The organism is Chryseobacterium herbae (genome assembly GCF_025154075.1).
In the GTDB taxonomy this organism is placed as follows: domain Bacteria; phylum Bacteroidota; class Bacteroidia; order Flavobacteriales; family Weeksellaceae; genus Chryseobacterium; species Chryseobacterium herbae.
In genome coordinates this window covers 1-115,343 of record NZ_JAOAMU010000004.1, presented here as the reverse complement: position 1 = coordinate 115,343, position 115,343 = coordinate 1, and the positions used below count along the sequence as shown (strand labels likewise).

Sequence of the window (115,343 nt, the reverse complement as noted above, 5' to 3'; positions counted from 1 at the left end):
ATAATCTTCAGAACCCGGAGCTACCGGATAAAATCCGAGTGAGCTTAAAATATACCACGCACTCATTTGCCCTGCATCATCATTTCCTCCAAGACCGTCGGGCGTTGCTTTATACTGCATTTCTAAAATACGGCGGATCTGAGCCTGGGTTTTCCATGGCTGTCCTGCCCAGTTGTAAAAATAGGCAACGTGATGAGCGGGTTCGTTTCCGTGAACATAGCCACCGATAATTCCTTCTCGGGTAATATCTTCTGTATCGGCGAAAAATTCATCGGGAAGATGCATAGTGAAAAGTTCATCAAGTTTTGAAGCGAATTTTTTCTTTCCGCCCATCATCTGCATTAAACCATCAGGATTTTGAGGGACAAAAAAGCTGTAGTTCCATGAGTTTCCTTCTATGAAACCCTGTCCATGAGTGCTAAGCACATCAAAATCTTTTTTGAAACTTCCGTCTGCTAATCTGGGACGCATAAATCCGGCTTTCGGATCAAAATTATTTTTCCAGTTTTCAGAACGTTTGATAAACTGATTATAAATTTCTGTTTCACCTAAATGTTTGGCCAGCTGAGCAATTGCCCAGTCGTCATAGGCATATTCCAAGGTATTGGAAACTGAAGTTCCGTTTTTCTCGGCTGGGATATAGCCCATATCGATGTAATATCCGATGCCTTCATAATCTCTTTTGTTGGCCGTTGTGATGCAGGCTTTCAATACTTCTCTAGGATCACCGGTGTAATTTCCTTTGATCACCGCATCGGCGACTACACTTACGCTGTGATAACCGCTCATACACCAGTTGTCGTTGGCATAATGGGACCATATCGGAAGCATTTTCATGGAGAACTGATCATAATGCGCCATCATTGATTTAACCATATCGTTATTTCGTTTTGGCTGGATGATATTAAAGAAAGGATGAAGTGCCCGGTACGTATCCCAGATGGAGAACGTTGTATAATTGGTGAAACCTTCCGCTTTATGGGTATTCTGATCCAAACCCTTATATTCCCCATTGATGTCCATATAAGTGGTGGGATTGATGAAAGTATGGTACATCGCGGTATAAAAGTTCGTCTTTTCTGTTTCAGAACCTTTGATAACAATTTTATTCAATTCTTTATTCCAGTTTTCCTGGGCCTTTGCTTTAATCTGATCAAAAGACAGATTGCCTGTTTCTTTTTCAAGATTTTCCAAAGCATTGGTTTGACTTACCGGGGAAATGGCCAGTTTCACTTCAACCGCTTCATTTTCCTGAGTATCGAAATCAAAATACATTTTAAGGTTTTTGCCGGCGATCTCAGGAAAGTTTTTATTCTGATCAAATTTTCTCCAGAATCCTCTGTATACCTGAGGTCCGTCAAAATTTTTCTGTCCGTATGATTTAAAAGATTTTGAAAATTTCATCGCGAAATAAACCGTTCTGGTTCTTGCCCAGCCATTGGTCTGGCGGTAACCGGTCACTGTACCGTCGTTTTCTACCCGAACGTAAGTCCATACATTTTTACCTTCATAATTATAAATTCCTGCGGTAAGGTCTAAAATAATATGGGCCTGATCAGACTTTGGAAAGGTATAGCGGTGAACTCCGGTTCTTGTAGAGGCCGTTAGTTCTGCTACAATATTATGATCATCAAGCTTGACTTTATAATATCCGGCTTCTGCTTTTTCATTTTCATGGGAGAATCTGCTTCTGTAACCGCTTTCAGGATTGGATGCGGTTCCCGAATTCAGCTGTAGTTTACCGACAGTGGGCATCATCAGGAAATCTCCAAGATCAGAATGTCCCGTTCCGCTGAAATGGGTTGAGCTGAAGCCTACGATTGTTTTGTCTTCATAGCGGTAGCCTGCACAGTATTTATAAACCTCGCCATTGTATTTTCCATTAAGTTCATATGAAATCGTATCCGTTTCCGGGCTCAGCTGAACAGCTCCGAAAGGAACGGTAGCTCCGGGATAGGTATGTCCCATTTTTTCGGTCCCGATTAAAGGATTGACGTATTGTATTAATCTTTCAAATTTTTGAGCTTTAAGAGGTAAACCAAAAAATAAAAGGAATAGAAAAACAGTTGTTCCGTGATTTTTCATTAAGGATTAATTTTCAAAGTTTAAAATTAATTAAAAATCAAAGAATAATCCGTTATCGTTGTAATTTAGAAACAATCGGATCTCTATTTAACCTGAGTTCGGGATAAGACATTTGTTTTAGATTTCAGATATCAGACTTTTTTTATGAATCTTAGTACCTGATAACGTTTCGGGATGTGGGTTTCGTGGTTCAAACCAGAAACTATTTTTACGTCCATATACTGGATCAATTTTAAACCCTGAGCAAGAGATAAGTTTTTACGCAAAGTTCTATTCTAATACCGTACAGTACAAGGAGAGCAAAGAGAGGAATCAATTTCATTGATTCGATTAAGCGGATGTTTTATACCGAGAGCTTCATCAGTGATGCAGTCACAGTCTTTGTCTTCCTCAAAACTAAACATTAACAAGATGAAACTTTGCGTGAAAAAAAACTTATCTCTTCCAAGTTTTGCAGGCGATCCCCATACTTTCAAATCCCAAATTCCGTACCTCTTATCCTGAAAACTCATAGCTCTCTAAAACCTACCTCGTAACTTTATTTTTTTTCAGAAAAACGGAAACCTATTCCGTGCAGATTTTCAATTAAAATATTTTGCTCATCTGCCAGTACTTTTCGCAACCGGGAAATAAATACATCCAGGCTTCGTCCCATAAAATAGTCATCGTCTCCCCAGATCGCTTTCAGGATATCCTGTCTTTTAACAACAATATTCTTGTGGCGGATAAAATATAAAAGCAGTTCAGATTCTCTTTGAGTAAGACTGATGCTGTTTTCCGGCTCCTGTAATGTGTAATTCTTGGGATCAAAATCATATTTACCGACTTTGTATTGTACTGGGGAAGTATCGGTTTTCTTAGTACGTTTCAGGAAAACTTCAATTTTAAGGATCAGTTCTTCGATACTGAATGGTTTTACCAGATAATCATCAGCACCGATTTTCAGCCCTTTGATCCTGTCCTCCTTTAAAGTTTTTGCAGAAATGAAAATAATGGGGATATCTGAATTTTTATTACGAATATGCTCCGCGAGTTCAAACCCGTTGAGTCCCGGCATCATAATATCCAGCAGGCAGATGTCAAAACTCTGGCTGTTGAACGCATCAAGTGCGGATCTTCCATCCGGGTAACAGTTGATGTCATAATAGCTCTCCAGGCTGTCCTGGATTAGGAAAGCTATGGTTTCGTCATCTTCTGCATATAAAATTTTAGATTTCTCCATACGTACACATGATTAAATTTAAGACGGAAAAAAGAGAGTGGTGGTAATTCCTTTATCTGCATTATTTTCAACTGAAATTTTCCAGTTGTGCTGCTGAACGATTTTTTTCACATAAAATAATCCTAATCCAAAGCCATTGACTTCCTCACTCTTTCTGGTGTTTACCCTGTAAAACTTGTCAAAAATATGAGGTATATTTTTAGCAGGAATGCCCATTCCGTTGTCTTTAAACTTTAAATATAAACCTTTTGAATCTTTATACGCCGAAATTACAATCTGAGGTTGGGTTTCACAATATTTTATGGAATTATCCAAAATGTTGTAAATGATGTTTGTAAAGTGAAATTCATCTGCCATTACGGAAAAACTGTTTTCGATGTTTAGATCGATCGTCATGTTTTCGTTATTCTGCCGGATGGTGTCAGCGATTTCCTGAATAAACGGAAGCAGTATGATTTTCTGAGGTTTCAATGACAGTCCGGAAGTGTCATTTTTAGCGATATTCAGTATTTTTTCAATATGATTATTGAGCTTGTAGCTTTGATTGATAATAATGGACGTGTAGGTCTGTAGTTTGGGATTTTCCTGCACAATATTCTGTTTGTTGAGCGATTCCGAAGCCAGAAGGATGGAAGAAAGGGGAGTTTTAAACTCATGGGTCATATTATTGATGAAGTCGCGCTGCAGTTCCGAGAATTTTTTTTGCTGAATAATGGTGTAGATAGAATAAACATAAACCAGAAGGATGATAATAAGGGCAAAAGTAAGTACATACCAAAACCGTAATGAACTGATCAGATAGGTGGTTTTATCGGGGAAACGGATGGAGAAGTAATAGATCAGATTTTTATGCTTTGGAAAATTAATCACCTTATCACTGGGACTTTCCTGATTTTTTGACATGTATTTTCCATACACCATTTTATCGCTGTGACAATTATATAAGGCATATACGTAATCTGTGTTCACCTGGAAACGGGTGAATTCTGTTTTCAAATAGTGTTCCAGTACAACAGGATGAAATTCATTATTTGTATTAACTACATAATAATCGTTGGCAATAATCTGTACCGGATTTTCAGTGAAAGAAGTTTTTCCGCCGGATAATTTTTCCGCCACTTCCATTAAGGCAATATTTACTTTCTGGTTGAATTTTTTATCTTCAAGATTATAGGCCTGCCGGGCCCACAGAAGCTGAGCTATTAAAATCCCAATAATAGCAATGAACCCCAGCGTTATAATAATATTGAGTTTTTTTATTTTCATTTCCTGAAGCAATATTATCCAAAAATATCTATTTATCTTTGATCATTAACAACTCGTTAACAAATGTTTGATAGTGATTAACAAGTTGTAGGCATTATCCGTTCTATATTTGCTATATCAAACGATAATAACCGATTCCTTTGATTTTTTATTAACTATTAAATATATACTCATGAAAAAATTACAAATCTCAGCTCTTTTAGCAGTACTTGCTTTCTCTCCGTTTTATGCCAACGTATTTCCAGGTGAAACCGCATCTATCGTAAGAACAATTGCAGATGCTATTAAATGGAAATCAGAATCTATAGACGTAGGAAACATCCCTCAGGGAAAACCAAAAACGATCAGATTCGAATTTACGAATACTTCTTCAAAACCAATCGTTATTGAAAATGTAGCTCCATCTTGTGGTTGTACAACAGCAGATTACACTAAAACGCCTATTCTTCCTGGTAAAAAAGGATTTGTAGAAGCCAGCTACAACGCAGCAGCGGCAGGAGCATTCATGAAAACCGTGAATGTGACTACAAGCGAAAGCAAAACACCTAAAACTCTTTCATTCAAAGGAGTAGTGGTTGCGTAATCAGTTTTTACAAACAGACAATCATAATAAATCCAGCAACCTTGTAATTCGTTACAAGGTTGTTTTTTTATTCCCTTTAGAATTTGCTTTGGAATCCGTGTAAAGGTTTTAAATCTTGATACTGGTAAATCAACTGTTTAAACGGTTTAATAATCGCAAGGATAAACTAAGTTTTTTGAAATGAGACAATGTTAATAAAGATAAACAAAGGCATTTCATTTAACAAAAGTAAAACAAAACATCAGAAATTTCAGAGCTTTAATTGGTTCTAAAATCGTATTTCGGAAATAAGTGAAACGCCTTTGTTTATCTTATTTTAAAGTCGCTAAAGTTAATTCTTAGTTTTTCTTTGCGTTTAAGAAAAGGCAGGCTATTTTCTCCAGCCTTTGCACATACTCAGTTTTTCCAGCCTGAAATTTATTTTTTTATCTCTGCAAAAGAGAATCACTATTTATAACATTATTATTTATCCCATTATTTTAAATGGCATGAATTCAATATTTAGTATTTTTAGGAAAAAATAAGATCATATGAATTTATATACACAGCCAATGTTGCGCGAAGGTGCATTACAGGATAAAGTTGCTATTGTAACGGGAGGCGGAAGCGGACTCGGAAAAGCAATGACTAAATATTTTCTGGAACTGGGAGCAAAAGTGGTGATCACTTCCCGTAATCTGGAAAAACTACAAGGAACTGCAAAAGAACTGGAAGAGGAAACCGGAGGAAAAGTCCTGTGTGTAGCATGTGACGTGAGAAACTGGGATGAGGTGGAAGCAATGAAAGAAGCTGCATTAAAAGAATTCGGAAGAATTGATATTCTTTTAAACAATGCAGCAGGAAACTTTATCTCACCAACAGAGAGACTGACGCATTCAGCTTTTGATTCTATTTTGGATATTGTTTTAAAAGGAACAAAAAACTGTACCCTTTCTATCGGGAAACACTGGATCGATTCTAAAAGTCCGGGAACCGTTTTAAATATTGTAACCACTTACGCCTGGACAGGATCTGCTTATGTAGTTCCTTCAGCCTGTGCAAAAGCAGGAGTTCTGGCTATGACCAGATCTTTGGCGGTAGAATGGGCAAAATATGGAATCCGTTTCAATGCAATTGCACCGGGACCTTTCCCTACGAAAGGAGCGTGGGACAGATTGCTTCCGGGAGATCTTCAGGAAAAGTTCGATATGAGGAAAAAAGTTCCTTTGAGAAGAGTGGGAGAACATCAGGAGCTTGCGAATCTTGCGGCTTATCTGGTTTCAGATTATTCAGCTTATATGAATGGGGAAGTCGTGACTATAGACGGTGGCGAGTGGCTTCAGGGAGCTGGAGAATTCAATATGCTTGAAGATATTCCAAAGGAAATGTGGGATGCATTGGAAGCAATGATCAAAGCGAAAAAGACAAATTAATTTTTGATTTCAACATTAAGGCATTTAGATTATTAGCCTTTAAAGATTAATTAAGAATATCTTCAATATTTTAAGCTTGGGTTTCATTTTGCCGGAGGCAAATTCTTAAAAGATCTTGAATAAAGCAATTTACTCAACTTCTTAATGTTTAAAAAATCAAAATTTAGATGAGCTTTCAATAGTTTACAATAAACAAAAAAACATAAAAACACCCCGGACTTGTAACGATTCCGGGGTTTTTTATAACTTATCATAGAAATAGTATAAATTATACCCAATGAATTATAAACTTCCAGGCCTTGTAGCAGCAGCGGCAATATTCCTTTTTTCAGGATCTGCTTTAGCACAGGAAACACCCAAATACAGTTATGTAGAGGCATTCAAGCCCTTCTTTTACCCTCAGACCGGGACAGAAACCCGTTCTGCAAGCGGACAGCCGGGACATGCTTACTGGCAGAATTCAGCAGATTATGATCTGAATGTAAGCCTTAACGAAGCGAAAAATGAAATCACCGGAACCGCTGATATCACTTATACCAATAACAGTCCGGACCAATTGGGTTTCCTATGGTTGCAGCTAGATCAGAATTTATTTGCAAAAGATTCCCGTGGAAATGCGGTAGTTCCCCCATCAGGGAGCAGAAACGGAGCTCGTGGTGAAGAGCTGGAAGGCGGTTATAAAATTAAATCAGTAAAACTGGATGGTAAAGACGTAAAATATACCATTACGGATACCAGAATGCAGATTGATCTTCCAAAAGAACTGAAATCTAAAGGAGGAGTTGCTAAAATTAAAATCGAATATACCTTTATTTCTCCTGAATATGGATCCGACAGAATGGGCGTTCATACAACGAAAAACGGGAAAATATTTACCATAGCCCAATGGTATCCGAGAATGTGTGTATATGATGATGTGATGGGTTGGAACACCCTTCCTTACGTTGGAGCATCAGAGTTTTATCTGGAATATGGGCATATTTCTGCGAATATTACAGTTCCTGCCAATCATTATGTGGTAGCATCCGGGGAGCTCTTGAACTCTAAAGAAGTCTACAGCAAAGAAGAAAATGACCGTTGGGAGAAGGCAAGAAATAGTGATAAAACAGTAATGATCCGTCCGGAATCTGAAATCGGGAAAAACCAGGCTTCAGGGACTAAAACATGGAAATTTAAAATAGACCAGACCCGTGATTTTGCATGGGCTTCATCACCGGCATTTATTCTGGATGCGGCAAAAATAAACCTTCCAAGTGGTAAAAAATCTGTGGCTATATCAGCTTATCCGGCAGAAAGCGCAGGCGAAAAGGCGTGGGGAAGATCTACAGAATATACAAAAGCAGCCATAGAACATTATTCTCAGAAATGGTACGAATACACTTATCCCGCAGCAACCAATGTAGCCGGAAATGAAGGCGGAATGGAATATCCGGGAATTGTGTTCTGCCATATGGATTCTGCGGGTGAAGATCTTTGGGGAGTTACGGATCATGAATTCGGGCACAACTGGTTCCCAATGATCGTAGGTTCCAATGAAAGACTGTTTGCATGGATGGATGAAGGCTTCAATACCTTTATCAACGAGTTATCCACAAAGGCTTTTAACAACGGAGAATACTACACCAAGAAAAATATTGCCAAAGCCGGAGGCTTTATGATGGGTGATAATCTTGAGCCGATCATGGTGGGTCCTGATAATATGAAGGAAAGAAGCATCGGAGCTTTGGCTTACTTTAAACCGGGAATGGGACTGCAGATTTTAAGAGAAACGATTTTAGGCCCTGAAAAATTCGATAAAGCTTTCAAAACGTATGTTGACAGATGGGCGTTCAAACATCCTACACCATGGGATTTCTTCCATACGATGGAAAATGTTTCAGGAGAAGAACTAAACTGGTTCTGGAGAGGATGGTTTATCAATAAATGGAAGATCGATCAGTCTGTAAAAGACGTGAAATATGTGAATGGCGACTTTAAAAACGGAGCTCAGATCATTGTTGAAAACCTTGGTCAGTTACCGATGCCAACTACGGTTCAGGTAAAATTCAAAGATGGGACAAAGCAGGTCATGAAAATCCCGGTTGAGGTCTGGAAGCGTAATACGGAATGGCTGCTCAAAGTGAATTCAACTAAAGAAATTGATGAGGTGATGTTGGATCCGGATTCTATGATTCCTGATGTGAATATGAAAAATAATATCTGGCCTTCAGCACAACCAAAAACGGTTGAAAAGGTGAATACAAAAGAGTTTGCAGGGACATATGGTACTAAAAGTGATGCCATCAAACTGGTTTTTACCGATAAAAACGGTCAGCTTTATTTCAAAGCAGGAAACCAGCCGGAGGTTCCTCTTGAATATGCAGGAGACAATCAGTTTACTTTAAATGAATCCGGCATAACACTGGCATTTAGCAAGGATAAAAAGGATCTTGTCTTTAAGCAGGCCGGAAGAGAATATAAATTTACCAAAGAATAAAACAGAGCTTATTCCTATTGAGAGGCCTGAACTTCATTTGAAGTTCAGGTTTTTTATGAGTAAGGAAGAGGGATAGACGTGAATGGTCAATTTTGCTGCGCAAGTGAAATGTGAAATCCTCCAACCCTGATTCCCGCATCACAAAACTCTCGAACCCGAACCCCGCAACTTCCTCCAAAAATTAACACTAACCTCCATCACCTCTCACAAAGATGTCCTATTTTTGTTATTATAATTTAAACATAGGATTATGAATTTCAGATTTTCAATCTTATCCCTGTTGTTTTTTGCACTGGGATTTTCGCAGGATCTTAAAGTGATGAGTTTCAATATCAGGCTGCAGGTAACTTCAGATAAGGAAAATGCCTGGACAGAAAGAAAACAGGATGCTGTGGATTTATTAAATTATTATCATCCCGATTATTTCGGCGTTCAGGAAGCACTTCCCGAGCAGATGAAAGATATAAAAGCCGGCCTTAAGAATTACGAATATGTAGGTGTAGGAAGAGATGACGGAAAAGAAAAAGGAGAATTTTCAGCTATTTTTTATGATACGAACAGACTCCAGATCGTAAAATCCGGAACATTCTGGCTTTCGGAAACGCCGGAAACACCTTCCAGAGGATGGGATGCTGCGCTTAACAGAATCTGTACCTATGCGTTTTTTAAAGATAAAAAATCAAAGAAAGAATTTCTGGCGATGAACCTTCATTTTGATCATATTGGAAATGTAGCGAGAGTGAAATCCTCTGAACTTATTCTGAAAAAAATCAAAGAGATGAATCCTAAAAATCTTCCGGTCACTTTAACCGGAGATTTTAATTTAACTGAAGATTCCGAGCCTATAAAAATCCTTTCGAAGAATCTGGATGACAGCTTTTATCATTCACAGACTAAACCTTACGGACCCAAAGGAACGTTCACAGGTTTCAATGTCAATGAGGTTCCAAAAGACAGAATCGATTATATTTTCGTGAAAGGTTTTAAAATAAAGTCCCAGAGACATATCAATGACAGAAGAGAAAACCTGCTGTATCCATCGGATCATTTTCCGGTATTGGCAGAGCTTTCGTATTAATTCTGGAATCAGTTTACCGGAAAATCAACTTCAAATCCAATTCCTCTCAGGGATTGGATTTTTATTTTGGGATCATTCATGAAATATTTCCGCAGACGGCTTATAAATACATCAAGGCTTCTTCCCGTGAAATAATCGTTCGTTTCCCAGAGACTATCCAGAATATCATCCCTTTTGATCATGGTTCCGTTATATTTTAGAAGATACAGAAGAAGTTCCCGTTCTCTGATCGTAAGCCGTACATTGCCCTCAGGATGGGAAAGCAGTAGTTTTTCTGTATCAAAATAATAGTCCCCTATTTTGATCTGCGCCGGAGTGTTTGGCTGGGTTCTTTTAAGGATATTTTTAATTCTCAACACCAGCTCTTCCGGATCGCAGGGTTTGGCAATATAATCGTCTGCTCCGATCTTCAGGCCCATCAGGCGGTCTATTTTCTGATTTTTGGCCGTGAGGAAAAGCAGGGGGAAATTATTTTTCTCCTTTAAAATCATTTTGGCTAAAGAAAAACCATCAATGGAAGGCATCATAATGTCCAAAATTCCAATGTGAAAAGGGAAATCAGTGCTTAAAAGACCAACAACGTCTTCAGGATTCTGAAACCACGTTACTTCAAAATCCTCCAGTTCCAGATACTGTTTCAGGATCATCCCGAAATCCGGGTCGTCTTCTGCTAAAAGGATCTTAGTTTTCATAAGGAACAGATATTTTAAAGGTCGTTTCGGTTTTAGGAAGGCTGGAAACTTCTATGCTGCCACCGTATTTCGTGACGATCTTTTTCACAAAATAAAGCCCCAGTCCCAATCCTTTGGTGTTGTGAATATTATTAGACTGGATTCTGTAGAATTTTTCAAAAATGTGGGCAAGTTCCTTTTTCTCAATGCCGCAGCCATTGTCGCTGATCTCTATTTTGAGGGTTTGAGAAGAATTATTGATATTGATTTTCACATCGGAAGCTCCGTACTTTACACTGTTCTCACAAAGATTTTTGATGAGCGTTTCCATAAGATGCTGGTCAAAAGGAAGCTCATCTGTGATTTTATTGGACAAATCAAAATTGATTTCAGGATAAGTGAAGGCGAGATCCTGCACAAAAAAACTCCAGTCTTCCGGTTGTATCGAAAGAACTTCCTCAGAAGTTTCGTCTTTGTGGAGCTGAATCATCAGGTTTTCCAGACGATTGATCTGCCGGTCGATGAGGGGCAGTGTTTCAGGATTCCATTCTTTTTTTAAAGTTTTTGAGGCTATTTTTAAAGTGGCGATCGGCGTTTTGAATTCATGGGAAATATTATCCACAACGGTGTGGAGAACTTCTACCTGTTTCTGCTGGCGGGCCAGATTTTTAACGGTGAAAATGTAAAGTAAGAGCACACTGGCAAGGATGGCAGCACAGCATATGGTGAGCAGGGCAAGCTCTTTAAATATGATGGTTTTGATGTTTAAAATCTCGAAACCGGTATTGCTTTTCAGAATAAAAGAGTCATTTCTGCCGGGAGTGTCATCATTAGTCGTGGATCTTGATGTAGTTTCCCATTTACCTGTATTGGAAATTTTAGGATTGGAAACTTTGTTTCGGGTTTCATACAGGGTGATCGGCTGATCAATCAGGCTCGTGCTGTCAGGAATGTAAATAATGGAAATATATTCTGTTTTGGTAGCAATTTTATAGCCTTCTTTTTTAAAACTTGCATCTACGTAGTCGCTGAGATGCTTTTCATTTTCCTTTCTGTTTTTTTTAAAGTACTCCAGAAAATCTTTTTTACTGATCTTTTTATCATGATATCGGATTAAAATCTTCTGAATAGTATCATCTGTTCTGCTTTTGATGCCACCCAGATCTTCCAGTCTGTCGGTATAGTTGGTAAGTCTTGCATGAACATCTCTGTAGATCTCCCGTTCCTTTACCTGATACGTCTTGTACATAAAATACGCCTGTATCCCAAGCAGAAGCAGGAACAGGGCCGCGAAAAGAGCAATAAGATTTTTGCTTTTGGTGATCATTGAAACAAAGATAAAAACTTTAGGCTTCCCCTTGCTGGCATTAACCCATCATTAACCTTCCATTAACCGAAATTCTCTCTGTAAATACTGAATTTTGAACCGGAAAGCAGAGTCACATCCATGCTTTTCAGAATCAATTATGTATAAAGTTTTTCTTTTACTGCTGTTTCCAATAATGCTGTCGGCCCAGACGAAGATTATTAAAGGTTCAGTGACGGATACCGGGAGTAGCAAAATATCTTCCGCGGATATCACCGTTTATAATTTAAAAAATGAACTGATCAAAACACTGAAAACTGATCAGAACGGTTATTTCAGTGTAGAAGGGATCTCGGGTGATTCCATAAAAATAGCCGTCAAAAAAACAGATTATGCTCCGTTTGAAAAAATAGTGGATCTGCAAAAAGGGAATGAATTTTTAAAAATCATCCTTAACAAAGAAACTCAGGAAATAGAAGCCGTCGTAATGACCAAGCAGAAACCGGTAGTCACTAGAAAAGTAGACCGCCTGGAATTCAATGTGGAAAACAGTAATGTCTCTTCACTAAACGCATGGGAAATCTTAAAGAAAACGCCCAATGTAACGATCAACAATGATGTGATTGCCATCAAAGGAGGTACGGGGATTTTGGTGACCATCAATGATAAAAAAGTAATGCTGACCGGAGATGAGCTCAAAAACTTTCTTGAAAATACACAGGGAGATGAAATCAAATCGGTAGAAGTGATTACCAATCCGCCTGCAAAATATGAAGCCTCCGGCAGCGCAGTCCTGAATATCGTCATGAAGAAAAATAAGATTGAAGGTTACCGCGGGATTGTTTCCTCAAAATACGTTCAGACCCAATATGCAAAAGGAGTAACAGGCGTGTCCCAATATTACAAAAAGGATAAACTTTCATTAATGGGGAGCTATTACAGAGGTTTCGGAACCTATTACCGTGAGGGGACTGATTACGTCAATTACCAGGAAAGCCAGACCAGATGGGTGAGTACCATGAACCGGAAAGATAAAAATAATGCACAGAATACTCTCAACTTCAATGCGGAATATGAAATTGACAGCCTGACGAATCTGAGTCTGAATTACTCAGGATTCTTCAGTCCGAAATCTTTTGGAACTTATGTGGTGCCTACATTGATCTACAACAGTCAGAATATGGCTGAGTCCGATTATACCACCATTAATGATCATCAGTCCAGAACGATCAATAATTCACTGAGTTTTCAGATCGACCGAAAATTGAATAAGAAAAGCAGTCTTTCATGGATCAGTTATTTTACAGGAAACAATGTGGATAAATACCAGAATGTGCTTACCCATCTGAATTTTGCAGGTGAGACACCCAAGGATGATAATTTCTTTACCCAAAATAAAGCCGATGTCAAATTATATTCCACACAGGCCGATTATCAGTGGAAAGATAAAAAGCTGGAGGTGGAATCCGGAGTGAAATACAGTTTTGTGAAAACAATGAGCGGACTGGATTTTTCAGACAACGAAAACGGAATTCTGCAATTGCGTCCTGAGAAAAGCAGTCTGTTTGATTACAAAGAGCATAATTTTGCAGTCTATTCTTCACTGGCCTACAATCTCGGAAAGTGGAATTTTAAAGGAGGCCTCCGTGCAGAAATGACAGACCTGGAAGGTGTAGTTTCCGAACCTTATGAGCGAAATAAGAACAATTATTGGAACCTCTTTCCTACATTTTATGCACAATATACGACCGAAAGCAAGCATGAATTCGGGTTCTCTTATGGCAAAAGGATCAGCAGACCTTCTTATTCATGGCTGAATCCGGCGAAATCGTACTATAATTTATTTTCCTATTATCAGGGAGATCCAAAACTGAAAGCGACCATCATTCACAATCTGAATCTTACGTATTCGTGGAAAGGCTGGAATCTGGATCTGTATTACCGGAAAGAGATTTATCCGTCTATGGAAATTTCATTTCAGGAACCAAGTACGAACAATCTGATTTACTATTTCACCAATATTGAAAAAGGACAGGCTTTTGGAGCAAGTCTGTACAAAAGTTTCCAGATCAAACCGTGGTGGACACTTATCCTTTCTGAAAATCTGGAACACAACGAAAATTATTTCAAAGGAATGGATGATCTCCTGTATAAAAATAAAGTGTGGAACTGGGTATCGAATGTTTCAACAGCTGTTACTTTAGATAAAAGCAATGACTGGAAAATGGAGGTGGGACACAAATATTATTCACCTGGAATACAGGGAACTTTTACGATCTCCAGCGCATGGTCTGCTTATTTTGTGATGAACCGTAAATTCTTTAATAAAAAACTGGAAGCCTCATTTATTGTCAATGATATCTTCAGAACCATGGGACAGAAGATTAGTACGAAATATGCCAATCAGGACAATTACTTTCTGGATTATGGAGATACGCAGGGATTTACGCTTTCACTGAAATTTAATTTTGGGAACCAGGCGGTGAAGAATGCTAAAACGATTAAGAAGACGGATGAACAGGATAGATTGTGATCGGGTTTCGTGTTACGGGGTGGGAGAGTGGGAGCGTTTTTGAGTTATGAGATTCGAATTTTGAAATCTGTCAGTCCGGAAAGATTAAATAAAGATCAAGTTGTTGTAAATCAATATTTTGTTGCCGCAAGTGATGAGTGTGACGATGTCTGAAATCTGAAGTCTCATATCTGAAATCTTTAAAAAAATAAAAAATTAATAGCTATAAAACATTATTATAAAAGAAATGACTGCCCGGTGTTACATTTTCGCTAATTTTGATACTTATTTTTAAAAATTAGAGATATGAAACGATTTCTTTATGCTCTGGCAGTGACTGTTTTGATGCAGCAAATTTCTGCGCAGGAGCTTTATATGCCGAGGAATATTAAAAAAGCCTATGAAAAAGGTACCCGGGATATTTCCGGTGCGCCAGGCAAAAACTATTGGCAGAATAAAGGAATTTATAATGTTGATGTAAAAGTGGATGCCGGAACGAAGACTGTTTCAGGAAAAGAAACCATCACCTATACTAATAACAGCCCGGACGAACTTCCTGAACTGGCCATCAGATTTGTGAATAACCTCCACAAACCGCAGTCACCGAGATCAGGAACGGTGTCTAAAGATTTCCTGTCTTCAGGTCTTCATATCAAATCGTTCGTGGTAAACGGCGAAAAATATGCCGTAAACAGCGATGACTGGGGAACGGTAGAAAAAGTAAAACTGAATAAATCCCTTAAAGCCGGATCTAAAACAGAGATCAAAATAGAGTGGGAATATCCACTTTCCGTTCAGAGCGGAAGGGAAGGTCAGATAGATCCCGAAACTTTTTATGTAGCTTATTCTTTCCCTAGAATTTCGGTGTACGATGATTACAATGGTTGGGATATGCTTCCTCATTCGGACAGACAGGAGTTTTATAACGACTTTAATGATTATAACTTTACCATCTCTGCTCCGAAAAATTTCGTGGTTTGGGCTACAGGAGATTTTTTGAACCCGGATGCCGTACTTCAGCCGGAATATTTAAAAAGATACAAAGCTTCCATTAAAAGCGATAAAGTAATACAAATTGCTTCCGAGCAGGAGATGAGGTCCGGAAAAGTAACCAAGCCTAATAAATGGAATGTTTGGAAATTCAAAGCGAATCATATCACGGATTTCTGTTTTGCACTAAGCAACCATTATGTTTGGGACGCAGCAAGTGTTCAGTTGAAATCAAAAAGAGCAAGTGTTCAGTCAGCCTATAAAACAGGAGCAAAAGATTTTGAACAGTATGTAGAGTGGATGCGTTATAATATGGACTGGTTTTCAAAGAAATGGCCGGGCGTGGAATATCCTTATAATGTGATGACTGCTATTCAGGGATATGCAGATATGGAATATCCAATGATGATCAACGATACCAGTATTCCTGATGATCTTCGTGATGCAAGGCTTACGGCAGATCATGAGATTGCCCATACTTATTTCCCTTTTTATATGGGAATTAATGAAACCCGTTATGCTTTTATGGACGAAGGTTGGGCGACGACTCTTGAATACCTGATCGGAATTGATGAAAACGGTGAAGATGCAGCGAAAGAATTCTATAAAAACTTCCGCGTTAAAAAGTGGATCAAAGATCCTTCTGCCGAACAGGATCAGCCGGTTATTACGATGAGTACTCAGGTAAGTGGTGCGGGATACGGAAACAATTCTTATGTAAAAGCATCCCTGTCTTATCTTGCATTGAAAGATTATTTAGGAGACGATCTGTTTAAAAAAGCGCTTCTTCATTATATGGATAACTGGAATGGAAAACATCCTGTGCCGTGGGATTATTTTAATTCAATGAATACAGGTTCAGGGAAAAATCTGAACTGGTTCTTTCAAAACTGGTTTTATACCAACAATTATATTGATTTAAAAGTTGCCGGTGCCTCACAGCTTAACGACCTTCTTACCGTGAATGTAGATAATGTAGGCGGATTTGCAATTCCTTTTGATGCCGTACTTAATTACGAAGACGGATCCGTGGAAAAGCTTCATTTCTCACCCGGAATCTGGGAGAAAAACCAGAAGCAGACAGATCTTACCGTTCCTATTAAAAAGAAAGTGAAATCTGTGACTTTAGACGGAGATATCTTTATGGATTATACGCCGGATAATAACACAAGAGCATTATAAAACAAAAAATATTGAGTTAAATATTTCTAATTTCGAATTATTTGATCTGTACAATAATAAAGAGCCTGAATGTAAAATCCAGGCTCTTTTTATGTAAAGTTAATTTGGTGTGTATTATCTTAATCCAGCTCTTGGACCAGCTGCAGCCACTACAGCCTGCATTCTTGTTTTTTGGTTCGCAGAGAACATAAACATAGCTTTGTCATCCACATAATCCATATAATTCATAAACATCTGAGAGCGGCTCACTCCTCCGCAAACTTTGTTTAAAGGATATGATGGAGTTCCAAAGTTAGGACCAGGAGAAGCTGGCGTGTCATTAGAATAATCTGTCTGACAACCTGTATTAGACGATCCCCACAGGTGAGGTAAGTTTAAATAGTGACCTACTTCGTGTGTAACTGTTCTTCCTAAATTAAACGGAGCAGAAGCACCTGTTTTTCCTATGTATTGATAGCCTATTACAAGACCGTCATACCATAATCCTGCAGATTCAGGATAGTAAGCGTATCCTAATGTTCCAGGCTGGCTATCCTCGTCAAGGATAGAATTAACAACCCAGATATTCATATTTTTTGTAGGGTCAGTAGCATTAATACCGCCGGTAGTTGATTTTTTCATTTCTTCAAGATCAGATCTCCAGCCTGTTTTTGTGCTTTGCTTACGGTTGGTGGCTACCAGCTTGAAGCTGATTTTTACATTGCCGGCAGCAGAAGGTTGAAACGCTGCAGGTATTTTATTGATGTCGGAATTGGTAGCACCGTAATCTGCATTCAGTACTGCAATTTGTTCTGCGATTCTTGCATCAGAAACATTTTGGGAAGAAGTATTGTAGATTACATTGAAAACAACAGGGATTTCAACGGTTCCGTCTGCAAGTACTTTACCCATAGAAAGATCTCTTAAAAAATTTTCAGATTGTAATTCGTTAGCTTCGAATCTGGCCCTTAATGCAGGATCGCTTTTCAGCGCTTTTTCTCTTATGAGATCAGAAGGGCAGGCTCTTTTTGATGCAGTCATACCGGAAGCAGTCCCGGGATCCTGTGATGCATCCTCCTGATTGGAAATAGTATCATTGTTACAGGCGGACATGAAGCTCAGGACAAGAGCTCCAAATAATAGCTTTTTCATATATAAATTATTAATGGTTTGGTCTTCAAATTTATATTATAAAAAATTAATAAACAAGATATTTTGAAAAATATTTAAATATTTTTCATTTAATAGTTGTTGTTGTTGAATATTATGTATGTTTTTTGTTGTTTAGTTGAATTTTAATCAAATCACTAATGTGTGTCTAATTATTTTATCTCTTAATTTGTTTTTGTTGAAAATAATTATGCAAATTGTTCAAAATGATTTATATTTTTAAGTATAAATTTCACTTTTCAATCCACCTGCAATTTCCTTGAAAATTAGTTCTGTGACGGTGGTTTTCTGATGAATGCTTTTGAATCTTATCGATGTGGTGATAAATCTGGTTCACTATAAAACAAAAAGCCTGAATAGAAGATTCAGGCTATTATGGGTAAAATTAATTAATATGTTATCTTAATCCGGCTCTTGGACCATTTGTTGCTACTACAGCCCGCATTCTTGTTTTTTGGTTGGCAGAGAACATGCACATAGCTCTGTCATCTACGTAATCCATATAATTCATAAACATTTGAGAGCGGTTTATCCCTCCGCAAACTGCATATAGAGGATAGCTTGGTTCATCAAAGTTAGGGCCGGGAGAAGCGGGAGTGTCAGCAGAGAAGTCTGTCTCACAGCCATTGTCGGATGATCCCCAAAGGTGAGGAAGATTTAAATAGTGGCCTACTTCATGGGTAGCGGTTCTTCCTAAATTATAAGGAAAGGTAGCGCCTGTTTTCCCTACATAACGGTAGTCTAAAACAACCCCGTCATCCTCTAATCCTGCATCCTCCGGATAGTAAGCATATCCCAGTGTTCCGGGCTTATTCTTGTTGTCCAGAATAGAATTCACGACCCAGATATTCAGATTTTTGGTAGTATCTGTAGCGTCGATTCCTCCATTAGCTGAGTATTTCATTTCATCCACTGTAGATTTCCATGCTGTCTTTGAACTTTGTTTGCGGTTGATTTTTACTAATTTAAAGCTTATTTTTACATTGCCGGCAGCGGCAGGTTGGAATTCTGTAGGGATGTCGCCGATATCAGAATTAGTAGCACTGTAATCTGCATTCAATACAGCGATTTGTTCTGCGATTCTTGCATCAGAAATATTCTGGGCAGTCGTATTATAGATAACATTGAAGATAACCGGGATTTCAACCGTTCCGTCTGCGAGTACTTTACCCATTGCTAGGTCTCTTGAAAATTTTTCAGTCTGTAATTCATTTGCTTCAAATTTAGCCCTTAATGCCGGATTATTTTTAAGTCTTTCCTGTCTGATCAGATCAGAAGGACAGCTTCTTTTCAAAGCGGTAGTACCGGATGGTATACCCGGATCTTGGGATAGGTCTTCCTGGTTAGCAATGTTGTCGCTGTTGCAGGCAGACATGAAGCTGAGTAATAGAGCTCCAAAGAGTAAATTTTTCATAATATATTGTTATGGTTTGCGTTCCAAAATTATATTATAAAAAAATATGATGCAAAAAAAACCAGCCGGTTATCGGTTAACTGTTAATTATTGATTACGATTAGTGAATATAATGTATGTTTTTACTGTTTTTGTTAAATTTTAATTATTTACTTTTTTATCGTTTACGTTGATTCAAATAATTAAATAAAATATTCTAATTAATTGATATTTTTAATTACAGTCTCTTTTTGTTAACCTGCAAAACCGTTTTTAATAGCAAATACAGCCAATCCTACACGCGTTTTCAAATCTAATTTATCACAAAGCTGGTCACGGTAGCTTTCTACTGTTCTCGGACTGCAGCACATTCTGTCTGCAATTTCCTTATAACTCAATTCTGTGACGGTGTATTTCAGGAATTCTCTTTCACGGTCTGAGATTCTTATGGCGTTTTCCGTTTCCTTGTCCTTGTTAAGGTTGGAGAAAATGATTTTTGAGGCCCATTCAGGATAGAAAAAACCGTCTGAATTCAATTTTGTTAAGGCCGTTTCCAGGTCTTTGGGATGGGTGTTTTTCAGCAGATATCCTTTTGCTCCGTTTTTAATCATCTTGATCACGCTGTTGTCGTCGCCCTGCATGCTCAGTGCCATTACTTTGATGTCCGGATGATTCTTAGTCAGCCATGCAGCGGTTTCAAAGCCATCCATGATCGGCATACTGATATCCAGCAGAATGATATCCGGGATTTTGCCGTTATTTTCAAATTTTTCAATCAGATCTTTCCCGTTTTCACATACGTAGATCACTTCAAAATCACTGAAATTTCCAATGATTCCTTCTAATGCTTTAGCGATAAGAACGTGGTCGTCAACAATCACTATTGTTTTTTTCATGGCTGTTTTTTTAAAATAATATTGAGGGTGGTTCCGGTATTTTCCTTGCTTTCCAGACTGTAGTCGGCACCTATGATTGCCGCTCTGTTTTTCATATTGGTCAGGCCAATACCGTTGGATTTTATTTTCGTGCTGTCGAATCCTATGCCGTCATCTTTAAGGTTGAGTTCCCAAAGAATGTCGTCCGAAGTATTCAGATTGATGAAGATATTTTTACAGTGCGCATGTTTGATGCTGTTCTGAATAAACTCCTGTGTAATCCTGAGCAGGACATTTTTGTGGACAAATCCGAGGTCGAGCTGCTTAAAATTATGTTCAAAAGTGACATGGCATCTCTTAAATGTATTGGTATTGTCTACCTCTTCCTGGATCAAAGTTACAATTTCCTTTTGGTTGATGTTGTCATCTGTCAGTGTTTTTGAAAGGCTTCTCAAATCCTGCAGAGACTGGTTGATAATCTGCGAAACCTGATCGATTCTTTCGCTTACCTCAGGAACCCGGTTTTCGTAGAGGAGCTGTTGGGTATAAAGGCTTACCAATGTCAGTTTCTGGCCGATATTATCGTGAAGTTCACGCCCGATCTGCTGCATCGTTGCCTGCTGAATTTCAAGCTGGGTAGCCAGAATTTCACGCTTGTGAATTTCATTTTTTACTTCAATTTCATTCATATACTCTCTCTTCCTCTGCTTGTACTTTCTGATGTATACCATGACGGCAGCTACAAACAGCACAAAGAAGATGTTGAATAGAATGATGGTTATTATGAGCTCCGTTTTCCCCATATGAATGAAATTGAGAATAAAAGATACATTGTAATTCCGGTGATCAGAAAATAATTGAAGTACATATCCCACAATTCTTTATACTTAGCCAGAAGACTGAAAAATGTCCAGAAAGGCAGAGTTCCGATATAAAATAAAGTTACCCCTAAATTAATATAAAACATTTTATTTCTGCTGAAGTTTAAAATTTCAGTTGAATTAATCTGTTTGTAGTACTCCATGATCACCAGTATCATGAGCATAAGGCATCCAAATGTATAGTTGAAAGAGAAAATAATCTTTTTCGTGGTAAAGAATATTTCACTGGGCAAAAATGATAATAAATACAGTCCTGATAAGGTATAGAAAAGTTTAGGCCTTTCCAATGATTTGGCGGCATAGAGCCAGTAAAAGAAAAGAAACTCAACAGGAATGACAAAATAATTGAAAAACTTGGGCTTATCATACTCTATCAGATGATGGCCCCATTTTCCCATTACTTCACACAAAAACATAAGAATAAGATAAAAAGAAAAATACTTCCAATATCTGTCCGTATTACCACGGTTATAGTAAATAATGGATATTAAGGCAGCAAGTCCTTCTATCCATATTAGGGATTCCTGAAGTATCTTCTGAAAATCAGTCATGTTTCTTATCGGGTGAAAATATATTATTAATTAGGAAACTGTTCAACTTTTGTATCGTGTGGCGGAGATAATGTCCCGTGATTTTCTGCAATAGTATCTGGTGGAAATGTATCGTCATCACCGTCACCTTTTGATGCCATAGCGAGAGATCTTCCACTATTTAAAGGGCAAAAGTCGTAGTCAAGCATTTCACCGTTTTCATCTGCCTTTTTCAGGGTAGGGATCATGACCAGGGTGTGTCTCTCTGCATATTCTCTTTCTACCGGATGGTTTTCCATAATGCCCCAGTCTTCCGCTTTTGGATAGGCTGCATAGTAAAATCTAATGCCCAGATCAGTTTCAGAAACATCAGGATTCACTTTGGCTGCCTCATTTTCTATGCACGCAATAAATTTTTTCAACTTAGGAAGGTCAAACCATATGGCGTGGGAGTCGGTGATTCCCAATTCTTTATTTACGGCCTGCATCTGGTTGTCTCTGTAGTTGGAAATCAATTTCTGTACAAGCTCTGAAGCAATGGTGTTTGTTCCAGAAACGGCTTCAAGGGTTCCGTCCTCTAAAGTAGGTTTTGTTTTCATAACGTTAGTTTTATAAAAGAATGTTAGTTAGTAGTGCAAATTTCGTAATTTTTTATGTTAAGTAGTATGTGTTTTTTCCCCTTAATTTTCCGTGTTTTTACGGATTGCAAATTAGACTATAAAACCATAAAGTCCCCAAATAATTTGAGGACCTTATGGTTTGTATGGTTGTTATCTTTATAATAATCTCAATCCGGCTCTTGGACCGTTAGCAGAGACGGCAGCCTGCATTCTGTCGTTTTGTTTTTTTGTGAACATGAATAAGGTCGTTTCATCAGAATAATCCATATAGTTCATGAACATGGTAGAACGGGATACTCCGCCGCATGTTTCCATTTTAGGATAAGAAGGCACGCCTCTGTGGTTGGTGATCTGTTGTGGAGTATCGTCTACAAGGTCATTTCCACAGTTAGCATCACCCCAGATATGTCTAAGGTTAAGGTAGTGTCCTACTTCATGTACCGTTACTCTTCCTTTATTGTGAGTGGCTACCGGTCCGCCTTCACCTACATATTCGTCCATCATGACAACTCCGTCATTCCAAAGACCTGCAGATTCGGGGAAAGTAGCATATCCAAGTACATATCCGGTTTGGTATGGCATGTAGTTTACGACCCAGATGTTCAGGTATTTAGCAGGATCTGTAGCATTGATTCCTCCTGTTGAGGTTTTTTTCATATTATCATTAGGAGCCCAGTTGGAAGTAGTTGTAGATTTTCTGTTGATCTGAGCCAGTCTGAATTTGATCTTCGTATCTCCGGCATTCACAGGCTGAAATGCAGCCGGAATATTAGAAACATTAGCATGAGTTGAAGCAAAAGCTTTGTTCAGTACGTCGATCTGAGAATTGATTCTTGCATCAGATACATTATTCGTTGAATTGGTGTATAAAACATTGAAAATTACCGGGATTTCTACGCTGCCGTCAGGAAGTACTTTGCCTATTTTCTTTTGCTCAATATAATCTGCGGTGTTATTTTCGATCTGAAGCATACGCTGTGCTGCATCAGGGTTCTCTGAAAGGAATTTTTGTCTTACTAAGTCCGAGCCGCAAATCGCTGCTGATTTGTCTGCCATGGCAGGTTGGTCCGGGGTTGTGTTTTCCGAGCCTAGATTCTCGGATTCGTTGTTACACGATACGAAAAGAGTAATCAATACTCCTAATACTGCTTTTTTCATAATATAAATGGTTTGTGGTTTAAATGTATCACAAATGTATGAAAAATATGTATTGATTGATTATTATGTGGTATTTTAACGTTATTTATTGTTAAATCAATATTTTTATGAGATTTAAATTATTCGTTAAAATATTTGTTTTATTGAAATATTTTAACCATTATATTAATATATAAAATTGATAGACTATATCTTTGAAATTCCTCGAAAAATAATAATTGATGTTAAAAGCAAAAAAAAACCGGAGAAAAAATCTCCGGCCTGTGTGATTAGATGCAAGGATATCTTTTTGGATCCCTGCAGATATTTCCGTTCGAACAGCAGAGTCCAATCGGGCAGTTCATATCAATGTCGCATTCTGTAATGATCGCCGTACCACTACCGTTGATTTTCTTTAAATCATTTCTCTTTAACTTTTTCATACGATGATTTTTTAGGTTAATCAATAAGGCCAGGACGACATTCAAGCTGTCCGCAATTAATGTTGATCTGTGAACAACGTTCCGTTGCACAAGTTCCGCTGGTGGAGCCATCGGGGTACGTAAATATGTTACATCGACAGTCAATTTTTCCTCCCAAAATGGTTTTTAGTGAGCTTCTTTTTAGCTTTTTCATGCTGATTTTGTTTTAGTTATTAATTTGTTTGGTTCTATAAATATACAAATATATCACTGCCTTTTGATAAAATTTGGAATAAAAAAATAAGTGATGCAGATTGGGCTGCACCACTTACTTACAAAAATAATATATATGAAAAAAACTACTTTATTGATCTGCCGGTCTGAAAACCAAACCGGTTTCTTCGAAATAATCTAAAGTGATTCTGTCACCGTCATTTACTGTTCCTGCAAGAATCTCTCGGGATAATTTATTTAAAACTTCCTGTTGGATCACTCTTTTCAGAGGTCTCGCTCCGAACGAAGGATCATATCCTTTATTCATCAGATAATCTACCGCATCCTGAGTGGCCGTCATGATAATGTTTCGTTTAGCAAGCATATTATTAAAGCCTCTCAACTGAAACTGAACAATTTTTCCGATCTCTTTTTTACTTAAAGGCTGGAATAATACCACTTCATCAATTCTGTTCAGGAATTCCGGACGTAGTGTTTGTTTCAACAGATCAAAAACTTCATCCTTGGTTTTGCTGACGATCTGATCCTGGTTTTCCTCGGTGATGTCCTCAAAATTTTCCTGAATCAGGTGCGAACCTAAATTGGAAGTCATAATGATGATTGAATTTTTAAAATTCACCACACGTCCTTTATTATCTGTCAGACGTCCGTCATCCAATACCTGAAGTAAGGTGTTGAAAACATCCGGATGCGCTTTTTCAATTTCATCCAGAAGAACCACAGAATAAGGTCTTCTTCTTACCGCTTCCGTCAGCTGCCCACCTTCATCATAACCCACATATCCCGGAGGAGCACCTACCAGTCTGGAAACACTGTGTCTTTCCTGATATTCACTCATATCGATTCGGGTCATATTATTCTCATCATCAAACAGATATTCTGCCAGGGCTTTAGCAAGCTCCGTTTTACCGACACCCGTTGTTCCTAAGAATAAGAAAGATCCGATGGGTTTTTTATCATCACTTAATCCGGCTCTGTTTCTTCTGATCGCATCTGCAACCGCTCCGATGGCTTCATCCTGTCCCACGACACGGTGGTGGAGTTCACCTTCCAGGTTCAGTAACTTCTCTCTTTCGGACTGGATAAGCTTGGTAACAGGAATTCCTGTCCATTTCGCAATCACTTCAGAGATGTTTTCAGAAGTTACTTCTTCTTTAATTAATTCATTCTGATGGTTTTGCATCTCCAGTTCGAGTTTCTGCAAAGCATCTTCTTTTTCTTTTATTTTTCCGTACTGAATTTCTGCAACTTTAGCATAATCGCCTGCTCTTGAGGCTTTTTCTGCTTCCAGTTTTAAAGATTCAATATCTTTTTTAATCTGTGTTAAATCCTCAGATTTTTGTTTTTCCTTCAGCCACTTGGCATTGATCTCATTTCTTTCTTCTGAAATTTTTGAGATATCCTCTTTCAAGTGATCAATTTTGGTTTGGTTGCCTTCTCTTGAGATAGCTGCTAATTCAATTTCCAGCTGCATCAGTTTTCTGTCCAACACATCCAGTTCTTCCGGTTTGGAATTGATCTCCATTCTCAACTTCGCTGAAGCTTCGTCAATAAGGTCAATCGCTTTATCCGGTAAAAAACGGTCTGAAATATATCTCTGAGACATTTCCACCGCAGCAATGATCGCTTCATCTTTGATCCTTACTTTATGGTGAGCCTCATATTTATCTTTTATTCCACGAAGAATAGAAATGGCTGATTCCGTATCCGGTTCTTCCACCATCACTTTCTGGAAACGTCTTTCCAGTGCTTTATCTTTTTCAAAATACTTTTGGTATTCGTTTAAAGTAGTGGCACCGATTGCTCTTAATTCTCCTCTTGCTAAAGCAGGTTTCAGGATATTGGCTGCATCCATGGCTCCTTCACCTCCTCCGGCTCCTACCAGAGTGTGGATCTCATCAATGAAAAGAATAATCTGGCCTTCAGACTTGATCACCTCATTCACCACGGATTTCAAACGCTCTTCAAATTCACCTTTATATTTGGCTCCGGCAATAAGGGCACCCATATCCAGTGAGTACAACGTTTTGTCCATCAGGTTTTCAGGAATATCTCCGGAAATAATTCGGTGGGCAATACCTTCAGCAATGGCTGTTTTACCTACACCCGGTTCCCCGATAAGAATCGGATTGTTTTTTGTTCTTCTTGAAAGGATCTGAAGCACTCTTCTGATTTCTTCATCACGCCCGATCACCGGATCCAGTTTTCCTTCCGCTGCTAATTCATTAAAGTTTTTAGCATATTTATTTAAGGACTGATATGTTTCTTCTGAACTTGCAGAAGTAGCTTTGCTTCCTTTTCTTAATTCTTTAATGGCACCTTCCAGAAGACTTTTAGTCACACCCATATCCTTAAGCATTTTAGATACTTCAGAACCGGTTTCCAGTAACGTCAGCCATAAATGTTCAATCGTTACATATTCGTCGCCCATTTTCTTGGCAACATTCGGAGCATCCAGCAATACTTTGTTCGCTGATTGGGAGAGGTAAATATTCCCTCCCTCAACTTTTGGAAGCTTTTCAATATTCTCACGGTTGCGCTCTCTGACCAATGTAGCATCTGCTTCAGATTTTTTTAATAAGAAAGACGATATATTTTCATCTACCTGAAAGATCCCTTCAAGTATATGTTGTGGTTCTATACTTTGATTGCCGAATTCCAGAGCAGTTTGCTGTGCCGCCTGGATGGCTTCCTGTGATTTTACAGTATATTGGTTTAAGTTCATATTTTTTATGTTTTTTGTAATAATTTGTTGTTGGTTGAGCTTTAAAAAGACATCAAGAAACTGAATTTTGAGGCCCGGTTTCTTAATGCCATCAGTTATTTAATCATTTAATCGATTAGCTTACCGCAAAAACTGTTCAATTATTAAATTTACAAAAAAAATGGACAAAATTTCCGGATTGTTTATTTTTAACGATAAATTAACTTGACAAAATTTCCGATTCCTTTACATTTGCTTTGAAATAATGGAAAAACCGTCAGGTTCCTGAAAAACATAAAATGGAAAGAAGTGGAAACTTCTGCATTTAACGACTACTTTATATAAACTTAACCTGAAATTCCCCTCCGCCGAAGGAATGGTAAATCAAAGATTTGACGGGGTGGTTTAGCAAAACTCCCGCTTCTGTGTTTAAAATCATGGTGTTAAATTAATTTTTTTAACCTCAGAATAATTACTTTTGCATTTTACAGATGGAACTTAAAGAAAAACAAAGGAAAATTTTAGACGTAGCCGTAGAACTTTTCAAAGAGAAGGGTTATATGGGCAGCTCGGTAAGAGACCTGGCCACAAAGCTTAATATCAAAGCTGCGTCGCTGTATGCTCACATCCGTTCGAAGGAAGAAATTCTGGAATGGATCTGCTTTGGCATTGCGCAGGAATTTTTTGATGAACTCCAGGAAGTAAAAAATACAGATGTTGCTCCAAAAGATAAGCTCAATTTATTTTTAGACAAACACCTGTCGGTCGTTCTCCAAAACCGGGACGTTACCCATATTTATTCCAATGAATGGAGGCATCTTGAAGAAAGGCTTCCCGAATTCATAGCACTGAGGAAGAACTATCAGGATGAGGTAGAACAGTTAATTTCTGAGATCTTCCAAGCAGAAAGCTGGGAACTAAAATCACCGACCTTTACAACAAGATTTATTCTTCATACCCTTAATAATTCCTATTTCTGGTTCAAAAGAAATACGGAATCTACCTCCGAAATTACCGATGAAATAAGGGCTAAGCTTCTATACGGACTACTAGGAAATCAAAAGCAATAATTTTTACCACAAAAGGCACAAAAGTTTTTGGGCACAAAGTTTACACTTTAATCGTGAAAAAATAATCTTCCGGCAGAATTTTGACATTCAAGCCTAAAAAATACCTTTGATATTTGCTTAATTTTCCTTCACTCCTTAAAAAATCTTAATGTTTCAAATAAAGGAGCCTTCTCATTTAACCTAATAATTTGTACTGTTTAAAGCGGAAATAACTCATTGTCTCACTATTCAGTTATTTAGAATCATTCAAAATATGACGAAAATCATAAAAATTTTGTCAGCATTGAAATTCTTTTTAAATTTACACCTAACAAATGTTAGTTAGTAGGATATGGATTTTGCAGTTGAATATTTAAAACTCGACCAGTTGAGACAGCTTCAGTCTGACCGGTTGACAGATTTGGTCGGCTATCTTGAAGAGAGATCAGAATTTTATAGAGGGAAATTTAATGAATCAGGAATATCTCCACAGGATATAAGGACCATTGAAGATATCACGAAACTTCCGATTACTTACAAACAGGACCTGAGGGATCATTATCCATTTGGACTTTTTACCGTTCCGAAAAATGAGCTGCAGAGAATTCACTGTTCCAGCGGAACTACAGGAAAACCTACAGTAGTGGGCTACACAAAAGAAGATGTGGATCTTTTTAGTGAAGTAGTCGCCAGATCATTATATGCAGCAGGAGCGAGACCAGGAATGCAGTTACACAATGCCTACGGATACGGAATTTTTACCGGAGGATTAGGCCTTCATTACGGAGCGGAAAAATTAGGAATGAGCGTTCTTCCGATTTCAGGAGGAATGACCGCCAGACAGGTAGATCTGATTTTAGATTTTAAACCTGAAGTAATCTGCTGCTCGCCGTCTTATGCATTAACGATTGCTGATGAATTTACAAAAAGAGGAGTTTCTGCAGACGAGATCAGTCTGAAATACGCTGTTTTAGGTTCAGAGCCATGGACAGAAATTATCAGAAGTCACATTGAAGAAAGACTGGGCCTTCATGCCACCAATATTTATGGATTAAGCGAGATCATCGGTCCCGGAGTATCCATGGAGGATTTTGAAGAGAAGGGAGGTTCTTACATTTGGGAAGACCATTTTTATCCTGAAATATTGGATCCGCTGACGAAACAGCCGGTTCCGTTTGGAGAAGAAGGCGTTTTGGTGATTACGACTTTAACGAAAAAAGCAATGCCGCTTTTAAGATATTGGACGAATGACATCACAAGTCTTTACTATGATGAGAATGCGAAGAGAACTATGGTGAAAATGAGACCCATCAAAGGAAGAGCAGACGATATGCTGATCGTAAGAGGGGTCAACGTATATCCAAGTCAGATCGAAGAAGCATTTTCACACGTAAAAGGAGTGGTTCCAAACTATTATCTTACGCCGGTTGAAAAAGAGCAGATGTGTGTAGCATTGGATATCGACGTAGAAATTGATGATGAATTAGTGAAAGCTCAAAAAATAGATGCTGATACCGATGATTATTTTAATTTTGTCGGCAACTTTGGAAAAAACATAGAAAACGAAATAAAAAAGAGGGTAGGAATTACCACGAAAGTAAAAATTCATGCCCAGGACAGCCTGCCCAAGTGCGAAGGCGGAAAAATTAATAGAATACTTAAAAAATAATGAATTCATTTTATAAACTTAAAACGGTAAGGGTTCAGAAAGATACTCCTGATGCGGTAAACGTGGCAGTAGAAGTTCCTGAGGAGCTGAAGGATAAATTCAGATTCAAGCAGGGACAGTATCTTAATTTCCGTATGATGATCAAGGGGAACGAAGAAAGACGTTCTTATTCTATCTGCAACGCCCCGAGCGAAAAAAGCAATACACTGGAAGTTCTGGTAAAGCTTTTGGAAGGCGGAAAGGTTTCAGGATATTTCAATGAGCATCTTCATATGGATGAGCTGCTGGAAGTAATGCCTCCGATGGGTGGTTTCAATACTTCTTATCACCCTACCAATGCGAAAACCTATGTAGGTTTGGCAGCGGGCAGCGGTATCAGCCCTGTTTTATCGAATATTAAGGAAAGTCTTTACCAGGAGCCGAATAGCTGCGCTTATCTTTTCTACAGCAACAGAAGCATGAATCATGTGATGAAAAGAGCTGAGATCGATAAATTGGTAGAGCACTTCAATGGCAGACTGAAAGTTATTTATCTGGTAAGCCGTGAAAAGCATGAAGATCCTGTATTCGAAGGAAGAATTTCTGCTGAAAAACTGGAGCAGTTATTTGAAAGATATGCAGATATTGATGTAAAGGACGCCACTTATTTTATTTGTGGACCTGCAGAAATGATCAAAGGGATCGCAGATTATTTAAAGAAAGATAAAAAAGTACCTGCCATTCAGGTTTTATTTGAATATTTCACTGCTCCTGACGAAGAGAATTCCGAGGAAATGAGTGATGAATTTAAAGCCATTGCCAATTTGGAAAGTATGGTAACGGTGATCATTGATGATGATGAATATTCTTTCCACCTGAATTCTAAAAAAGAGAGTATCTTAGATAAAGCATTAAAAGACAATCTTCCGGTACCTTTCGCATGTAAGGGAGGAGTTTGTTGTACGTGTAAAGCGCAGGTTTTGGAAGGAGAAGTTTTCATGGAGAAGAATTTCGCGCTTACCGAAGATGAAGTAGCCAGAGGCTATGTTCTGACGTGTCAATGTCACCCGACAACGAATGTGGTGATGCTTAATTATGATGTGTAAAAATTAATGTAACAATCTGATAATTTACCAGTGTCACAATCATTGGTACATTGTTAAACTGATACATTGCTAAATTGAAAATTATGGATTTAGAAAAATTTGTTCAATACGTTCACGACGAGAATAAAGTAGAACCAAAAGATGTAATGCCCGATGATTACAGAAAATTATTGGTTCGTCAGATTTCACAGCACGCACATTCTGAAATTGTCGGAATGCTGCCGGAAGCCAACTGGGTTTCAAGAGCACCTTCATTGAGAAGAAAAATGGCTCTTTTAGCTAAAGTTCAGGATGAAGCAGGTCACGGTTTATACCTGTATTCTGCCACCGAAACTTTAGGAAACGGAACCATCAGAGCGGACAGAGATGCCACTTACGAAGATATGTTGGAAGGAAAAGCGAAATACTCAAGTATTTTCAACTATCCTACATTGAGCTGGGCAGATATCGGTGCGATCGGTTGGTTGGTAGATGGTGCAGCCATTATGAACCAGGTGATGCTGATGGGGAATTCTTACGGTCCTTATTCAAGAGCGATGGTGAAAATCTGTAAAGAAGAATCTTTCCACCAAAGACAGGGCTACGAAATTTTGATGGCACTTTGCCGTGGAACGAAACAGCAGAAAGAAATGGCTCAGGCTTCACTAAACCGTTTCTGGTGGCCGGCTTTAATGATGTTTGGCCCGAATGACGACAGCTCGCCTAACTCTAAAATCTCCATGAATTACAGAGTAAAAAGAGAAAGTAACGACAGTCTTCGTCAGAGATTTATCGACGTTACCGTTTCTCAGGCTGAATTTTTGGGATTAACCATGCCGGATAAAGATCTGAAATGGAACGAAGAAAGACAGCACTACGATTTCGGAGAACTTCCTTGGGATGAATTTATGGAGATCTTAAAAGGAAACGGACCTTGTAATAAGAAAAGATTACAGACCAAAGTAAAAGCGCAGCAGGAAAACCTTTGGGTAAAAGAAGCGGCGATAGCTTTTGCAGAGAAACAACAAAAAGAAGTAATATAATAATGTAACAATATACCAATGTAAAAATGTAACAATCAATGGGGCATTCTGAGCTAAGCAAGGAATCTTTAATTGGTAAACTGTTACACTGATACATTGTTAAATTTAGAATTTGACTATGGCAAATTTAGATATGTGGGAAGTGTTTATTCAGACTAAACCGGGATTATCTCACAAACACGCAGGAATAGTACAGGCGCCAACAGCAGAGATGGCTTTGCAGAACGCAAGAGACGTTTACACCAGAAGAAAAGAAGGAACTTCCGTTTGGGTAGTTCCAAGTAAATATATCGTGACCTCAGAAGGAGTAGACAAGGAAGCTTTCTTTGATCCGGCAGATGACAAACTATACCGTCACCCGACATTCTACGATATTCCTAATGATGTAAAAAACATGTAAAACAGCTGATGGCTGTTAGCTTCTTGCAATTTGCCAGAAGCTAGACGCCAAAAGCCAAAAGCTAAAAAAATGAATTCATTATATAATTATTTATTAAAGTTTGCTGATGACAGCTTCATTATGGGACAAAGACTGTCTGCATGGTGCGGTGAAGGTCCTTATTTAGAGGAAGATATTGCATTGACAAACATTGCATTGGACGAACTTGGCCAGGCCAATAACTTTTATGTGTATGCATCAAGAGTTGCTGATAACGGTAAAAGTGAAGACGATTTAGCCTTCTTAAGATACGAGCACGAATATGTCAACGCACATTGGGTTGAACTTCCGAATGAAGATTATGCACAGACCATTCTTAAAGTATATGTATTCTCTGTATATCAGAAACTGATGTACGAGGCATTGTCAAATTCTGCGGATGAAGAGCTTTCTGCATTGGCTCAGAAATCATTAAAAGAAGTGAGATATCATTACACGCATGCTGCTTCATGGATGAAAATTTTCGCTCAGGGAACAGAAGAAAGCCGTGAACGTTTAGTAAAATCACTTGACAATATCTGGGAATATTCAAAAGGTTTATTTGCAAAAGTGGAAGGAGAAGATGATTTAATTGCTTTAAATATCGCTCCGGATGGAGATGAATTATACAAAGAATTCTTAGCCATCACACAAAAAGATTTTGCAGAATATGGATTGGAATATCCGGCAAATCCATTCATGCAGCCTAAATCAAGAACAGGATACCACACAGAATACTTCGGATTTATTCTTTGCGAACTTCAGTATATGCAGAGAGCTTACCCGGGCTGTACGTGGTAGGAATTGTTATATTGATACACTGCTAAATTGTTAGATTAAAATTTTGAATAATTTATTAAATATACTATCCCAGGTTCCCGATCCCGAAATTCCGGTGATCAATGTTGTGGAATTAGGTATTGTAAGAGAGGCAAAAGTGACTGGCGAGAATACTTGCGAAGTGACAATCACCCCAACTTACTCTGCCTGTCCTGCCATGTTCACCATTGAGGAAGATATTATTAAATTGATGAAGGAAAACGGCTGGGATGCGAAAGTGGTAACCAAAATGTTTCCAATATGGACGACGGACTGGTTAACGGATGAAGCGAGAGAAAAACTTCGTATTTACGGAATCACACCTCCTGAAAAAGGAGCAGACGAACATCACATCGGGAAACCGAAAAAATGTCCGCGTTGTGGCTCTATGAACTCAAAACAGATCAGTAGATTCGGATCTACCTTGTGTAAAGCCTCTTATCAATGCGTAGACTGTCTGGAGCCGTTTGATTATTTTAAATGTCATTAAGTGTTAAAATGTCATTTTTAAAATAAATGATTTCATTAGGTAAGTAATAAATGATACGACGAGTTTTGTCGTTAGCAGCCCTTAGTTTTGCTTCAGTATCATTTTTTAATGATCTTATTTACAATAATCAACACAAAACATTTATTATGACAAATTGCAACAGCCAGAAATTTCCATCGACATGTGAGGAATCCACTATTATTAAAACATTTCACAATACCGGAGAAGTTATCCGTTATCAGGAAATACCCCCAATTAGTGTAAGTCTACTTGATGATGTTGTTCTTAGAGAAGAAAATGGTAAACATTATAAAGCTATTTATACAGAGAATACTATTAATATTGAATGGTACAGATGTAATAAAAGATATACTAATGATGAGGAAATTATTTTAGCCGCTGTTAAGATGGCTGCCTATTTAGGAGCAACACTGAGATTCGATGCAAGAGAATATATTGTAAACAGGCAGCTGACGTTTCAGAACCTTTCCTGTTTCAAACTTTTAGGGGATAAACAGCATACAATAATTAAATCGAATAGTAATACCCGTTTTCCTGGATATTATTTTAGTTTTAATTCATGTGCTAATTTTATAATAGATGGAATTAGGTTTGATCAAAATAAAAGAAATATAACAGAAACTTATTCTGTAAGTGATTACCCGAATGATTATAATGGAGGAATATTTATAACTCTTTGTAGCAATCTTGAAATTTGTAATAGTTACTTTTATGATCTATACACAAGAGCTATTACAATCTATGACTGCAGAGGAGAGGGAGATGTTATCAAGGTTAATAATAATTATTTTGAAAGTGGAGTTCAGAATCAAAAGTACAGAATGGAGCATTTGGTTTTTGGACAAAGCCAATCGGTCAATTTTATTATAGAGAATAATATATTTAAAAATGAGCCGCCAAGAGATGGAAAGGGTAATCCACTATTGCCCGATCCGGCAAAAATGCCTTCAGGTATTGGAGGACATGACTGTGGTTATTGGGGATCTGTCCTTGTAAATAATAATGTTTTTGAATATTGCGGGAGAAATAATGATGGGGAACATAGGCTTTTCGCAATAGATTTTTACGATAACGTGAATAATTTTATCATATCTAATAATATTTTCAGAAATACAACCTGGGGTGCTATCAGATTTGATGGAACAAAAAAAAATGCGACTATTAGTGATAACTATATCCATCAGTTGATAACAAATGACAGTGGTATTATTAATGCATCTGCAAGAGTAGTAAAAGATCCCTATGAAAATTCCTTCAAAAATATTTCTATATGTAATAATATCATTGAAGGAGTCATTGGAAACAGTTACGGTATAGGCTTACAATCGCAGGAAGATAGTGTTGTGGCGGAGAATATTAATATATTGAGTAATACTTTTAGCCACTTAAGAACTGCAGTTAATATTGGCGGAAGTATTATGGGAATGAATATATCGAATAATAATGCTTCAGATATGTCCGGTCCGGTTTTAGAGTATTATGCTTATTCAACAACAATTACAGTTGTCAACAGTACTACAGTAATAAAGACACCAAGACTTACCGCGCCACTTGGGAATATATTAATTAGTAATAATAATTTCAAAGCCAGTACTCAAGGGAATGAATTTGTAGGTATTTCTATTATAAGTTATACACCACAATCCGCAGAAGAATTTAAAATAGTCAATGATTTGACCAAGAGATTTGTAATTTCAAATAATTTAATCTTCGGAAATGGAAATAATTATGGAATAGTTACTGATATAACCACTCCTTCTATTCCCTTTGGGAGATCTTTGGATGGAAAAGTCACAATATCTGGTAATGAAATAAGTAATGTTAGAAGTGGACTTTATTTACGATGTGACAATAGTATTGCTAAGGATAATATATTATTCAACTGTAGTGTTTTTCCTATTGAAGAAGATTTTGTTACAAACATTAAATTTCAGAATTATTATAATAATAGCCCCATATAAGGAAGGGTATAAAAGAATTTTTTTTTAAATTATGCAAAACAATATGTTAAACATCCCATCCCAGCTTCCCGATCCCGAAATTCTCGTGATCAATATTATGGAATTGGGTATTTAATGTACTAATAAATCAATGTACCAGTTTAACAATGCCGCAAAATAATTGCTACACTGTTAAACTGTTACATTGTTATATTTATTTGAAGCATTGTTAATCTGTTAGATTGTTACATGATAGAGATTGCCACATTATTTTATATTGTTAAATTAGAGCAGTGTAATTTTTTAATTCTTTAATCATTTAATTTTAAATTTAAAACCATGTATACACAACTTGATATTGAAACGCATTTTGACGGAAAACTGAAAATTGCTTACCTCAATCAACCGGAAACCATGAATGCGCTTACCAAGCCATCTTTATCAGATCTGAAAGATTTCATTAAAGAATGCAGTGAAGATCCTACCGTAAGATGTGTGGCGATTTCGGGAAGAGGAAGAGCTTTCTGCTCCGGTCAGAATCTGGATGATGCTTTTGTACAGGGTAATGAGCACCATGATAACGATATCATCAGAAAAATTGTAGTGGATTACTACAATCCTCTGGTAACAGAAATCACGCGTTGCAAAAAACCTGTTGTGGCATTGGTAAACGGCCCTGCAGTAGGAGCAGGTGCAATGTTGGCATTGATCTGTGACTTTGTTTTGGCAGTAGATAAATCTTATTTTGCTCAGGCATTTTCAAATATCGGATTGATTCCTGATACAGGAGGAACTTATTTCCTTCCAAAATTATTGGGAAGACAGTTAGCCAATTATTTAGCATTTACAGGGAAAAGATTATCAGCGGAAGAATCTAAATCTTACGGTTTAGTGGCTGAAGTGTTCACTGAGGAAGAATTTGCTCCAAAATCTATGGAGATTCTTGAGAAAATGTCAAATATGCCGACTGCCGCGATTAGATTAACTAAGAAAGCTTTCGCTCAGTCTTATACCAATACCTTAAAAGAGCAATTGGAATTAGAAGGCGATCTACAACAGGAAGCTGCTGAAACAGAAGATTTCATCGAAGGTGTAAATGCATTTTTACAGAAAAGAAAACCTGATTATAAAGGAAAATAAATTATAGAAGCTAGAGATTAGAAGTTAGATATTAGTAAGTATGCGATCTAACTTCTAACTTCTAGTTTCTAATATCTATAAAAAATGAAAAATATCGGAATTATTGGGGCAGGAACCATGGGCGTAGGAATTGCTCAGGTGGCTGCAACGGCGGGATGCAAAGTCGTTTTATTCGATGCAAATGCTCCGCAGATTGATAAAGCATTATCAGGCTTAGAGAAAACACTTCAGAAATTAGTGGATAAAGCTAAAATTTCTCAGGAAAAAGCCACAGAAATCAGAACAAATATCGTTAAAGGTGAAGCTTTGCAGGATTTGAAAGACTCGGATCTGGTTATAGAAGCCATCATCGAAAACAAAGACATAAAAACCAAAGTATTTACAGAACTTGAAACCTATGTTTCCGACGACTGTATCATCGGTTCCAATACGTCATCCATTTCTATCACCTCTCTTGGTGCAGAATTAAAGAAGCCAGAACGTTTCATCGGAATTCACTTTTTCAATCCGGCACCATTGATGCCTTTGGTTGAGGTGATTCCTTCTTTATTAACAGAAAAATCATTACCGAAAAAAATCTATAACCTCATGAAAGAATGGGGAAAAATTCCTGTGATTGCTAAAGATATTCCCGGATTTATCGTCAACAGAATCGCCCGCCCTTACTATGGCGAAGGATTAAGGATTGTTGAAGAAAACATTGCAACTCCTGAACAGGTAGACGAAGCTATGAGAACACTGGGGAACTTTAAAATGGGACCATTTGAACTGATGGATTTAATCGGTGTCGACGTCAATTTTGCCGTAACCACAACCGTTTATAAAGACTACTTCTACGATCCGAAATACAAACCATCTCTGCTTCAGCAAAGAATGGCCGAAGCTAAACTTCACGGAAGAAAAACAGGAAAAGGTTTCTATGATTATGCAGAAGGTGCAGAAAAACCGGTTGCTGAGAAAAATGATGAATTGTATCAGCAGATCTTCTTAAGGATCATTTCAATGTTGATCAATGAAGCTGTGGAAGCCAAAAGATTAGGAATTGCCAACGATGAAGATATCGAGCTGGCCATGCAGAAAGGAGTTAATTATCCAAAAGGTTTACTAAGCTGGGGAAAAGAAATCGGGTATTCAAAAATCTCCGAAACCCTGCAAAATCTTTACGGAGAATATCAGGAAGAAAGATACAGACAAAGCCCTTTGCTACGCAAAATCTAACAAGATAAAAATGTAAGGGTGTAACAATATAAAAAAATATACCTGTTATCAATATCTAAATAATGAGTCCCAAAGGGACGATTTAACATAGAATCGGATATAATCCGATTTATATAAAAAAAAACAGGTTACATTGATAAATTAAAAAAAATGACGCCGAGACAAGTTGCAGATTATATGTTCGGTCAGGATTATTTTTCCCAATGGATGAATATCAAAATGATCGAAGTCAAAGAAAATTATTGTTTAATAGAAATGCCCATCAAAAAAGAAATGATTAATGGGCTAAAAACGGTTCACGGAGGAGTTACGTTTGCTTTTGCAGATTCTGCATTGGCATTTTCGTCCAACAATTCCGGAGAGGCAGCCGTTGCCCTGAACTGTATCATTAATTTTACCAAAGCCGGGAAAGAAGGTGATGTTTTCAGAGCAGAATGTATTCTGGTGAATGAGACCAGAAAAACAGCCGTTTACGACATCAAGATCACTAATCAAAACAATGAGCTGATCGCAAAATTCGTCGGAACAGTCTATAAAATCGGAAAAAAAGTAACTGAACTATAAACAAAATGTACCAATTTGAAAATGTACCAATCTACCAATCCAATTGTTACATTGTTAAACTGATACATTGTTAAATTAATAAAAATGAACAACGTATACATCATAGACTACGTCAGAACACCCATTTCAAAACTGCAGGGTGGATTATCAGAAGTAAGAGCTGATGATTTGGCGGCAGTCGTTATTAAAGAAGTTATGGCCAGAAATCCTGAAGTTCCTGCTGAGGAAATTGAGGATGTTATTTTCGGATGTGCTAATCAGGCGGGAGAAGATAACCGTAACGTGGCAAGAATGGCTCTTTTATTGGCTGGATTGCCTTACAAAATCGGTGGAGAAACGGTAAACAGACTTTGTGCTTCGGGAATGTCGGCGGTGGCTAATGCTTTTCGTTCGATTGCTTCCGGAGAGGGTGAAATTTATATCGCCGGTGGAGTAGAACAGATGACGCGTTCTCCTTACGTAATGTCTAAGCCGGGTGCTGCTTTCGGAAGAGACAGTCAGATGTTTGATACGACTTTCGGATGGCGTTTTGTTAACCCGAAGATGAAAGAATTGTACGGGGTTGACGGAATGGGAGATACTGCTGAAAACTTAGCCGATATGCATAATATCAGCAGAGAAGATCAGGATAAATTTGCCCTTTGGTCGCAGCAGAAAGCGACAAAAGCTCAGCAAAGCGGAAGACTGGCGGAAGAAATTGTAAAAGTTGAAATTCCTCAGAAAAAAGGCGATCCTAAAGTTTTTGATCAGGATGAATTCATCAAACCTACATCTTCTATGGAAGGTTTAGGAAAACTTCGTCCCGCTTTCAGAAAAGAAGGAACCGTAACTGCCGGAAATGCTTCAGGAATGAATGACGGAGCAGCAGCGCTTATCCTGGCCAGTGAAGAAGCCGTGAAAAAATATGGTTTAAAACCGAAAGCTAAAATCTTAGGATCTGCCGTAGCTGGTGTGGAACCTAGAATTATGGGAATCGGACCTGTAGAGGCCACTCAGAAATTATTAAAAAGATTAAATCTTTCTCTGGAAGATATGGATATTATTGAACTGAACGAAGCATTTGCAGCGCAGGCATTGGCCGTGACCAGAAGCTTAGGTTTGAAAGATGATGATTCAAGAGTAAATCCAAACGGAGGAGCTATTGCCATCGGTCACCCGCTGGGAGTTTCAGGAGCAAGAATCATTGGTTCTGCCGCTATTGAACTGGAGAAACAAAACAAGAAATATGCATTGTGTACCCTTTGTATCGGTGTCGGACAGGGCTATGCAATGGTTATTGAAAAAGTATAACTTTTTCAAAAATGTAACAATATAAAAATGTATCAATGTAACAATTCCTCCTATGCTGAGGTTGCCAAAGCATTTCAATTGGTAAACTGTTAGATTGATACATTGTTAAATTAAATTTTTAACAAAAATTTTATGAACATCTACTCATACCACGGTATCCGCCCCATCATCAAACCCTCTGCCTATATTCATCCGCAGGCGGTGATCATCGGGAATGTGGAAATCGGTGAAGAAGTATATATCGGACCCAATGCTGTGATCCGAGGCGACTGGGGGAAAATTATCATTAAAGACGGAGCCAATGTACAGGAAAACTGCACCCTGCATGTGTTCCCGAATATCGAAACCATTCTTGAGGAATCAGCCCATATCGGACATGGCGCGATTATCCATTCCGGACATATCGGTAAAAACTGCTTGGTAGGAATGAATTCCGTAGTGATGGATAAAGCTGTTATCGGTGATGAATGCATCATCGGAGCATTGGCTTTTGTTCCTGCTAACTTCACCTGCGGACCGCGAAAACTGATTGTAGGAAGCCCTGCGAAAATTATTCGCGATGTTTCCGACGAAATGATCCATTGGAAAACAGAAGGAACGAAGCTATACCAACAGCTGGCAAGAGAAGGAAAAGAGGCTATCCTGCCATGTGAACCGTTCTCAGAATATGTAGAACAGACCGCGACCAAAACTGTGGATTACAGCATCTGGGCGGATTTAAAATAAACTTTTAAACCTTATTCAAAACGATAAGGTTTTATGATACAATGAAAACGAATATGATCAAAAAGATGCTCATTACCTGTAGTATGTTGTTTGCTTTTCAATTCATGGTTTTAGCCCAGAATGAAAAAGTAAAACCGTTGACTATCGGAGAGGTCAGAACATTTAAATCTAAGATCTTAAATGAAGACAGAACTTTAAATATTTATCTGCCGCAAGGTTTTGATAAAACAAAATCATACCCGGTGATCTATCTGCTGGATGGCTCAATGAACGAAGACTTTATCCATGTTTCCGGATTAGTACAGTTCTTTAATCAAATGTATGCCATGCCTGAAACCATCGTAGTAGGAATTGCCAACATCGACAGAAAAAGGGACTTTACCTTTCATACAGACCTGAAAGATTTACAACAGGATTATCCTACGACAGGACATTCAGATAAATTTATTGAGTTTCTGGATAAAGAATTACTCCCTTACGTAGGAAGCCAGTATAAAACAACAGAAAAATATGTATTCGGTCAATCTCTTGGTGGACTTCTGGCAACAGAAATCTTGTTGAAAAAGCCGGAAATGTTCAATAATTATTTTATCATCAGCCCAAGTTTGTGGTGGGATGATCAGAGCTTATTGAAACAGGCTCCGCAGTTGCTTGCCAAAAGCCCGGATACGAAGAAATTTATTTACGTTTCTGTAGGAAAAGACGAACATCCTGTGATGGTAAAAGACGCAGGATCTCTTTATGATGTACTGAAACAGGCTGGTAAAAAGAACTGGACTGTAGAATATAAAATGATGGAAACAGATAATCACGCTACCATTCTTCACAGAAGTTTGTACGAAGGTCTGGTGAAATTATTCCCGTATAAAGAGCCTAAAAAGTAAACCATCAAAATACGAATCATGAGGTATTTATTTTTCGCCATTTTCTTTTCAGTTTTGATCAATGCTCAGAAAAAGCAGGATAAGAAAATTAATGTAAAGCTTAAAAATGAATTGGCTACGATTCAAAAAGATGATCAAATCTATCGTGAACTGATGCAGTCTGACGTTTCCCAGGAGCAAAAGGAAAAGGTCATGAAAGAAAAAAATCTTAGTAAGGAAGATATTACAGATAGATTATGGTCACTGATGGATGAGCAGGATAAAATCAATCTTAAAAAAGTTGAAAAAATTATTGCAGAATATGGCTATCCCGGGAAATCTCTGGTAGGAGAACCGGAAAATGAAACCACATGGTTTGTTATTCAGCACTCTCCAAAAATTAATCAATATATGCCCGTTATTAAAACGGCGGCTGATCATCAAGAAATTCCGTTCAGATTTTATGCTATGATGCTGGACAGACAGTTAATGAATGATGGAAAAGAGCAGATCTACGGAACTCAGGGGTTTTCTTCTAACGATGGAGAGAAAGAAAGTGATCCTATTATTTGGCCGATTAAAGATGTTAAAAATGTAAACAAGCTCAGAAAAGAAGCTGGTTTTGATGATACGGTAGAAAGCTATGCCAAGCGCCTCTACGGAAAGAGTTTTGTTTTTAAGAATTATACTTTAGATGAAGTTTCGAAGTTCGGAGAAGGCCAGAAAACTACAGAAAAACCGCTCAATCTTGAACTTAAGAAAGAGCTTGCACAAATTTATAAAGACGATCAGATCTACCGGGAGTTGACACAACACAACATTACCCCTGAAAGAAAGGCCGAGATCATAAAAGAGAAAAACCTCTCTACAGAAGATGTGAGTACAGGGCTTATCAAATTGATGGACGATCAGGATCAGAAGAATCTGGTTAAAGTTGAGAAGATTATTGAAAAATATGGCTATCCCGGAAAATCTATGGTGGGAGAACCTGAGAATTATGCCGTATGGTATGTTATCCAGCATTCCCCTAAAATTGAAAAATATCTTCCTCTGATTAAAAAAGCAGCCGATGAAAAAGAACTGCCGTTCAGACTCTATGCTATGATGATGGACAGAAAGCTGATGTACGAAAACAAAGAGCAAATCTATGGAACACAGATCCGTTCAATTTTTTCAACAAAAAACGGAAAAACGGAAACCCTGTCATTTGTGTGGCCGATAAAAGATCCGGAGGGTGTCAACGAACTGAGAAAGAATTCCGGATTTGGAAGGACTATCGAAGATTATGCTAAAGATGCAGGAGGATTCGAATATAAAAAATATACATTGAAAGAAGCTTTGGACCTTCTTCAGAAAAAGAAATAAATGATAGAGCGTCTAAAAAAACATTGGATTTTCCTGTTGATTGCCCTTATCGGAATCAATTATGCGGGGTTCTATCTATTGTGGGAATCAATGGGTATTTCCGATGCGCTTGAGCATGTAGAATCAGAACATGTGATCAGAAAGCTGAAACAGAAGGATTTTTTATATACCCTGTTTGTGGATGCAGTTCTGATCCTGGATTTTTCCCTTATTCTGCTGTTGCTGTTTATAGGAGGAAGGAAAATAGTACAACTCATTATTAAAAAATAAACTTTAGAATTAATAAAGAAGAAATGACCATCGCAGAGCATTTTGAGTCCGGATATATTTATCATATATACTCGCATGCCAACGGAAAAGATTTGCTATTTGTGGAAGATAGTAACTACCAGTATTTTCTGGACAGGTTATTAAAATATATTACTCCGATAGCAGAAATTTATGCTTATTGTTTAATGCCAAACCATTTTCATTTATTAATAAGATTTAAAGACTTAGCTGATGATAAAGTTGAAGATGAACATCAACATCTGATGAGACCATTCAGTAATTTTCTGAATAGTTATGCCAAAGCTTACAATAGAAGATATAATAGGAAAGGTGCTCTCTTTCTCGATTTCCTGAGACGGAAGAGAGTCGAGGATGAAAAATACCTGCTTAAACTGTTACACTATATTCATAATAATCCTGTACATCATGGTTTTGCCAGTCAGGCTGAAAAATGGAAATACTCTTCATATAATTCTTACACAAATGTAGAAAAGCCGAGCAGTATTCAAAGAAGAGAAATGTTGAAATACTTCGATTCAAAAGAGGACTTCCTTGGTTATCATAAATCTAATGTAGAATATGATTTTATGAATTTAGAATAAGCGATTCGTAAACCTTATAGGTTTCAAAAACCTATAAGGTTTAAAGAAAAAGTAGGATTTTTTAGACATTAAAAAGAAATAAAAAGTTAAAAATAATATGGAAAAACTGAAAAATTACATCTACGGAGAATGGGTAGAAGGTACCGGAAACGGAGTTCCTTTATACAATGCCGTTACAGGCGAGCAGGTTGCTGTTTCAGATACAGAAGGGCTTAATTTTGAGCAGGCTCTCGACTACGGAAGAACAGTAGGCTACAAAAACCTTTCCTCCATGACGTTTTATGACAGAGGAGAGATGCTGAAAAAAGTGGCTCTTTATCTTTTGGAAAGAAAGAAAAAATATTACGAATTATCATATAAAACCGGAGCTACCCACGCAGATTCATGGGTAGATATAGAAGGAGGTTTCGGTACTTTCTTTACCTATTCCGGATTGGCCAAAAGAATGCTTCCCAACACTCCGTTCTGGGTGGATGGCGAAACTCAGAAAATCTCCGCGAATGGAACTTTTCTGGGAACTCATATACTGACACCAAGTGAAGGAGTTTCTATACAGATCAATGCCTATAACTTCCCGGTTTGGGGAATGCTGGAAAAACTGTCAACTTCACTGTTAGCAGGTGTTCCTTCTATTGTAAAGCCTTCTCCTTACGGTTCTTACCTGACGAACGCAGTTTTTCAGGACATGATCGAAAGTGGAGTTCTTCCGGAAGGTGCGCTTCAATTGGTTTGTGGTGAGCCTGGCAATATTCTGGACTATGTTCAGGATGGTGATTCTGTACTGTTCACCGGTTCTGCCCATACAGGAAGAAAACTGAAATCAATGCCGTCTATCGCAGGAAATGCTGTACGTTTCAATATGGAAGCGGACTCTCTGAACTGTTCAATTTTAGGTCTGGATGCAAAACCGGGAACTCCGGAATTTGATCTCTTCATCAAAGAAGTACGTACTGAAATGACCACTAAAGCAGGTCAGAAATGTACGGCAATCAGAAGGATTATTGTTCCTGAGCACCTGATCGGAGATGTTCAGAATGCTTTATCTAAAGCTTTAGACCAAACCAAAATCGGAAACCCGTTAAGCAGAGAAACCAGAATGGGATCACTGGTTGGAAAACAGCAGTACGATGAGGTCGTTAGAAAAGTAAATATTTTAAAAACGGAAACAGAATTAGTTTACGACGGAAAACATGAACTTGTAGATGCGGACTATGATAACGGAGCGTTTATGAGCCCGAAACTGTTCTTAAACGATAGACCTTTCGAGAAAAATATCTCTCACGATGTAGAAGCTTTCGGACCGGTTTCTACGTTAATGCCTTACAAAGATGCTGAAGAAGCGGCGGCTCTTGCTAAAAGAGGAAAAGGAAGTTTAGTAGGATCTATTATTTCCCACGACGAAACCTTTATCGCAGAAACTTCATGGAAAATGGCTTCCCAGCACGGTAGAATTTTTGTGCTGAACAGAGACAATGCCAAAGAAAGTACAGGTCACGGTTCTCCGCTACCTACACTTATGCATGGTGGTCCGGGAAGAGCTGGTGGAGGTGAGGAAATGGGCGGACTGAACGGTCTTCATTTCTTCCTTCAGAAAACAGCGATTCAGGGTTCTCCGGATGTATTGAAAGCGATTACAAAAGTATATCAGCAGGGTGCCGAGAAAAAATTCTCAGACAAACATCCTTTCCAGAAATATTTTGAAGAAGTTGAAGTAGGAGATTCATTGGAAACAGCGGGAAGAACGGTTACTGATGCAGATATCGTTAATTTCTCCAACGTTTCTTGGGATCATTTCTACGCACATACCGATGCTACAAGTTTAAGCGGAACTATTTTCGATAAAACAGTAGCCCACGGGTATTTTATCCTTTCTGCAGCAGCTGGATTGTTTGTTTCAGGGAAAAAAGGACCCGTTATCGCAAACTACGGATTAGAAAACTGCTCATTCTTTAAACCGGTTTATGCAGGAGATACGATCACGGTTTATTTAACGGCAAAAGAAAAAATAAACAGAGGGGTAAAAGGAAGAAACATTCCTTCAGGCGTTGTGAAATGGCTGGTAGAAGTGGTTAACCAAAGAGATGAAATCGTTTGTGTAGCGACGATCCTGACATTGGTGGCAAAGCATTCTCCTTTCATTGACCTGAATGTGAAAAATGTTCAGAAAATATTGGGTGGTTTAACAGAAAGCACGTCAATAAACTGGGGTAAAATGTCTCCTCAGCAAATGATCGAACACTTGGAGCATGGAGTTCTGGTAAGCCTAGGTGAACCGGAAGCCGACAAATGTTTCACACCTGAAGAGCAATTGGAAAAATGGCAGGATTCCCTTTATAACCACAGAAAAATGCCGAAAGATTTCCCTGCTCCATTCCTGGCTGAAGATGAAACTTTACTGGAATTGAAGCATAAAAATCTGGATGCTGCGAAACAGTCATTTCTGGATAACTTACAGAGATTTGTAGTCTATTACAGAGAAAATCCACAGGCTGAGCACATGAATTATGTATTCGGAAAGCTGAATAAAGAAATGTGGGAGCTGATGCACAAAAAGCATTTTACACACCACTTCGAGCAGTTTGGATTGATTTAATTCAAAATAAAATATAAATTTATGATCCCTTTTGGTTTTTACTGAAAGGGATTTTTTAATACTCCTTGTCAAGGTTTAAGAAGTAAGCCGTTAAAATAAAAGTTTAGATTAAAATGAGTAACTTTAATAGGCGAAATCCGAAAAGCATATAGAGTAGGAAAAAAGATTAAAAACTAAGTACTATGAAAAATTTAAAAAAGCTTTCAAGAAATGAATTGAGATCTGTTAAAGGTGCCGGTCCAAACTGGGCTTGTTTCCCTAATTCCTGCCCTCCGGGAAGTTGTTGTCGCCCTGGAAGATGGCCAGATATTGCAAGAGCATGTTATATATGCGCTGATTCTTAAAATAAAATATAAATTGATAGTCCCTTTTGGTTTTACTGAAAGGGATTTTTAATTATCCTTGTCAATGGTAATTGCTGCAGGAAAAATCTTGGTTCAGGAAAGGTTTTTATTAAAAATGATAATTACTTTTACTGCACAATCAGAATCTCATTTATTTAAGACAAAATATGGACCTACAATTTTTCAAAGACTTTGACTTTACGGACTTCTGGAATGAAAGCAGCTATTCCGTAAGAGATTATATCGAACCGTTTCCGGATGATGAACTTATTGCTTCCGAAGAAGAAGAGCTTGGCTACAAACTTCCCGCGTCTTATATCGAACTGATGAGACTGCAGAACGGTGGATTGGTTGAAAAATCCTGCTTTCCAACGTCTGAAGAGAATTCATGGGCGGATGATCATATTGCAATTACCGGAATTATGGGAATCGGAAGAGAGAAAACCTATTCCATCTGCGGAGAACTTGGAAGTCAGTTTATGATTGAAGAATGGGGATATCCTGCAATTGGTATCTATATCTGCGACTGTCCTTCAGCTGGGCATGATATGGTTTTGCTGGATTATTCCAATTGCGGCAAAGATGGAGAACCGGAAGTGGTTCACATTGATCAGGAAAATGATTATAAAAAGATATTTTTGGCCAAAGATTTTGAAACTTTCATAAAGGGGCTGAAAGATGAAGATGAATTTGACGGGGAATAATTAAAACAACATTTTTAAACTTTAAATCAAATCGTAAAAAATAAAATAATGAACGAAAGCTGGATGCAAAAATGGGAAGAGGTAAAAAATAGACTTATCTGTCCTGTAGACTTGGAAACCTATTTTACTTCGGATGAAATTATGGAGCAGAAAATGGAAGTGATGGAGATCGGAAACGTTTCCCTGCCGTCCGGGAAAGTGATTGTAAGAGATCCCTTAGTCTACTTAAATGCAAAGGAGAAACCTTATTTTGTTGAAGTGCCCAAAGGTAATTTTCCTGTTAAAATTGCTGTGGCAAAATTCGAAGATTGGGGAGACCGGTATGCTGCTGTGAAGGTAGAATTTACCAAAGAAGAGGCTGTTGTATACAGAGAGGCATTGATAGGAGAAGAGGAACTTGGAGATTCTGAGGAAGAAGATTATTTTGGCTTTGTAGTAGATGCCGGGTTGGCGTGTATTACGGATACACAGGTAGTTCCTTATGTGGATCAGTTTATTGCAGAACTTGATGTGGAAAATATTTACGATGACTATTTTGCAGATCTTTTTGCTAAAAACTATAAAGAAAATCCGGATAATCAAAGGGATTTGGGAGACTGGATCAATTGGAAAGTGCCGGATACAGAATATCAGATTCCAATATTTGCAAGCGGTTTAGGAGATGGAGTATATCCTGTTTATTTTGGGTATGATGCAAAGGACGAAATCTGCAGTCTTTATATTCATTTTATTGATATTGAAATGGAATTATCTGAAGCAGAAGAGGACGAAGACGATGATGAAAATACAGATCAGTAGGATATTCCGTGGTTTTAAAATAATTTCTAATGAATAAAACTTTTGCGGACGCCGTCATAGAATTCAATAAAAACCTTCAGTTTTCAGGAGATCTTCCTGATGGTTTTGAGGCCATGAATCCGTATCTGGACAATCCGGAAACGATGACAGTTATGGAGGAATTTTATCACAAATACTACAATGATATCAGCACGAGGAAATTCATGATCGGGATCAATCCCAGCCGGCACGGAGCAGGAGTGACGGGCGTTCCGTTTACCGATACAAAAAGGCTGGAAGCTGTTTGCGGAATTAAAATGCAATCGGCCCGCACCCATGAAGTTTCTTCGGTTTTTATGTACGATATGATCGCTGAATATGGTGGTCCAGAAGAGTTTTACAAAGATGTCTATATCAATTCGCCTTTTCCGTTGGCTATTGTAAGAAAAACAAAAACCGGCTGGTTGAACGCCAATTATTATGATGATAAAAAACTCTTTGAAGCCGTAAAAGACTTTATGATCGATTCTCTGAAGAAGCATATCAGCCTGGGCGTGGATACTTCCGAAGTTTTTGTCTTAGGCAAAAAGAATTCAGAATTTATTTCAGCACTGAATAAAGAAGCTCAGCTGTTTGAAACCATGACTGTCCTTGAACATCCGAGATACATTCAACAGTATAAAACAAAAGAAAAACAACTGTACATTGACAAATATATTTTGGCTTTGAAAAAATAGCTGTTAATTGCAGCACTGAACCTTGACCATGACTATTTTTCCTGTCCATACAAAATTTAAATACAGCTGGCGTGCCTATCAGAAGAGATTTCTGGATGATCTTGACGGATTCCTTACCGATCGTCATCTGCATGTCACCGCACCTCCCGGCTCCGGAAAAACAGTTTTAGGATTGGAAGTTATGTTGAGACTCAATAAACCGACACTCATCGTAGCGCCAACCTTAGCCGTAAAAAACCAGTGGGTTCAAAGATTCTGCGAGCTTTTTCTTGATACTGAAACAGTCCCGGATTGGATATCCACGGATATTAAAAATCCCGGACTTATTACCGTAACCACTTATCAGGGAATTCACGCAGCATCAGGTTTTCCGGATGACGATGAAACGGAGATTGATAAAAAAACATCCAGGGTTTCCTTAGCTGAAATTATAAAGAAACTGCAGAAGCAGAAAGTGAAAACCTTTATTTTTGATGAAGCCCATCATCTGAAAAATGCATGGTGGAGAAGTTTGATGGAATTAAAAGCAGCAATAGACCCTATTGTTGTCTCCCTTACCGCAACACCTCCTTTCGATGTTTCCGGCTCTGAATGGCAAAAATATATGCAGCTGAACGGTCCCATAGATGCAGAGATTTCCGTTCCGGAATTGATGATTGAAGGCGATCTTTGCCCGCATCAGGATTTGGTGTTTTTTACACTTCCATCCTATGAAGAACAGCAAAAAATAGAACATTATCATACCCAGGCAGCCGCTTTCTTAAAGGAAATTGAAAATGACGACGTTCTTCTCAACGCGTTAGAGCAACATCCCGTCTATCAGAACCCGATGGATCATCTGGAATGGATTTATGAAAATATCTCTTCCTACACCTCAGGGCTTATTTATCTTCATTTCAGAAAAAAGGAAATCTCTGAAATTCACTTTGAGATCATAGGGGATCAGCATCAGTACATTCCCGAATTTGATTTTTTCTGGTTCGAAGAACTTCTCGATTTTTATCTGATCGTAGATGAAGTGAATTTTAAAAACGAAGAAGATCACCGTACCGCTTTAGGTAACAGATTGAAAAGACAGGGATTCCTGGAAAAAAAGACTATCAGTTTTTTCAATAATAAAAATTTAAGCCAGATCCTCAACTCCAGCATTGGAAAACTTGAGGGTATTAAAGATATAGTAGAATTTGAATTTTCTGTTCTCAAAGAAGATCTGAAAATGGTGATCCTTACCGATTTTATAAAAAAGGAATACCTGTCCGGTGATCTTGAAAATAATCTTCAGCTGGACAAAATCGGAGCCATCCCAATCTTCGAAAAACTAAGACGTGAGAACGTTCAGAATAAAAAGATAGGCGTTCTTACGGGGAGCATTGTCATTATTCCAGTGTCTGCAAAAGATAGAATGAATGAGCTGTGTACCAGAAAAGGGATATCCGGAATATCATTTTCTCCTGTTACTTATGATAAAGACTATATCCAGGTCAATCTTACAGAACAGATAAAACACGATATCGTCCATATTATAACGGAAGTTTTTCAACAGGGCTATATCCAGATTTTGATAGGAACAAAAGCCCTGCTGGGAGAAGGATGGGATGCTCCTAAAATGAATACTTTGATTCTTGCCAGTTTTGTCAGTTCCTTCGTCCTTTCCAACCAGATGAGAGGAAGAGTGATCAGAATAGATAAAGATACTCCCCAAAAAACGGGAAATATATGGCATTTGCTGTGTTTCGATCCACAAGGAGACAACGGAGGACAGGATATGGATATTGTCAGGAAGAGATTCAAAACCTTTGTAGGAATTTCAACAGGACAAGAAACTTCTATTGAGAATAATTTTGAAAGGCTCAACATTAAAACTATTGAAAAGGAAAATGAAATTCCTTTGATCAATCAGGAGAGTTTTTCCTGGGCTAAAAACAGGGAAGATCTTACGCTACGATGGAAAACAGCTTTGGATAAAGGAAATACTCTCGTCGAGGAAATTAAGGTTCCTTCCGGCGATCTTACCGAAGTGACCGATATGAAGATGACTTATCTCGGAAAAATGATTGCGGACCTTTCTAAAGTAATGATATCAATCGTTTTGCTATTTGGACAGGATCTTCTTCTGGGAATACTAAAGAATATGGAGGCGATAGATTCTGTTAAAAGCTTTTTCTGGGTGATGTTTCTCTTTGGAGGATTCGGATTACTGACGTATGGTTTAAAATTTTATCGTGCATTGAGACAGTATCTCAAATATAAAAATGCAGCAGGACATATAGGACTTATAGGTGAGGTTGTTCTTAAATGCCTGATCTACGAGAGAATTATTACCACTGCTCCCGACAAGATGAAAGTGGTGAGTTCCGGAGCTAAAGGAGATATGTTCTGTTATCTGGATGGTGGAAGTCACTATGAGAAATCACAGTTTATTCAGGTTTTGCAGGAAATTATTTCTAAAATTGATAATCCGCGTTATCTGTTAAAAATGCAGGCTAAACTTTTTTTCACGAAGAAATATATCTATTATCCTATCCCTGAAGTTTTCGCCAGAAACAAAAAAAGTGCCGAGTTGTTTGCGAAAACCTGGAGCGAAAAAATTGAAAAATCTGAACTGGTCTTTACCAGAACTATCGAAGGAAGACGTATTTTGTTACAACTCAGGTTTCAGTCCCTGTTAAAAAGAAATGCAAGGATAGAACATCTTCACAAATGGACCCGTTAAAAAAACAAAAATTCCCTGATCATTCAGGGAATTTATCATTTATGCATTAGAATCTTTCGAGGGCACAAATCACTTATGAAAAATTTTTATTTTTTGATGATCTTGGATGATCCTGATGGTGTTTTGAGGATGTAAACGCCATTCGGAAGTTCCGAGATGTCTGCCTGATTGGTTCCTTTTTTCATATCCAGTTTTTTAAGCAGTTTTCCGTCCTGGCTGTAAATTTCAGCTGGTGCATTGCCTTCCGCCTGAATAGAAAGCAATCCGCTGGTAGGATTAGGATAGATGCTCATCACTTTTTGTGAAGAAGTAACTTCATTCGTTGCCAGTACAAGACCGGAATCTTTTACCCAGGTAAATGCATCAAGTCCTCCATATCTGTAACCTCCTCCCATAGTAATTCTAAGTTCGTCAATAATGATATTTGAGTAATTCTGACCGTTTAAATTGGTAAGATCAATCAGGGTATATCCATTTGTCGTAGCCATAGAAGTATTGAAGCCTGTAGATTTAGTCTGTGTAAATTTAGTAACACCGCTTAGCCTTCCTGTAACTGTTAGAGTTCCTGCTACAGTCAGATCTAAATTAAGGGCAGAAAGGTACATCCAGAAACGGTTTACTTTAAACAGATTCGATGTACTTTTTATACTGAAAGACGGTGGTGAAGCCGTGTCATTGGAGTTATCAATGTATCTGTTGTCGTTAGCTGTTCCGTTCCATCCTGTACTTGGAAAATTCGCCTGGATGTCAAAAAGTCCTACGTGAGAAATAATATTAAAGATCACTCCGTTATCGGTAAAACTTGGACTACCGTTCGATTCGGTTTCAAATTGCTCTGTACTTGTCTGTCCAAAAGAAAATAAGGAGATGAACAAACTACAGATGGTTAAAAAAATAGTTCTTTTCATGATTTAGGTTTTAAATATGTTTTTTTTAGCTGCGCGGAGGATATATTCCTTCAATACAGATGATGTAGTTTAGTCCTAAATAAGGAGGCATATTGTTCATCGGAAGATTTTGCCCGATGTATGATAGAGATCGTGCGTTGATAGCGGTATCAGGATCCACGGCCGCAAAACTAGGTACAGCATTGAAATCTCTTCCTACCTGCGTTCCTGTTTTGGCGATAGATGTGGAGGCAGTAGGGGTAGAAACTGTAGCATTTGTATTGGCCACTTTCAGTTGAAACCCTGAACCTATACTTGGAAGGTTCTGTGCCATAATGGTGTTTTGCGTAGTTCCGGCAACAACTCCCAAAGGATAATATTCGTTTGCATTTACATTTCCGGCTCCGATAGCCATACGTCCTTTCAGATTAGGCAGTGCAAAAGTATCTATACCGTTTCCTCCGTAAGTGGTTCCTAAGATGGAAAATAAAGCAGAATTATTTGAGATTCTCAGTAAGCTTCCGTCACAAAACATCCAGCCTCTGGGTGCAAAATTTCCAGCAAATAGTTTTACAATTCCAATGTATTCGTCCATGATAATAGTTTTTCAGTTGTTAAGTTTTCCTACTCTGTTCTGGGCTTTTCGGATTCCGCCGGTGGTTATTTGTTTTTTGATAAGCCAAAGGAACAACATATAAAAAGGCAGTGCTAGAGTAGAAAATACCAAATTGGAGAGTCCGTATTTCTACGTAACGGATATTCGGTTTACCCCTACAGGAAAGATTTTGTGGTCCAAAAAACACAGAGATTTGAGAGGCCGTCTTTAATCTGTAATTTGTTTCTTATAATTTTCTCCGGGAGAGCGGTATTTAGTATTTTTGTAAGAATCCAATTAAAATAAAAATGAACGAATTCGTAGCATCAGAAATTAAAAACAATATCGCCGAAATCACATTCGGAACACCGAAAAGCAACTCCCTTCCGGGTGCCATTTTAGAAAAACTGGCTCAGACCATTCTGGATGAAGGAGCTAAAGAAGAAGTAAAAGCTATTTTAGTAAAAAGTGAAGGAGAGAAGGCATTCTGCGCGGGAGCAAGTTTCGATGAGCTTTTGTCTATTGAAGAGCTGGAAGCATCTACGAAGTTTTTCGGTGGCTTTGCAAAAGTTCTGAATGCCATGAGAAACTGTGGAAAAATAGTTGTGGTCAGAGTGCAGGGAAAAACCACCGGTGGAGGAGTGGGAATTGCTTGTGGAGCAGATTATTGCTTTGCTACGAAAGATTCAGCTTTGGCGCTTACTGAAATTAATCTGGGAATCGGACCTTTTGTGATCGGACCATACGTAGAAAGAAAAATCGGAAAATCACAGTTCTCTGCAATGGCTATTGATGCTGACTTCAGATCGGCAGAATGGGCAGAACAGCATAATGTGTATCATTCCGTTTCTGACAATATTCAGGAAATGGATGCCAAACTGGACAAATTTATGCAGACATTGGCTTCCAGAAGCAGTGATGCATTGGCTTTGATCAAAAAAGTATCATGGGAAGGAACCGATCATTTTAATGAACTGATGCCGGCAAGAATTCATATGAGTGCCAGTTTAATTCTTGAAGATTCTGCCAAGAAAAATATCGAGTCCATTAAAGAAAGACTGAGAGCAAAATAGTATTTTGTACACCATTACTGGATAACCGCTGAACATTTCAGCGGTTTTTTTTTGGAAAATTAAAAAATTGATGTTGTATTTTGTTTTGTATTTATTGAACTAACATTAAAAATTTAAATTATTTAATTATTATTCATTTATTATTTACATTAATTATTTAATTATATAGTATTTAACTTCATTTTAGAAATTTTAACGTTTATTAATATATATTTGATTGTATTATAGTTAAAATATGTTAATATGAAATTACAGTTGTCATTATTAACGGCTGTTCTCTTCTTTATGGGAGGGCAGGCTGTTGAAGCTCAAAAAGCTAAGAAGGACACCATTCAGGAAGAACATGCCATAGATGAGGTAGTCGTTGTAGCGTATGGAAGTCAGAAAAAAGAAACAATGGTAGGCTCCAGCACGGAGGTAAAAGCGAAACAATTCGCAGACCGTCCTATATCAAGTATCGGGCAGGCGCTCGACGGAGCCAGTGCAGGAGTTAAAGTAAGTACCGGAACAGGCCAGCCGGGCAGCTCACCGAGTATTCAGATCAGAGGAATAGGATCTTACGGAATTACCACATCACCTTTGTATGTGGTGGATGGGGCGGTGTATACAGGATCTCTTGCAGCCATTAATCCCAATGATATTGCTTCATTTAATATTTTGAAGGATGCAGCTTCAACATCACTTTATGGATCGGCTGCTGCTAATGGGGTTATTATCATCACCACCAAATCAGGAAAAAAGGGCAAAGATTCCTTTAATTTTGGAATGAGTACAGGGTATGTACAAAGATCTATCCCTGAATATGACAGGGTGAATGTACACCAATACTATCCGCTGATCTGGGAAGCTATCAGAAATGGAAGACTTGCATCTAATCCAGCATTAGGGCTCGCTGCTGCTAATAATTATGCTTCTATAGTTTTGGTTTCTGGAAACACTGCATTTGGATCAGGGGTTCTAAAAACAAATGTATTTGACGTTGATCCTCATCAGTTAGTTATTGATGGGGTTTTAAACCCAAACGCTAAATTGAAATATACAGATTTAGACTGGCAGAGACCTTTGATGAATACGGGATTCAGGCAGAATTATGAATTAAACTACAGTGGTGGAAGCAATACAACGACCTATTTTACATCAGTTGGCTACACCAATGAAACAGGATATCTTATAAAATCGGATTTTGAAAGATTTACCGCCAGATTGAAAGTAGATTCCCAGGTTAAAAGCTGGTTGAAGATAGGAACCAGTATCAGTGGAGTTTCTTCTAATGGAAACAATTCAGTGGAGGGGGTAGACAGTAATTCTTCATATATCAATCCTTACAGATGGACAAGAACGATGGGGCCTATTTACAGTCCGTATGCTCATGATCCTGTTACCAATGCTAATCTTTATGATAATGCCGGGAATATCATGTACGATGCGGGGAGCGGAAGAGGGGCTGATGCTGCTGCCGGAAGAAACGTGATTCAGGAAACGCTTTTAAATAAAGATCTTTCCAAGAATTATTATATCATTTCCAGAGCTTATGCTGAGGTTAAGGTTGATCCTTATCTGACGTTATCTACCAATGTAGGATATGATATCAGAAATAACAGAAGAAGCACTTATGGCAATAAAATCATTGGTGATGCAGCTCCTGGAGGTTCAGCTGAGAAATACAGTATTACGGACCAGACATTTACCTGGAACCAGCTTTTGAACTATAAAAGAAAATTGGGTCAGCATAATTTTGAATATTTATTAGGACATGAAAACTATAAATTCACTTATGAATATTTATATGGCTACAAGAAAGGACAGATTGTGGATGATAATGATGAACTGATCAATTTTGTTACTCCTACGACTCTTACTTCCAGAACAGACAATTACAGAAAAGAAGGTGTTTTTTCAAGATTGAATTATGATTTCAATTCAAAATATTTACTTTCCGGATCTATCCGTTGGGATGGTTCTTCCAGATTCAGTAAGGATGTAAGATGGGATTCATTCTGGTCTCTTGGTGCAGGATGGAGAATAAAAGGAGAGGAGTTTTTGAAAGGCTCTAGTCTGATCAGTGAATTAAAACTTCGTGGTTCTTACGGAGAAGTAGGAAACGATAGAACAGACAGTTACTATATGTACAAAAGTACCTATACTTTAGGGTATAATAATGCTCAGGAGCCTGGTATTCTGTTTGGGTTTTTAGCAGATCCAACGATCACCTGGGAAACAAATAAACAGAGCGATATAGGAATTGATTTTGGATTTTTAAATAATAGAATTTCCGGATCTGTAGAGTATTATAAAAGAGTTACCGAAGATCTGATCTTTCAGGTTCCTCTCCCGGTTTCTTCCGGAGTTCCTGATAATAATATAAGCAGAAATGTTGGAACAATGTACAACCGTGGATTTGAGTTCAGTCTTAATGCAGATGTGATCAGAAATGAAAACTTCACCTGGAATATCAATGCCAATGCATCTACGCTGAAAAATCAGGTTACAGAACTTTCCAATGGAATCACGGAAATTATAAGCGGAACCAAAAAAGTTTCAGTAGGTCATTCTATTTATGATTATTGGTTGAGACAATGGTACGGAGTTGACCCAGCAGACGGTTCACCTCTCTTTTTAGTAGCAGACGCGTATGCCAATACCACTGCTGCAGATATCAGAACTGTAGATGGAACAAAAGTGACTACCAACTTTAATAAGGCCAAATATGATTATTCAGGAACTGCTATTCCGGATCTTTTTGGAAGTTTTGGAACTTCGATTACCTATAAACAATGGGCGTTATCTGCAATGTTTACGTACCAGTTGGGAGGAAAAACATATGATTCCAATTATGCAGCCCTGATGTCAAGTTATTCTCAGGGAGGAGCGTTAAGTACAGATATTCTAAACAGATGGACGACTCCGGGACAGATTACTGATGTTCCTGCGTTAAACTCATCCACCTATACAAGTTCAAATGCAGCTTCTTCAAGATGGCTGATAAGTTCAGACTTTATTACGTTCAGACAGGCCACTTTGAGCTATAGCTTTAATTCTGAGATTTTATCCCAGCTGGGATTAGCAGGGTTCAAGGTATTGGTTTCCGGTGAAAACCTTTGGAGCAAAACTGCGAGAAAAGGATTGGAGCCCGCTCAGGCTTTTAACGGAACAACCTCTAACCGATATACGCCTGCGAGAATTATTACCATAGGATTTAATGTGTCATTTTAAAATTTAAGTATGAAAAATCTAAAAAAACAATATATAAAATGGGCTGTGGTCCTTTCATCGGTCTTCACAGCAATGATCTCATGTCAGAGCGATTATCTTGAAACGGATCCTACGACTGCAGCTTCCGAAGATGCAGCTTATTCAAGTGCATCGAATCTAATGGCTATTATAAACGGGATGCATAGAGATATGTATTACAGACAAAATGATAGCCAGGGTCAGAACGGCCAGGGAGGAATCATGATTATGATGGATGCTATAGGAGAAGATCTTGTGTTTCCTTCTACTGGGAATGGTTGGTACATTTCAACAGTTAGATGGCAGGATCAGGTGAATGAAAACAGTACGTATGTTTTTTATCCGTACCAGTTTTATTATGCCCTTATCAGAAATGCCAATTTAGTGATTGCCAACGGGCCTTCAGTTCCAGTTGCTAATGCAGCCGATGTCAACACTGTGAAGCTTGCGATTGGTGAAGCTCATGCATTCAGAGCATTCTGTTATTATATGCTGGTTCAGATTTATGGTAAAAGATATGTTCCTGGTACCGTGAACAGCCAGCTTGGAGTTCCCATCAGATTGGAGGCTAATGAAATACCTTTAGCAAGAAATACCGTTGAAGAAGTTTATACCCAGATCAATAATGATCTTAACGAAGCTTCCACAAGACTTACCGGGAGCAAAAGATTAACAAAGTCTCATTTTGATGATAAGGTGATTCTCGGATTGAAAGCCAGAATTGCTCTGACACAGGGGAATTACGCCGTTGCTGCTGCGTCTGCTAAATTAGCCAGAGCAGAATATCCTCTGATGGATAATACAGCCTATACAGCCGGATTTAATAATCTGGCAGGAAACAGTGAATGGATTTGGGGTGCGACTATTATTGCAGATCAGGGCGAAACATTCTCGAACTTCGGAGCGTATATGTCAAGAAATTTTAATTCTACCAATATACGTCAGGCACCAAAAGCGATCAATAGTAAATTATTTCTAATGTTCCCAACGACAGATGTGAGAACTAAAAACTTCGATCCTTCGGGAGCGCATACTTCTCTGGCTCTGCCGACCACCTATTCTAAGTTTGCATATACCAGCCAGAAGTTTCTTTCTGCAAGTTTTGCAGACAGTAGAGTAGATCTTCCTTATATGCGTGCTGCGGAAATGTATCTTATAGAAGCAGAAGCTTTAGCGAGATTAGGAAATGAAACAGACTCAAAGACCGCATTTAACCTACTCGCTAAAAACAGAAATACTGCCTATGCCGGAGCCAGTACAACAGGTACGGCTTATATCAATGAAATTCTCAACAGCAGAAGGCTTGAATTATGGGGCGAAGGATTTAGACTTTTAGATCTGAAGAGACTGAATCAGGGACTGGATAGAACTGGTGCAAATCATCCGTCAGTGGTTACTAATAATCTGATGACCGTTCCGAATACCGATCCAAGATGGGAATTCCTGATTCCAAGAGCGGAAATCAATGCCAATCCATTGATCGTTCAGAATCCATTATAATTAAAACGAAAAATATAATATTTTTTAGAATCCTGCTCTTGGGCAGGGTTCTTTTTTTAATAGATATCAATGTGTGTGATCAAGAGAAATAACAGTTTTACTATACTTTAAATAAACCACAACCACTTTAGTTCCCACATTATAGCCTAAGTAATCATCTTTGGAAACGGGAAGTCTTATTTTTTCTTTTCTGTTCCGGCCGGAAAATGTGATGATGTATTCGTCATTTTCTGTTTTATGACGACTGATAATAATGCTTGTTAATTTGTTTTTACCATTCTGAATATCCTTTTCCCAGTTTTTTACGGAGTAGAAGTAGACCAGATGCATGATACCATAGAAGAAAGCGTAAAGCATTAATGCAATACCGAGAAACAGAAGGTAATGATAGTATTTGAAATCATGAAACTCATCTTTCAAAAGGTAACAGGCCATGAGGACCATCAGGATGATGACTAATAATAGAACACCCGGAACATGTTTAAAGAAATCCTGCTTTTGAACAGCTATAGTATTTCTTTCTTCTTCCGTTAAAGGAATATTTTCCTGCAGCTTAATTTGAGAATAATCTATTGAATTTTCCGCCATAATCTATTCATTAAATAGGTACAGAATTCCTTTTAGCCGGATTCTGTTTTCCTAAAGTTAAGAATTGTATGAATGGGATGATAAAAAGTTATCATTAAAATTTAAAAAAAATAATTGGCAGATTCAAAATAAATTATAACTTTGTAATTCAAAGTTCTTTTTATGGATTCGAAAAACTATCACGAAGACTTATCACATATCCGTTCCATGATGGAGCGGTCTTCCAGATTTATTTCATTGAGCGGACTGTCCGGAGTTTTTGCCGGTTTGGCTGCGCTGATCGGTGCAGGATATGTATATTTCATTTTTCAGCGGGAAGGAATTGATTATTTGGACGGCGACAGAAACTTTTTCGGTCCGGCATTGGTCAGAGAACTTGTCCTTGTAGGAACTGTTATTTTACTGACTGCTGTTCTGAGCGGGTATATTTTCACAGCCAACAAAAGCAAAAAGAAAGGACAAAAGATCTGGGATAGCACAACAAAACGTTTGTTGTTGACATTTGCCGTTCCTTTGGTAACAGGAGGAGTCTTCTGTCTGGCACTTCTTTTTCACCATCTGTTTGTTTGGGTAGCACCGGCCACGCTTATATTTTACGGAATCGCTTTAGTAAGTGCAGAAAGATACACACTCACAGATATTAAATATTTAGGATACTGTCAGATTATACTGGGGCTCATTTCTATCTTCTTTTTAGGATGGGGACTTATATTCTGGACCATCGGTTTTGGAATTTTACATATTGTGTATGGGCTGATCATGCACAAAAAATATAAATAAAGATTAAATTTGCAGACCTTTTAAGAACAGCTTCTTAGAAACCTGCAGCTATTACCTTACTATGATAAAGATTAATCAACTCAACAAAGAATTCGAAAGCCGTGTAAGACTGGGGATTATGTCCGTTCTTATGGTCAACGACTGGGTTGATTTCTCTGAAATGAAAGGGCTTCTTGAAATCACAGACGGTAATCTGGCCAGCCACAGTAATGCGTTGGAAAAAGCAGGATACATTGAAGTGAAAAAAGAATTTGTAGGCAAAAAACCGAAAACCTCTTACCGGGTGACTCAAAGCGGAAGACAGGCTTTTAATGAACATCTGGATGCTCTTGAAAAATTACTGGGAAGATAAACTCTATATTTTTTTGAAAATAAACTTTGAAATGCAAAGTACTTTATAAAAATTAAAATGAAATAAAATGATAACACAAAAACAAAAAACACTCGCCATTTATACGCTCCCATTGGTTTTACTATGTATCCCATTGGTAGGAAATCTAACCTCCAATGAAGTCAATTGGTCAGCTTCAGATTTTCTGATCGCAGGAGTTTTACTTTCTACTGTGGCTATTCTGATCAATTTAGCAAGAACCAAAATTAAAAAACAAAGCCACAGAATTTTGATCTGCATTTTTGTTTTGATCGTTTTTGCATTGATCTGGATCGAATTGGCCGTAGGGATTTTCGGAAGTCCATTCGCAGGAAGCTAAGGAAGATTTCAAATCATAAAGATTTCAATGATGACAAGAAAAACTTTCATTAAAAGATTAGCACAGTTTTCACTGATAGGAGCGTTCCCTGCATTGTATTCCTGGCAGGTAGAGCCTTTTTGGGTAGAATTTGTCCAGAGAAAGTTACCGGTTAAAAATCTACCACAAGCATTGGAAGGGAAAACATTGATGCAGATATCAGACCTACACGTTGGAGACCGTTTCGACTGGAATTTCCTGATCGACTCTTTCCAAAAAGCCAAACATTTTAATCCTGACTTTGTTGTCTACACCGGAGATTTCGTCAATCATGGAACGGCAGAAGAGCGAGAAGATCTGAAGAAAGTAATGAGCCATGCAGTTCATGGAAAGCTGGAAACATTCGGAATTCTTGGAAACCATGATTACGGAAAGAACTGGGACGATGTAGAATGCTCAGAAAATATCTGTGATATTCTCGAAGATTCCGGAATTAAGATGCTTAAAAATAGCAGTGAAGAAAGCCACGGACTGAACTTTATCGGCTTTGAAGATCTGTGGTCGCCCAATTTCTATCCTGCGGAAGTGATGAAAAGCTATGATCCCTCAAAATCCAATATTGTGCTTTGTCATAATCCGGATGCCTGCGACAGAGATATATGGAATGGCTATCAGGGCTGGATTTTGAGCGGTCATACCCACGGAGGATAATGCAGAATTCCCGGGATCATCACACCTATTCTTCCTGTCGAGAATAAAAAATATGTGTCAGGAGAAATAGATCTTCAGGACGGAAGAATGCAGTACATCAACAGAGCTATCGGTCACTCTTTCCAGATAAGATTTATGGTCCGTCCGGAAATTACCGTCTTTACTTTAACACAAGTTTAAAATACTGTACCGATGAAAGATCATCAAATAATAAACCTTGGAAAATACATTTTCGGATTGTGCTTTGCGCTCGGAAACATCTGCCTTTTCGGTTATCTGATCACTAAGATTGATGACTTTGCTTACTATGGCTTTCTTTTGCTCGTTTTCGGAACAGCTTTAAATCTATTTGTTGCATTAGTATTGTTGATTTATGGAATTACTCATGAGCCCAAGTCTGATGCTTGCCTCAAATCTATCAGTATAATGCTGATCAATATTTCCATAGCCATACTTTACGCTGTAATAGGACTTAATATAATATAAAAATAAACCTTATGAAAAAAGTACGTGTTCAATTTCTGCTTTTTGTCTACGATAAAACCCAGAAACTTTACAGAAAATATTTTAAAAAGAAAAAAAGACAGTGGCAGTTCAACGAAGAACAATTGTTGCAGTTCCAGGAAGATTCTTTGGGACGAAAACTGGGGGAATTCTATAAAAAGCATGGGTTCTCCATGATTCCAAAAATGGAGGACCACGACGTACATCACCTGATCACCGGCTGTGGAACCCACTTCGAAGATGAGGTGGCGATGCAATATCTGCTTCTTGGAAACGGTAAACTGAATGCTCATTTGCTGGCTGCCGTTGTATTGGGAACGCTCATTCTTCCGGAATACCTCAAACTCTATATGAAGGCATACAAAAAAGGGCAGAGCATGAGACCTTTTTACCACTGGGACTTTGAAAGCTTGTTGTGGCAGAATTTCGACCATCTGAAAGACTATATCCAGCAGAAAGAAACCGCACCGCTCTATTAATGATAAGCCATGAAGAAAATAAAATATACTGCGCTTGGCAGAAATACTTTTCTGATCTCGTTTTTATCAGGGACTTTACTTTTAATCGGTTACCTGATCACGAAAGCAGAGCTTTTGATGGTCTTCGGTTTTTACTTTGTCATCATTGCAGCGGTGGTCAATTTGCTTGTGCTGCTGTATGAGCTTATGGAATTCCTGACCCATATTCCGGATAAGAAATCCTCCGGAAACTCTGTTTTATTGCTTCTGGTTAATATTCCCATCACCATCCTCTATATGGGCATCCTCATTGATTTTAAACTATAAATCTATTTACTTTTTAAATCTTTCAATGTTTTAATCTTTCAATCAAAAATTTAACATCTCCCATCATGAAAACACATCACTATATATTCCTTACAACCCCCTTGTTCGTCATCGTATTTTATGATCAGGACATGGGATTGAATCTCGGTATTCTTGCCATTGTTTACGCATTGCTTACTTTGTTCAAAACTTCTGAGAGAAACAGGACCAGAACTTTCCTGATACTTTTTGTTACAAGTATTTTGTCGAGCTTTGCTTTTATCTGGTACAGAGATTTTCCTTCCTTGCTGGCGGTTGTAAGTTCCATTCTTTTATTGGGCTATCGCTCAAGAAATAGGAAGCTTAAAATACTGTTCCTGATCCCGGTTTTTATCATCAACAGTTTTACCTCCATTTTCCGGTTTTTCAGTTTTGATGCATGGCTGCCGAAAAGGAACGTTTCCGGCGTGTGGCAGAAAACATTGGCTTTCGTTGTGATTCCGCTCGTATTTATTTCTATATTTTTCGGGATCTATTCTGCGGGGAGTGATCATTTTGCGGCACTTTTTACAGATTATGAACTGGATATTGATGTATGGCAGCTAATATGTCTTTCAGTTCTGGGCTTCTTTATCGCGTTCAATTACTGGAATTATGCAGTGGAAAGATTTATTTACAAAAATAATTATCTGCTGGATGATCACTTTAATGATCAATCTAAAGTTCAGAAGGCCACGTATTCCTTCCTTGATCTCGATGCAGAGCGAACCAGCGGTGTAATCTCTTTCATTTGCCTGAATATTTTGCTCGTATTTTTCATTATCACTTACAATTACGAACAGTTTTATGAAGTTTCAAAAACTCCGGTTCAGCTTTCAGAGGAAACGCATGAAAGAGTGAATGCTGTGATCATGTCGATCGTGATGGCGGTTATGGTAATTATGTTTTATTTTAAATCCGGATTCAATTTTGATCCTAAAGCAAAGCTGATGAAAATGCTGGCCAGAATATGGATCATTCTGAATGCTGTTCTGGTATTGTCCGCTGCACTGAAAAACTACGAGTACATTATCACCTACGGATATACTTATAAAAGGTTGGGCGTATTTGCTTTTCTCCTGCTGGCGCTGATTGGTCTTGCTCTTACCTTTATTAAAATTCAAAAGCAAAAAAGAAATGCATTCCTGTTCAATGTAATGACCTGGTATTTTTATGGAACAATTTTGGCTTGCAGTTATGTCAACTGGGGCGGAATCATTACCTCCCAGAATATGAAACGTAAAGATTTTGCCGTGGAATATCACCTTGAGCAGATCAGTTTCAGCGAAAGAAGGCTGCTGAAGTATGCGGATGAAAAGAACGATCTGCAGCTTAAAAAGAAAATACTTAACAAAGTAAAAGAAGAAAAAACTAAGCCTTTCCTTTCAAAAATCCTTTACTATGAAACATTAAAAGAGTAGTTATTATGAAAAAATCCTTATTGTTAATTCCATTGATTATTATTTCATGTAAAAAAGAAGCGAACATAACAGAAACTCCGAACAAAGATTCTGCTGTGATCACAGAAATGCCGGACGCTGCTGCTAAAGCAGATTCCGCTGCCATCAGAAAGCAAGATTCAATCATTAACAATGCTCCCGTTACCAAAGAAGTACTCCGCAAAGGCGTTATGAGAAGTGAAAAAGAAGGCCAGATCATAAGAACGGCAGATGCGTCTCAGCTTCCTTTCACACTGGGAGAAGAATTTACGAAAGACGGTCAGGAACTTGTTTTAAAACTGACCCATTATGACAAACCTACTATTAAAGCTAAAATTTCAACGAATGAAAAAGACTTTAATATCAGATTTAACCAGATCAAGCTTCCCAACGGAGATTATGACGGCCCTTTCAGTAGAGAAATCACTTATGAGACCAAAGGTACAGGCGAAGTCTGGCTGATTATCGGGAAAAGTAATATGGCTTCCGGGAATACAAAAGGAAGTTTTAATGTAAGTGTAGAGTAGGTTTTATCCCTTTGGTATAATTTCTGCAAACTCATTACTAAAGTTTAAAAGTTATGAAAAATATATGGTTAATGACGGCAGCAGTTTCAGCAGTAGTAGTAAGCTGTGGAACGGTGCAGTCACTGGTCCAGAATACATTCCCTTATACTGCCAATGTTTTGGTGTCTACGGGAGTTCCGGCCGATAAAGAAGTTTCCTCAACAGCTACTGCTACTAATGTGCAGACATGGTTTGGAGGAAACAATAATGCGAAAATTAAGGATGTAAGAATCTCCGATGCCAAAATCTCTGTAGTGTCTCCTTCAGGAGGAAACTTAAGCGCACTGAAATCTGTGAAAGTATATGTTTCATCCAGCGGAACAGGAGAGAAGCTAGTGGCATCACGTTCCAATATGACAACAGATTCCTCCAGCTTAAATCTGGATCTTAATGATACAGGATATTTGGATGAGGTGGTGAAAAGTTCAGGACTGACTGTAAGAACAGTCTATGAGTTGAAAAACCAGACGACTTCGGATATGAATCTTAAAATAGCCCTTAATTTCAACAGTGTTCCAGCGAAATAATTTTTGTACCGTTTAAGATAGAATAGGCTGTCCTCAAAAGGGCAGTCTATTTTTTTTATTTTAAGTGTACGAATTTATTCTGATAATTTTTTCAGAGCTTCAATGGCCTTTTCGATATCTTTTTTATTCACAAAAATGTGGTCATGGTAATAGGCCGCTACCACATTACAGCTTATACCATTTTCAGAAAGTGCTTTTGAAAAAGCAGCCGTTAATCCCACCGCTTCCAGGGAAGAATGTACTGTGAGAGTGATCCAGGACATCACTACGGAATAGTCCAGTTGTAATCTGTCTGCAATTTCCTTTTTTATAATAAGGGTAAATCCTTCATCTTCTCTGAAGAACATTTCAATTTCATTCAGATTAAAACCGTCTGTACTTTTCGTGGTACAAAAAACATAGTCACCCGGATTGTGTTGGGGCTTCATGCTTTTTAAAAGTGTTCCTAAGTCTTTTTCTCCGTTCATTTTGGTTAGATTAAAAAGAAAACAAGATACATTTCTTTTTGCAGTTTTTAAAAGTAAAATGAGGCGACCCAAATCTGGATCACCTCATTATAAATTTTAGGAACTGGTAGTGTTTCGGGATGCGGGTTTCGTGGTTCAAACCGGCAACTCTAAAAAACCAATTCAGTTAAATATATCTGAAAGATTTGATATTACAGTTTGGTGAATTTTTCAACCACTCTTCTTTGTCCTTCAGTGATATTGATGATATACTGACCGGTAGGAAGATTCGAAGTGTTGATCTTTTCATCCGGTGAAACTGAACCTTTTGTAACGGTTCGTCCATGCATATTGATAATCTCGAAATCGAGTTTTTTATCGTTATTGCTGTGAATCGCAACAGAGCTGGTCACAGGATTCGGATAAATCTTAACTTCTAAAGGAGCCTGAACTTTGACGCTGGCTTTAAGACTTCCTTCAAGTTGTAAGATGGCATTTTTCACATTAGGAAAAGGACCGATTTTTTGATTAACCACAGTACCACCCTGAGGAATTCCCGTAGAGATTAACAGGTTTTTCATAGCAGCTGGTGTAAGATACTGCCCTGTATTCTGATAATAATAAGACTGGATCAATGTGGCTGCAGAAGCTACCACAGGAGTGGCAGAGCTCGTTCCACTGAAATAATTGTAAGTTCTGTTATTATCGTTATCATACTTTTGGTAAGATCCGTATCCTGCCGCAAGAACGCTGCTTCCCCATCCCTGTACGTCCACTCTGTTTCCGAATGTGCTGAAGCTCAGTTTTGAATGGGTCGTATTGGGAGAACCTGCTCCCACAATGATGGCACCGCTGTTTCCTCTTGCTCTGTACGCCGCATAAAAAGGATCATCAAGGTTTTGATTTCCGTTTCCTGCTGCTGCAATGATGATGATTCCAGAATCTGTAGCTGCTTTCGTTAAATCCCAGATCACGCTGTCATATTCTGCAGGACAGTACTGGCCGTCTTTTCCGCCGGTCTGCATTTCATACAAAATAATATCCCCGGACTGCGATGCATTGATGGATCTGCTCACCGCTGAAGCTCTGTTGTATCCCACAGTGGTCCATTCCATATAGCCTTTGATTTGAGAAGCACTGTAAGCCGCTCCTGAAAGACCAACATTATCCTTTACAGATCCTAAAATACTTACCACAGCCGTTCCGTGATCGCGGTAGTTATTGTTGGCCAATCCTGCATTCGGGCTGTATCCCGGTTCCAGCTGGATAGAATTTTGATTGGAAAGCATTTCGTGAGTCTTGTAAAAACCATATTCTACATCACGTATCCTGATATTCTGTCCTGTGATTCCTCTGGACCATGCATATTTTGCATTAATCCCCGGATTGTCGTTGAGGTACGTTTGGATACTTTCTAAATCTGGAGTGGCTACAAATGCTTTAACGAACGGAGGCTCGATAGGTGTGCTGCTCATCACGGAAACATATTCCACTTCAGGGAATCTTTCAAGCGTGTGGGCTAGCTTTTCAGCATCTTCATTGTTTTGTAAAGGAATATTTACTTTGAATATCCTTCTCAGTTTTTCAACAGATTCACCGGAGTTCCCGTTGGCTCTGCTGTCTTTGATCATTTCTTCAAGTTTTTGGTCACTAAAACCAAGATCGTTCACAAACGAAATTCCATTGGTTTTGACAAATTCTGCCAATTCCGGATTTCCAAGTGCTGCTTTTTCAGAAGTAATGTTTTTTGAAAAACATACATAAATGTTCGGGTTGGGCTTATCATTTTTCTCCGATGGATTCTGGCCGTAAGAAAGAATAAAGCCGAAAATAAATAATGTGAAAAGTCTAATTTCTGTTCTCATAATATTTTATTAAATGGTTGTTAATCAAATATATAATTTATATCACAAGAAAAGGAAAAATAGAATGAAATAAATGTATTTTGTTGTGTAGTTATTAATTATAATCAATAATTAATGCAAATGTTTATAAAATTAATCTAAATCACGTTTTTGTGAAATTAAATTAATAGCAAAAAAATGATATGTGCAATCAATTGATGTTGAAATCTATAGGAGACTATTTAGTTAATATAATTCATCTTAAGAAGTATTCTGCGAATATGACCGGTAATGAATTTATTATTGTTTGTCAGCCAGATAATAGAAATATTTTTTTCAGGAATTATGATGAGGTGGGATTTAAAACCTCCCTGATCACCGGAGTGCTCTATGACGTCTACATTCTCTTCTGTTTGAGTATCAGCATAGAAACCTTTGTGAACAAACCAGGTTCCGGTGTGATAAACGGGCTTTTTGCCATTCCATTGTTCCGGTTTGTAGAGTGTTTTTGAGGTTTCAATAACAGAGCAGTTGGTAAATTTACATTGATTAATGGCTGTAATGTATTTTTTCAGGTCTTCAATGGAACTCCAGACCCCTCCGTTTCCGGCAGCAGCAAAAGTAGGGCATTCACCGTAGTCGTATTCCGTGTATACTTTATCTTTCAGAATATAGCCGTGAGCTACATTTTTTTCAGGATAGCTTCCATCTGTGATACAACTGTTCTTCATTCCGGAAGGTTTGAAAATATGGTCACCGATGAAACGCTGCCATTTCATGCCGCTTGTTTTTTCAATGACCAGCGCCAGTCCGTTATAGGCAGGATTGGAATATTCGAATTTTGTTCCCGGTTCAAATTCCAGAGAATCGGCAGACTTTAAAGGCCTGAAATTTTCCTCATCCTTTGCGGTCAGATAAAAAATACTGTCTTTATCCACATGTCTGAGATCCGGAAGCCCGGAACTGTGAGTAAGAACATGACGAAGTTTGATTTTAGAAGCTATATTCTTATTTTTAAAATCCGGAAAAAATTTCAGCAAATTATCGTCTGTTGAAAGTTTCTGCTGATCCTGAAGCATCAGAATACCGTAGGACACAAAAGTTTTGGAAATAGAACCAAGATTCGAAACCGTTTTGGTGGTGAATTTTTCCCGGGTCTTCAGATCAGCCAGTCCGAAAGAATTTTCATACAACACCTTATTTCCCTGTTGGATCAAAATAGCGCCGCCCGGTTCGTCTGCCTTAAATAATTCTGAAAATGCAGAATCAAGTTTTGATTTTAAAAGATCTTCGCGCATTTGAGCAAAGCTTGTCAATTGGATGCTGAAAGTGATTAAAAGTGCGGATAGTAATTTAAAATTAAGGGGCATGAATAAGATGTTTTTACTGTGGTTGAAGCTTGAACTGTAGCTGTCAATATTGTATTTTCTGACGGATCAGTTTTTTGTGATGGAGTCCATAACGATCGTCACAGGGCCGTCGTTGATAAGGGAAACCTTCATATCTGCTCCGAAAATTCCGCTTTCGGTTTTTAATCCGGACTTAGCAATTTCTTCTTTGAAATAATCGAAAAGAGGGATGGCCTTATCAGGTTTTGCAGCTTTGATAAAGGAAGGACGGTTGCCTTTTTTATAGTCAGCGATCAGGGTAAATTGACTGATGCAAAGAATTTCTCCCGAAATATCCTTTACAGAAAGATTAAGTTTATCATCTTCGTCACCGAATATTCTCAGGTTTAAGATCTTCTGAACCAGCCAGTCTGCATCTGCTTTTTCATCATTTTCATCAATTCCGGTCAGCAGCATCAGTCCTTTCCTGATTTCCCCTACAATTTTTCCGTCTACTTTTACACTGGCCTCAGAAACTCTCTGGATAACGATCTTCATTTTAATAATAAATATTTAAGGTTTTGGTGGCAGGATCATAGTTGTTAAGATAGGTTTTAGGCGGAAGAGAAGTGGCAGACCCAGACTGTGGCTCGCCTGTTCTCAGGATCCATTTCGTGTTGTCCTTAGGGCACAAAATACTGATATTATCTTTTACTTCAAGAGTGGTATTGCTGTCCGGGCAAAGGTGAGGAGCATTTCTGTCATACGCTTTAAAGTTATCCCCCACACGCACTACGATCAGTCCTCTGGTTCCGGCTTGCTGTTCGTTTACATAAATCCATCCTCCATCATAAGTCAGATTGTAATAAGCAGGCAGATTTAGATTTAAAGTTACATTCACAGGGTTGCTGGGAAAGCAGCTTACGGTATCTTCTCTGCTTCCGCATGAGTTTATAGTTAAAATACTGAAAATCAGTATCGTTGAAATAGAAAGGATTGAAAAAGTTTTTTTCATTTCAATTTAAATTTTTATATATTTGTAAAAGTTAAACGATATAACACGTAATACATTGTCCGGCAAATGTCGGATTATTTTTTTATACCAAACCTAAATTTTGAAAATTATGGCAAGCTATGTAACAAAGGAGGGACAAGAGAAAATGAAAGCTGAGCTGGAACAGTTAGAAACTGTAGAAAGACCGAAAATTACCATGCAGATCGCAGAAGCAAGAGATAAAGGAGATTTGTCTGAAAATGCTGAATATGATGCGGCTAAAGAGGCTCAGGGGATGCTTGAAATGAGAATTTCGAAGCTGAAAGATATTATCGCAACTTCCAAGATCATAGATGAAAGTCAATTAGATACTTCAAAGGTTTCCATCCTTACTACTGTAAAACTTAAAAACAATGTGACCAATCAGGAGCAGGTGTTTACACTGGTGCCGGATAATGAAAGCGACCTTAAAACAGGAAGAATTTCTGTAAATACACCTATCGCAAAAGGATTGCTTGGAAAAGTAATCGGTGAAACAGCTGATATTACATTACCTAATGGAAACAAACTTTCTTTCGAAGTATTAGAAATCACTCTATAATCTAAAGTACGATATCCGGAATCTAATTTCTAAAATCAAACCTCTAATTTCTACCCTATGAGCAGTATATTCACAAAGATCATTAATGGCGATATTCCCTCTTATACCATTGCCGAAGATGATAACTTTATCGCGTTCCTGGACGCAATGCCTTTAGTGAAAGGACATACTCTTGTAGTTCCCAAGAAAGAAGTCGATCTGATTTTTGATCTGGACAGTGAAGAATATAAAAACCTTTGGGGATTTGCCCAGCAGGTCGCCAAAAAGATTAAGAATGCAGTGCCCTGTGTAAGAGTGGGCGTAGCTGTAGTAGGACTTGAAGTTCCGCATGCCCACATCCACCTCATTCCCTTAAACAAGGTGGAAGACATGAACTTCAAAAATGAAAGACTGAAACTAACAGACGAAGAATATAAAGAGATTCAAAACTCAATTATTTCTTAAAAGCATAAAATCGTAAAAAAGAAATTTTTTACGATTTTCTTTAACATTATTATATAGTATGAATTCAAACCAATGTTCTTTCTGCGGCAGAAAAAGAAATGAAGTACAAATGCTCATTTCCGGGCAGACGGGCTTTATTTGCGAAAACTGCATCGAACAGGCGCACGTTATAGTAAAAGACAGCGTTTCTAAAACGGGAACTTCTCCGGCAGAAAGTATAGACGAACTTAAAAAACCGAAAGAGATCAAAGAATTCCTTAACCAATATGTTATTGGGCAGGATCAGGCGAAAAAACAGCTTTCGATCGCGGTATACAATCATTATAAAAGACTGCTTCACGCTCAGGATGAGAACAGAGAAGTAGAACTGGAAAAATCAAATATCATCATGATAGGCGAAACCGGTACAGGAAAAACGCTTCTGGCAAAAACCATTGCAAGAGAGCTTAATGTTCCTTTCTGTATCGTAGATGCTACTATTCTTACCGAAGCCGGCTATGTAGGGGAAGATGTGGAAAGTATCCTTTCGAGACTTCTGATGGTGGCCGATTATGATGTGGAAAAAGCAGAGAGAGGAATTGTGTTTATCGATGAGATTGATAAAATTGCAAGAAAATCTGACAATCCGAGCATTACCAGAGACGTTTCCGGAGAAGGGGTGCAGCAGGGATTGCTGAAACTTCTGGAAGGAAGTATCGTAAACGTTCCACCTCAGGGAGGAAGAAAGCATCCGGATCAGAAATACATCCAGGTGAATACTCAGAACATCCTGTTTATTGCCGGTGGAGCTTTTGACGGAATCAAAGATATCATCGAAAGAAGAATGAACAAGCAGGCCATTGGCTTCAGTTCTGAAAAAATAAATAATACGGACGAAGAAAAATATGTATTGACCAATATTAATGCTATTGACCTTCGTACTTTCGGACTAATTCCTGAACTTTTAGGTAGATTCCCAATCATTACTTACCTGGATAAACTGGATAAAGAGACCATGGTAAGAATCATGAAAGAACCTAAAAATTCGATCATCAATCAGTTTATAGAACTGTTCAAAATGGATGGCACGAATTTGGTATTTACAGACGGCGCTGTCGAAAAGATAGTAGAAGAAACTATTGAAAAAGGATTGGGAGCCAGAGGTTTAAGAGGAACTACTGAAAAAGTTCTGGAGGACTATATGTTTTCAATAGGAGAGGAGAAAGAAATCATATTAACGGAGGATAATATTTTTGTTAATAAATAAAATATTTTTTTTTCTTTAAAAAAAAATCTTACCTTTGCGGGTGAAGATTGTATTAACACACAAATAATTTATACAATGAGAAAAAGTTTATTTGCTATAGGTCTTTTAGCAATTAGTTACTCTGTTCAGGCGCAGGTACTATGTCACGTTGACACTAATGCTAATATGTATGTGAGCGAAGGCACCCTTGTTTATAGTGGTGGAGGTGTACAAACGAGAGGTAATGGCCTTTTGGATGTGCACGGAAACGTTATGGTTGTAGGTACAACCGGAGATGCTTTTAAAACAATAGACGCTGCTGGTGGAGATAAAACCGATGGTGGAAATATTGTTTTAAGACTTAATACTCCAGGGAATACCGACGACGCGTCTACTTATGGACAGTTATATGTTGATGGTTTAAACCAGGCACAGATAACCGGAATCGTAAGTAAAGAATTCAGAACCAAGAAAAATGGTAATGGAGATTTTTATCAGCAGGTGGCAATGCCTTTCTCTGGTAAAGTTCTGAACACATTATCCACTGAACTTGGTAAAACATTCGGAACAGTAAGAAGAAGTAAAAACGAAATCCTAAAATGGAACAACACAGCAGCTGTTGCCGATTTTACAGATTTATCTGTTCCTACAACTGATGCTACTACCTATTATATGTTGGGATCTGCCAATAATAATCTGGATACCAGTAGCTCGCTTCACACCGTTAATGGTCGCCCTTATACTTCACTGGCAGCAAACACAACTCTTCAAAACGGAGGAAATGTTAGTTTCGGTGTAGGAGGAACGACGATCAATGGGTACAATGAAAGATATAACACATATCTTCAGGATCAGTTTGAAGTTTCCATTACTCCTTGGGGGAATACATACGGTAAAAATATTTACCAGTTTGGAAATCCTTTCTTAACTAATCTTGACTTATCAAGAATAGGGTATATTGAAAACGGAGGAACTACAGACGGAAATAATATCCCTAATATTTGGGGGGTAAGATATGATCCGGGAACAGTAGTGGTAGGAGCTCAGGGAAATGCATCCAGTACAGGAGCATTGATCCAGACTTATGCTGCTAACGGAGTGCCGGTTGGTGATATCGGTATGATTATCAAGCCAATGCAGACTTTCGTTCTGAAATTGAGAGATAATACATCTCAAACATTAAATTTTAATACCCTTAGAAGATTTAACCAAACGGTTAGATTAGCAGGTACTGATTATAGTGTTACTGCTGCCAAAAATGGTAGTAAGAGCATTGACGGAACTGTAAAACAACTTGGGGTAATTGGTTTAGATGCTAACGGAAACGAAATAGCAAGAACCTATTATGTAGTTTCACCTAATGCTACTACAGGTCACCAGACTTCAATAGCAACTACGGTTCAGGCTACAGCTACAGGGGAAAACATGATCGGTACATTTGAAGAAGCTTTAAATGGAGGTTATGATACAAACTATCAGTCTCAGTACTGGTTATACATCAATGAAGCCAATGAAGGTAACTTTCTTGGTAAAAATGTTAAACTTGTAAATTATAAGACTGATAAAGTTAAATCTTACAAATTTGAAATAAGAGAAAACGGAGAGTTAGTGCCTACCGGAACTCACTTATTGTCTGCAGGTATCGGGTTTTATTATAAAGCATCAAACGGTACTGTACAACAGGCAAAACAGGGAGGTATTGCACCAAACGCTGTGGCATCTTATGACTTATATTACGGTGAGCCAAATAATGTGGTGCTAGCAACGAATGATACGAAGGCACCTTCAAGAACAATGGTGGTATATAATCCAGAAATTACCAACTACATTGTTAGATTTGATCCAAACTGGAAAAAAGCAGATATTGAAGTTTATGATATGAGCGGGAAACTGGTTATCTCTAAAAAGGCAGTTGATGCATCTAGGGATTTTGTAATTGAGCTTAACGGCGCTGTTAAAAATTCTTATGTTGTAAAAATTGTTTCTGATAAAGGAGAAACCGTTAACACTAAAATCTTAAAATAAATATTATGAAAACTATTAATAAACTAGTAATCGCTCTTTTCTTTTTCGGAACATTTCTGGTCAAGGCAGATGAAGTTCCGCCAGTACCTGGAGGAGGTGGTACCGGAGGGGTAGGCCCCGGAGCTGCTGCATCACCTATCGACATGTATGTTTATCTGCTGTCTGTAGTGGCCATTGCACTTATTCTATTCTATACAAAGAAATTAAAAAGCGTAAAAGCCTAAAATTTTATTAAAATAACATTAAACTCTCTGATTAATCGGAGAGTTTTTTTATTTTTACTCTATGAAAAAGATATATATATTATCTGCAGTATTAGCTGCATTTTCTCTGCAGGCTCAGTTTACGGTTACCGTTCAGGCCCCTGCCGAATTTAAAGATCAGGATGCCATTCTATATACATTAAACGGCTCGAAAGATATCATCGTTACCAAAGAACAGAGCAAGAACAATACCTGGACCTTTAAGTATCCCAGCCATTATATGGGAATGATGAAGGTGTATTTTCCGGCTTCAAATAATACGGTGAGCTTTGTATCAGAGAATAAAAATGTAAGCATAAAAATAGATGCTCAGAATAATAAGATCAAAGAAGTAGCTTATCTTGATGAAGTGAATGATCTTATGAGCAAACAACAGGAAGGTTCCCAGAAAAAAGAACTTATACTTCCTGCATTGGCACAGATCAAAGAATACTATAAAGACAATACAGAGTTCGGTAAAGCCCTGAAAATTGAAATAGACAGACTTTCCGGTACAAGCAATGGCGTTGACGCTGCCAAACATCCGTTTATTGCTTATTATAATACCAATTACGCTAAGTTCTTGTCCAATTCTGCAGATCCTGCAAAAAAAGTTACCCAGGACGATATCGTTAACTTCCTGGATAAGTCTAATGATATGTTAGAGTCTTCCTCTCTTCTGAGACCTGTTTTGGTTTCCTATCTTAATTCCGGAGGGAATACCAATGTGGCGGGTTCAGTAGATACTCTTTTAGACCGTTTAAAAGTAGAAACACCAAGAGGACAGACTGTTTTATCGGAACTTATTGACATTTTTGATGCCTATGACATGGATGAGTTTAAAACCAAGTATCTGACACTTGCGAAAAACCTTAAATGTACCATTACCGATAGATTGGCAACCACTTTAAAATCCAATGCGAATGTGGAAATGGGAGGAGCGTTTCCTAATGTGAAATTCCAGTCTGCAACGAACACATCTGCAAAGTCTCTGTATGACGTGAAAGCAGATAAGAAAGTGATTGTTTTCTGGTCGTCTACATGTTCGCACTGTGAAACCGAGCTGCCACAGCTTTTAGCGAAATACAATGATTTAAAAGCGAAAAATATTCAGGTTATCGGACTGTCTCTGGATACCGACAAAAATTCATATACTCAGAAGATTGCTGCATTTCCATGGATCAATGACTCCGAATTAAGAGGATGGAACAGTACTTACGTAGATACCTACAATGTTCATGCAACTCCGACGTATTTTATTTTAGATGCTAACAATAAGATAATCAATAAACCAGACCACGTAGGTGATGTTTTGGAATATTTTAAGTTAAAATAATTTTGGTGGTAAACAAATATTTTCTATATTTGCACCACCAAAACGGCGAGGTAGCTCAGTTGGTTAGAGCGCAGGATTCATAACCCTGAGGTCACGGGTTCAATTCCCGTCTTCGCTACAATAAAAGGGAAAGTAATAGATTTACTTTCCCTTTTTTATTTTACCAATTCGTCGTTACTTATTTTAAAATGACGAATTAAAAATTACTTACGATAAGTTTTACGTGACTTATCTATTCTTTTTCTCACAGACTATTTCGTCCTTAAATTTCCAATAAACTATTTTTAATCCCCTGAAATCGTTTCAATAAATTCACTTATTGGTGATAAATTACGTATTTATACGTAATCCTTTTTCCTGTCGTGTGCGTAGATTTGTGGTTAACATGAAATCTGCTTGTAAAGAGCAGTACTTTTTGATAAAAACTTTTATAATAACCAGAACAAACTTAAAATTAATTCTATGGCAAAGTTTACAAGAAAAAATGCGTGGGAGTATGAGGGTACTTTTAATAATCCGGATCTTTTGTGGTACGCAAAAGCAGTAGGGGTGATGCAGTCCAGAACTTTAAATGATGAAAATAGCTGGTGGTTTTTTGCAGCCATGCACGGTGAGCAAATGGGTGGAAGTACATTTCCTAACTGGAATGTTATTCCTGGACCTCCAAATATTCCAACAAGTCCGCTCCCGGACCCTGATACAATGAAAAAATACTGGAACCAGTGTCAGCATCAGAGTTGGTATTTTGCGCCATGGCACCGTGGGTATCTTATCGCTCTTGAAGAGCAGATCCGTCAGGCAGTAATCAGTTTAGGAGGTCCTGCAGACTGGGCACTTCCATACTGGAATTATCTGGGAGATGGTGATCAGTATAAAATACCTCCGGCTTTTACTCAGAAAACCCTTCCGGATGGAAAAACTCCGAATCCTTTATATGTAACCGCAAGATATGGTCCTAAAAGCGATGGAAACGTTTATGTGGTGATTCCACCACTTTCAGAAGCGTGTCAGGGAAATACTATTTATACGGGAAGCAACTCTGCGACTTCAAAACCAGGGTATGGAGGACCGGAAACCAAATTTTCACATGATGGAGCAACCAGTGGCAACCTTGAGAGCAATCCACATAATTTGGTGCATGTACAGGTAGGAGGAAATGACGGAATAATGTCTGATCCCGATTCTGCAGGACTTGATCCTATTTTCTATCTGCACCATTGCAATATCGACAGAATGTGGGCTGCATGGAATGTAAAGAACAGTAATCCCATTAATCCACTGTGGTTGGGAGGACCGGCACTTTACGGTGAAAGAGAATTCATCATGCCTTTACCGGATAATAAGGCCTGGGTATATACTCCTGAAGAAATGACCAGTTTGGCTAAGCTTGATTATACGTATGATGATCTTGAACCAACAACGGCTCCTTTGGTGGAGAAAACACTTTCCCAAAGATTGACTAAATTAGGGGTACAATCTGTAGAAACAGAAAATTTACAAGAACAAGATATGGACTTAGGAGACAACTCAGAACTTGTAGGTGCCAATACCGGACAGGTTCAGATAGACGGATCAGGAGCGAAAACTACCGTTAAATTAGAAAGCAGTTCCTGGAAGAATGTACCCAACAGCCTGATGAAAGCCTCTGTTTCCAATTTACCGGATCAGGTCTATCTTCAGCTGGAAAATGTAAAAGGAACGAGAGATGCCAATATTCTTAACGTTTCTGTGAACCATCAGCTTGCCGGACACGTTTCTCTTTTCGGATTGCGTAATGCTTCCGATAAAGACGGACACAATGGTGGGACAGGACTTACGTTTATCCTTAATATTACAGACATTATCGACAACCTGTTTATCAATAATCAGCTTGATATTAATTCTCTGGATGTAACAATCCTGCCAGATAATGTGATTCCTTCCGATGAAAAAATTACGGTAGGGCGCGTAAGCATCTATCGTGAAGAGCAGAAACTATGAAAACCTCGAAAAGGATCCGTTATTCAATAAATATAGCGATTCTGGCGGTAAGTGCTTTCTTTTGGGTGATTCTGCTGTTTAATCCGGGTGGAATTATGACGGTAAAGCATTGTCATGTGACCCTTGAAGGCCCGTCAAAAGCATCGCTTCAGATGATGCTTCAGATGAATCCGGTCTCTGATCTGATGATTGGGTGGACACTGATGGTATTGGCGATGATGTTGCCCAAACTGATTGTGCCGGTTCAATATATTTATGACCGCAGTTTCAAAAGCCGTAGGTTTTGGTCTGCATTACTTTTCATATTGGGCTATACAGCAGTATGGATCGTTATGGGCTTTTTTATGAATGCGATCATTGTAGGATTGAATCTGCTCTTACCGGATTCTTACATTCCTGCATTGGCAGTGGGAATAATTGCAATGATATGGCAGTTTTCTCCGATCAAGCAAAAGTGTCTGAACCGCGGACATGACCATGTTGCGCTTGCTGCGTTTGGTTCCGAGGCGGATCGGGATGCATTTATGTTTGGGATTATGCACGGAGTTTGGTGTGTGGGAGCAGGATGGGCATTGATGCTTTTCCCGATGTTATTGCCTTCCGGACATAATCTGGCCATGATTGTTGTTACTTTCATCATGATCAGCGAACATATGGAACATCCCAAATTTCCAGGGTGGCATTTCAGTTTTCGTCTGAAACTTCTGCGTGTTATCATTGCACAGACTAAGCTTAATCTGAAAAATGTATTGAAATTCAATTGAATACTTTTGTTTTCTACTCTATTCTACTTCACCGGACTTATGTAAAATAAGGGTGAGAAAACCGCACTGAGGAGTGCGGTTTTTTTGTGACTTAATATGAATTTCCCATTAGTGGGATTTTTAAGCTTTTTATTCCTTCTGTATTAAAAGGGTTTTAGCAATAGGTATAAACTTTGAAAAATAAATTTGCGTAGAAATACGTAAAGAATTTCAAAGGAGAATTTCTAGCTTTGAATATCATAATTTACTTTTCAAGTGAGCATCAGTAGAAAAATTACTTTCTGGTGGTGCTTTTTTTAAATCAGACATTCACTGCACTTTCGGTGCTGATGTATTGGAGAATGAGCATTCTTCCCACAGTTACTTCAAATTCTTAAAACTATATACCATTAAAAATTAAAACCATGAAAAAATTTGACACCCCAGCCTATCAGGCGGACAAAGATTTTAAAGACCAGCCGGATCTGAAAAATCAGATTGTAAATGCCTGGAGCAATTACGTAAAATACTGTACCATTAATTCACAGATGGGAAATCCATGGTCAAGCAGCTATGATCATCCCAGAAGCTGGTACTATAATCCTCTTGTCACACCGGTTACTCCTGATAAAAATAATACAGTCCCAATACAGTGGGGTGCTTTTCCAAACAGGATCAATCATTATTTTACCAGTCAGTTTACTAAAGATTTTCCTAATCAAGCTCAGGATAAACTGCACGAACTTGCCGATATCGGTCCGAATGCATTCACTGAAAAATATGGTACAAAACTGGTGGTTCCTAAAAACCCATGTGATCCGACTAATACGGATACAAAAGCATTTGGTCCTTCCGGTCCCAGAGGCTGGCAGGATGAATACTGTGAATGGAGCGTGACCAGAGATACCAACGGAGATATTATCGCAGTAAATTTCACCCATGAAAATCCGGAATATTGGTTCCACATGTGGAAAGTTTCTCAGGATATGGTGGTTTCACTTTATCAGGAAATTCTTAATAATCCCAATGTGAAGAAGGAAGATCTCTATCTTTTGGATGCAAACGGGAATCCTGTTATAGTAAGAGAAACGGGTCTGCCTGCCTATAATCCGATTAATAAATGGAACAGAGGTTCTTCGGCTACAGCAGATGGAGGAGGAGCGGTACATCTTACCAGCCCACCCAATTCTTTAGGTGCTGAGATTTACCTTGGAGCAGCTGCTACTATTTTAAGAGTGGTGGGAGGAAAAGTTATTACCGATGCCAATACACTCATCTGTGCTGCACAGTACGGGCAGATCTACAGAAACAGTGATCCCCGTATCGGGCAGAATGTGAATGCACTGGTGTATAATAAAAAGCTGAAAATATCATTGACTAACCCAATTGCACTGTACGGACAGGTGCCGGATTTTACTCAGTTTACAATGCCGGATTCAGCAGAGGGCTATACCATTAAAGATTGTTATAAAATTATCAGAGGAACAGATATCAATCCGGGGACTGATTTTTATCCTTTTAATATGATCCTTCATTCAAGATTTGAGGTTCCGGCCGGAGCTAAATTTAAGCTGAGTGATATTAAAGTACAAGGGCAGCCTCTAAAATGGGGTTCACAGATTGCAGATGTTTTTAAAGTACAGCTTGCAGGGACAGGAATTCCGGGAGGAAGTGACAAACCTCAGGAATATCCGCCGGTAGGAGATCCGGATGTTACCTTGCCAAGTGTACAGTATCTCCTAGACAATAATCTGCTTCAGGCAAGTCTTTACAACAAACTGAATACATTCTCTAATTTAACCTCATGCATTACTCAAATTGAAGCAGGAACCACTACAAGTGGAATTGCTGTACTGACCAGTGATGCCAACAAGGAAACAGGTTTTGATTTTGGAACAGGAATCAATGTATCTGTGACAGATTTTCAGGATCTGGGGAATGATAATCAGCTGTTCATGATCGATATTACCGTTCATGCTGCTGCCTCGTTGGGAGAAAAGCCGCTTGCGCTGTACAGTAATGCTTCAGATCCAAAATATACGGTTTCAGGAGTTCTTGAAGTAGTGGCACCTGGTTCACTTCCAAAACTGAACATTACGCCAAATCATACCTTACTTTCTGATCAGCAAATCAAACAGGTTCAAAAAATACTGAAATGAGAACACTATTATTTTCCTTTTTTCTATTGAGTTTAATTTCAATTTCATGTGAATCCGGAAAAAAGGACAAAAAATTAAACTCCAGAGTTGGCTTTTCTCAAAAGATGGCAGATTTCGATTGTGGTGCATTTTGTGATCCGCCTTCGGTAACGTATCAGTTGCCGGCAGATTCCAGCTGTGTGAACAGTTCTCAAAATGTAATGAACTGTTTTGCATGGAAAAATTTTCTTGCATTAAACTGGTTGGCCTCTGACCAAAGGGGAGTTCCGGATACTGCTGCAGTTGCCGCTGATTACGGAATGCCCGGAGACTACAAACCTACGGTATGGGAAAGCTACCTGAGTAGTGATGATGTATTTGCTGCTAAACCACCTGCACAATGGAATCTTAGAAGCAAAAACGGGTATATGAAGTACATCAATGAAATCAATAAGTTTACTGATATCAATGCAAGTCTTCCGAAACCTAAGCTGAGAGCAATGCTTGGAGGAAATGTAGACGAAATCATGCAGGCTAAAGGAGCGTGGCTGACCGATCAAAGCGGAAACATCGTTTGGTATGAAATCCGGATGAATACGATTGAAAGTGATTTTGTACGTGATAATAAACTTTATAATTATGGAAGCTTAAGTGCATTTGCTGCCCAAAATCAAGGGGTTTGGTTTCCGCTGGAATCTATTGAGATCAAAGCGGCATGGCGAATCATTCCGGAAGATCAACTGGAATCGCTGAAGAATTTTTACAAAATATCCATGGCGACGGTTCCGGAGATCAAAGGTTTTGATAAGAACAATAAGCCGATCTATGGAAAATATTCACAGAAATATTTAGGATTGGTAGGTCTTCATATCATTAGAAAAACCAATCAGTCTCCCCAATTTACCTGGATGACTTTTGAGCATGTGAACAATGCACCGACAGATGGACAAGTTGATCCTTCCGTTAAGTATTGTTTTTATGACCCTAAAAGCACGGATAAGCCAAACCAGTCTCCGGTACCCGGAAAAGACAGTTTAAACAAACCTGTTCAGGTAGTTCGTATTGCAGACAACGCCATCACGCCGGAAATACAACAGCTGAATAAGCAGATCCAGGATATGATTAAGGCCAGCAATCCTAAATCTGTGTGGCAATATTATCAGCTGGTGAATGTGCAGTGGCCGGAAAACCCGGTGAAGGATAAAGACAACAATAAGAAAGCTCCTCTGATGACCGGTGGGATTACCCCGAAGAATATAGCCAATGTCACTATGGAGACTTATATTCAGGAGAAACAGTGTATGGACTGTCATAAAAATGCATCGGTTGGAGACCAAAAATATCCTACGGATTACAGTTTTATATTTTTAAAGGTTAAACCGGGAAAGTAAAATACCAACTTTAATAATCGTACTCATTCATAACAATAAAACCGCAGTCTTTGTAAGCTGCGGTTTTATTGTTGATATATTTAAAGGAGTATTAAGTTTGGTACCCCAATAATTTTCTGATCTGGTAGAAGAATCTTTCAATAAGTCTAAGATCCTGTGTTACGATTTCCGCGTTCCCTCTCAGTTCTTTGTCAAAAGTAAGGTTTTTATTATAGCTGGTCTTTAATCCTTTCGGAAGGGTAATGTCTACATAATAGTTTCCTTTATCATCGGGAATAAGAGAAATATTCTGTACTTTTCCTTCCACAATACCATATTCCTGAAAACGGTAGTTGTCAAGTTTGATCAATACTTTCTGACCCGTCATGACCTTTCCTGAGTTAACAGTAGGAACGGACATTCTTCCAACCAGCTTTTCCTTATTGGTAGGAAGGATGGAAACAATGGGCTCTGACATTTTTACAAACTGATTTTCTCCAAAAAACTGCTGAAAACTGGCCATACCATCTGTAGAAGAAATCACAAGATAATTCTGTTCCCACTGTTTTAAAGATTTACGAAGCTGTTCAAAAAGCTGTAAAGTCTGAGAAGAATAAGTGATCTTGTCTTTTTCTGTGTTAATGGCTGTTCCGCTTTTTGTTTTATTCAGATTGGAAATCCCTTCATCCATTTGGGAGATGGAAATATTGAGGTTTTCAAGATTTTGCTGAGCCTGAAGGAATTTTATTTTTTCATTTTCAAGTTCTACGGAAGCAATGACTCCCTGGTTGAAAAGTTCCTGAGATCTCTGATAGCTTTTCTTTGATAATTCATATTTCGCTATTTCCAGACTTTTTTGCTGTCTTAAAGTAGCAATTCTTACCCTGTATTCTGAGATGCTCTGGTTGGCCGCTATATTTTCAGGCGCATAAGGCTGAAGTCTCGTGAAAAGTTCCTCATCCTGAAAAGCTTTTGCAAAACTGTTGTAATCTCCCTGCAGTTCACCAAGTTTGAATCTTGAGGTCACCGCGATTGGAAAACTCTGCAATAGCTGAGGAGAAATAGAATCCACCAGTTTTTTCAGTTCTAAAACATCTTTATAATTGGCCGTGGACTGCATGACCATCAATACATCATTTTTCTTTACCTGCTGATGATCTTTGATGAAAATCTTTTCAATTTTCGCGTTCATCCGGGCCTCTATTTTCTCAGGAGGATTTTGTGACGTCACCATAACCGGAGCAGCAACAAATTCCGGGTATTTAATGATGTAGCTCATCACAAGGATAAGCAGGAGTATAATTAATATAACGCTGTTTCCCCAGCGTATCATCCAATGTGGAGGCTGGGTGAGAATGTCCTGAACACTCTCTGAGCGGAGTTCAATATTGTCTAAAATATCTTCTTTCATGTTTCTGAGATAAAATTTCCCCCATGTTTCAGAGGGAATATAATTTAAGCAAATGGACAGTTTCCGTCATAGTCTGATGGAGGATTGGTATCTGCATCCGGCGGACATTCAAAATGCTTGATTCTGCATGGAACCCAGCTTCCGTTACACCATGATCCGCAGCAGTTGGTACCAGGGATTATTGTTCCTCCGTCAATAGAAATTAATTCCTTTCTCGACAGTTTTTTCAGATTTTTCATAATTAAGTTGCTTAGTTTTTTTCCTACTCTATAAGCTTTTCGGAATTCGCTTTTTTTATTTGTATTAGCTTCCTAATTCAAGTTGATTTTTCACCAATCTGTAGTATTCACCTTTTAAAGCAACCAGGTCGGCATGGTTACCTTCCTCTACCACCTGACCTTTATCCAGAACGATGATTTTGTCTGCATGTTTTACGGTGGATAGTCTGTGGGCAATCACGATGGCTGTTTTGCCTTTAAAGAACTGTTCCAGATTTTCCATGATCACCTTTTCATTATTGGCATCCAAAGCAGAAGTTGCTTCATCGAAAAAGATAAATTCAGGAGATTTGTAAACGGCTCTGGCAATGAAAAGCCTCTGTTTCTGACCACCACTTACGCCTACCCCTTCATTTCCGATCTTTGTATTATAGCTTAACGGAAGACTTTCAATGAAGTCCTTGATGTTAGCAATTTCTACAGCACGTCTTAATTTTTGTTTGTCCACGTGATCTTCTCCTACCGCAATATTATTGGCTATGGTATCATTAAATACATATCCTTCCTGCATCACTACACCGCAATGATCTCTCCAGAATCTCGGAGAAATGCTTTTCAACTGGGTGCTTCCAAGTCTGATATCTCCTGCTGTAGGTTCGTAAAATTTCATCAGAAGTTTTAAAAGCGTCGTTTTTCCACTTCCGCTGGCTCCTACAATAGCTGTCGTTTTCTGATAAGGTATCGTAAGGCTAAGGTTTTCAAATACGGGAACATCTGACCCGATATACCTGAATGATATATTGCTGACTTCAATGTCTTTCTGAGGAATTTCTCCTGCATACTGCTCATTTTTGTCTTCTTCGTCTTCTTTATCGTGGATTTCACCCAATCTTTCAAGGGAAATCTTGGCATCCTGAGTCTGCTTGATAAAATCGATAAGCTGTAATAATGGACTGTTCAGCTGCCCGATGATATACTGCACAGAAAGCATCATCCCTAAAGTAAGATTTCCTTCTAATACGAGCTTGGCTGAAAGGAAACTTACCAGAATATCTTTCATCTGGTTAATGAAATTTCCTCCTACCGACTGCCATTGTTCCAGAGAAAGAGATTTGATTCTGATTTTAAATAATTTAACCTGCAGGAATTCCCAGTCCCAACGTTTCTGTTTTTCCGCGTTATGCATTTTGATCTCCTGCATCCCGTTGATAAGCTCGATCACTTTACTCTGTTCCTGTGAAACCTGAGAGAATCTTTTGTAATCCAACTCCTTTCTTTTGCTAAGAAAAAAGCTGATCCATCCGATGTAAAGACCTGCTCCTATCAGGTAAACGACAAACAGTCTGTAATCATAAAACAGAAGAACAATACTGAAGATAATAAGGTTCACCAAAGAGAAAAGGGTATTTAGTGAAGAACTCGTCAATAGCTGCTCAATTCTGTGGTGGTCATTGATCCTCTGCATGATATCTCCCGTCATTCTCGTATCGAAAAAGCTGATCGGAAGTTTCATCAGCTTGATAAAGAAATCCGAAATGATGGAAATATTGATTCTTGCAGAAAGGTGAAGAAGAATCCAGCTTCGGATGACTTCAATACCCATTCTTCCCAGGAATAGCATGATCTGGGCAAGAAGGACTACATAAATGAAGTTAAGATCCTGATTCTGTATCCCGACGTCTACAATACTCTGCGTAAGGAAAGGAAAAATAAGCGAAAGTAAACTTCCCGCCAAAAGACCTACTGCAAGCTGTATGACAAGAGACTTATATTTTAGCAGGTATTTGGATAAGAAAGAGAAACTCGCCTTACTTTCGTCTGTATCAAACTCGGTCTGAAAAAATGCCGGTGTGGTTTCAAGAATAAGGGCAATTCCTTCTTCCGTATTTTCGTTGGCATTTTCCCCAATCCATAATTTGATGAATTCATCACGGGAATAGGTGATCAGTCCGTAACTCGGATCTGATATATAGACTTTGTTATTTTTATCAATTTTGTAGACAACAACGAAGTGGTTCTTGTTCCAGTGTACAATGCAGGGAAAAGGAACTTCTTCTGCAAGGGTATTAAAATCGATCTGGACTCCAAGGGAACGGAATCCTAAGTTTTCTGATGCGTCGCTAAGGCCTAAAAGGCTGCTTCCTTCTCGTGTAGTTTCAGAAAGGGTACGGATCTGCTGCAGGGAAATACTTCTGCCGTAGTATTTACTTACAATTCTAAGGCAGGTAGGGCCGCAGTCTTTAGCATCCGGCTGTTTATAAAAGGGAAATTTCTTCAAAATTGATATTCATTATAAAATGTCGCCAAAATATGACGACATTTTTACTTATTCAAATTAATATTCAAATGTATATCGTTCAATTATATGATGCATCATTTTTAGGGTATGCACCGATACAAATTAAAGGATCATTAACAGTCTATTTTTCGTGCTGTTAAATTAGTTTAATAGTGCAAGTACTAACCCAGCGGCGTGAAATCAATCATGGGAGGCGGTGTGCAATAATAAGTGTTGGGTCCGGCTCCTGCAATAGGTCTGCATACCCCGTTGGCACAGCACTGGTCACCACCGCATTCTCCATTTTCCGGGCATCTTCTAAGCCCTCCTTTAATTGATTTTAAATTTTCTCTTGAGATTTTCTTTAAGTTTTTCATAGTGTTATTTAGTTTGCTGTTTTCCTACTCTTTCAAAGCTTTTCAGAATCCGCTTATATTTTTTCCTAAGATAGTGAATTTTTCAATTAACGAATGATTTCTTAGTGTAAGTCCTCATCTTCCATCAATTCATCAACGAAAAACCAGATATCATCACGGTCATATTTGTCCGGGAACTGGTGTCCGTTTAGAATGAAAATAGGCGTAAAGTTCAATCCTGATGCACTGTTATCTTTTGTCATTTCAATAAATGGTGTCAGGTCTTCTGTTTCAGATGAACCTGAGAGGGCTGCAATCTTGTTTTCGTCTCTTGTTTCAAACCATTCTTCAACAGCGTTCAGGAATTCTTTCTGAGGTTTATTGTGGTAGATATGGTTGAAAGCTGAAAGCAGTTTGGTATACTTTTCATCAGCTCTTTCCTGTGAATAATTGAAACGGATCTGTACGGAAATATCATCGGGATACTTTTCAAGAAGTCCTTCCATGATCTTATGACCGTCTTTACAGAATCCACAATAAGGGTTGGATACAATGGAAAGACGGAGTTTAGCATCCTTATTCCCCAATGAGAAAGTTTCTGTATCCTGAAATTCTATTTTTTCATTTTCAAGAAGCTGGCTTTTGAAAAGTTCATAATTTCTTTTAAATCTTAGGTTTTTGGCATTTGACTTCTGAAGACTTTCTTTCTGGGAAAGGATATTACTGAAATAGAGAACCGCAGAAAAGACCAAAATCCATAAAACTGCTGTTAACAACAGGACTCCAATACTGAATGATGTATTCTGGAAGAAGATAATGCTCAACACCAACTGTCCGACAAGAATTGAAATGATTAAAAGACAGACTCTACAGAACGTTTTTTCTACAAAAGCCTGAATATATAATGAATATCCGATGGCCAGGATAGAAACTAATGTAAACCCTTTTACGATATATGATGTTGCCGGAAGGAAAAGTCCCAATATGGCCAGTCCTGCAAAATAAATCAGAGAAAAATCTGAGAACTTTAAGCCCAAGATACTCGTCTTGTCCTGTTTGATAATTTTATCACATGAATTGGTGGCCTGCTTGGCGGAAGTATCTCCACAAATACTGCCGATCACGGTAGAGGTATTCCCGAATTTTTGGTTGAAAATTTCCATAGAAATATAAACACCGGCCAGAGAAAGGAGATTGAAAAGAGCTTCGTATATGGTTTGGGTGAAAAAAGAATAGACCAGAATGATGGCAAAAACAAGATATAAAAGCGGTGTGAAATTAAAAGCCTGTTTGTTTTCTGCATTCTCACTCTTTTCAAACAGCAATACAAAATCTGTAGATTTTTGATGAAGTTCCTCTTTATTAAGTGTTTTTGCTTTTTCCGAATAAACTGAATAACTGGCTCCCGATTTCTTTACCAGAGAAAAGGAGTTATCTACAATCGCGATAAATTCTTCCGGCAGCTCATCCCAATATTCCTTATCAAGTTCATAAGCATCATTTTTTACGCCCATAAAGTTCAGCGTATCACTAAAAGCCAATGCTGAAGGGTAGTTTGGATGTGAGTTGAACTGAAAAGAAAATTCCTGTTTATCGAGTTTTAGATAGTTAATTAGTTTGTCGAAAATCATAGTAATATTTTTAACTAAAATACGCAGATGTTTTAAAAAAACAAATTTTTTTTCTTTTGTTAGTGATATACTATTGTTAAATGCTTGATTATGTGTAAATATTACTGTATTTTTTACATTATTTAGTAGAATATGAAGCTGTTTCCGTAATAAAACCGGGGTGATCTTGCCTCTATTAGGGGTATTGTAGAGCGTCAGAAAGTTCTACAAATAGAAGTAGTTTAAAAATTTGATAAGAGTAGAATCTCAAATGAATACCTGCAATGTAATGACATTTTGGGACAGAACGATTCTTGTTATCCTTGACGCTAAAGCATCTGCTTTGAGAAATGTTTTTTATGTTGAAAGATTTTAAAAATATCGAAAATCATCCGATCCAGGAAGATGGAAATATTTTGATGAAGATAATTATTAATTTTTAAGTAAGTCAAGTTCGATAATATTATTGTCTTTTTTCAAGTCTTCAAGCGCTGCTTTTTCAAATTGGCGAAAAATTTCATTTCCGGAGTGAAAAACACCATTGGCATCTGTTTGGTCTGGAAAAGCCCCAACCGAACCTGTCATCGGATTTTTTCTAAAATTTTTATAAATTTTCACATATTTTGGATAAGTAATTTTCACATCTTTAAAATTATTCACGTAAGGATAATTAAAGTCTCCTCTTGTGGCTTTTATTCCTTTAAGTTCAAAAACATGGCTTTTGTGAAGATCTTCTATTTTAAGAATAAGTCCTGGAAGCCCAAAAAATTTGTATGGACCACTTTGTATCGGGATGTCTTTTGCAAACCACGCGATCCACTTTCTCCCTCCAAACTCTGTGGTTGCTTTTTGCACACCATACCCCAAAATATTATTAAACTCCGCAAGTATATTCCATTTTAAATCTATATTCTGACTGACTGAATATCTATAAGGTTCAAGAGATGTAATGAATTCAATTTTTTGAGTATTAATATCTCTAACTACTCTATCTCTATTCATTTTTTTGTTAAAGGGCATGGAAAAGATTACTTTCTTTAAATCTGAATTCACTGTTGAGTCCGATTTGTATTTTTCAAAACTATAGAACTCTGATTTATCATTGCCAATATTCAAAACCATTATTTCTTTCTCTAAATTTATCACGTTATTAGAATCAGGAATAGATTTGTATTCATAGAAAAATTGTTTGTTTTGGCCAAAAATATTAATTGAGGTGAAAATAAAAATTATGATTTTAATTGTATTCATTATATTTTTTATTTAAAACAAAAGGCTATCAAATAATTATTCAACAGCCTCAATGATTTTTGTCGATTTTAACAAGCTTTTAAAAAATAACCTGATGGACAATTGCTGCCAGTACTACATGATCCGCAAGTATAGAGATCAGAACAACATTTATAAGTGTTTTCTCCTTCAATATATTCCTCGTCAAACATTGATCCTAAACCTTTCAGATTTTTCAATTCTTTTCTTGAAATTTTTTTTAATTTTTTCATAATAAATTTAGGTAACTATATACAATTGTACACAAAGATAGGAAATGGAAAAGAGAAGTAAATTTGTTATATATTTACAAAATAAAGAGGAGCGGTGTTGAGACCGCTCCATAACCTTAGGTTATTTTTTACATACCTTTGGTTTTGCTCTATAAAAGAACGTTCTTCCGTTTTTCGTTGGTTTGTGAACTTTTACGAACTTGTTTACAGGTTTCGAGGCCATGATGTTACAAGTTTTAATAATGACAACCATCACCGTGTCACCTTCGGTGCTTGCTCACTCACCGATTAGACATGTAGATGGATAACCTTTTATAAATATAGAAATATATTTTATGTAAGCAAAAAAATACTCTCCAAATGGAGAGTATTTTTTTAAATTATCTATTCAGTTTTTGGAATCATAATTATTTCATATAAACCATTACTGTTTTTAGTTTCAGTTATGCTAAGTATTATATTATGTTTAATATACATATGAATGTACTTTTCTTTTGTAAATTCTCTTTTACCAACATATTCAAATCCACTTGTTATTGCCTCTGATTTTAAATCTCTAACATAGTCCTCATTTGAATATCTTACTGTAACAATGTTTTTATAATTGCCAATAAACGGGACTTGAACTTTTATGTATATAACTTCAGCGAAAATGTTTTTACCATTATAAAATTCAAAATCTTCAGAACTTTCAGATCTATTATAACCTATATTTTTAAACCCTAATCCATTTAAAACATATGATCCTACTTGATCAACTTTGATGTTATATAAATCATAGATGTTAGTAAGCCGTATCTGTGCTTTAAAAAGTAATGGGAATAAAATGATGAATAAAAATCCAAGTTTTTTCATTTGTTATAAGTTTTGATTCACTCAGTCCCAAAATGAAAGGTTTATAAATGCAGAAAGCGTGGAACTTAACCGTATTTATTCTTGCGAGGCTCTGGTAAGCCATTAGGTAATAAACAGGAAAGCCCACGCCATATGGCATGAGCATTCGCATATTTATTTACACCTAATTTTGAATTTACCAGATTCCGCAAGGTATATAAACTGCTAACGCTTTATTTCGTTAAAATTTGAATAACAAAAGTAATTAAAGTTTCAGACTTGCAAAAGTTTATTTTTCCGCATTAGGATCGAATCCTAATCCTTTTTTTAATTTTTTATCGAAGTCAGATAATTCATTTTCTTGTTCAGCCTGCTTTAGAAATCCACTAATACTAAAATTTGATCTTGGAGGAATTTTTCCCGTAACTTTAATCTCTTCAACCACTTTGTCAAAGTCAGATTTATATTCCATGTCCTGCATTACTCTAAATTTCTCATATTGGCTTTCTGCTATTTTTTTTGCAACACTTGAAGAAACCTTTCCAGAGTCTTTTAGTATATCATATTCATTAAATGATAAGAATGCATCTAATTTAATAATCCAATCTACCATTTTCATTTCTCTATTTCTATCCGCCATATTTTCTGCAAAATCTAAATACATAGTAACGACTCTATTTAAACTTCTTATTTCATCTTGGTTTAAATAATTTTTAGCAACAGTCACGTCTGTTTTAAGAATCTTACCACCCTTTTTTTCATTTTTCCATGATGTCAATCCCATGTTTTGGCTTTTAGAGTCTGCTCTTAATTTTATTAATTCAGCTGCTGTATGGTGATGAATAGCCCAATGTAATTTATTTTGAACTGTTGCATAAAATTCTTGTGTTATTGTTGAATGAGAGTCATAATCTATAGAAGTAGCATATATATCTGTTATTTTTTGATAAAAGAGTCTTTCACTTGATCGGATTTCTCTAATTCGTTCAAGTAATTCTTTAAAATAATCTTTTCCGAATATTTTGTTTCCTTGTTTCAATCTTTCATCATCTAAAGAAAAACCTTTGATCATGTATTCTTTTAATACACTAGTTGCCCATTTCCTAAATGATGTTGCTTGAATAGAGTTAACTCTGTATCCTACAGATATTATAACATCTAGATTATAAAATTTTGTGTTATAATTTTTGCCATCAGCAGCAGTTACTCGAATTTTTCGAGTAACTGAATCCTCTTCTAATTCATTACTTTTAAATATTTCTCCTAAGTGATAAGTGATTGTATTTGACTCTACATTAAATATATCGCCCATAGACTTTTGAGTCGCCCAAATTGTTTCACTTTGATCATCTACAATAACTTGTATATTTGTACTTCCATTCTCAGACTGATAGAATATAAAGTTTGCGTAATTTTCTTGATTATCCATTAATAAGTGTTTGATAGGTTAATTTGTTTTGTATATTTAAAAGTAGCAAATTAAATCTATTTTGCTCAGTATGTTTTCTAGTGTTATATCTGAATACAAACTCATCAACATACATTTGTAGGTGTTTTTTTGATGTAGCGTGATAAATTCCGTATATCCCACGTTTTAATAAAGACCAGAAACCCTCAATAGTGTTTGTATGAATACGGCCGTTTACATATTCTGATTGATTATGCTTTACAATACTATGATCATATATTTTGGAAACTCCTTTATATCCTAACCATTCGTCAGTATAAAGCTTGGCGCTCTCTTTTACGTTCCTAATTATTTCTCTTGTTAAAGTATTCGATTTTACATCTTCTACTTTATAAGCGTTCAGTTTTCCATCACGTTCAACCATTCCAACCACTGGGACTTTATCTTTTGCGCTTCTACCTTGTGATCCATCAATCTTTTTATTTGCGTGTCGATTTTTATTCTTTCCACCAATATAAGTTTCGTCTGCTTCAACTTCGTTATCTAAATCATTGTTATTCTCAATGCCAAAACATTTTCTAATTCGTTGCAACATAAACCAAGCAGACTTTTGAGTAATATCTAAGTCTCTACCTAATTGCAAAGAAGAAATTCCCTTCTTATGAGACGTGACTATATAAATAGCCAAAAACCATTTCTGTAACCCTAATTTAGTGTTATCAAAAATGGTATTGGTTTTTACGTTAAAATATTTGCCTGTATTTTTACACCGATATTTATTGCCTTTACAATTGTAGACCTTTGAACTTGGATCAAATGGAGAAACAACATCACTATTCCATCTTAACTTTTCTAAGTGATCAATACAAGATTGTTCATCTGGAAAGGCTTTTATAAGATCTAAAATTGATTTGAAATTCGTGTTAATCATAACATCTGCTATTTATAAAAGCAAATATAAGAACTTAATTACACAAAAACAAATTTAACCTGTGTATAATTGTATATAGTTACCTAAATTTATTTTCATTTGTGTCACTATTGACATTTCAAAACTAAAAATAAATACATCACACATATAAGAGATAATTTGCGATTTTTTGGCAATTTTCATGCAAATTTTGCGTATTCTTGCTTTAAACACAAATGATATGATTCAGGAAAAATTAAAAAATCTGAGAAAGCAAAAGGGCTTGTCTCAGGAAATGATGGCGAAAATATTATCAACAGATACTTCCAATTACTCACGCAAGGAGCGTGGTGAAACCAGAATTCATGACGACGAATGGAAAAAGCTGGCAGAAGCGCTGGATGTTCCTGTGGAAGTTATAAAAGAAGAAAATAATAACTTCTCTGGTAATCTTGATAATTTAATGCATAATGATCATGCTATAGTTGGAAATGTGAATTGCTACAATATCCCAAGTTTTATCATAGACAGTTTACAGGATTATGTAAGTATGCTAAAGGAACAAAATGAATTACTAAAAAATAAAGTAATAGAACTGAGTTCTAAATTGAAATAATTAATCAAGTTTTTAATTCTTAAAAGCATCTTCATTTCTCCTGATGCTCTTTTACTATTTGAGCTGTTTTTGAAAATAACTCTAATTTTTATGATTGAAAAAACACAGCAAAATCCAAATATTTAATTCTTAAACAATCGTTTATAATTATACACTTTTAATACCGGATTTAAAATTTAAATAATGATTTATTATTGAATTATTCATTTTGGTGAAATTCTAATTTTCAGCAATGAACTCAAAAAAACTTAAAAAATCATAAAGTTTTCTTAAAGTTTTAAAAAAGGATGGAAATGTTTTTGTATTTATAAAATATATTGTACTTTTACATCGCCTTGAATGAGGGAACAAGTCAAGGTAATAAATTTTTTTTCATCATTTGTGTTTTTAGAATCGTATCGCCTGATACGATTCTTTTTTTTGTTGGCTACTTTTCATAGTTGAGAAGAAGGTCGATAAAGTAAGAATAGGTAACCGCTCCTTCCTGCTGGTTGCTCTTCAAAAACAGATTATTCGTAAACCCAAAGAAGTCATCCAGCCAGCCCTGATGCCTGAAAATAAAACTCCTTTCATAGAGTCGGTCTCTTTTCATAGCAGGAGAATATTGGCTAAGTACAGACTTAACAAATGCAGGATCTTCCTCAACAATAAATCTTAAAAGACTTTTTAATGTAAAATATTCAGTGCTGTATCTCAGATCCGGATTTTTAGCATTAACACCTATGAGATAGCCTATAAAATTGGCTTCCTGTTCTCTGGCAAAACCAAGCTGGTGCGAACTTTCATGCGCTGATGTAAATGGAATGAAAGTATGAGGAAGTTGACTGTTATATTGTGCTTCTGCCGTAAAAGGATTGTAATAACCCAATATTCCTGTAAAATTCATGACGGTCTTAAAAAGGCTGGGTTTAAAAGCATTGATTTCCGGTGCATATTTATCCGAAATGTACTTGGGAAGCTTAGTTTGTTGCTGAAGAATTTCAGTCTGTACAGCCTTCAGATCAGTAATTATGAACACTCCGTTTTTATCCTCCCGTACAGATTGTCTGGTCGTCTTGCATTTTTCCAGATAGCGCAGGGCTAGTGTTTTTGCCTTATTGATTTCCGGTTCTTTCTGATTGGAAAGTTTTTTGATAACGGGAGTCTGGAAATACAGCATGCCCCAACAGATCTGGTAGATGAAGTAGAAGATGTTAATACCGGCAAGAAGCTTTAAAAGTGCCTTGTTTCTGCTTTTCTTTTTAAAACAGAGAATAAGTACATATAAAAGAAAAATCCCCAAAAGGATGTAGATAAGATCCCCAAAAGAAAACGGGATCCAGCTGAAAAGCAATTGATGAATCTTTTTCTGAAGTTCAAAGAACCATTCGAAAAAAGAGATCATTGTTTTCGACTTAGAGAACGCATAGAACAAAAGAAATTGGGCAAGTAATCCACCTGCCCAAAATCTTTTCTTATATATATTTTTTGTTGTATTAATGACCTCCATCAGATTCTAAAATATCAACATTGATTCCTTGTTTAGACAAAGCCTTTTTGGTTATGTATGCGAATAATGCAATATACGCAAAACACAGCACCGGAATGAAATAGGAATTGTGAATTCCGATAATATCAGAAAGTTTCCCCTGTAGCGGCGGAATAATACCACCTCCTAAGATCATCATTACCAGGAATGCTGAACCCTGAGCAGTATACTTTCCTAAACCTGTAATGGCCAGAGTAAAGATAGACGGCCACATGATACTACAGGCAAGACCTCCGGAAAGGAATGCATAAATAGCGATGTTTCCTGTGGTAAGAAGTCCTACGATCATCGCAATCACTCCAAACAGTCCAAAAATCGTTAATGTAGTAGCCGGTTTGTTTTTACTAACCAGGAATAAGATCACCTGAATTGCAATACAGATCGCATAGAAATAAAGGTGAGACATATCTTTTTGTGCAATCGTATTGATACCGATAATGACAAGAAATGCCACGAAAGGAACCACAATGGTAGCAATCGTTTGTTGTTGTTTATTAAGATTGAATACAGCAATAGCGCCGGTCCATCTTCCTATCATCAAACTTCCCCAATACATAGAAATGTACGGAGCAAGATCCGAAGACTGATGTCCGCCGAACGCAGGTGTGCTCAAAAGCTCACCCAGGTTACTTCCTATCGCAACTTCCACTCCCACGTAGCAGAGAATGGCAATCATTCCCAATACAAGCTGTGGATATTTCATAGCGCCCCAACCGTCCGGATTCTTTTTCGAACTGGTGTTGGCGAAAATAAGGCATACAATAACGGAAAGTAAAGCACCTCCCAGATAGATCATTCTCTCTTTCTCAAGAGGATGTTTTATGGTTTCAAGTTCTGTTTTCTTGGCAGCGATCTGTGTCGTATATTCAGTTGTTTTTGCAGCGTCTGTTTCTTTCTTCAGATTCGTGTCAAGGACTGAAATTTCATTACCTAATGCTTCAATTTTCTTAGCTTCATCAGAGTTGTAGCTGCTGAATACCGGAATAAAGAATAAGATCACCAGGATGGTCATCGCAATCAAAGTTTTTCTGGCTTTTCCAGCTTTTTCCATAGGCTCAGTTGAGATCCCGTCAGGAAGTTTTTTAGAAAAAAAGAAAACTCCGGCAGCAATTAGAAACAAGGCTCCTACGGCAGTGTAAAGTAAAATTACTTTATCCAACGCCAGGTGTTTGATCTGATCATCATCTACCGTAGCAGTAGTTCCGAAAAGCGCAAGACCTACAATAATGGGCCCGATGGATGTTCCAAAAGAGTTAATTCCCCCGGCTAAATTCTGCCTGCTCGCTCCCGTTTTCGGATCTCCCAAAAGGACGGCAAAAGGGTTGGCAGCTGTCTGTTGGATAGAAAAACCTAAGGCGACAACGAAAAGCCCGATAAGCATTCCGTAATACACATTGGCTTTAACGGCTACGATCATAATGGCAGCTCCAATGGCTGACAGCAGCAGTCCGTAGACGATACTCCTCTTGTAGCCCCATTTTCCTATGATATCAATACCTTTAATCGTACTGGATATGAACAGCAACAGTGCTCCTAAGAAATAGGCCGTGTAAAACGCAAAGTCTATTAATTGGGACTGAAACTGGTCAAGGGAAAAATAGTTTTTACAGAAAGGGATAAAAATACTATTGCCGGCTGCAATAAAACCCCAGAAAAAAAATACCAGCACCAGCGTGTATAGTGCAGGGTAATTAGTCGGTTGATTTGTTTTAGACATGTTTGTTAAAAATTTCGCAAACAAATATAACTATTTCTTTTATATAGAGTGTTCCAGCAGTGTTTTTTTTATTTCTTTGTAAGCCTCTGTTTTTAGGTCTTTTGGAGAACCGGATGGTTCCATGATTCCATTGAAATACACTTTTACACGGCCGGGATAGCCTTTGGCACTGTCGAAAGGGAAAATTTCCTTCAGTCCCACAAAAGTATAAACGGCGATCGGGGAGTTGTGTTTGGAAGATAAAGTAAATGCCCCGTCTTTGAATTCATCCAGAATAATAGAAGTATCGTCCGGTACACCGCCTTCAGGAAATATCGCAATGCTGTTGCCTTCTTCCATCTTTTCAGCACATCTTCTGTAGACATCTGCACGGCTTCTTGCGCTGCCCCGGTCTACCATTACACATATCCTTTTATATATGGTACCGAAAATCGGAATCTTTACGAGTTCTTTTTTGCCCACGAAACATATCGGATGGTCGGGCATCAGAATACAGGTAAGCATAATGTCCATAATCGAAGTATGGTTCGAAATGAAAACGTAGGGTTTGTTTTTGTCTTTTTTGTGGTCGGAAAGAGGAGTGAGATCATATCTCAGGCCCATGCCGTAGAACATCCCGAAGCACCAGATGCGGATGAATTTATACGCGTATTTGTAATGCTTTTTACTAAAGGATAAAATATAGACAGGGATTCCCAGTGTGACTGTTAAGACAAATGCCAATAGCAACAGCCAGAATCTCCAGAGATAATTTAAAATTTTTGTCACCGCTTAACCGTTAAAAATTACTTTCTTTTTCACTGAATAATTCAGAATGGAAACCAGCAGGATCGCAGCGATCTTACTGATCATTTCCGGGCTTAAGGTATAAAAAATTAAATTGATATTGTCCTTAAATATAAAGCTGTAAAAAATCTGGAAGAAGCCTAAACTCAGTAAAGTTGATACAAAAGATACGCCCATAAAGTAGGCGAATTCTTTTCTTTTGGAATGTTTCCCCCGTTCAAAGACAAACCAGATGCTCAGAAAATAATTGGTGATGATTCCGCAGCTGGTAGAGAAAATATTACTCAAAGGATAATGAATGCCATGAAAATTGGTTTCTCTGGCGAAAAAATGCGGAAGGTATGTACTGAATGCCTTGAAGCTTCCAATTTCTACAACAGCGCTGAGCCCTCCGGCTATAATGAAGAACAAAACCTGTTTCTGGCGTATTAGTAATTCTCTCATTCAATATATATGAAAGTGCAAATTTATAATTATATGTCAATAATGTAAGAATAAAAGATTATTTTAAAATGGAAAAGGAATGTATTCTGTTGATTTTTAGTTTGATACTTGTTGTTTTGTACGAAGGATACAGTGAAATCAGTATACTATATCATGTGATGTGCTTTTTTGAATGGTTTCTGATAATGATTGGAATGAGGTGTAAAATTACTTTATGATTATTTCACAGATTACAGATAAAAAGGATAATCGTTGTAAGCAAAAGGGATTGAAGATGATCCGGAATTTCAGGGCCGCAAATATTGTGATAAGCATATGTTAAACAATGAAAAAAGTTGTTAAATAATTTTTTTGAATCAAAATAATTTCTAAATTTATTATTCAGAATGATGTAATTATAACCTGATAATAAATTCATTTTCAACTCCTTGTGTTGATGGTTTTTTCTATCTTGTAATGTGCGCTTTAACGCATAATACCTTAATTTTCACGACCCAACTTGTAACAATATTTGTATGAAAAGTCAAAACAAATACAGAAAATTCCAGCTTCAGCAAAAAAATATTGAGGCTCTTGAGAGAGAGAATTCCCGCTTCAAAAGAGTGTATTCAGAGTATGAAAATATGGCAGACGAATTGTGGAACCTTGAAAACTCCACAGACCAACCGGTGCCGGATGATTTTATCAACGCTATCATGCTTCAGAGTTCTTATCTGGAGGATGAAATAGAAGACTGGCTCATCAAGTTTAACAATCAAAAAGCTGATATAAAACATTAGAAGCTTCCAGTCTGTTTTTAAACGCTATTTAAAGATAAATTCATAATTTAGCATCCTTAAACTAAAATGTAATATATGGTTGCTATTGTTGATAGTGGTTCTACCAAATCAGATTGGGTGATACTTGATGACTTTAAAAAAGTGTTTTTAAAAACAGAAACTATCGGCTTTAATCCTAATTTTATCAACAGAGAACTTATCGTTCCTGAAATAGAAAAGAACAGCAGCCTTATATTGGTCAAAAACTCCATCACGAAGATTTTCTTCTATGGTTCCGGATGTGGTGTGAAAAAAAACTGCGAAACCATTGAAGAGGAATTAAAGAAAGTATTCACAAAAGCTGAAATAGTTGTGAGGGAAGATCTTGTGGCCGCTGCCTATGCTGCCTACAGCGGAAAACCTGCTGTGGTGTGTATTCTGGGAACCGGATCCAATTCATGCTATTTCGACGGTAAAAACATTAAAATAGAATTGCCTTCCCTTGGTTTCCTTATGGGAGATGAAGGAAGCGGAAGTGCCATTGGAAAACAGCTGGTGCGAAGATATTTTATGAAAAAACTGCCGGAAGATCTTCATACGGAATTTGAGCAGAGTTATGGGCTGAAGATAGAAGATGCTTTGAAAAATATGTATCACAGTTCAAGACCAAACGCCTGGCTGGCGGATTTCAATAAATTTGTCATCGAAAGAAAGGATCATCCTTACTTTAAAGATATGGTATACGAGGAAATGAAAAACTTCTTCGAATACCAGGTCATTCCCTATAAAGAATCAAAAGACGCCGAGATTAATTTCATCGGCTCTATTGCGTATTATTATGAAGATACGCTCCGTTCTGTAGCGGAAGAATTCCAATTAAATGTAGGACATGTTGTCCAGAAACCTATCGAAAGTTTAGTAGACTACCATATTAAGTATATACTTTAATAAAAAACAAAATTCTATGTCAAGTAAAACCCACCGCGACGAAAAGAACTTTAATCAGGCCGCGTTAGATTATCATAAAGCCGAACCTAAAGGAAAGATCGAAGTTATCCCTTCGAAGCCTCACTCTTCTCAAAGAGATTTATCATTGGCATACTCACCAGGGGTGGCAGTTCCTTGTATGGAGATCCACGAGAAGCCGGAAACCGTTTACGACTACACAGGAAAAGGAAACCTGGTAGCGGTAATTTCCAACGGAACGGCGGTATTAGGTCTTGGTGATATCGGAGCTGAAGCTTCAAAACCGGTAATGGAAGGAAAAGGTCTTTTGTTTAAGATCTTTGCAGATATCAATGTTTTTGATATTGAGATCGATGAAAAAGATCCGGACAAATTTATCCAGATTGTAAAAGGAATTGCTCCGACATTCGGGGGAATCAACCTTGAAGATATCAAAGCTCCTGAAGCTTTCTATATTGAGCAGAAACTGAAAGAAGAACTAGATATTCCTTTGATGCACGATGACCAGCACGGAACAGCTATTATTTCAGCTGCTGCACTGATCAACTCGCTTCAGATTGCCGATAAAAAGATTGAAGAAGTAAAAATGGTTGTGAACGGAGCCGGAGCGGCTGCCATTGCATGTACGAACTTATACATTTCTTTAGGTTTGAAGAGAGAAAATGTTTTGATGTGCGACAGTAAAGGCGTGATCAATCATAAAAGAGAAAATCTTACCCCTGAAAAAATAGATTTCATTGCCAATACCGATATCGAAACACTTGAAGATGCTGTAAAAGGTTCAGATGTTTTCATCGGATTATCAAAAGGAAACGTAATGACTCCGGGAATGCTTTCGAGCATGAATGAGAATCCTATCGTTTTTGCTTTAGCGAACCCTGATCCTGAAATCGCTTACGATCTTGCCCTTGAAACCCGTAAAGACGTGATCATGGCAACCGGAAGAAGTGACTATCCTAATCAGGTGAACAATGTATTGGGATTCCCTTACATTTTCCGTGGCGCATTGGATGTTCAGGCGAAAGGAATCAATGAGGAAATGAAGCTGGCTGCGGTACACGCTATTGCAGATCTTGCAAAAGAACCGGTACCTGAAGCCGTAATTCTTGCGTATAATGTTCAGAACTTGCAGTTTGGAAGAGAATATTTTATTCCAAAACCATTTGATAACAGACTGATCACTAAAGTATCCAGTGCTGTAGCAAAAGCAGCGATTGAAAGCGGTATTGCAAGAAAAACCATCGAAGACTTCGAAGAGTACGAAAACCAGCTGCTGGACAGAATGGGAAGAGACGAGAAGTTGGTGAGAATGATGCAGAGCCGTGCAAAATCTAATCCTAAGAGAATCACTTTAGGAAATGCTGAAGAGTACAACGTATTAAAAGCAGCTCAGATCCTTTACGAAGAAGGAATTGCTTTCCCAAGTCTTTTAGGAGATAAAAAATACATCAAAGAGCAGATGGAACGTTTCGGTATAAATCTGGACATCCCGATTATTGATCCAAGCGATGATGATCAGAAAGAAAACAGAAAAAGATACAGAGAAACCCTTTGGAAACTTCGTCAGAGAAAAGGAATGAACGAGTACAAAGCGAAAAGATATGTGCGCCAGAGAGATTATTTCGGTCCGTTGATGTTGAGACACGGAGATACAGACGGATTGATCGTTGGTTTCTCTAAAAACTATACGTCAGTACTTCGTCCTGTTTTGGAAGTGATTGAAAAAGACAAAGGGGTAGATAAGATAGCGGCGATGATGATGATCCTGTCAGAAAAGAAACCTATTTTCTTTGCTGATACATCCATCAATCAGAATCCTACCGCAGAAGACCTTGTGAATATTGCTAAAATGGCAGAAATCACAGTGAAATCTTTCGCAATAGAGCCTAGAATTGCCATGCTTGGCTTCGAAAACTTTGCAGCGATTTCTGATACGTCCAAAAAAGTAGCCAAAGCAGTAAGCATCCTTCATGAGAAATATCCTAAAATGGTAGTTGATGGTGAAATCCAGCCGGATTTTGCAATGAATGCAGATCATTTGAGTGATTATCCATTCTCAAAATTAGGAACCACTCCTGCCAATACTTTCGTTTTCCCGAATCTTGAAAGTGCGAACCTTTCTTACAAGATCATCAGAGGAATGAAAGTAGCTCAGGTAATCGGACCGATCTTAATGGGATTAAAGCAACCGGTACACGTTTTACAGATGCGTTCAAGCGTAGACGAAATTGTAAACCTGGCTACAGTAGCAGTTCTTGATGCTCAGAGAAGAGAAAAGAAAAATTCTGAAAAGAATAATGGCTAGAAATAGTAAAATGGTCCCTTAAAAAACCGTTTTAATTATCATAAAGATAGCAGAAGACTCCAGATTTTGGAGTCTTTTGTTTTTATATTAAATCATTGAATTTACATTCAAAATTTAAGTTAAAAATCATTCCTACATGAAATGAAAATATTAATTAGTTTAAATTGCTATATTTGGGAGTTTTAAAAATTAATAATGATATTTTCCTTACAAGGCAGCGTTCAAGAACTTACGCCCACTTACGCAGTGATCAACGTACAAGGAGTTGGTTACTATGTAGGTATCAGTTTGATGACCTCCCAGGCACTGGCCCTGAATAAGCCGGCATTCTTATTTATTCAGCAGATCATACGGGAAGATGCACATCTTCTCTTTGGTTTTAACACTCGTTCAGAAAAAGAAATGTTCAATCTGTTAATAAGCGTTAACGGAGTAGGAGCTGTTTCTGCCCTTATACTTCTTTCCACCTTAAGCCTTGAAGAGATCGCTACGGCTATCCTTTCCAAGAACAGCGCCCTCATTCAAAAAGCCAAAGGAATAGGGGCTAAAACCGCAGAGAGAATCATAGTGGATTTAAAGGATAAAGTCCAGAAATTCGGCATTGAGGCAGAAAATATTTCTGCTTTTGTGGATAATAAAGTCAAGGAAGAATCGTTATCTGCATTAGAAGTTTTAGGGATCCCGAAACGGATGAGCGAGAAGATAGCAGACAGAATGATGAAGCAGAATCCGGAGATCTCGGTAGAAGAATTGGTAAAACAAATTTTAAAAAACATTTAACATTTGGTGGCGAATATTAAGCATCTCAAAATATTTTTGTTCCTGTCGTTCCTGTGCATGTCGGTAAGTGCCTTTGCGCAACAGGTACGTGATACTGCGATCATAAAGAAAGAATATCAACTGGCTGACCCCACACGGTATGAAGCCTTTTACGACATAAAAACCGGAATGTACTACGTATATCCTAAGATTGGAAATACCTATACCGGTCCTCCCACAGCGATGTCTCCGGAAGAGTATAAAGAATTTATGCTCGCTACCCAGACAAAAGCTTACTATAAGGAGAAATCCGACAAATACAGCCTCCTTTTCAGAAGAGACAGAACGGATGCCCGAAAACAAGGGCTTATTCCATCCTTAACCATCAACAACAGACTGTTTGAAACCATTTTCGGAAGTAATAAAATTGAGATCATTCCATCAGGATATGCCTCTTTAGACTTTGCCGGACTTTACCAGAAAATAGACAACCCGCTGATCCTGCCACAAAACAGGACCAGTTTTACGTTTGATATCGACCAGAGAATACAGCTGGGACTTTTAGGAAAAGTAGGGGAGAACCTTCAGTTGAAAGCCAATTATGATACCCAGAGCGGTTTTGCATTTGAAAACAGAATGAACCTCGTATGGCAGGCAAAAGGAAGCTGGAAAGATCTTCAGACCAAAGGTCTTGGCGATGTAGACAAACCAAGTGCCGGAGGAGAAGATAAAATCATAAAAAGAGTAGAATTCGGTAACGTGAATATGCCGCTTTCTACCAGTCTTATCCGTGGTTCACAGTCCCTGTTCGGGGTGAAATCGGAATTCCAGCTTGGAAAGACCTTCGGAACAGTAGTTCTTTCCCAACAACAAGGTGAGGCCAGAAATATAGTAGTACAGGGCGGTGGTGTGATGAACAACTTTAAAGTCAACGCCATCGACTATGAAGATAACCAACACTTTTTCCTGGGGCATTACTTCCTGGACCGCTATGATCAGGCATTGACCAATTACCCGCAGATTAATTCCACGGTAAACGTGACCAGATTGGAGGTTTGGGTATTGGACCAGGGGAACAGTAACCTGGCTTACCAGAAAAGTATCATTGGAATCAGGGATCTGGGAGAAGGAGCCGGTGGATTGCCGGATAATTCGCAGAATGGATTATACCAGTCCATTAATGCTGCTATAGGGCCGAGAGAAGCCGGTAAAAACTATGCGACCACATTCCAGGGACAGAGTTTCCCGGGAAGTATACAGCCATATGATAACGGTGAGCAGTTTATTTTTAATACAAAAGCAAGAAGGCTGAATGCCAATGAGTATACATTACAGCCTCAGTTAGGATATGTTTCATTAAACCAGAAGCTGAACGAAAATCAGCTTTTAGCCGTTTCTTACTCTTTTACAGACGGAACCAATAAAGTATATAAAGTAGGGGAATTCTCCGAGGAGAGCCCTGTATTGGTAACCAAGGTTCTTAGAGTAAACAACAAAGTGAATACGGAATCTCCGATGTGGGACCTGATGATGAAAAACATCTATTCTCTGGATGCAGGACAGGTAGCTCAGGACGGGTTTATCCTGAATGTTTTCTACAGAGATCAGAAGACCGGAGGTAAAGTAAACTATCTTCCGGGTACGCCTGTTCAGGATAAGAATTTACTGAAATTATTCAACTGGGACCGTCTTAATATGAACGGTGATATCCAGGCCAGCAGCGGTATATTGGGAGACGGGATTTTTGACTTTGTCAATGGGATCACGATACGCCCGGAAACAGGTAGAATTATCTTCACCAAAGTACAACCTTTCGGTAGCTTTATGGAGAGCCAGGTCGGGAACGATCCGCAATTTGTCTTCAGAGATCTTTACAGACAACAGAAGCAGGTAGCGACTTCCAGTAATCTTGCACAGCGTTACACTATAGAAGGACGTTACAAAGGAACACAGGGGCAGGGAATTTCTCTTGGAGCGGTAAACGTTCCGCAGGGATCTGTAAAAGTGTCTGCAAACGGAGTTCAGCTGACGGAAGGAGTAGATTATACCGTAGACTATATGCTTGGAACGGTAACGGTGATCAATGAAAACGTTAAACAGTCCGGACAAGCAATCAATATCTCACTGGAAAATCAGCTTACGTTTAATACCCAAAGAAAAAGATTCTTAGGATTAAACCTTGAAAGAAGATTCAATGAGAACTTTATCATAGGTGGAACGGTTGTTAACTATTCAGAATCTCCGCTTACCCAGAAAGTAAACTACGGACAGGAGGCAGTTAATAATACCATGGCAGGGGTGAATATGATGTACAATAATCAGATGCCTTTCCTGACCAGACTTACAGATAAAATTCCGTTTGTAAATACTGAGGCTCCATCCAACCTTAACTTTAAAATGGAAGCCGCTTATTTGCTTCCGGGATTGAATAAAGGTACCAATGACCAGTCTTACGTAGATGACTTTGAACAGACAACTTCTAAAATATCACTAAAAGAACCGGCTGCATGGAGTCTTGCATCAAGACCGGAGAAAAATACATCAGCACCATTCAACGGAGCACCGGGGAATGATGCTTTGACGAGCGGCTATGGAAGAGGACTTCTTTCATGGTATAATATTGACCCTAGATTCTGGGGAGTAGGAGGTAGAGCTCCTGCAGGAATTACGGCACAGTCCGTTTCCAATCACGCATCCAGAAGAGTTCAGTATTCCGAGATTTACAATAACAGAGATTTTGTTGCGGGCGAGCAAACCTTCACCAATACTTTAGATATTTCTTATTACCCTAATGAAAAAGGTCCTTATAACGTCAATCCGGGCACTGAAACAGGCGCTTCAAGATGGGCGGGGATTATGAGACCAATCAGTGTTTCCAACTTCGTGAATTCAAACATTGAATATGTAGAATTCTGGATGATGGATCCTTATGCCGATGGAAATAATTTAGGGAACAGAGCAAGACTTTTACTTCAATTAGGTAACGTTTCAGAGGATATCCTTAAAGATGGTAAAATGCAGTATGAAAACGGTCTTCCTACTCCGGGAGCACCTTCTACTACAACTACTTCCAACTGGGGAGTACAGCCAAAACAACCCCCTATCCTTTATGCATTCTCCAGCGAAGGAGACGACAGAAGATCTCAGGATTTAGGATACGACGGTTTAAGCTCCGATCAGGAAGCCATGAGATTCGGAAATACATTCGTAAACCCGGTGACTAATCTGGCTGACCCTGCGGTAGATGATTTCGTGTTTTTTATGTCTAGTAAATTTACAGGCGGACAGGCGGCATCTCTTGTTCAGCGATACAAATACTTCAGAAACCCGGAAGGAAATTCTCAAGCCAACTCTCTGGAAGTGGCTTCACAGACTCCGGATGCGGAAGATATCAATAAAGATTACAACCTTGACCAGACTGAAAGCTACAATGAATATATTGTAAAACTGGACAAGCCAAGTCTTGCATTGGGAAGTAACAATATCGTAGATGTAAAAACGGTAAAAGCCAGTTTCCAGAATGGGCAGACTTCAGATGTAAAATGGTACTTATTCAGAATTCCGGTTTCAAAATATGCAGAGCCTGAAGCGGAAGGAGAAAGAAATGCTTCCGTATTGAACAACGTAAGGTTTGCAAGATTAATGCTTGCAGGATTTGAGCAAACGTCTACTTTAAGATTCGGGACAATGGATCTTGTAAGATCTGACTGGAGAAGATATCCAAACCAGATTGCCAGTCAAACTGTAACCTCTGCTAATGAAGGGGTAGCATCTACAGATCTGAATTTGAACAATAACTTTGAGGTAGGTAGTGTAAATATTGAAGAAAACGCATTGAATCAGCCTCCTTATGTACTGCCTCCAGGTATTGATAGACAGGTGTTGAGTGGAAACGCTGGTGCGCAAAGGCAGAATGAGGCATCTCTTTATATGAGAGTGAAGGATCTTAAGGCTGAAGCAAGAGGGGTTTTCAAAAATACGTCACTGGATATGAGAAGATATAAAAAACTAAAACTTTTTGTACATGCTCAGGACCCATCTAATCGATATGAAAATATTGACCCGCAGGCTAAGTTCTTTATTCGTTTCGGTAGTGATGCTACTGACAATTACTATGAATATGAATCTTCAATGATGCTTACAAAAAGCACAGCAATTACACCATTGGAAATATGGCCTATTGAAAACAATGTAGATTTTGAAATTCAAAATTTTGTTGATGCAAAAATAAGAAGAGATAAAAACTCTCCGAATGACATTATCAATAGAATTGAAGATCCTGCATTTAGTGCGGCTAACGAGCTTAAAAAGATTTATATAAAAGGACGTCCAAGCTTGGGGAATATCACTACGATCATGATAGGACTAAGAAACAATGATCGTTTAGCTGCGGGAATTGAAAGAATTCTTTGGGTAAACGAAATCCGTCTTTCTGAAATTGAAAACGATGGCGGATATGCAGGGAATGCAAGCTTGAACTTTAACCTGGGAGATTTTGCTACTGTGAATACCAGTGCTTCTTATACCTCTGTAGGTTTCGGTAATATAGATTCAAAACCGGCGGAAAGAAATCAGTCTACACAATCAGCATTCAGCATCAATACCGCAGTGAACGTAGATAAATTCCTTCCTGAAAAAAGCGGAATGAAAATTCCATTAAACTATTCTTACGCGCAAACAATTGAGGATCCGAAATACAATCCTCTTGATACCGATGTGGAATTTAATAAGGCGGCGAATAAGGAGCAATTGAAAAAAGTAGCAAGAACATATACACAGCAAAGAAGTATCGGTGTTGTGAATATGCACAAGGAAAGAGTAAATCCGAATAAAAAACCTAAATTCTATGATATTGAAAACGTTTCCGTAACTGCGGTTTATAACGATGACTATTTCAGAGATATTTATACCTCTAAAAACTACAGACAGTATCTTAGAGGGTATGTGGATTACAACTATACTTTCAAACCGTGGGTGATTAAGCCTTTCAACAAAATGATCAGTGATACGGCGAAGTCTACAAAATACCTGAGATGGGTCAAAGAATTCAATTTCAATCCGATTCCTACAAGATTATCTTTCAGAACGGAAATAGACAGAAATTACAACGAACTTGAATTTAGAAATGTAGAATCGATCTTAAGTGGAAATATGGGTGACAGCTTCGCGGCGATCAAGAACAGAAATTTCTTCTTCGGATGGCAGTATGGTTTAGGATTTAATTTCACAAAATCATTAAAACTGGAGATCAATTCTGCGACAAGAACATTGAACGATAATATAGATGTGAATGGAATGAATGGTAAATCCATCTTTGGAAATATCTTCAGAGCGGGTAGGCCGGTATTGTATAATCACAGAGCACAGCTGAGCTACAAACTGCCGTTCCAGTACCTTCCTTATCTGGACTTTATTGATGCAGAAGTAAGCTACGGACTTACCTATAACTGGAATTCCAGATCTACAGCATTACTGTCAAGCCCTGAAGGAAGCCTAGGTTCAGTAGGGCAGAATACAAACATGATCCAGGCTACGGCTACAGCAGATATTCCTAAGTTCTTTGGACAATTTAAATATTTTAAGAATATTTCCGCAAAACTGCAAAAACGTAAGCAGGAAATCGATTCCCTGAATAACGCATACACCCAACAGTGGGAAAAGAAAAGGTATAGATTTAAAAGCTATAAATTTAAAAATAAACTGACGATACTTCAGAGCGCAGCTTTCGTACTGACATCATTCAAGCAGTTGGATTTTAGCTATACTGAAAATAACGGAACAGTGCTTCCCGGCTTACTTTCTGCACCGAATATGTATGGTTACGGCCAGACATTGGGAGGTCCTACTATCGGATTCCTTTTCGGATCGCAGGCGGATATCAGAAGAACCGTGCTGGAAAACGGATGGGTCAGTGATTCACCATATATGACAGATCCTTACATCAAAATGTCAACTAAAGAACTGAGGATGAATTTACAGATTGTTCCGATGAATGATTTGAGGATTGATTTAAGTGTACTTCATAATTATAATAGAAATTTTTCACACTCTAGATTTAATTATGTAGATTATGTTGACGGCAAAAGAATTCCTAATCCTAATTTTACTTTTGCTAATGATCAAGTTACTTATTCTAATTCATTGATACTCCTTAAATCATCATTTAAAGAAACCCAAGCTGTTTATCACGCGATAAGAGAGAATGCTAAAATTCTTTCACAGCAGCTGGGAATAGGAGAGTTATTAGATAGTGAAGGTTTTGCTAATCATTATAGTATTGCCAATGCATACGTTTTGATTCCAGCATTTAGGGCGGCAGTAGAAGGGAAGTCTGTTAAGCAGATGGGGAATGCCAAGAAAGCCGGAATTCCGATTCCCAACTGGAGAGTTACCTACTCAGGTTTAAGAAATGTTCCGATTATTAACGGTCAGTTCTCTAAATTTGATATACTGCATGGATATACCGCGACCTATACGGCGACAGGAATCCAGTCCAGTATTGATTATTTTAACAGGCTCTCAGGAGGGAATGCTTTTGATGTTAATAATGATTACATCAATCCATTTACCTTCTCTCAAGTGGGATATGTAGAATCTTTTTCACCACTTATCGGAATCGATGTGACCATGAGAAACAATATGCAGTTCGGACTTCAGTACAACAGAAACAGAATGATGACTCTGGGATTGGTAAACCAGACACTTACCGAAGACTCCAATACAGAGTATGTAATAAGATTGGGATATATTGTGAAGAACTTCAGATTAGGAATGGCTAATACAAGAGGTTCCAAAGGAAAAGGAAGCGATCTTAATATCAGAGGAGATATCTCATTAAGAGACAGCAAAACCTCTATCATGAATATCCTGTTGGATGATTCACAGATCACAGGAGGTCAGAAACTGATGAATATCAAGATTTCTGCAGACTACAATGTTTCCGAGAATCTGAACTTAAGAGTCTTCTACGAACAGATGACTTCCAAGTATAAAATATCGACGGCATTCCCGTTGTCTACCATCAGAGCAGGCCTGTCTGCGACGTTCACATTTGGTGACTCAGGCGGTGGTTTCTAAGAGAAAAATTAATACATAAATAATAAAACTAAAATTACTTTCTTTTAAAGAAAGTAATTTTAGTTTTAATTCACGTATGAAAGAGTATTTCGATTCTATGTAGTACCTTTGCAGCAATTAATTTTTACACTATGAAAAGAATATTATTGAGTTTCGGATTGTTTGCATTTGGGATGATGTCTTCCCAAGATATCCCTTTTGACAAACTTTATGGAAATTCTGATCCTATTCATTATTATCTAGGGCATTATCCTGTAGCAAACGCTGATGGCTTAGATATTAATTGGTATGGAGGAATAAAATTACAGAGTTCTGCAGGAGTAGGGATACAGCTATTAAGAGACGGAAATGTTGGAATTGGAACTTCTACTCCAATCCAAAAATTAGATGTTTGGGGTAATATCTTGGCTGGCAACACAAATTCTACCGAAGGCATTAATGCATTAGCTATTAGATATGAAGACGGATCAATTAATAATTGGGGAGCCTTAAGAAGCTCGTCATCAACATACATGAGCTTTGGAGTTAAGGCTAATGGTTCAGGTTTTGGATGGTTATCCAGTAATGGAACGCTTGATTGGACAAAAACTGCGATTACTTTAGATAATGAAGGAATCAGTTTCTTAATGAAAAGTCAACAGCAAATCGCATTAAACTCACCTGTAATCATGACTGAAGTCATGAAGATTTCTCCCAACGGAAATGCTTTGTTACAAGGTAAATTTGAAGCAAGAGAAATAAAAGTTACTCTTACTCCTACAGCTGACTTTGTCTTTAACGAAAATTATAATCTTCCAAAGCTGGAAGAGGTGGAAAAGCATATAAAAGAGAAAAAACACCTTCCTGAGATAGCATCAGCAGCGCAGATGGAAAAGGAAGGGGTGAACATTGGAGAGTTTCAGATTAAGCTTCTTCAGAAGATTGAAGAACTTACTCTGTACAGTATTGAGCAGAATAAGCAGCTTAAAAGTCAGACAAAAGAAATTGAAATGTTGAAAAAGTTAATGTTAAATAAACAAAAATGATTAGAAAATCTGCATATTTATTCTGCATACTTTTTCATGTATTGATTTTTGCACAAGAAAGTGTAGATAAAAGACCGCTTTTTTATGATTTAATGAAATCAGGAATTAGTAGCCCAGTAATTAATATAGACAATTCTTATATAAGTCCACCAACGTTATTCACTAGGTTAGCCACAATTAATAAAGGTCTAGACAATCAAACAGAGCTTAAAAATGTTGAAGAATACAGAAAAAAATATCCAAAAACAAATTATCTTAACTTTTACGGCAAAAAAATTGAAGTTAAGAAAGATTTTAAAGTAGAATCAACAAAATTTAGATTAGGTGATAAATTCATATGTATCCTTAAGGTTAAATCTGAAAATGCTTATTCACTCCAAGCTTTTTTCTCTAGATTTAATTTACCGGAAAGTTCAAACTTTTTTTTATATAATAGTGAAGGAATGATTCTTGGATCCTTTAGTAACAAGAATGTTTTTCCATTAAAGGAATCTGAAAATGTTTTTGTAACACAGCCTATAAAAGGAAACGAAATTTTTCTTGAGCTTGATTTAGAAAATGAGGACGATCTTAGAAATGTAGATATTGAGTTAAATACAATCATGCATGGTTTTACTAATTTGTACGCAAGTGATGGCCCTTTTTCAGAGTCTAATGCTAGTACATATACATCTTGTAACAAAAATGTTTCTTGTGTTGACACGAATGTTTTAGAAGGGAACAGCTATAATAGTTTGATTAATAAGGGAAATATTAAATCTGTAGGTTTAATTGTAAACACTAATGTACTCTATGGTTTTACTTGTTCAGGTGCCCTCATGAACAATGCGAAACAAGACGGTAGTCCTTATTTTTTGACAGCTGAGCACTGTGTAAAAGGAACACCCCAGCAACCGATTTTTTTGAATGAATCTGTTGTTATTTTTAATCATGAAACAAAATTATGTAATGATAATGGAAGTACGGTTAATGGTAGTCTTTCTTCTCCATCAACTAATTCTGTAACAGGAATGCAGGTGCTTACCTTTATGGGCATAACTAAATATCCTGATGGTACCTACAGTGGACTTTCACAAGATTTTGCGTTGGTTAAACTTAATACCACGGCTGAAGTCTTACGTAAATATAAAGTATGTTATTCCGGTTGGTCAACATTGCAGTTTCCAAACAATATAGCATCTTCGTTTACGGTTCATCACCCTGCTGGAGTTGTAAAAAAATTGTCAATAACAAATCAAAGCTATATTACACCAACTAATTTTTCAGCAATTTATAGTGATTTTAGTAATTTAGAAAATCCGAATGTATATTTTTCAAAAAGTTTTAGTACAAATCTGTCTCAAGGATATTTCTTAGGTGTAGAATTTGCCAATGGATTCCCATATCATGGATCATCAGGTGCACCATTATTTACTAGAGAAGGTTTTATCATAGGAACTTTATCATCAGGGCCTGTATTCGAAATTTCTAATGATACTCCCGTTAAACCGATTAATTTCTTGAATACTGAATTTAAAGCCTGTGGTAGCGTAATTACTAATAAAGCAAAATATAATGTATTGTTTTCCAGATTTTGGAGGGATTATAGATTTATGCAGCCTTGGCTCAACCCCGATAGCGAAAATATACAGTCTATAGGGAACTATTGTCCTGCAGGAGTTGGACTATGGGGAAGTATAAATATTGAAAATCCACAACAAGGTTGTAATCCAATTTTTATTAAGAATGTTTATGCCACACCGGATTATTTGCAGGAAACAGTTAAAGATGTAAATCAGTATAGAGTAAAACCTTTTTCCACATATGGTAAAAAGATTTATGTGAAAAGCGATTTTATTCCTACTTTGAGCGGTATGGGGATTAATGAGCCTAAAATTAGTAATAAGCTCTTGTGTCTAGGAATAGATAAAACATGCCAAGGTTATTATTATCTAAACCATTCTTATAGGGTCACTAATAATGCTGTAAAAAAAATTAAAGCTAAAGATCTTTTTATGACTAATTTACTTAATGTTAATGGAGAGTTTCCACCTGTTGAAAGTAATTTAATAAATGCCGATGAAGATCGTGTCGCTGTAATATTTAGACAAAGAAAAATATTAAGTTCAACACACTATAATAAATTAGAAGTTGGATTATATAAATACAATGAAACTGATAATGAGTATAATGATGAATCTGTAATTGACGTGTTTCAAAATGCATTAGAACTTCAACAAGTATTTCCGAATTACGAACTGGATTTAATTAAGTATCATTTTGAAGGAAATACTATTCTAATTTTGATACCATATGCGTTTAATACTAAAATAGGTTTAATTAAAATTTACAGACAAAATGATACATCGCCATGGGAAAAGAAAGTCTTTCCTCTGATTTATCAAGGTGGTTTCAATGAATATTTTACTATTGAATCTAAAGTTTTTTTCAAAAAAGATTTATTGATCATACAATCGCTAAGTATGGGATCTGTTGCGTTTAATGTTAAGTCTACAACAGCAGACCCACCAACACTTTTATTTGTTAGAAAAACACCTGCAGATATTTTAGGTGTAGTAAATATTAATTACCAAGAAAATAATAATTATGAGCTTTTTAGTATGAAGATCGCTAATCAAATAAATATTTGGCGATTTAATATATCTACTCTGAATCTGGAAAATTATTCTAATATTTATTTGGACAATAATTATTCAGGATTTAAAAATATTTATGTAAACCGAAATATGATGATAGTAGCAGAGAATCGAGCTCTAATTGGAGGTACTCCGGTAGTTGATGTAAGAAATAAGAGAACTTTTTATTATAAGGAAGGGAATCAATGGGTGCTTGGAGGAAGTACTTATACTAGTACTCCAAAAATTTCGAATACACTAATTAGAAATGAATTAATTGCAATAAATGATTCATATTTTTTGGATGATATAGAGTGGAAGTACTTACAGGCAAGTTCGACAGGATTTAAAACACAACTTTATCCTGCTTATAATATCATAAATGCAGAACATTTACGAAAGATATTTGGAGAAAGCTTGTCTGGAGCTTATATGGTTTTAGATAATTTAGATAGAGAGGAGTGGTTTAAAGGTCAGGATGGTGTTATTAAAAAATATGATAATATAAGTCAGTCTCTAAATTCCTTGAAAATAATTACTACTGAAACTCATGATGGAGTAGGGGCTCCCATTGCAAATGGAGTAATAAGGCTTAATTATAATAACCCCAAATCATATATTTTAAGTCATCTTACAACTCCTCTAACAGCAAATAAAAGTGTAAAATTGAATGCAGAACATTCAGTAGTCATAAAACCAGGCTTCGAAGTGTCATCTGCTTCTGGCAATGAATTACATATTAAAGTTACTTCGCAGGAGGTTTATCCAGAATCATTAACATATGACGATATGTTACATCCTGTTTTATCTGATTATCATAATAAAGCTGATAAAAAGATGGCTTTGACAAAGTTGAAAGTTGAAGGGAAAGAAGCAAGTATTTATGGTGATATAGTTTTAGGGGAAGATGAAATTAAAAATAATGAAATTAAACAATTAAAAATCTATCCAAATCCTACCAAAGATATTCTCAATATTGATTTCAATGGTAAAAGCTTCAAAACACTGGAAGTATATTCAATTGACGCAAAAAAAATTATTACCCTTGATATATCTTCAAAGACAGCAATAGAGATTAATTTGTCACAGTATCCATCGGGGATTTATATGGTTAATTTAATTGATTCAAATGGAAAAACTTATCCTAGTAAAATCATAAAAAAGTAATAATTGAAATATAGGGAATCGCTGCTCAGGCAGCGATTTTTTATTTTGAACCCAAAATTTGATCAAGATAGTCATTACTTCTTTGAACCTTTTATTATTTTGAATACATTTGTACAAAATAAAAATTAAAATGAATACACCATCAGAATTAAAGTACACGAAAGATCACGAATGGATCAAGATTGAAGGTAACGTAGCTACAATAGGTATTACAGACTTCGCACAAGGAGAACTTGGCGATATCGTATACGTAGATGTAGATACGGTAGATGACGATCTTGAAGGTGGAGCTGTTTTCGGAAGTGTAGAAGCGGTGAAAACGGTTTCAGATTTATTCTTACCTATTGCAGGAAAAGTTATTGAATTTAATTCAGAATTGGAAGATCAGCCTGAGCTGTTAAATACAGACCCTTATGGAAACGGTTGGATCATTAAATTAGAACTTGCTGATGGTGCAGATCATTCAGAACTGCTTACTGCAGAAGAATATCAGGCAATCATTGGATAAGATTTCAAAAATATTCAGTAAGATTTTGCCCATTTATTGGGCATTTCTTACTTATATGCTCCTGAAGCCGGGGGAAGAGAACCAGGAATACTGGTTTATGTTCAGCGGTATCGACAAAGTTTTGCATGTGAGCATATTTGCAATGCTGGGATTCTCCTTCGTTGCAGCTTTTCCTAAAATTAAATTTTCATATTTTTTTCAGATTATCCTTATATACGCCTTCCTTACTGAGATCCTCCAGGAGGAGATGGGCTTAGGCAGATCCATGGAATCTTTAGATATCGTAGCAGATACGGTAGGGTGCTTAATAGGATACTATATATATAAGGTATTAATCAAACGCTTTTTCTAAGCCAGACACTATTATTTATATGGTATCATAAGTTCATAGGTGATTTTTACTTATCTGCAGAAAACATATTCAATAGGAGTGGGCTTTAGCCCGCTTACAACAGGAGCAGAATAGAAAGGCTTTAGCCAAAACCTAGGCTGTAGGCCTTTTCTTTCATCTTTTTTAGTACCCTTTTAACTCCCATTTGTTACAACTCCTCATTGTTGATAACTATGATTTTTGTGTAATAATCTATAAATTAAAAGTTTATAGATATAGTTATCCCCAATATGAATGGATTATAAACTTTATGTTAAATAAACTTGCTTTGCGTTTGAATAAGTTGTTATCTTTGCCCCACTGAAAAACGAGAGTAGTTCAGTAGCACAGAAGAGCTTTTAGATAAGCATAATAATTTAAACGAGCTTAAGGGATGTAGACGAGAAAGCTTCTTAAAA

General features: G+C 37.6%; 98 protein-coding genes and 1 tRNA gene (1 of these 99 running past the window's edge). 64 read left to right on the top strand and 35 right to left on the bottom strand.

From position 1 onward, the window contains the following. From N0B48_RS13595 to N0B48_RS13585, 3 genes are all read right to left on the bottom strand, one after another. On the bottom strand, positions 1–2,085 hold the 5' portion of the coding sequence (locus N0B48_RS13595) for a GH92 family glycosyl hydrolase (RefSeq protein WP_259839328.1). 213 nt of this gene lie to the left of the window's left edge; 2,085 of the gene's 2,298 nt are visible here — the first part of the coding sequence; the start codon lies at positions 2,083–2,085; the stop codon falls past the left edge of the window. Positions 2,086–2,623: 538 nt separating this feature from the next. Then, the gene (locus N0B48_RS13590; protein ID WP_259839327.1) at positions 2,624–3,307 is read right to left on the bottom strand and encodes a response regulator transcription factor; all 684 of its coding nucleotides are present in this window, start codon (positions 3,305–3,307) and stop codon (positions 2,624–2,626) included. 18 nt (positions 3,308–3,325) lie between these two features. Beyond that, positions 3,326–4,573, bottom strand: coding sequence for a sensor histidine kinase (locus N0B48_RS13585; protein ID WP_259839326.1), 1,248 nt, complete (start codon positions 4,571–4,573; stop codon positions 3,326–3,328). 172 nt (positions 4,574–4,745) lie between these two features. Here N0B48_RS13585 and N0B48_RS13580 point away from each other — a divergent pair, with 172 nt between their 5' ends. From N0B48_RS13580 to N0B48_RS13565, 4 genes are all read left to right on the top strand, one after another. Next, a complete protein-coding gene (locus N0B48_RS13580; protein ID WP_034725831.1) occupies positions 4,746–5,156 on the top strand; it encodes a DUF1573 domain-containing protein in 411 nt (136 codons plus the stop codon). Between the two features lie 530 nt (positions 5,157–5,686). Next, positions 5,687–6,568 carry an SDR family oxidoreductase gene (locus N0B48_RS13575; protein WP_034703011.1) on the top strand — a complete coding sequence of 294 codons (882 nt, stop codon included), beginning with the start codon at positions 5,687–5,689 and terminating at the stop codon, positions 6,566–6,568. A 277-nt stretch (positions 6,569–6,845) separates the two neighbouring features. After that, positions 6,846–9,044, top strand: coding sequence for a M1 family metallopeptidase (locus tag N0B48_RS13570; RefSeq protein WP_259839325.1), 2,199 nt, complete (start codon positions 6,846–6,848; stop codon positions 9,042–9,044). Between the two features lie 250 nt (positions 9,045–9,294). Then, a complete protein-coding gene (locus tag N0B48_RS13565; RefSeq protein ID WP_259839323.1) occupies positions 9,295–10,122 on the top strand; it encodes an endonuclease/exonuclease/phosphatase family protein in 828 nt (275 codons plus the stop codon). Between the two features lie 8 nt (positions 10,123–10,130). Here the strand turns inward: N0B48_RS13565 and N0B48_RS13560 are convergent, their stop codons facing one another. Both N0B48_RS13560 and N0B48_RS13555 read right to left on the bottom strand, forming a co-directional pair. Beyond that, positions 10,131–10,814: a response regulator transcription factor gene (locus N0B48_RS13560; protein ID WP_259839322.1), complete on the bottom strand. Its 684-nt coding sequence runs from the start codon at positions 10,812–10,814 to the stop codon at positions 10,131–10,133. Further along, positions 10,804–12,120: a sensor histidine kinase gene (locus tag N0B48_RS13555; RefSeq protein ID WP_259839321.1), complete on the bottom strand. Its 1,317-nt coding sequence runs from the start codon at positions 12,118–12,120 to the stop codon at positions 10,804–10,806. The genes N0B48_RS13560 and N0B48_RS13555 overlap by 11 nt, the downstream gene beginning before the upstream one ends. A 139-nt stretch (positions 12,121–12,259) precedes the next feature. Here N0B48_RS13555 and N0B48_RS13550 point away from each other — a divergent pair, with 139 nt between their 5' ends. Then, positions 12,260–14,632, top strand: a complete 2,373-nt coding sequence (locus tag N0B48_RS13550) for an outer membrane beta-barrel protein (protein ID WP_259839320.1) — start codon at positions 12,260–12,262, stop codon at positions 14,630–14,632. A gap of 285 nt (positions 14,633–14,917) precedes the next feature. Continuing rightward, entirely contained in the window at positions 14,918–16,783 is a 1,866-nt protein-coding gene (locus N0B48_RS13545) for a M1 family metallopeptidase (protein WP_259839319.1), read from the top strand. A gap of 114 nt (positions 16,784–16,897) precedes the next feature. On the opposite strand, the gene N0B48_RS13540 is transcribed toward N0B48_RS13545, so the two are convergent. From N0B48_RS13540 to clpB, 9 genes are all read right to left on the bottom strand, one after another. Next, entirely contained in the window at positions 16,898–17,914 is a 1,017-nt protein-coding gene (locus N0B48_RS13540; protein WP_259839318.1) for a zinc metalloprotease, read from the bottom strand. A gap of 415 nt (positions 17,915–18,329) precedes the next feature. Beyond that, positions 18,330–19,346 carry a zinc metalloprotease gene (locus N0B48_RS13535; protein WP_259839317.1) on the bottom strand — a complete coding sequence of 339 codons (1,017 nt, stop codon included), beginning with the start codon at positions 19,344–19,346 and terminating at the stop codon, positions 18,330–18,332. Positions 19,347–19,579: 233 nt separating this feature from the next. Further along, a complete protein-coding gene (locus N0B48_RS13530; protein ID WP_259839316.1) occupies positions 19,580–20,221 on the bottom strand; it encodes a response regulator transcription factor in 642 nt (213 codons plus the stop codon). Further along, the gene (locus tag N0B48_RS13525) at positions 20,218–21,003 is read right to left on the bottom strand and encodes a sensor histidine kinase (protein WP_259839315.1); all 786 of its coding nucleotides are present in this window, start codon (positions 21,001–21,003) and stop codon (positions 20,218–20,220) included. Before N0B48_RS13525 ends, N0B48_RS13530 begins: the two co-directional genes overlap by 4 nt. Next, the gene (locus tag N0B48_RS13520; protein WP_259839314.1) at positions 20,982–21,632 is read right to left on the bottom strand and encodes a hypothetical protein; all 651 of its coding nucleotides are present in this window, start codon (positions 21,630–21,632) and stop codon (positions 20,982–20,984) included. The genes N0B48_RS13525 and N0B48_RS13520 overlap by 22 nt, the downstream gene beginning before the upstream one ends. Before the next feature lie 26 nt (positions 21,633–21,658). Further along, entirely contained in the window at positions 21,659–22,210 is a 552-nt protein-coding gene (locus N0B48_RS13515; RefSeq protein WP_259839313.1) for a hypothetical protein, read from the bottom strand. Between the two features lie 177 nt (positions 22,211–22,387). Then, positions 22,388–23,389: a zinc metalloprotease gene (locus tag N0B48_RS13510; RefSeq protein WP_259839312.1), complete on the bottom strand. Its 1,002-nt coding sequence runs from the start codon at positions 23,387–23,389 to the stop codon at positions 22,388–22,390. A gap of 269 nt (positions 23,390–23,658) precedes the next feature. Next, entirely contained in the window at positions 23,659–23,811 is a 153-nt protein-coding gene (locus tag N0B48_RS13505) for a hypothetical protein (RefSeq protein ID WP_259839311.1), read from the bottom strand. Between the two features lie 343 nt (positions 23,812–24,154). Further along, complete coding sequence (gene clpB / locus N0B48_RS13500; RefSeq protein WP_259839310.1) at positions 24,155–26,749, bottom strand: ATP-dependent chaperone ClpB; 2,595 nt, start codon at positions 26,747–26,749, stop codon at positions 24,155–24,157. A gap of 470 nt (positions 26,750–27,219) precedes the next feature. Between clpB and N0B48_RS13495 the strand changes: the two genes are divergently transcribed. The 23 genes from N0B48_RS13495 to N0B48_RS13390 all read left to right on the top strand — a co-directional run bounded on the left by N0B48_RS13495 (position 27,220) and on the right by N0B48_RS13390 (position 51,147). Further along, positions 27,220–27,798, top strand: coding sequence for a TetR/AcrR family transcriptional regulator (locus N0B48_RS13495; RefSeq protein WP_259839309.1), 579 nt, complete (start codon positions 27,220–27,222; stop codon positions 27,796–27,798). Between the two features lie 331 nt (positions 27,799–28,129). Next, positions 28,130–29,446 carry a phenylacetate--CoA ligase family protein gene (locus N0B48_RS13490; protein ID WP_259839308.1) on the top strand — a complete coding sequence of 439 codons (1,317 nt, stop codon included), beginning with the start codon at positions 28,130–28,132 and terminating at the stop codon, positions 29,444–29,446. Then, positions 29,446–30,531 carry a 2Fe-2S iron-sulfur cluster-binding protein gene (locus N0B48_RS13485; RefSeq protein ID WP_259839307.1) on the top strand — a complete coding sequence of 362 codons (1,086 nt, stop codon included), beginning with the start codon at positions 29,446–29,448 and terminating at the stop codon, positions 30,529–30,531. Before N0B48_RS13490 ends, N0B48_RS13485 begins: the two co-directional genes overlap by 1 nt. An 83-nt stretch (positions 30,532–30,614) precedes the next feature. Then, entirely contained in the window at positions 30,615–31,553 is a 939-nt protein-coding gene (gene paaA, locus N0B48_RS13480; protein ID WP_259839306.1) for a 1,2-phenylacetyl-CoA epoxidase subunit PaaA, read from the top strand. Between the two features lie 118 nt (positions 31,554–31,671). Beyond that, on the top strand, positions 31,672–31,953 hold the full coding sequence (gene paaB, locus N0B48_RS13475) for a 1,2-phenylacetyl-CoA epoxidase subunit PaaB (RefSeq protein WP_034725794.1): 282 nt from the start codon (positions 31,672–31,674) through the stop codon (positions 31,951–31,953). A gap of 30 nt (positions 31,954–31,983) precedes the next feature. Further along, complete coding sequence (gene paaC, locus N0B48_RS13470; protein ID WP_259839305.1) at positions 31,984–32,772, top strand: 1,2-phenylacetyl-CoA epoxidase subunit PaaC; 789 nt, start codon at positions 31,984–31,986, stop codon at positions 32,770–32,772. Positions 32,773–32,815: 43 nt separating this feature from the next. Continuing rightward, a complete protein-coding gene (paaD, locus tag N0B48_RS13465; protein WP_259839304.1) occupies positions 32,816–33,280 on the top strand; it encodes a 1,2-phenylacetyl-CoA epoxidase subunit PaaD in 465 nt (154 codons plus the stop codon). Between the two features lie 146 nt (positions 33,281–33,426). Then, positions 33,427–35,262, top strand: coding sequence for a hypothetical protein (locus tag N0B48_RS13460; protein ID WP_259839303.1), 1,836 nt, complete (start codon positions 33,427–33,429; stop codon positions 35,260–35,262). Between the two features lie 318 nt (positions 35,263–35,580). Continuing rightward, positions 35,581–36,381, top strand: coding sequence for an enoyl-CoA hydratase/isomerase family protein (locus N0B48_RS13455; RefSeq protein ID WP_259839302.1), 801 nt, complete (start codon positions 35,581–35,583; stop codon positions 36,379–36,381). A gap of 84 nt (positions 36,382–36,465) precedes the next feature. After that, the gene (locus tag N0B48_RS13450) at positions 36,466–37,599 is read left to right on the top strand and encodes a 3-hydroxyacyl-CoA dehydrogenase NAD-binding domain-containing protein (RefSeq protein WP_259839301.1); all 1,134 of its coding nucleotides are present in this window, start codon (positions 36,466–36,468) and stop codon (positions 37,597–37,599) included. A 150-nt stretch (positions 37,600–37,749) separates the two neighbouring features. Then, entirely contained in the window at positions 37,750–38,163 is a 414-nt protein-coding gene (locus N0B48_RS13445) for a PaaI family thioesterase (protein WP_259839300.1), read from the top strand. A gap of 84 nt (positions 38,164–38,247) precedes the next feature. Continuing rightward, positions 38,248–39,453 (top strand): 3-oxoadipyl-CoA thiolase, encoded by a 1,206-nt coding sequence (gene pcaF / locus N0B48_RS13440; RefSeq protein ID WP_259839299.1) that lies wholly within the window; start codon positions 38,248–38,250, stop codon positions 39,451–39,453. Between the two features lie 132 nt (positions 39,454–39,585). Next, positions 39,586–40,179 (top strand): acyltransferase, encoded by a 594-nt coding sequence (locus N0B48_RS13435; RefSeq protein ID WP_034725774.1) that lies wholly within the window; start codon positions 39,586–39,588, stop codon positions 40,177–40,179. Between the two features lie 41 nt (positions 40,180–40,220). Beyond that, the gene (locus N0B48_RS13430) at positions 40,221–41,063 is read left to right on the top strand and encodes an alpha/beta hydrolase (protein WP_259839298.1); all 843 of its coding nucleotides are present in this window, start codon (positions 40,221–40,223) and stop codon (positions 41,061–41,063) included. A gap of 18 nt (positions 41,064–41,081) precedes the next feature. Continuing rightward, positions 41,082–42,407, top strand: a complete 1,326-nt coding sequence (locus tag N0B48_RS13425) for a DUF6624 domain-containing protein (protein ID WP_259839297.1) — start codon at positions 41,082–41,084, stop codon at positions 42,405–42,407. Further along, complete coding sequence (locus N0B48_RS13420; protein ID WP_259839296.1) at positions 42,408–42,677, top strand: hypothetical protein; 270 nt, start codon at positions 42,408–42,410, stop codon at positions 42,675–42,677. It abuts the gene before it with no gap. A 23-nt stretch (positions 42,678–42,700) separates the two neighbouring features. Beyond that, positions 42,701–43,279 (top strand): transposase, encoded by a 579-nt coding sequence (locus N0B48_RS13415; RefSeq protein WP_259839295.1) that lies wholly within the window; start codon positions 42,701–42,703, stop codon positions 43,277–43,279. 97 nt (positions 43,280–43,376) lie between these two features. Next, positions 43,377–45,872, top strand: a complete 2,496-nt coding sequence (gene paaZ, locus N0B48_RS13410; RefSeq protein WP_259839293.1) for a phenylacetic acid degradation bifunctional protein PaaZ — start codon at positions 43,377–43,379, stop codon at positions 45,870–45,872. 182 nt (positions 45,873–46,054) lie between these two features. Further along, a complete protein-coding gene (locus N0B48_RS22960) occupies positions 46,055–46,216 on the top strand; it encodes a bacteriocin-like protein (RefSeq protein WP_442867484.1) in 162 nt (53 codons plus the stop codon). 167 nt (positions 46,217–46,383) lie between these two features. Next, positions 46,384–46,920, top strand: coding sequence for an SMI1/KNR4 family protein (locus N0B48_RS13405; RefSeq protein WP_259839292.1), 537 nt, complete (start codon positions 46,384–46,386; stop codon positions 46,918–46,920). A gap of 48 nt (positions 46,921–46,968) precedes the next feature. Then, on the top strand, positions 46,969–47,718 hold the full coding sequence (locus N0B48_RS13400) for a DUF4241 domain-containing protein (RefSeq protein ID WP_259839291.1): 750 nt from the start codon (positions 46,969–46,971) through the stop codon (positions 47,716–47,718). Between the two features lie 29 nt (positions 47,719–47,747). After that, positions 47,748–48,434, top strand: coding sequence for an SMUG2 DNA glycosylase family protein (locus N0B48_RS13395; RefSeq protein WP_259839290.1), 687 nt, complete (start codon positions 47,748–47,750; stop codon positions 48,432–48,434). A gap of 28 nt (positions 48,435–48,462) precedes the next feature. Next, entirely contained in the window at positions 48,463–51,147 is a 2,685-nt protein-coding gene (locus N0B48_RS13390; RefSeq protein ID WP_259839288.1) for a DEAD/DEAH box helicase family protein, read from the top strand. Positions 51,148–51,233: 86 nt separating this feature from the next. Here N0B48_RS13390 and N0B48_RS13385 read toward each other — a convergent pair whose 3' ends face one another. Beyond that, positions 51,234–52,055, bottom strand: coding sequence for a T9SS type A sorting domain-containing protein (locus N0B48_RS13385; protein WP_259839286.1), 822 nt, complete (start codon positions 52,053–52,055; stop codon positions 51,234–51,236). Positions 52,056–52,080: 25 nt separating this feature from the next. Further along, entirely contained in the window at positions 52,081–52,629 is a 549-nt protein-coding gene (locus N0B48_RS13380) for a phage tail protein (RefSeq protein WP_259839285.1), read from the bottom strand. Positions 52,630–52,937: 308 nt separating this feature from the next. Here N0B48_RS13380 and N0B48_RS13375 point away from each other — a divergent pair, with 308 nt between their 5' ends. From N0B48_RS13375 to N0B48_RS13365, 3 genes are all read left to right on the top strand, one after another. After that, complete coding sequence (locus N0B48_RS13375; RefSeq protein WP_259839284.1) at positions 52,938–53,702, top strand: enoyl-CoA hydratase/isomerase family protein; 765 nt, start codon at positions 52,938–52,940, stop codon at positions 53,700–53,702. A 243-nt stretch (positions 53,703–53,945) separates the two neighbouring features. Beyond that, positions 53,946–56,915 carry a SusC/RagA family TonB-linked outer membrane protein gene (locus N0B48_RS13370; protein ID WP_259839283.1) on the top strand — a complete coding sequence of 990 codons (2,970 nt, stop codon included), beginning with the start codon at positions 53,946–53,948 and terminating at the stop codon, positions 56,913–56,915. A gap of 9 nt (positions 56,916–56,924) precedes the next feature. Then, positions 56,925–58,433, top strand: a complete 1,509-nt coding sequence (locus N0B48_RS13365) for a RagB/SusD family nutrient uptake outer membrane protein (protein ID WP_259839282.1) — start codon at positions 56,925–56,927, stop codon at positions 58,431–58,433. A 66-nt stretch (positions 58,434–58,499) separates the two neighbouring features. Here the strand turns inward: N0B48_RS13365 and N0B48_RS13360 are convergent, their stop codons facing one another. Then, on the bottom strand, positions 58,500–59,021 hold the full coding sequence (locus N0B48_RS13360) for a hypothetical protein (RefSeq protein ID WP_259839281.1): 522 nt from the start codon (positions 59,019–59,021) through the stop codon (positions 58,500–58,502). Positions 59,022–59,183: 162 nt separating this feature from the next. On the opposite strand from N0B48_RS13360, the gene N0B48_RS13355 reads away from it, so the two are divergent. The 11 genes from N0B48_RS13355 to N0B48_RS13310 all read left to right on the top strand — a co-directional run bounded on the left by N0B48_RS13355 (position 59,184) and on the right by N0B48_RS13310 (position 65,040). Further along, on the top strand, positions 59,184–59,801 hold the full coding sequence (locus N0B48_RS13355) for a hypothetical protein (protein WP_259839280.1): 618 nt from the start codon (positions 59,184–59,186) through the stop codon (positions 59,799–59,801). A 61-nt stretch (positions 59,802–59,862) separates the two neighbouring features. Continuing rightward, a complete protein-coding gene (locus tag N0B48_RS13350; protein WP_034725742.1) occupies positions 59,863–60,153 on the top strand; it encodes a winged helix-turn-helix domain-containing protein in 291 nt (96 codons plus the stop codon). Positions 60,154–60,220: 67 nt separating this feature from the next. Continuing rightward, complete coding sequence (locus N0B48_RS13345; protein WP_259839279.1) at positions 60,221–60,511, top strand: hypothetical protein; 291 nt, start codon at positions 60,221–60,223, stop codon at positions 60,509–60,511. 27 nt (positions 60,512–60,538) lie between these two features. Then, positions 60,539–61,201, top strand: a complete 663-nt coding sequence (locus N0B48_RS13340; RefSeq protein WP_349644556.1) for a metallophosphoesterase — start codon at positions 60,539–60,541, stop codon at positions 61,199–61,201. Positions 61,202–61,255: 54 nt separating this feature from the next. Next, positions 61,256–61,381 carry a hypothetical protein gene (locus N0B48_RS22920; protein ID WP_349644555.1) on the top strand — a complete coding sequence of 42 codons (126 nt, stop codon included), beginning with the start codon at positions 61,256–61,258 and terminating at the stop codon, positions 61,379–61,381. Positions 61,382–61,393: 12 nt separating this feature from the next. Then, positions 61,394–61,687, top strand: coding sequence for a hypothetical protein (locus tag N0B48_RS13335; protein ID WP_259839278.1), 294 nt, complete (start codon positions 61,394–61,396; stop codon positions 61,685–61,687). An 11-nt stretch (positions 61,688–61,698) separates the two neighbouring features. Then, entirely contained in the window at positions 61,699–62,184 is a 486-nt protein-coding gene (locus tag N0B48_RS13330; protein WP_259839276.1) for a Coq4 family protein, read from the top strand. Positions 62,185–62,193: 9 nt separating this feature from the next. Continuing rightward, on the top strand, positions 62,194–62,490 hold the full coding sequence (locus N0B48_RS13325; protein ID WP_259839275.1) for a hypothetical protein: 297 nt from the start codon (positions 62,194–62,196) through the stop codon (positions 62,488–62,490). 65 nt (positions 62,491–62,555) lie between these two features. Continuing rightward, positions 62,556–63,929 carry a DUF4153 domain-containing protein gene (locus N0B48_RS13320; protein ID WP_259839274.1) on the top strand — a complete coding sequence of 458 codons (1,374 nt, stop codon included), beginning with the start codon at positions 62,556–62,558 and terminating at the stop codon, positions 63,927–63,929. Between the two features lie 5 nt (positions 63,930–63,934). Beyond that, positions 63,935–64,474: a hypothetical protein gene (locus tag N0B48_RS13315; RefSeq protein ID WP_259839273.1), complete on the top strand. Its 540-nt coding sequence runs from the start codon at positions 63,935–63,937 to the stop codon at positions 64,472–64,474. 53 nt (positions 64,475–64,527) lie between these two features. After that, on the top strand, positions 64,528–65,040 hold the full coding sequence (locus N0B48_RS13310) for a hypothetical protein (RefSeq protein WP_259839272.1): 513 nt from the start codon (positions 64,528–64,530) through the stop codon (positions 65,038–65,040). A gap of 74 nt (positions 65,041–65,114) precedes the next feature. On the opposite strand, the gene N0B48_RS13305 is transcribed toward N0B48_RS13310, so the two are convergent. The 5 genes from N0B48_RS13305 to N0B48_RS13285 all read right to left on the bottom strand — a co-directional run bounded on the left by N0B48_RS13305 (position 65,115) and on the right by N0B48_RS13285 (position 69,673). Beyond that, entirely contained in the window at positions 65,115–65,507 is a 393-nt protein-coding gene (locus tag N0B48_RS13305; RefSeq protein ID WP_259839271.1) for an ACT domain-containing protein, read from the bottom strand. A gap of 191 nt (positions 65,508–65,698) precedes the next feature. Continuing rightward, positions 65,699–67,351 carry a S8 family peptidase gene (locus tag N0B48_RS13300; RefSeq protein ID WP_259839270.1) on the bottom strand — a complete coding sequence of 551 codons (1,653 nt, stop codon included), beginning with the start codon at positions 67,349–67,351 and terminating at the stop codon, positions 65,699–65,701. 221 nt (positions 67,352–67,572) lie between these two features. After that, the gene (locus tag N0B48_RS13295) at positions 67,573–68,700 is read right to left on the bottom strand and encodes a serine hydrolase domain-containing protein (protein WP_259839269.1); all 1,128 of its coding nucleotides are present in this window, start codon (positions 68,698–68,700) and stop codon (positions 67,573–67,575) included. Between the two features lie 66 nt (positions 68,701–68,766). Continuing rightward, positions 68,767–69,216, bottom strand: a complete 450-nt coding sequence (gene dtd / locus N0B48_RS13290; RefSeq protein ID WP_259839268.1) for a D-aminoacyl-tRNA deacylase — start codon at positions 69,214–69,216, stop codon at positions 68,767–68,769. A gap of 1 nt (position 69,217) precedes the next feature. Beyond that, a complete protein-coding gene (locus tag N0B48_RS13285; protein WP_259839267.1) occupies positions 69,218–69,673 on the bottom strand; it encodes a Rieske (2Fe-2S) protein in 456 nt (151 codons plus the stop codon). 109 nt (positions 69,674–69,782) lie between these two features. Between N0B48_RS13285 and greA the strand changes: the two genes are divergently transcribed. The 11 genes from greA to N0B48_RS13230 all read left to right on the top strand — a co-directional run bounded on the left by greA (position 69,783) and on the right by N0B48_RS13230 (position 81,777). Next, entirely contained in the window at positions 69,783–70,253 is a 471-nt protein-coding gene (gene greA, locus N0B48_RS13280) for a transcription elongation factor GreA (RefSeq protein WP_223608703.1), read from the top strand. 57 nt (positions 70,254–70,310) lie between these two features. Further along, the gene (locus N0B48_RS13275; RefSeq protein ID WP_259839266.1) at positions 70,311–70,697 is read left to right on the top strand and encodes an HIT family protein; all 387 of its coding nucleotides are present in this window, start codon (positions 70,311–70,313) and stop codon (positions 70,695–70,697) included. A gap of 58 nt (positions 70,698–70,755) precedes the next feature. Then, positions 70,756–71,943, top strand: coding sequence for an ATP-dependent Clp protease ATP-binding subunit ClpX (gene clpX / locus N0B48_RS13270; RefSeq protein WP_223608701.1), 1,188 nt, complete (start codon positions 70,756–70,758; stop codon positions 71,941–71,943). 75 nt (positions 71,944–72,018) lie between these two features. Further along, complete coding sequence (locus N0B48_RS13265; RefSeq protein WP_259839265.1) at positions 72,019–73,947, top strand: T9SS type A sorting domain-containing protein; 1,929 nt, start codon at positions 72,019–72,021, stop codon at positions 73,945–73,947. Positions 73,948–73,952: 5 nt separating this feature from the next. Next, entirely contained in the window at positions 73,953–74,171 is a 219-nt protein-coding gene (locus N0B48_RS13260) for an Fjoh_0651 family PID-CTERM protein (protein ID WP_259839264.1), read from the top strand. A gap of 61 nt (positions 74,172–74,232) precedes the next feature. Then, positions 74,233–75,525, top strand: coding sequence for a peroxiredoxin family protein (locus tag N0B48_RS13255; protein WP_259839263.1), 1,293 nt, complete (start codon positions 74,233–74,235; stop codon positions 75,523–75,525). A gap of 44 nt (positions 75,526–75,569) precedes the next feature. Further along, positions 75,570–75,643, top strand: a tRNA-Met gene (locus N0B48_RS13250). A 344-nt stretch (positions 75,644–75,987) separates the two neighbouring features. After that, positions 75,988–77,505, top strand: coding sequence for a tyrosinase family protein (locus tag N0B48_RS13245; RefSeq protein ID WP_259839262.1), 1,518 nt, complete (start codon positions 75,988–75,990; stop codon positions 77,503–77,505). Continuing rightward, a complete protein-coding gene (locus N0B48_RS13240) occupies positions 77,502–78,269 on the top strand; it encodes a DUF2182 domain-containing protein (RefSeq protein WP_259839261.1) in 768 nt (255 codons plus the stop codon). The genes N0B48_RS13245 and N0B48_RS13240 overlap by 4 nt, the downstream gene beginning before the upstream one ends. A 404-nt stretch (positions 78,270–78,673) precedes the next feature. Then, positions 78,674–80,407, top strand: coding sequence for a DUF8225 domain-containing protein (locus tag N0B48_RS13235; RefSeq protein ID WP_259839260.1), 1,734 nt, complete (start codon positions 78,674–78,676; stop codon positions 80,405–80,407). Further along, the gene (locus N0B48_RS13230; protein WP_259839259.1) at positions 80,404–81,777 is read left to right on the top strand and encodes a hypothetical protein; all 1,374 of its coding nucleotides are present in this window, start codon (positions 80,404–80,406) and stop codon (positions 81,775–81,777) included. The genes N0B48_RS13235 and N0B48_RS13230 overlap by 4 nt, the downstream gene beginning before the upstream one ends. A 91-nt stretch (positions 81,778–81,868) precedes the next feature. On the opposite strand, the gene N0B48_RS13225 is transcribed toward N0B48_RS13230, so the two are convergent. The 9 genes from N0B48_RS13225 to N0B48_RS13185 all read right to left on the bottom strand — a co-directional run bounded on the left by N0B48_RS13225 (position 81,869) and on the right by N0B48_RS13185 (position 92,304). Beyond that, a complete protein-coding gene (locus tag N0B48_RS13225; RefSeq protein ID WP_259839258.1) occupies positions 81,869–83,167 on the bottom strand; it encodes an HlyD family secretion protein in 1,299 nt (432 codons plus the stop codon). A gap of 44 nt (positions 83,168–83,211) precedes the next feature. Beyond that, a complete protein-coding gene (locus tag N0B48_RS13220; protein ID WP_259839257.1) occupies positions 83,212–83,406 on the bottom strand; it encodes a bacteriocin-like protein in 195 nt (64 codons plus the stop codon). Positions 83,407–83,470: 64 nt separating this feature from the next. Beyond that, complete coding sequence (locus N0B48_RS13215) at positions 83,471–85,663, bottom strand: peptidase domain-containing ABC transporter (RefSeq protein WP_259839256.1); 2,193 nt, start codon at positions 85,661–85,663, stop codon at positions 83,471–83,473. A 182-nt stretch (positions 85,664–85,845) separates the two neighbouring features. Next, entirely contained in the window at positions 85,846–86,040 is a 195-nt protein-coding gene (locus N0B48_RS13210) for a bacteriocin-like protein (RefSeq protein WP_259839255.1), read from the bottom strand. A 101-nt stretch (positions 86,041–86,141) separates the two neighbouring features. After that, positions 86,142–87,650, bottom strand: a complete 1,509-nt coding sequence (locus tag N0B48_RS13205) for a vitamin K epoxide reductase family protein (protein ID WP_259839254.1) — start codon at positions 87,648–87,650, stop codon at positions 86,142–86,144. Between the two features lie 411 nt (positions 87,651–88,061). After that, positions 88,062–88,880: a GLPGLI family protein gene (locus N0B48_RS13200; protein WP_259839253.1), complete on the bottom strand. Its 819-nt coding sequence runs from the start codon at positions 88,878–88,880 to the stop codon at positions 88,062–88,064. A 635-nt stretch (positions 88,881–89,515) separates the two neighbouring features. Next, entirely contained in the window at positions 89,516–89,986 is a 471-nt protein-coding gene (locus N0B48_RS13195; RefSeq protein ID WP_259839252.1) for a hypothetical protein, read from the bottom strand. 268 nt (positions 89,987–90,254) lie between these two features. Further along, complete coding sequence (locus tag N0B48_RS13190; protein ID WP_259839251.1) at positions 90,255–91,394, bottom strand: virulence RhuM family protein; 1,140 nt, start codon at positions 91,392–91,394, stop codon at positions 90,255–90,257. Next, on the bottom strand, positions 91,387–92,304 hold the full coding sequence (locus tag N0B48_RS13185; RefSeq protein WP_259839250.1) for an IS1595 family transposase: 918 nt from the start codon (positions 92,302–92,304) through the stop codon (positions 91,387–91,389). The genes N0B48_RS13190 and N0B48_RS13185 overlap by 8 nt, the downstream gene beginning before the upstream one ends. Positions 92,305–92,524: 220 nt before the next feature. Between N0B48_RS13185 and N0B48_RS13180 the strand changes: the two genes are divergently transcribed. After that, positions 92,525–92,899, top strand: coding sequence for a helix-turn-helix domain-containing protein (locus N0B48_RS13180; RefSeq protein ID WP_259839249.1), 375 nt, complete (start codon positions 92,525–92,527; stop codon positions 92,897–92,899). Positions 92,900–93,326: 427 nt separating this feature from the next. Here N0B48_RS13180 and N0B48_RS13175 read toward each other — a convergent pair whose 3' ends face one another. Genes N0B48_RS13175 through N0B48_RS13160 form a run of 4 tightly spaced genes read right to left on the bottom strand, consistent with a single transcriptional unit; the run spans position 93,327 to position 97,374 of the window. Then, entirely contained in the window at positions 93,327–94,379 is a 1,053-nt protein-coding gene (locus tag N0B48_RS13175) for a DUF3810 domain-containing protein (RefSeq protein ID WP_371830620.1), read from the bottom strand. Continuing rightward, positions 94,375–96,144, bottom strand: coding sequence for an MFS transporter (locus N0B48_RS13170; RefSeq protein WP_259839247.1), 1,770 nt, complete (start codon positions 96,142–96,144; stop codon positions 94,375–94,377). The genes N0B48_RS13175 and N0B48_RS13170 overlap by 5 nt, the downstream gene beginning before the upstream one ends. A gap of 39 nt (positions 96,145–96,183) precedes the next feature. Next, positions 96,184–96,912, bottom strand: a complete 729-nt coding sequence (locus N0B48_RS13165; protein WP_259839246.1) for a lysophospholipid acyltransferase family protein — start codon at positions 96,910–96,912, stop codon at positions 96,184–96,186. 3 nt (positions 96,913–96,915) lie between these two features. Beyond that, the gene (locus N0B48_RS13160; RefSeq protein WP_169234765.1) at positions 96,916–97,374 is read right to left on the bottom strand and encodes a GtrA family protein; all 459 of its coding nucleotides are present in this window, start codon (positions 97,372–97,374) and stop codon (positions 96,916–96,918) included. Positions 97,375–97,889: 515 nt separating this feature from the next. Here N0B48_RS13160 and N0B48_RS13155 point away from each other — a divergent pair. The 9 genes from N0B48_RS13155 (at position 97,890) to N0B48_RS13115 (ending at position 114,906) form a co-directional block, all read left to right on the top strand. Next, positions 97,890–98,153 carry a hypothetical protein gene (locus tag N0B48_RS13155; protein ID WP_073335575.1) on the top strand — a complete coding sequence of 88 codons (264 nt, stop codon included), beginning with the start codon at positions 97,890–97,892 and terminating at the stop codon, positions 98,151–98,153. 75 nt (positions 98,154–98,228) lie between these two features. After that, complete coding sequence (locus N0B48_RS13150) at positions 98,229–99,080, top strand: BadF/BadG/BcrA/BcrD ATPase family protein (RefSeq protein WP_259839245.1); 852 nt, start codon at positions 98,229–98,231, stop codon at positions 99,078–99,080. Between the two features lie 16 nt (positions 99,081–99,096). Further along, positions 99,097–101,403, top strand: a complete 2,307-nt coding sequence (locus N0B48_RS13145; protein ID WP_259839244.1) for an NADP-dependent malic enzyme — start codon at positions 99,097–99,099, stop codon at positions 101,401–101,403. Positions 101,404–101,598: 195 nt separating this feature from the next. Then, positions 101,599–102,183, top strand: coding sequence for a Holliday junction branch migration protein RuvA (gene ruvA, locus N0B48_RS13140; protein ID WP_034725702.1), 585 nt, complete (start codon positions 101,599–101,601; stop codon positions 102,181–102,183). A gap of 57 nt (positions 102,184–102,240) precedes the next feature. Beyond that, positions 102,241–109,239 (top strand): T9SS outer membrane translocon Sov/SprA, encoded by a 6,999-nt coding sequence (sov, locus tag N0B48_RS13135; protein WP_259839641.1) that lies wholly within the window; start codon positions 102,241–102,243, stop codon positions 109,237–109,239. Between the two features lie 131 nt (positions 109,240–109,370). Next, positions 109,371–110,264, top strand: a complete 894-nt coding sequence (locus tag N0B48_RS13130; RefSeq protein ID WP_259839243.1) for a hypothetical protein — start codon at positions 109,371–109,373, stop codon at positions 110,262–110,264. After that, positions 110,261–114,046, top strand: coding sequence for a T9SS type A sorting domain-containing protein (locus tag N0B48_RS13125; protein ID WP_259839242.1), 3,786 nt, complete (start codon positions 110,261–110,263; stop codon positions 114,044–114,046). The genes N0B48_RS13130 and N0B48_RS13125 overlap by 4 nt, the downstream gene beginning before the upstream one ends. A gap of 130 nt (positions 114,047–114,176) precedes the next feature. Further along, complete coding sequence (gcvH, locus tag N0B48_RS13120) at positions 114,177–114,554, top strand: glycine cleavage system protein GcvH (RefSeq protein ID WP_202092545.1); 378 nt, start codon at positions 114,177–114,179, stop codon at positions 114,552–114,554. 25 nt (positions 114,555–114,579) lie between these two features. Further along, complete coding sequence (locus N0B48_RS13115) at positions 114,580–114,906, top strand: VanZ family protein (protein ID WP_259839639.1); 327 nt, start codon at positions 114,580–114,582, stop codon at positions 114,904–114,906. Positions 114,907–115,343 lie beyond the last annotated feature (437 nt).

What these genes read in the sequence shown, in the direction of transcription:
- N0B48_RS22960 (WP_442867484.1), top strand. Translation starts at nt 46,055, where the DNA reads ATGAAAAATTTAAAAAAGCTTTCAAGAAATGAATTGAGATCTGTTAAA.
- N0B48_RS13435 (WP_034725774.1), top strand. Translation starts at nt 39,586, where the DNA reads ATGAACATCTACTCATACCACGGTATCCGCCCCATCATCAAACCCTCT.
- N0B48_RS13530 (WP_259839316.1), bottom strand. Translation starts at nt 20,221, where the DNA reads ATGAAAAAAACAATAGTGATTGTTGACGACCACGTTCTTATCGCTAAA.
- N0B48_RS13390 (WP_259839288.1), top strand. Translation starts at nt 48,463, where the DNA reads ATGACTATTTTTCCTGTCCATACAAAATTTAAATACAGCTGGCGTGCC.
- N0B48_RS13170 (WP_259839247.1), bottom strand. Translation starts at nt 96,144, where the DNA reads ATGTCTAAAACAAATCAACCGACTAATTACCCTGCACTATACACGCTG.
- N0B48_RS13230 (WP_259839259.1), top strand. Translation starts at nt 80,404, where the DNA reads ATGAGAACACTATTATTTTCCTTTTTTCTATTGAGTTTAATTTCAATT.
- N0B48_RS13240 (WP_259839261.1), top strand. Translation starts at nt 77,502, where the DNA reads ATGAAAACCTCGAAAAGGATCCGTTATTCAATAAATATAGCGATTCTG.
- N0B48_RS13520 (WP_259839314.1), bottom strand. Translation starts at nt 21,632, where the DNA reads ATGACTGATTTTCAGAAGATACTTCAGGAATCCCTAATATGGATAGAA.
- N0B48_RS13195 (WP_259839252.1), bottom strand. Translation starts at nt 89,986, where the DNA reads ATGAAAAAACTTGGATTTTTATTCATCATTTTATTCCCATTACTTTTT.
- N0B48_RS13360 (WP_259839281.1), bottom strand. Translation starts at nt 59,021, where the DNA reads ATGGCGGAAAATTCAATAGATTATTCTCAAATTAAGCTGCAGGAAAAT.
- ruvA (WP_034725702.1), top strand. Translation starts at nt 101,599, where the DNA reads ATGATATTTTCCTTACAAGGCAGCGTTCAAGAACTTACGCCCACTTAC.
- N0B48_RS13205 (WP_259839254.1), bottom strand. Translation starts at nt 87,650, where the DNA reads ATGATTTTCGACAAACTAATTAACTATCTAAAACTCGATAAACAGGAA.
- N0B48_RS13155 (WP_073335575.1), top strand. Translation starts at nt 97,890, where the DNA reads ATGAAAAGTCAAAACAAATACAGAAAATTCCAGCTTCAGCAAAAAAAT.
- N0B48_RS13190 (WP_259839251.1), bottom strand. Translation starts at nt 91,394, where the DNA reads ATGGATAATCAAGAAAATTACGCAAACTTTATATTCTATCAGTCTGAG.
- N0B48_RS13495 (WP_259839309.1), top strand. Translation starts at nt 27,220, where the DNA reads ATGGAACTTAAAGAAAAACAAAGGAAAATTTTAGACGTAGCCGTAGAA.
- N0B48_RS13180 (WP_259839249.1), top strand. Translation starts at nt 92,525, where the DNA reads ATGATTCAGGAAAAATTAAAAAATCTGAGAAAGCAAAAGGGCTTGTCT.
- sov (WP_259839641.1), top strand. Translation starts at nt 102,241, where the DNA reads ATGTCGGTAAGTGCCTTTGCGCAACAGGTACGTGATACTGCGATCATA.
- pcaF (WP_259839299.1), top strand. Translation starts at nt 38,248, where the DNA reads ATGAACAACGTATACATCATAGACTACGTCAGAACACCCATTTCAAAA.
- N0B48_RS13510 (WP_259839312.1), bottom strand. Translation starts at nt 23,389, where the DNA reads ATGAAAAAAGCAGTATTAGGAGTATTGATTACTCTTTTCGTATCGTGT.
- N0B48_RS13540 (WP_259839318.1), bottom strand. Translation starts at nt 17,914, where the DNA reads ATGAAAAAGCTATTATTTGGAGCTCTTGTCCTGAGCTTCATGTCCGCC.
- N0B48_RS13430 (WP_259839298.1), top strand. Translation starts at nt 40,221, where the DNA reads ATGAAAACGAATATGATCAAAAAGATGCTCATTACCTGTAGTATGTTG.
- N0B48_RS13580 (WP_034725831.1), top strand. Translation starts at nt 4,746, where the DNA reads ATGAAAAAATTACAAATCTCAGCTCTTTTAGCAGTACTTGCTTTCTCT.
- N0B48_RS13505 (WP_259839311.1), bottom strand. Translation starts at nt 23,811, where the DNA reads ATGAAAAAGTTAAAGAGAAATGATTTAAAGAAAATCAACGGTAGTGGT.
- clpX (WP_223608701.1), top strand. Translation starts at nt 70,756, where the DNA reads ATGAATTCAAACCAATGTTCTTTCTGCGGCAGAAAAAGAAATGAAGTA.
- N0B48_RS13420 (WP_259839296.1), top strand. Translation starts at nt 42,408, where the DNA reads ATGATAGAGCGTCTAAAAAAACATTGGATTTTCCTGTTGATTGCCCTT.
- N0B48_RS13275 (WP_259839266.1), top strand. Translation starts at nt 70,311, where the DNA reads ATGAGCAGTATATTCACAAAGATCATTAATGGCGATATTCCCTCTTAT.
- paaA (WP_259839306.1), top strand. Translation starts at nt 30,615, where the DNA reads ATGGATTTAGAAAAATTTGTTCAATACGTTCACGACGAGAATAAAGTA.
- N0B48_RS13425 (WP_259839297.1), top strand. Translation starts at nt 41,082, where the DNA reads ATGAGGTATTTATTTTTCGCCATTTTCTTTTCAGTTTTGATCAATGCT.
- N0B48_RS13460 (WP_259839303.1), top strand. Translation starts at nt 33,427, where the DNA reads ATGACAAATTGCAACAGCCAGAAATTTCCATCGACATGTGAGGAATCC.
- N0B48_RS13575 (WP_034703011.1), top strand. Translation starts at nt 5,687, where the DNA reads ATGAATTTATATACACAGCCAATGTTGCGCGAAGGTGCATTACAGGAT.
- N0B48_RS13395 (WP_259839290.1), top strand. Translation starts at nt 47,748, where the DNA reads ATGAATAAAACTTTTGCGGACGCCGTCATAGAATTCAATAAAAACCTT.
- clpB (WP_259839310.1), bottom strand. Translation starts at nt 26,749, where the DNA reads ATGAACTTAAACCAATATACTGTAAAATCACAGGAAGCCATCCAGGCG.
- N0B48_RS13285 (WP_259839267.1), bottom strand. Translation starts at nt 69,673, where the DNA reads ATGAAAAAAACTTTTTCAATCCTTTCTATTTCAACGATACTGATTTTC.
- paaB (WP_034725794.1), top strand. Translation starts at nt 31,672, where the DNA reads ATGGCAAATTTAGATATGTGGGAAGTGTTTATTCAGACTAAACCGGGA.
- N0B48_RS13210 (WP_259839255.1), bottom strand. Translation starts at nt 86,040, where the DNA reads ATGAAAAACTTAAAGAAAATCTCAAGAGAAAATTTAAAATCAATTAAA.
- N0B48_RS13545 (WP_259839319.1), top strand. Translation starts at nt 14,918, where the DNA reads ATGAAACGATTTCTTTATGCTCTGGCAGTGACTGTTTTGATGCAGCAA.
- N0B48_RS13185 (WP_259839250.1), bottom strand. Translation starts at nt 92,304, where the DNA reads ATGATTAACACGAATTTCAAATCAATTTTAGATCTTATAAAAGCCTTT.
- N0B48_RS13160 (WP_169234765.1), bottom strand. Translation starts at nt 97,374, where the DNA reads ATGAGAGAATTACTAATACGCCAGAAACAGGTTTTGTTCTTCATTATA.
- N0B48_RS13405 (WP_259839292.1), top strand. Translation starts at nt 46,384, where the DNA reads ATGGACCTACAATTTTTCAAAGACTTTGACTTTACGGACTTCTGGAAT.
- N0B48_RS13445 (WP_259839300.1), top strand. Translation starts at nt 37,750, where the DNA reads ATGACGCCGAGACAAGTTGCAGATTATATGTTCGGTCAGGATTATTTT.
- N0B48_RS13485 (WP_259839307.1), top strand. Translation starts at nt 29,446, where the DNA reads ATGAATTCATTTTATAAACTTAAAACGGTAAGGGTTCAGAAAGATACT.
- N0B48_RS13555 (WP_259839321.1), bottom strand. Translation starts at nt 12,120, where the DNA reads ATGATCACCAAAAGCAAAAATCTTATTGCTCTTTTCGCGGCCCTGTTC.
- N0B48_RS13315 (WP_259839273.1), top strand. Translation starts at nt 63,935, where the DNA reads ATGAAAAAATCCTTATTGTTAATTCCATTGATTATTATTTCATGTAAA.
- N0B48_RS13245 (WP_259839262.1), top strand. Translation starts at nt 75,988, where the DNA reads ATGGCAAAGTTTACAAGAAAAAATGCGTGGGAGTATGAGGGTACTTTT.
- N0B48_RS13400 (WP_259839291.1), top strand. Translation starts at nt 46,969, where the DNA reads ATGAACGAAAGCTGGATGCAAAAATGGGAAGAGGTAAAAAATAGACTT.
- N0B48_RS13220 (WP_259839257.1), bottom strand. Translation starts at nt 83,406, where the DNA reads ATGAAAAATCTGAAAAAACTGTCGAGAAAGGAATTAATTTCTATTGAC.
- N0B48_RS13255 (WP_259839263.1), top strand. Translation starts at nt 74,233, where the DNA reads ATGAAAAAGATATATATATTATCTGCAGTATTAGCTGCATTTTCTCTG.
- N0B48_RS13590 (WP_259839327.1), bottom strand. Translation starts at nt 3,307, where the DNA reads ATGGAGAAATCTAAAATTTTATATGCAGAAGATGACGAAACCATAGCT.
- N0B48_RS13585 (WP_259839326.1), bottom strand. Translation starts at nt 4,573, where the DNA reads ATGAAAATAAAAAAACTCAATATTATTATAACGCTGGGGTTCATTGCT.
- N0B48_RS13565 (WP_259839323.1), top strand. Translation starts at nt 9,295, where the DNA reads ATGAATTTCAGATTTTCAATCTTATCCCTGTTGTTTTTTGCACTGGGA.
- N0B48_RS13385 (WP_259839286.1), bottom strand. Translation starts at nt 52,055, where the DNA reads ATGAAAAGAACTATTTTTTTAACCATCTGTAGTTTGTTCATCTCCTTA.
- N0B48_RS13150 (WP_259839245.1), top strand. Translation starts at nt 98,229, where the DNA reads ATGGTTGCTATTGTTGATAGTGGTTCTACCAAATCAGATTGGGTGATA.
- N0B48_RS13235 (WP_259839260.1), top strand. Translation starts at nt 78,674, where the DNA reads ATGAAAAAATTTGACACCCCAGCCTATCAGGCGGACAAAGATTTTAAA.
- N0B48_RS13260 (WP_259839264.1), top strand. Translation starts at nt 73,953, where the DNA reads ATGAAAACTATTAATAAACTAGTAATCGCTCTTTTCTTTTTCGGAACA.
- N0B48_RS13380 (WP_259839285.1), bottom strand. Translation starts at nt 52,629, where the DNA reads ATGGACGAATACATTGGAATTGTAAAACTATTTGCTGGAAATTTTGCA.
- paaZ (WP_259839293.1), top strand. Translation starts at nt 43,377, where the DNA reads ATGGAAAAACTGAAAAATTACATCTACGGAGAATGGGTAGAAGGTACC.
- N0B48_RS13450 (WP_259839301.1), top strand. Translation starts at nt 36,466, where the DNA reads ATGAAAAATATCGGAATTATTGGGGCAGGAACCATGGGCGTAGGAATT.
- N0B48_RS13525 (WP_259839315.1), bottom strand. Translation starts at nt 21,003, where the DNA reads ATGGGGAAAACGGAGCTCATAATAACCATCATTCTATTCAACATCTTC.
- N0B48_RS13310 (WP_259839272.1), top strand. Translation starts at nt 64,528, where the DNA reads ATGAAAAATATATGGTTAATGACGGCAGCAGTTTCAGCAGTAGTAGTA.
- N0B48_RS13325 (WP_259839275.1), top strand. Translation starts at nt 62,194, where the DNA reads ATGAAGAAAATAAAATATACTGCGCTTGGCAGAAATACTTTTCTGATC.
- N0B48_RS13375 (WP_259839284.1), top strand. Translation starts at nt 52,938, where the DNA reads ATGAACGAATTCGTAGCATCAGAAATTAAAAACAATATCGCCGAAATC.
- N0B48_RS13200 (WP_259839253.1), bottom strand. Translation starts at nt 88,880, where the DNA reads ATGAATACAATTAAAATCATAATTTTTATTTTCACCTCAATTAATATT.
- N0B48_RS13535 (WP_259839317.1), bottom strand. Translation starts at nt 19,346, where the DNA reads ATGAAAAATTTACTCTTTGGAGCTCTATTACTCAGCTTCATGTCTGCC.
- N0B48_RS13300 (WP_259839270.1), bottom strand. Translation starts at nt 67,351, where the DNA reads ATGAGAACAGAAATTAGACTTTTCACATTATTTATTTTCGGCTTTATT.
- dtd (WP_259839268.1), bottom strand. Translation starts at nt 69,216, where the DNA reads ATGAAGATCGTTATCCAGAGAGTTTCTGAGGCCAGTGTAAAAGTAGAC.
- N0B48_RS13515 (WP_259839313.1), bottom strand. Translation starts at nt 22,210, where the DNA reads ATGAAAACAAAACCTACTTTAGAGGACGGAACCCTTGAAGCCGTTTCT.
- N0B48_RS13345 (WP_259839279.1), top strand. Translation starts at nt 60,221, where the DNA reads ATGATAACACAAAAACAAAAAACACTCGCCATTTATACGCTCCCATTG.
- N0B48_RS13330 (WP_259839276.1), top strand. Translation starts at nt 61,699, where the DNA reads ATGAAAAAAGTACGTGTTCAATTTCTGCTTTTTGTCTACGATAAAACC.
- N0B48_RS13550 (WP_259839320.1), top strand. Translation starts at nt 12,260, where the DNA reads ATGTATAAAGTTTTTCTTTTACTGCTGTTTCCAATAATGCTGTCGGCC.
- greA (WP_223608703.1), top strand. Translation starts at nt 69,783, where the DNA reads ATGGCAAGCTATGTAACAAAGGAGGGACAAGAGAAAATGAAAGCTGAG.
- N0B48_RS13490 (WP_259839308.1), top strand. Translation starts at nt 28,130, where the DNA reads ATGGATTTTGCAGTTGAATATTTAAAACTCGACCAGTTGAGACAGCTT.
- N0B48_RS13335 (WP_259839278.1), top strand. Translation starts at nt 61,394, where the DNA reads ATGAAAGATCATCAAATAATAAACCTTGGAAAATACATTTTCGGATTG.
- N0B48_RS13415 (WP_259839295.1), top strand. Translation starts at nt 42,701, where the DNA reads ATGACCATCGCAGAGCATTTTGAGTCCGGATATATTTATCATATATAC.
- N0B48_RS13145 (WP_259839244.1), top strand. Translation starts at nt 99,097, where the DNA reads ATGTCAAGTAAAACCCACCGCGACGAAAAGAACTTTAATCAGGCCGCG.
- N0B48_RS13570 (WP_259839325.1), top strand. Translation starts at nt 6,846, where the DNA reads ATGAATTATAAACTTCCAGGCCTTGTAGCAGCAGCGGCAATATTCCTT.
- N0B48_RS13295 (WP_259839269.1), bottom strand. Translation starts at nt 68,700, where the DNA reads ATGCCCCTTAATTTTAAATTACTATCCGCACTTTTAATCACTTTCAGC.
- N0B48_RS13225 (WP_259839258.1), bottom strand. Translation starts at nt 83,167, where the DNA reads ATGAAAGAAGATATTTTAGACAATATTGAACTCCGCTCAGAGAGTGTT.
- gcvH (WP_202092545.1), top strand. Translation starts at nt 114,177, where the DNA reads ATGAATACACCATCAGAATTAAAGTACACGAAAGATCACGAATGGATC.
- N0B48_RS13125 (WP_259839242.1), top strand. Translation starts at nt 110,261, where the DNA reads ATGATTAGAAAATCTGCATATTTATTCTGCATACTTTTTCATGTATTG.
- N0B48_RS13320 (WP_259839274.1), top strand. Translation starts at nt 62,556, where the DNA reads ATGAAAACACATCACTATATATTCCTTACAACCCCCTTGTTCGTCATC.
- N0B48_RS13350 (WP_034725742.1), top strand. Translation starts at nt 59,863, where the DNA reads ATGATAAAGATTAATCAACTCAACAAAGAATTCGAAAGCCGTGTAAGA.
- N0B48_RS13130 (WP_259839243.1), top strand. Translation starts at nt 109,371, where the DNA reads ATGAAAAGAATATTATTGAGTTTCGGATTGTTTGCATTTGGGATGATG.
- N0B48_RS13365 (WP_259839282.1), top strand. Translation starts at nt 56,925, where the DNA reads ATGAAAAATCTAAAAAAACAATATATAAAATGGGCTGTGGTCCTTTCA.
- N0B48_RS13560 (WP_259839322.1), bottom strand. Translation starts at nt 10,814, where the DNA reads ATGAAAACTAAGATCCTTTTAGCAGAAGACGACCCGGATTTCGGGATG.
- N0B48_RS13355 (WP_259839280.1), top strand. Translation starts at nt 59,184, where the DNA reads ATGGATTCGAAAAACTATCACGAAGACTTATCACATATCCGTTCCATG.
- N0B48_RS13370 (WP_259839283.1), top strand. Translation starts at nt 53,946, where the DNA reads ATGAAATTACAGTTGTCATTATTAACGGCTGTTCTCTTCTTTATGGGA.
- N0B48_RS13340 (WP_349644556.1), top strand. Translation starts at nt 60,539, where the DNA reads ATGATGACAAGAAAAACTTTCATTAAAAGATTAGCACAGTTTTCACTG.
- N0B48_RS13265 (WP_259839265.1), top strand. Translation starts at nt 72,019, where the DNA reads ATGAGAAAAAGTTTATTTGCTATAGGTCTTTTAGCAATTAGTTACTCT.
- N0B48_RS13455 (WP_259839302.1), top strand. Translation starts at nt 35,581, where the DNA reads ATGTATACACAACTTGATATTGAAACGCATTTTGACGGAAAACTGAAA.
- N0B48_RS13305 (WP_259839271.1), bottom strand. Translation starts at nt 65,507, where the DNA reads ATGAACGGAGAAAAAGACTTAGGAACACTTTTAAAAAGCATGAAGCCC.